Origin of the sequence: Virgibacillus halodenitrificans JCM 12304 (genome assembly GCF_001310895.1) — a bacterium.
Lineage (GTDB): Bacteria > Bacillota > Bacilli > Bacillales > Amphibacillaceae > Virgibacillus_Q > Virgibacillus_Q halodenitrificans.
In genome coordinates, this window is record NZ_BAZS01000014.1 from 1 (window position 1) to 82,668 (window position 82,668).

An 82,668-nucleotide genomic window follows, 5' to 3' on the forward strand; every position below is an offset into this window, starting at 1 on the left:
GGGCACGATATAGCGGTCTTAATGTTTCTCACCTTCGCCATGTCGGACATTACTGCTCGATTTAACGCTCGTAATGTCTATCATCCACGTAAAACTGAAGCAAGAGTTATATCAAGAAATAGTGCTGGATACGAATAAGTTTAAATAGTAAGAGACAGAAGGGAACTATGCGCCAGTCTGTCTCTTAGTTAGTTTCACTGCTTTTACATATACTTTTACTTCAAAGTTTAACTAATTTACAAGAATTTATCCTCTTACTCATTGGATTTCAATCAAGCTCAGTTCTCATCCACTGCTGAGACCAGCTTTCAATGGAATGCAAAATAGGTTCCATGGACTGCCCTTTTTCTGTTAACGAATATTCAATAACTACAGGCGTGGCAGGAATAACCTCACGTATAACAATTCCTTGCTGCTCTAATTCTTTTAATCGTTCGGATAAGACTTTTCCACTTATCCCTATTGCTGATTGAATTTCATTAAATCGTTGCGTTCCCAATAATAGTTGGTAAATAACAAGAGCTGTCCATCTCCGACTAAGTAAAGAGATAGCTTTTTCAAATTTCGGGCAAATAGCTTGTTGTTTCATTAAATATTTACACCTCTCTTACTAGTATTGTACCATATACCAATATCTAAAATAAAACAAGTAACTTGACAAAACTAGATAATAAAAATAAACTTAGTTACATAAAGTAAGTAAAATTTAAATAGTAAGCACTGTATATCGATAAATATATTATTTTAACGAGGGGGATATAGGATGAACTTTCATACGAAACCAATTCAATTTGTAGGACATGTGAAAATTAAAGTGGAAAAACTAGAACGCGCTATAAATTTCTACAAGGACGTACTTGGGTTCGGCATATTAGAAAAAACGAAAAGAGAAGTAAAGCTTACCACAGATGGTAAAACCAGTATTTTATCACTTGTACAGCCAGAAGATATTATACCAAAACAAGGAAGAACAACTGGTTTGTATCATTTCGCTATTCTTTTACCAACAAAAGCAGATTTGGCCAATATAGTAGTTCATTTGACCGAAAACAATATTCGCTTTGGGGCTTCAGATCACCTTGTAAGTGAAGCTATCTATCTACATGATCCAGATGGAAACGAGATTGAAATTTATATTGACCGTAGCCCTTCTGAATGGAGATGGGAGCAGGGCGAAGTAGCGATGGCAGTTGATCCGTTAAACTTTGAACAACTGCTAACACATGTGACATCAGAAAAATGGAAAGCAATGCCTAAAGAAACAGTAATGGGGCATATTCATTTGCATGTTTCTGAACTCAAAAAGACCGAAGCCTTTTATGTCAATGGTCTTGGTTTTGAGGTAGTAAACCGATTTGGTAGACAAGCATTATTTCTTTCATCGGGGAAGTACCATCATCATATTGGTGTCAATACTTGGAATGGAGAAGGTGCACCCCCTCCTTCAACCAATAGTGTTGGTCTGGAGCACTTCACGCTTGTTTTTGGGAGTGATGAAGAGCTTATGAAAGTAGTGACGAATATAAAAGAACTAGGTGCTGATGTCACTGAAGTAAATGGTACGTATATCACTTTTGATCCATCCGGAATTAAAATCGTTTTATCCATCTAATGGGGGAAGCGAAAGTGAAAAATAGGGAGAACCAAAAATAGTTATCAGATCTCATATCTGATAACTATTTTTATTCTTAGAATACAAGAAAATTTTAGAACGAATGGATAACTTATATTACTGGATTAGCAATTACCAGTTTCTGAAGGAGAGGAAGGCCTAGCCTTATAAATAGAAGTTATTCCCCTCACAAGGTCTTCAGCAAGGCAAATGTTCGTACTAGTAGTTCAGAAAGAAGCAAAGTTCATTTGACAGTCAAATTAGAAACTAAATTTTCTCTTCTTTAATCAGGTTAACTAATTCTTCCATCCAATGAAGGGTGTGTTCTGTTCTTGTTGAAAAGTAGTCGCGGACGAAGTGAATAATGGTTTCATTATTGTGATCCCCTTTTACCCGCTTGCCGAAGTCTTTTGTTTTTTCCCAATCTGCGTGAATACCATCTATTTTTCTTTCCAGTATCTCTACAATTTTACTGCGGTCTACATACTTAATATTCTCTAAACCAGGTAAGAAATCACGGATGGAATCCCCTTTTTCAAATAGCTTATATATTTTTTGGGGGAATTCCTTGCGTCCTTTATCCGTGATAGCAAAAACCTGCTTATCTGGACGATGCTCTTCTTTAATAACTTCTACCACTTCAATATAACCATGCTTTGTTAGTGATTCAAAATGATAATACAATTTACTCTCTGTCAATCTGGTCAGTTTATCTAAGGGAATAAACTCGGAAAGCTCTTTTTTTACTTTATAAGGGTAGTTGTTGCCTTCCATTAATTTGCTCAATATAAAAACTTGGATAGACATGTCCACTTCTCCTTCACGATGGAAGCTATTCTTAGCAATTTAGACGGTTACTTCTCTGATGGTTGGCGCCTTTTTCGCTTTTGAGGCAGTTTCTACTACTTCTTCAGCGACTGGTTTGTGAACAAACGCAACGAGCACAATATTAATTATCAGCGCAGCGGCTCCAACGGCTAGTAAAGACCAAATGAACGGACTTGCACTGATGCTGCCATACAGATTTGCGAAATAGGCCTGTACCGAATAATACATTGGCGAAATGTAGCTTGCCCACTCGTACGGCAAATGCATCATTTCTCGAGGGATAACCGAACCGTTTGCTAATGTTTGTATGAAAAGAATTGGCAGATTTACGATCATACCAAAGTCTCCTAATAAAAACATAAAGATTGCCGTGAAATTAAAGAATACCATATAGTTTATAATTTGTTGACCCATTAGATTGAAAAGAGCATTAGTACCTGGATCATTAACCAAAAATGCGATACCAGCAGCAAGGGCGGAAGAAACGACTGCAATGAGTAATGCAGTTAATTGAATATACGTAAATAATCGCCTTCTGCTTGCTTTATTTCGGTTTGCTTTAAAGGCACCGACCAACTGCATCGCACCAATCATTGCACCAACATAACCAGCCATACTTAAGAACATTGGCAGCATGTTATTATTCATGCCCTCTGGCATTTCATTAATAGCTACTACATTTCCGACATAGGCTGTATCTATTTTCTTAGCTAATGCTGCAGCTTGCTCCTCAGGTACATGGACATCCATTAACACTCCTTGTGCTGTTTGCTGTGAAAACTGGCTGCTTAGCTGATCATTAATTTGTTTAACAACTGAATTCATCGTGGAGGAGACCGTCGTTGCGCCTGCTTCGTTCATTGTAAAATCAATACTTGAGGAAACTTCTCCTTTTTGCATATCTGCAGAGAACGTCTCAGGAATGTGTACAACGAGCGCCAAATCATTTTTCTCTAACTCTTTTAAGGCTTGTTTATTAGTTACATTTGTTTCAATTTCTTTAAAAGGTAAGCTTTCTTCCAATTGATCAGCAATCTTTGCACCATATTCGCCTGCATCATCATTAATGATAGCAATTGGTAATTTATCAATGTTACCAGGGATTGCTGTATAACCAGGTAAGAAAATTCCCAGCATAGCAACCGCATAGAATACCCCCATAAAGATTGCGCCAATAGGACCCTTTTGTTTTAAAAACTGCGTGAATTTCATTCATTATTTCCTTTCTATAGTGAAAATGCGTTTAATTAGAGTGCTTTTTATAAAGTACTCTAATTAGAGTATGATATGATTATATGTTAATTATTTCACAAAGTCAATGATTTGGTTTTTAGTATGAGGGAGATTTTATTAGAAAGTATCTGTAAGCAGTAAAGGATAGTCACTTCGAAGTTTGTATTTATAGACAAAAATAATAGAAATTGGATAGAATAACTTATTGGCGTAAAATTAACCTACCATTAAGAACAGGAAACTAAACATGTTTGTTTTGAAACATATATAGCAGGGGGTGACAGAAACCTAAAAAGTTTGGTATAACTATAAGAGGCAAAGCTAACTTTGCTTTTTATTTTTGGCATGAGGGTGACCTTATTGTCTGTTAGGAAAGGAATTTTGAAAATGGAAGATAATTTTTGGCACGACTTACCTCGGCCGTTTTTTATATTGGCACCAATGGAAGATGTTACACACGTGGTTTTTCGCCATGTCGTGAGTGAAGCAGCGAGACCGGACGTATTCTTCACTGAATTTACAAACACAGAAAGCTTTTGTCATCCGGAAGGTATCTCTAGTGTTCGTGGTCGTCTCACATATACAGAAGACGAGCAGCCGATGGTCGCACATATTTGGGGAGACAAGCCTGAAAATTTCCGAGAGATGAGTATTGGAATGGCGGAACAAGGCTTTAAAGGAATTGACATTAATATGGGCTGCCCCGTACACAATGTCGCAGCAAAAGGGAAGGGAAGCGGACTGATCCGTAGACCAGATGTAGCTGCAGATATTATCCAGGCAGCTAAAGCAGGGGGGCTCCCTGTAAGTGTGAAGACAAGACTTGGATACACCAATGTGGATGAGTGGCATGAATGGTTGAAACACTTATTGGAACAGGATATCGTCAACCTTTCCATTCACCTGCGCACAAAGAAAGAAATGAGCGATGTTGACGCACATTGGGAGCTCATTCCCGAAATAAAAAAGCTTCGTGATGAAATCGCACCACATACGTTGTTAACGATCAATGGAGATATCCCTGATCGACAGAAGGGCTTGGAGCTCGTGGATAAATATGGAGTCGATGGAGTCATGATTGGACGAGGGATCTTCCATAATCCATATGCATTTGAAATGGAGAAGAAAGAGCATACCAGTGAGGAGTTACTTGAGCTTTTGCGATTGCACCTTGATCTCCATGATAAATATGCCAAATTGGAGCCGCGTCCGTTCAAACCTTTACGACGCTTCTTTAAAATCTATGTTCGTGGTTTTCGCGGAGCAAGTGAGCTTCGAAACCAGCTAATGAGCACGGAGACCACAGACGAAGTACGTGAATTGCTCGATAGTTTTGAGTAGGGGTTGGATGAATTAAAAGCTGAAAATCTAAAGGGGCACCAGGTATTTAGTACCTGGTATTTTAATTTGCTTACCAAAGAAACGAAGGCTCCAATACTTATGCTACAATTTAAATATCCATTAAAATATACATTTGTTCTTAACTCCACTTGTAAAATTAAAACAATTCAATGAGGTAGTTTTAATTAATGACATTGAGTAAAGAAAAAAGTGACATGAAAGCACATATATCTTCATGTCACTTTTTTACACTCATGAATTATTATTTATTTGCGATATCTGCTTTCTTGCCAAATATTCATTGGCGCCTTCCAATATCTTATGCTCATCTACAGAATCTCCTGCATAGTTTTCCGCACTGTCAAAAGGCTTGTTTGTTTGAAGACCGGTACTTGCACTTATTTCTCCATCCTCTGGAGTGGAGATGTCAACCTTCTTTTTGGTTTTGTCCGTCATATTACGTCACCTCAAGGCTAGGTTTTGCATAAATGCTTTTGGTTATTCTTATTGTAATAGAGCTGTTCGTTCTTGGAAGACCTTATACCTGTTCAAGGCTTATACTTAGTAATCACTTTGTTTCACTTCGCCCATAATACCCTCAGTTATAAAATTTGCCAATATAACCTATAAGTAATACCAATAACTAAATATTATTTAACTCATTGCAATTATTAAACTATTCTGTTTAAATGTTACTAACAATTAATTTATTTTAAAAAATCAAACTATTTGATAACTGGTAGGTACATCATTACCACTTATTTAGGGAAAAAGGTGATTTGTATTGATTGATTCAAACAACCCTATACCGCTACATGTGCAAATTAGTAATGCACTTGTTAAGCAAATCAAAGCTGGAATGTACAAAGATAAAATCCCGAGTGAACGAGAGCTTATTGAAGCATATACAGTTAGTAGAACGACGGTGCGTCAAGCCATTGCAAAGCTGGTCAATGATGGAATATTAAAAAAGGTACATGGAAAAGGAACCTTCATCAATGAAGGAAAACCGATTCAGGAATGGTTATCTAACTTAAATAGCCTTACAGAAACGATTAAAAATATGGGTATGGCCCCAAGCAGCAAATTATTAGCAGCCGAACAAATTGATGTAAAGGACCATTCCATCGATATTTTCAATATGGATCTGTACATGATTGAGCGGTTAAGATATGCAGATGGGGAGCCTCTGGCGATTGAAAAGCACTACTACCCATTGTCTGTTGGTTTAAAATTATCTTCCTATGATTTAGAAACGGAAACAATCTTTGATTTGCTCGAAAATGAAATGGGAATCACGCTTGCAGAAGCGGAACAAATTATTTCTACTGAAGATGCTGATGCAAGGGTAGCTGGATTATTAGGTATACCAAAAGGAGCTAGTGTTTTAACCGTTGAGCGAATTATTGCAGATGAACTTGGGAATCCCCTGGAATTTTATCGAGGTTATTACCGACCAGATAAATATGTATTTCGGGTAAAGTCAAAAAGAAACGGACTGAGGAGTTAGTCCTTAATTTTAAATGATAAATGTAAGCGTTAACAAAAAAGGGAGTGAAAAAGATGAATGTGATAAATAAACATGCCACGCTGGTCATATGTATCATCGCTTTTTTGTTCATTATTATAGCAGGTGATATAAAGCTTTCCAAAAGTGCGGGTGCAATCGACTCAGAGGTTATTGTATTACGTGCAGCACAATCGAAATCGAGCAACCATCCTGTGTCCCAGGGAATCGATAAATTTGCCGAGCTGGTAAAGGAAAAATCAAATGGGAAGATTATCGTGGAAACATATCATGACGGTTTGCTTGGTGACGATCGAGAGGTAATTGAGAGTGCTCAGCGTGGCAGTATTGCATTTGCAAGCTCTTCCACTCCCAATATGACTAGCTTTACAAATTATTTCACTGCATGGGATTTACCATATATTTTTGAAAACAAAGAAGAAGTGTATACGGCTATCGATGGGAAGCCAGGTGATATCATTCGCAAGGAAATGGAAAAGTCCGGCTTCAAGGTGGTTTTCTTTCCAGACTATGGTTTTAGACAAATTGTTAATAATGAAAAACCGATTGAAAAACCTGAAGATCTTAAAGGGATGAAGATAAGAACAACCAATTCGAAGATTGAGCAGGCGGATTTTGAAGTGTTTGGAGCGAGCCCGACACCGGTTGCGTGGTCTGAAGTGTTTACTGCATTACAGCAAGGAACCGTGGAAGGGGAAGGTAATAGTTATTCTCTCCTATGGGATACGAAGCATCAAGAAGTATTAAGCTATGCAACAGAGGTCAATTATAACTATAGCTCTGACATGGTCGTTATGAATAAATCTATGTTTGACGGGATGACGGAAGATCAGCAAAGCACCATTATGGCTGCTGGCCAGGAAGCAATGGAGTGGCAAAGAAATCGGGCAAATGAGCGTGAAGCGGAAGCAAAACAGCAATTTATTGATTACGGAATTGAGATTTATGAGCCTGCACCAGAAGAAATGAAGAAATGGAAGCAAGCAGTAAAGCCGGTTTGGGATGAGTTTGTTCGACCAGGCATGGCTGATCCGGAGTATGTGGAGATTATCTTGGAGGAACTTGGTAAAACACGTGAAGGCATTTTTGGTGACTAACTTACTAATGGAGGGAAAAAGATGGAACATGGATCAGCTACGGTGGACAAAGTAAAAGACCAGGGTAATCCGATACAACCGATAAGCAATTTCAGAAAGTTTATTGGAATTCTTGATCGTCGATTTGAAGAGGTTTTAATTGTTGCTGGGTTTCTCACGTTCATTATTCTTATTAATCTGCAAGTTATTAACCGTTATGCCCTGCCATTTATCGATATCGCTAATATTACGACATGGACAGAGGAAATTTCTAGATACATATTTATTTTTGTATCTTTCTTGGGAGCAAGTCTCGCAATTAGAAAAGGTGAATCTATTGAAGTGAACGTGGTAATGAATCGATTCCCGGATCACGTTCAACGGGCAGTTAAGGTTGCGAACAGCCTATTCATGCTTTATTTCAGTTATATTATGCTGAAATATGGTGCCGAGCTTATTACATTTCAACTAAGTACACATCAATCAACACCAGCATTATCCATCCCAATGGCTATTCCGTACAGTGCGGTACCTATTGGTTTTGGCCTGATGATTATTCGGCTTATACAAAAATTCTACATGGATACAAAGGACATGGAAATGAAGGAAGGCTTGCTTGCTACTGCAATTGCGCTTGCGGTCATTCTTCCAATCGGAGTTGTTGGGCAAGGCTCGATTACATTATTTCTCTTCGGTTATTTTGTTCTCTTTATTTTAATTGGCATGCCAATTGCTTTTTCATTAGGTATAAGCACCTTGGCTACTGTTTTTGCAACAGATGCGATTCCAATTGATTTTTTCCCACAGACGGCTTTTACGAGTATAGATAACTTTCCAATTATGGCGATTCCGTTTTTTATCGCTGCAGGGATCATCATGGGTGGAGGGAAAATTATTAAAAAACTGCTCCATCTGTCTGATGAGCTGCTCGGCTTTTTGCCAGGTGGATTGGCATTGGTTGCCATTGTGACGAGTATGTTTTTCTCAGCGATTAGCGGGTCAGGTCCTGCAACAGTAGCTGCGATTGGGACAATCCTCATTCCGGCAATGGTAAAGCAAGGCTATAATGCTGGCTTTGCTACAGCAGTAATCGCAACGGCCGGATCGATCGGGGTCATTATTCCCCCATCCAATCCAATGGTTATTTATGGTGTTGTGGGTCAGCAATCCATATCCAAATTATTTATTGCGGGTATCTTGCCCGGCGTATTGACAGGTCTTGTATTGATTGTAGTTGCTTATGTTATTTCTAAAAAGAATGGGTGGCAAGGAGAGAAGACCTCCTTCAACATGAAAAGCATGGTCAAAGCGGCCTGGGATGCGAAACTGGCATTATTGGTTCCGATTATCATCCTTGGTGGAATCTATGGTGGCTATATGACGCCAACCGAAGCAGCAGCCGTTGCTGCAGCTTATGGCTTGATCATTGGATTATTTGTATATAAAGATCTTAATTTTAAAGGTATTTACCGAAGTCTATCAAAAGCTGGGGTGACCTCTTCCATTATTATATTGTTAATCGTGATGGCGAGTATCTTTGGCAGACTGATTACCTTGGAAAGAATTGCGGAGACAGTAGCTAGCTTTGTTTTATCTATCAGTGAAAACAAATTTATCATTCTATTGCTTCTGAATGTTTTATTACTATTAGTAGGGCTTGTCATGGAGGCGCTTGCAGCAATTGTTATTTTAACACCTATTCTCCTGCCAATGGCGATCGAGCTAGGTGTGGATCCAATTCACTTTGGATTAATTATGATCTTCAACCTTGCAATTGGCTTTATTACCCCACCAGTTGGTGTGAATCTATTCGTCGCAGCCAGTGCAGCCAAATTAAAAATTGAAGATGTCATTAAGGGCAATAAAATTTTATTGCTGGCGATGCTCGCTGTACTTGGACTGGTAACCTATATTCCGCAAATTAGTATGTGGCTCGTAGGGTTCATGAAATAAAAGGATAGCACTTGAAAGGGGTGATTTGCAGAGCAATTTTATGATGGAAAAATGAAGGAGGGGAAAGGATGAGCAGTACGTACTTACCAAGACATATTGAATTAGGTGCAGGAAGTTTGAATAAATTAGGCGATATTGCGAAGGAACAAGGAATTCAGCATGTTATCGTCATTATCGACAGCTTCCTGACCACCCCGGAAATAGCACTTGATGAAAGACTAAAAGGTATATTGATGCAAAAGAACATAGAAGTAACATATTTCTCTGATTATCGGGGAGAGCCGACGACAGACCATCTGGAAGGGGCGTTGACAGCTATCGAAGGAAAGTCGGTTGATGGTGTGCTTGCCATCGGCGGAGGAAGCGCTATCGATATTGCAAAGGCTGTTTCCTTATTTGCCAAAACACCAGCTATCAAATGGGAGGAGATCGCAGCTGCAGAACGATTACTTCGTTTGCCGCTTATTGCTGTGCCAACAACAGCAGGGACAGGGTCAGAGGCGACAAAAGTAATGGTAATCAAAGACAGCAAAACAGAATTTAAGATGAACCCAGGGCATAAGGATTTATTGCCAGATGTGGCTGTATTAGATCCAGAACTGACACTTAGTCTGCCAAAGCATTTCACTGCATACACCGGTATGGACGCGTTAACACACGCCATGGAGGCATATGTATCCACAAATGCTTCTGTAACAACAGACCACTATGCGCTTATAAGTATGAAAAGTATTGCAACAGCCCTGCCAAAGGTGTATGAAAATGGAAGGGATGTTGAAGCGAGAGAGGAAATGCTGCTATCCAGCTGTTATGCCGGTATTGCTTTTTCCAATGCCTCTACCAATCTGGCACATGCAGCAGGCCGACCGCTTGGCGCACGATTTCATATTCCGCACGGTTTGAGTGTTTCCTTACTTTTACCATTTGTTATGCGATTTGGGTTGGAGGTAGAACCAGCGCGTTATGCAAATGTAGCAGTTGCACTTGGTTGTGAGGATACGGGTGATGAAAAGAAACTTGCAGCATCTGCTGTGAAGCAAGTCGAAGAATGGAATGAAAAATTCGGTATATGGCAGGATGGTCTGAAATATATTGATATAGTGGACCTGAAAAATAACATTCCAATTCTAGTAAAAGATGCATTAAGTGGAAATGGCATCATGACAAACAGGAAGGTTCCTTCCGAAGAAGATGTTGCTACCATTTTTCTTGAGTTAATTGCAAAGCTGGAGGAGATCCAGGCAGCTAATCCTGCTTCAACGATTTCATAGATTAGATATTATAAGGTGTAGGTAAAAGCCACGCTCAGCAACAACATTTACGCTTTTGATTTAGTAACTGGTACGTACGTCACTACAAGTTAGGGCGTTAATATAAATTATTATACAATTGGAGGAATTTTAATGGCTAAACAACAAGCAGAAGTAAAAGGGGCAGTAAACAAAAAGGTGAAAATGACGCCAAGTGAGGCAATTGTAGAAACACTAGTGAAAGAGAATGTCAAAGAAGTATACGGTATCGTTGGTTCCGCATTTATGGATATGCTGGATCTCTTCCCAACAGCAGGCATCCGCTTTTTACCAGTCCGTCATGAACAGAGTGCAGCACATATGGCAGACGCCTATACACGTGTTTCCGGCGTGGCGGGCGTTGTTATTGGACAAAATGGACCTGGAATTACGAATATGGTGACTTCTGTTGCTGCAGCAAATCAGGCGCATACACCAATGGTTGTTATTTCTCCATCGGCAGGTACACCAACTATTGGCTGGGACGGCTTTCAGGAAGCGAACCAAGTATCTATTTTTGAAGATATTACGAAGGAAACGGTTCGAGTTACACATAAAAGTCGTGTAGCTGATTGCCTACGTACAGCGTTCCGAATAGCTTATGCCGAACGTGGTCCGGTTTTATATGATATCCCTCGTGATCTGTTTTATGGTGAGCTGGAGGATTATATCTTAGAGCCAAGCCAATACCGTACAGATAAACGAGGCAGTGGGGACCCGGCTTCCATTGAAAAAGCGGTTGAGTTATTGAAAAATGCCGAAAAACCTGTAATCATCTCTGGACGTGGGGCGGTAGATGCGGATGGGGTGGATACTGTAGCAAAAATTGCCGAGCATTTAACGGCACCCGTAGCTGTATCTTACATGCATAATGATGCATTCCCGGCAGATCACCCGTTAGCAGTAGGGCCAATTGGTTACATGGGAGCAAAGTCTGCGATGTATACATTACAGGAAGCGGATGTGGTGCTGGCGATTGGTACACGCCTATCTGTTTTCGGAACACTACCATGCTATGACATTGATTACTTCCCGAAAAATGCTAAGATCATTCAGGTGGATATTAACCCACGAAATATCGCACGGACACATCCAATTGAAGTCGGTATTATTGGCGATGCAAAAGCGACAGCAGAAAATCTATATAAAGAGCTTTCCAAGGCTATGCCGAACGGTGTTTCCAATCAGGCTTGTCTTGAAAAGGTAAGTAAGCGGAAGCAAGAATGGGATGAAGAACTGGTGGAACTGGCTATGGAAGATGGTAATCCGATCAACCCACGACGTGCATTGCTGGAACTATCCAAAGCATTGCCAGAAGGTACAATTATTTCTTCGGATATCGGAAACGTTTCTTCCACTGCAAATGCTTACCTGAAATTTAACCAGACACGACGCCATATTGCGGCATTAACCTTTGGAAACACTGGTTTTGCCTATCCGGCAGCATTAGGAGCTCAGCTGGCAGAACCAGATACACCAGTCGCAGCAATCATCGGAGACGGTGCATGGGGAATGAGTCTACATGAAGTCAGTACAGCTGTAGAGCAAAATATCCCTGTTATTGCTTGTGTGTTTAATAATAAATCATGGGCCGCAGAGAAAAAGAATCAAGTAGATTATTATGATAATCGCTTCATCGGCTCTGATATCGAAGCACCTGATTTTGCCGAAGTTGCCAAGTCAATGGGCGCACTCGGCTACACGATTGAAAAACCAGAAGATATCGGCCCGGTAGTAAAAGAAGTACTCGAACAAAAGAAACCGGCCGTGCTTAATATCTTTGTTGATGGCACACAGCTGGCACCACCATTCCGTAAAGACGCCCTGCATATGCCAACAAGACTGTTGGATAAATACAAGCACCTTGATTATGGTGTTTGGGGGAAATAAGTTTATAAGAAAATCTCCGTACCTGATGAGGTGCGGAGATTTTTTGTGATGATTGGGGGTGGCTTGGAAAGGGGGACTAGCAAAGCAGCAAGATTCGAAGTGCTAGAATTTCTACCTACTACTAATGCGTTTTTTCATAACTCTAAGTTAAAAACATCTATTCTTTATAAATAACCCTTATAAAACCTATTACAAATATTAATAATTTGAATTTTGTTAATATATTGACACAAGGGACAAGGAATGATTTAATTAAAAAAACTATCTTTTAGCTATTTCAATAGAGCTCGACTCCTTGCTATATTAGATGAAGTAGCTAACACTGCGGCACGGAAGGTTGAATTTGTTAATAAGGAGGAACTTTAAGTGATGATTTCCCAACCTAATGTGAAGTAGTTCACGAAAGATAGGGACCTGTATGAAAAAGATTTACTATAGACATGGAAGAGCAACTATACTCCTTAGAAATGAAAGCGTTAACAAATGAGGGTTGCTGTTTAAGCAAGTAATCTCAGTATACGCACGTTAAGCAGATGACTAACAATTTCTAAAAATGGGGGAGATTCTTATTAGTTTCATGATTGCTTTTGGGTTAGCAAGTATCATGCTCTGTCTAGGTATCATCATCCGCACAAAAGCTACATTTATTCGGAAAATGCTCGTACCTGCAAGTGTGATCGCAGGTATCCTCGGCTTAATTCTAATGAATACTGGCTTAATCACATCTACAGACTCCGACATGTTCGTTACAATTGTCAATTTTCTTTTTACCATCATTTTTATTTCCATCGCATTAACAAGTAGTCCTAAACAAAAAAATAAGTCAGTAGGAAAAAGCATTGCAAAAGGCTCACTTGGGTTAGGTTTTCACTGGAATTTATTATATGCACTTACACCTGCTGTTGGAGCAATTATCATCTTAGGTATCGGTGGTTTCTTTGGAATGGATCCTGTCTATGGGTTACTCATTCCATTCGCTTTTGCACAAGGCCCCGGGCAAGCTGCTACATTTGGCACCATTATGGAACAACAATATGGAATTGTGGATGCAGCAACAGTAGGAATTACCTTTGCAGCAGTCGGATTTTTATTTTGCTTCCTCGTTGGTGTGCCATTAGCCAAGTATGGAATTAAAAAGGGGCTTGCAAAGAATCTTGGCAAATCCAATATTGATGGATATGTGGAGAGAGGTTATTACGCGAAGGAAGAAAAGAGAGATTCATTAGGAAATGAAACGATGTACAGTGGGAACATGGATACGATGACATTTCACTTTGCGATTATTGGTCTCTGTTTTATGTTAGCTTTAGGTTTTGCAAAAGTAATGTCTTTCATCCCTGGGATTGGTCCCACGTTTAGTGGCATGCTATTTATTTACGGGATGCTGGCAGGTTACCTTGTTAAAATGTGTATGAAAAAGCTTGGGATTGAATACATGATTGATAATACGTTCCAGTCCAAGATTACTGGCTGGTCAACAGATTACTTAGTTGTTACGTCATTTATGGCAGTGCCTTTCAGTGTGATTGGTGCGTGGATGGTGCCAATTATTATTGAGGCGATTGTAATCACCATATTAACTGTTGTCATTTGTATTTATTTTGGCCAACGAATGGGTGGAGAGAACGACTTTGAAAGAACAGTTGGCTTGTTCGGCACCACTACCGGCACGGTTCCAAGTGGTATTGCCCTTGTTCGAATAATAGATCCTTCTTTAAGAACCACAACAGCTGTGGAATTAGGGCTGATGAATCTACCAATGGTAGCCTCCTATGTAACCGTTCTTACCATATTAGCCATTGCTTCTGGTGCTTTAGCTTTAAATATAGGCATTCTTTTACTTCTAGCACCAATACCAATCTATCTAATTGTACTAAAGGTCTCCAAAGTATGGGGAAAGAAAACATATGATTTTAAAACAAAAGACACAGAGCCTGTCGAGGGACTAAAAACAGCTGTTTCTGAATAAGGATAACAGATAAGCTTGGTCATGGAGAGTAAATGACGCGCTTGATTGAACAATATTAATGAGGAGAAGGGGAGTAGTAGTTTTATGAAGAAATTGTTTTTCGGTGGAGATATTATCACAATGGAGAAAGAAAATGACGTAGCAGAAGCTGTATTAGTGGAAAACGGGCAAATTAAAAAAGTAGGAAGCTTGGCAGAACTTCAATCTTCTATGACAGATCCAACTATTGAAAAGGTTGATCTTCAAGGAAAAACTTTATTGCCAGGATTCATCGATCCACACGGCCATCTCGCTATGATGGGGCCTGTTTCGCAAATGGCCGACTTAAGTAAATGTGAGAGCTTTGATGATATTATTTCAACGTTCAAATTATATATGGAAGAAAAAGGAGTCGAAAAGGGAGATATCGTTGTTGGCTTTAGCTATGACCATAATTTTTTAGTTGAGGAGAAACATCCAACAAAGGAGATTTTAAATCAGGTTTCCACTGAAAATCCTATCTTCGCTTTTCATGCATCCGGACATGTCGGCTGTACCAATGATGCTGGACTGCAATTAGCAGAAATTGATGAATCAACACCGGATGAGGAAGGCGGGGTAATCGGTAGAGTAGAAGGCACAAGGGAGCCAAATGGGTATTTGGAGGAAGGAAGCTTGCTGGCAATGCAACAAACATTATTCCAAGATACAAAAACGGATATCGTGGAATTAGCAACAATAGGTCAGGAAATATATACAAAAAACGGAATTACAACAGTACAGGACGGTGCGACATCGAATGATTATATTGAGATGTTCAAATACTTGGCGGAACAAGGAAATTTAAAAGTAGACGTAGTAGCATATCCGCTCGTTGTAGAAAACCCAGACGCCATGGCAAAGAACGAAAAATATGCCAAAAAGTATCATAAACGATTTAAGATAGGTGGCTACAAACTATTTTTAGATGGTTCCCCACAAGGGAAAACAGCTTGGATGACAGAACCGTATGAAGGAGAAGAAACCTACCGCGGCTATGCTTGGTATAAAGATGAACAAGTAAAAGAATATATCGCCAGAGCGATCAAAGATGATGTGCAGCTTCTGACTCACAGCAATGGAGATGCTGCGTCTGACCAGTTATTACAAAATTATGAAGCTGCATTAGAGGAATCCGATAATCCAAATAAAGCAAATCTGCGACCGGTCATGATACATTGCCAAACTGTTCGAAATGACCAGCTGGATAAGATGGCAGAATTGGCTATGATTCCATCTATATTTATCCCACATACGTATTATTGGGGAGACGTCCATCTTAAGAACTTAGGACATGAACGTGGCAGCCGGATCAGTCCAGCTAAATCAGCGTTTGACCGCGGACTGGTAGTAAACTTCCATCAGGACCCACCAGTAGTGCAACCGGATATGCTTGAAACAATATGGTGTGCAGTCAACCGAATTACTAGAAAAGGAGTGCACATCGGACCAGAGGAATGTGTCAGCGTATATGATGCGATAAGGGCAGTAACTATCAATGCAGCCTATGCTTATTTTGAGGAAGATCAAAAAGGAAGCATTAAGGAAGGAAAACTAGCAGACTTCGTTGTCCTGGACCAAAACCCATTTAAGGTCGATCCAATAAAAATAAAAGATTTACAAGTTTTAGAGACAATTAAAGAGGGGGAGAGTATCTACAGTGCTGAATCTGTGTTGAGTGAATAGAAAGGTTTTTGAGTCTGGGGATGTCCTCAGGCTTTTTGTTTTTACTGCTAGTTAAGAAATATCTATATCTAGATGTAGAGGACTCTCTAAACTTCGTAGATAAGAACCTAGAAAATTTTGTTAAGAAATACACACTTTTATAGGTAAACTTAATTTACGAAAAGGGTGTTGTTAAAACCTTCTTCTTTAATTAACTATATTTGGTAATATTTTTCGAGGTGTTGAGATTAATATAAAAGTTCAATTAGAAGATAACTAGGAGAAACACTGCTATGTAAAATAAAGCCCCGATCAAAATCCTTCGGGGCTCATTTAAATCTATTTACTAACTAAATCCAACCTCAATCTCCTCCACTGGACTGCAAGCCTGCCCTTCCATTAATAGCATCTGACATTCTTCCAAATTCATAATTACTGAAAAAGCAGTAACAGTATTCGTATAAGCAGAGGATTCATTTTCTCTATGGCGACAAATAGATTCTGGGTAATGTTTATGGTCAGCAAACCATTTCTTAATCACATCTCTGGTAATATGCTTTTTCTGACTTACATTAGCATCGATGAGCTCCTCGATTCTATCTTTTCTTCTAAATGAGTTTGCGGAATCCTCAATGCTTTCTTTCCCTATATGTTCAATCAAACTCTCTGAGCAAAAGTGATTGGTGTGAAATAAATACGCATCTGCAGTGGTGTCTTCAGCTATTCCTTTTGGTGAAATTTCCATATTAATCGCCAGGGCATCTTTTTCTCTAGTTCTACCTTGGGCAATAAGAAAATTTGCAGAGGATGCGATGGTATCATCACTAATCTTTTGATAAACTTCTTTTATGGTTGCCGAATTTAGTATTTCTCTCAATCCCACGTGCACCGGTAGCCTATTTTTACGTATATTAGCCCGTAATGCGTTTAGACAGACACCTAAACCGTTGTCATTCATACCAATCTTACCAATAATTCCACCTTCCGTAACCATTTGAATAACGGGAGCGTTCTTTTGTTCAATCTTAGTCAGAAATAAGCTTCGTGACTGTGCTTCTCTCCAATCCCACGTTTGCCCTAAATAAGCAGCAGTACCAATTGGTGGCAAAATAGCGATACTTGTACATCCATCTGTTTTATTGGTAGTTAAGGCTATCTCACTCCGAGCATTTAAAGTTAAAATATCATAAAAATCAACAGATGCCCCTTTGGCTATACCATTCATTTCCTCCAATAACGCTACATTTGTTTTCTCAATATAACTTTCATGTGTTTTTGCCAATTCAATTGCTTCTTTCCAAGTTATCTCACCTTCATGCCAAAATAGCTTCTCATAGGAATCTAAACTAAACAATACTTCTTCTTTCGCCTGTATTCCATGCTGTCTGCCAATATCTTCGGCTGAGCCTGAAAAATGCAAGGATTTCATGTGATTGCTCCTTTTAATATAGTTATGCTGTTTAGTTAAAACACTTGGTAGTACTGGTATTTTTTAATACTTCATCCATATCTATTTTAAATCCAATTCCGGGAGTTTCAGGTACTTGTAATAAACCATTTTCTACCCGAACCTCTGGCTGGATAATATCTTTATCCCAGTATCTTGAAGATGATGCTGTATCACCCGGAAGTGTGAAGTTAGTCAAAGAAGTAATGGCTATATTATGCGCTCTCCCTATCCCAGATTCCAACATGCCCCCACACCACATGGGGATATTTTCTTCGTTGCATAAGTCATGGATTTTAATTGCTTGTGTTAATCCCCCAACACGACCAATTTTTAAGTTAATAATTTTACCGCTCCCCAGTTCAATTGTCTGGCGTGCATCATTAAAGGAATGAATACTTTCATCAAGACAAATAGGAGTTTTTAATTCTCTTTGTAATTTTGCATGGTCAATCAAATCACCAGCAGTCAAAGGTTGTTCGATCATCATTAAATCAAATTGATCCATTTGTTTTAGTGTGTCAACATCTTTTAACGTATAAGCAGAATTAGCATCTACCATAAGAGGAATGTCTGGAAAATGATTGCGAACTTCTTCAATAACCTCCACATCCTTCCCGGGCTTAATTTTAATTTTAATTCTTTTGTAGCCTTCTTCTGTTTTGACTCTAATGTTATTTAAAAGATTGTCTATATTTTCTTCTATACCAAGACTAACTCCTACTTCAATTGTTGATTTTGTTCCTCCTAAGGCTTTGGAAAGTGAAATGTTTTCTGATTTGGCATAAAGATCCCAAATTGCTCCTTCCAATGCTGATTTTGCCAAATGGTTTCTCTTATATGGGCGAAAATAATCTTGTAATTGGTTGGGATGCTCTATATTCTTTTTCAATATCGACGGGATAAGAAATTTTTCGAGCATAAGCCAGCTAGATTCTGTAAATTCTTCAATATATAATGGCCTTTCAGTAGTTACACATTCTCCCCACCCAGATAGATCGCTTTCATTTTTAACCTGTACAAGGATAAACTCTCTATTCTGCTCAGTGCCAAAACTCGTGGTAAATGGATGCTTCATCTTCATTTTAATTTTATATAAGTTCACTTCTTCAATTATCATATTCACCGCTCCTTTACATTGGTCCCCAGTTGATTATTACTGCAATAGTTAGATAGATAATTCCAATGGAATACCAAATGAGTACTAATGGTATTGCAAAGCGAATCCATTTCACCCATGGAATACCGGCTATTGCAAGGTTTGCCATTAATACTCCAGATAAAGGTGTAATTATATTTGTAAATCCATCCCCCATAGAATAAGCTTGAACTGCGACTTGACGGGGGATTTCCATAATATCTGCTAAAGGTGTCATTATAGGCATAACAATTGCTGCTTGCCCACTTCCAGAGGAAACAATCAAATTAAAAATACCATTTCCGATAAAGAGTGCGATTGCACCCGCTATACTAGAAAAAGAGCCCATTACAACAGACATACCGTGAACAATCGTATCTAGCACCATACTATTTTCCAATATGACAACAATGGATCTTGCCATTCCAATGATTAATGCACCATATACAACGCCTTTACATCCTTTCATAAATTCTAAAACCATATTATTTGCACCTATTCTGGCTACAATCGCTGTTGCAATTGCTATTGCAATGAATATGGCGGCCATTTCATTAATTGACCAACCGAGCTGAAAAACTCCAAATACATATGTGCCAATTCCAAGCACGAGAACAATAAGTGTAAGAATATGAGTGCGAGTCAAGTTTGGAGATACGTTATCCATGCTTTTCTCATCATATTTTGGAAATCTGTTTTCTTTTAGAATACTTTTTTGAGGATCTTTCTTTACTTTATTTGTATACCAAACAATGTACGTGATGGAAGAAGCTAGAATTGTTACATAGATAATTAAACGGTAGGCAAGACCTGAGAATAGAGGCAGCTGAGCAATTTGTTGAGCAAAACCTGTTGTAGCTGGATCCAGAAAACCAATGGAGAAACCAGAATATGCGCCTAAATAAATGATAGCAACACCAACTATGGCATCAATTTTCATTGCTCTGGCTAAAACAATCCCAATAGGTATAAATGCAATTACTGCATTAACTATTATTCCTAAACCACCAAAAATGGAGAACAATATAGCAACCATTGTTATTAGTAACCATTCTTTATTTTTTGTTTTGTTAATAGTTTTCATAATCATTGTGTCTATAGCTCCAGTACTCTCAATAACTCCAAATGCCCCTCCAATGATTAATACTAGAAAAATAATTCCGGCTCCTCCAATCAGCCCTTCCTGGATGGCCCGAAAAACTTCTATAACAGTTGCTGGTTGTTGTTCAATTTGGGCATAGCTTCCTGGAATAACCAAAGATGCACCGCTTTCTGACGTTTCTCTTTCAAATGATCCTGCTGGAATAAAGTAAGTTAAAATAGCAGCGATCAACAATATACCAAACAAAATGACGTAAGCATCTGGTAACTCCCATTTTTTCTTCTTTTTTTGGTTATTAGATAGATTTTCTTTATTTTTCTTAGCTACTTCACTATTCATAATTTCCCTCCTCGTGGTTAATTAATAATTCTAAAAATTAAAACTTGAAGCAAATTATAATATAGTTTATACTTCAAATCAATAGCAAATAAAGTTAAAACTTCAAAAAGTGGTGAAAAGATGGAACCAAAGTTTATTCGAGAAACAAATAAACAATTCGCTTCTATGACAAAAGGATTAAAGAAAGTGGGAGATTCTTTACTTTCCGACTCTAGTCTTTTTGCTATATACCTGCTAAAAAAGTCGGTGAATTAATTGGTGTAAGTGAAACGACCATATTAAGGTTTTGTACAATGATTGGTTATGTGGGCTATAATGATTTTCAAAAAGACGTACGTAATTATATGCTTGCACCAAATAAGTGGGCAGGTGAGAAAGGAGAGAGAGATAGTACTTTTGCAGAGCGGATGCAACTAGACATAAGCAATCTTCATTATACTGTTGAAAATTTGGATAATGAATTGCTTGATAATGTGGTAGATACTTTAATTAACAGTTCTAAAATCATTGTTGCAGGATATTATCAGTCATTTTCATATGCACATTGGCTTTCGTTTAATCTTAGTTACATACTTCATGATGTTGTGTTATACAGACCAGAGAATGATGCAGGTATGTTGGATATGTTGCCAAAAGAGGCTTGTATTGTAATCTTTTCTTACTACCGTTATGCACTTGATACTATTCGATTAGCGGAAGAGGCAAAGAGTAAGTCGATAAAGGTGATTGCTATAACGGATTCACGCGTATCTCCAATCGCTGAATATGCCGATTTCCTACTACCGATAAATATCAGTAATAAAACACTTATAAATAAAGGCCCTGTAACTATGTCGTTAATAAATACGGTGATTATTGAGATAATTGAAAAGGTTAAATCGCGTGGAAAGATTAAGTCAACCTATAAATTTCTTATAAAGGATGGGGAAGATGATGAATAACACGAAGAATAAAATTGAAATGCAAATTGAAAATACGTTTGACTATTTACATAATCATGCAGAAATAAGCTGGGAAGAAGTGGAAACAACAAAATATATTGAGAAGATCTTGAAAGAAAGCGGATGTGTTGTTAAAACATTTAATGATTGTACTGGCGTTATTGGTGATCTAGGTAATTTTAATAAAGGGCTGCCAGTCGTTGCTGTGCGAGCAGATATGGATGCATTATGGCAAGAGGTAGAAGGAAAGTTTCAGGCAAACCATTCATGTGGGCATGATGCACACATGTCTATGGTGCTCGGATTGTTATGGAAGTTAAAAAAAGAAGGAAATGTTTTAGATAAAATCGCTGTTCGTTTTATTTTTCAGCCAGCCGAAGAAAAGGCTGGAGGAGCGTTGAAAATGGTAGAAAAAGGAGTGGTGGATGACGTTGATTATTTGTTTGGTGTGCACTTGAGACCTATACAGGAAGCTAAGTTAGGTCATGCCACTCCCGTAATTGTACATGGAGCTGCAAAGTCATACGAAGGGATTATTAAAGGCCATGATGCTCACGGAGCGCGTCCGCATTTGAATGAAAATGTTATCGAGGTAGGTGCTCAAATTGTTAATTTGTTAAAACAAATACACTTAGACCCTCTCGTTCCCCATTCTGTGAAAATGACTAGTTTCAAAGCTGGAGGAAAAAGTACTAATATTATTCCAGGAAGTGCTACATTCTCGCTTGATCTAAGGGCGCAAACAAATGAAGAAATGGAGAAATTAGATTCAAAAGTTAATAGCATCATGAAAACAGTTAGAGAATTATATGGAATTGATATAGAGTTAAATCGTAACAGCGGAATAGCTGCTGCAAAGTTAAATGATGAAGCAACCATGGTAATGAGTAAAGCGATAAAATGTGTACTTGGAGAAGAAGGTTTAGACAAACCATTAGTAACTCCTGGTGGAGATGATTTTCACTACTATACGATAAAAAGACCTTCCTTGAAAGCGACTATGTTAGGGCTTGGTTGTGACTTAAAACCAGGCTTACACCATCCGTATATGACATTTGATAAGAATGCTTTGATAAATGGAACGGAAATTTTATATCAAGCTGTAAAAAATGTGTATGAATTTTAATTTAAGATTTATTAGGTAACCGTCTGCTTTGGTGGATGGTTATTTAAGTTACGACATGTAGGGTTAGTCTGCTAATAAGTAGCTTTTTAATATTCCTTACTATTTTAGAGAGGGGGGCCTGTCATTCGCGAATTTAGTCGAAAAGGAAACGAGAATAATGGGAGTGTCTTACCAAGGTGAATTGGTGTGTCATGAGTCGTTAGGTCAACGGATTGTATCTCTATAAAAGCTCCTAGGCAGATTGATACAGTAACAAAGGTTGTTGCTACCTTCCCCGCTGTTTAAAGGTTTTATAGATAGAGGAGAAATAAGGCTGGATGATCCAGTAGTTTTCTTCCTACCAACCTTTTCACGAAACGAAAAAGAACATATAAACATTAGGCATTTATTAACTCATATAGCGGGGCTTGAAGCACAACGGGAATTTAATCAGGAAGGCCTAAGGACAGACCAGGTGTTGGAACAAATTTATTCAGAGTATCCGGAATATGAACCAGTACAAAATTTTATTACACTTTACAAGCTGATAGAGAAGATTGCAATTGAGCTATTTGCAGATTTTGATAACCTGGAAGTATTTTCTCCGTTGGAAATGATTGATGCTGCATTTATTCCGATTCATGAAACCGAGCGATTTGCGGCAACGGAGTATAGTGAACAGCTTCAGGATTATAAACGAGGTATTGTTCATGATGAAAATGCTGCGTCAATGGGAGGAGTGTGAGGTCATGCAGGCTTGTTTTCAACGATCAGGGACTTAACCCATTTTGCGACAATGATTGAAAATAATGGAGTATATAAGGGACAGCGTATTTTATCAGAAAGTGTAGTAAGCCTTCCGAACAGAACCATACACCATTTGGTCTGGAATATAGGGGACTTGGGTGGGTAGTGAAAAGTCCTGAGCTGTCGTCGTGTGGTGATCTCTTTTCCGCTCAAGCATTTGGCATACAGGATTTGCAGGTATAAGTATGTGGTTTGATCCTGAAGCGCAATTACATGTTATCTTATTGACCAATCGCGTACATTATGGGAGTGAACCGCATATAATCAGATTACGCGCCCGCTTGCATAATTTGATTCGAGCGAGTTTGTAAGATAATAGAAATTGATTTAGTAGGAAAACATTCTAATGTAGCTTAAAATCCTTGACTGGCATAATGCCTTTCAAGGATTTTTTGTGTTCGTCCTATCTGTTTCCAGTATAAGAAGTGTGCATTCTTCTAACTTGTCCAGTCTATCTACAAGTCATTATGGGATAAACGCTTGAAAGATAGGATCTGTTTTTAGTATTTCCAGAATTTGTTCTGTTAAAAAAGGAGAATTTGAATCCTTATTCCATAGCACGGAACTTGAACTGTACAACTCCATATTATGAAGTTTTATCGTTTTTAGTTTATTGGACTCTAATAAACCCGCCATATCTGATGGCATTAAAGAAACTCCTAAATTGTTTGCTACGAGATTTGAAATCGACAACAATGCGGAACCTGTACAAAGCTTTTTAGGAGAAAAACCAGCCGTCAAACAAGCTTTTTCTAAAAGGAATTGCAATGGATTTGTTTGTTCATCACTATAATGAATAAATGTGTCGTTTCTAGCCTCATAGAGGTCTATAGAATCCTTTTTAGCTAGTGGATGGTCTTTAGAAACGATCAATCGCAATGGATATTTTTTAAACTCAAAAAGACTTAAATTAGTAGTAAGGTATTCTTCTTTATAAATAGGTGTTCGAATAAAAGCAAGATGAAAGTTGTTTTTTTTCATTAATTCGATTGCTTTTGCTGAACTGGTTTCATGTGTATAAAGATCAACATCTGGAAAGTTTGCTGAAACTTTTATTAATAACTTTGGTATAAAAATACTTGCAGCTGATGGTACCGTAGCAATTTTAATTTGCGCTTTAGGAATCATTTTTCTAGAGCTCATAAAGTCTACTGTTTTTTCAATTTCATCGAACGAGGATGCCAGCTTATTAAAGATGTACGATCCTTCTTCTGTTAAAGTCACTTTTCGCGTTGTACGATTTAATAGTTTAAAACCTAGTTTATTCTCTAGTTCAGATATTTGTTGGCTTAATCCCGGCTGGGAAATGTGTAACGATTTTGAGGCTTCACTGAAACTCAGATATTTAGCAACTTCGATAAAATAACGTATGGTTTGTAGACTCATGGAAGGCTCCTTTTACTTATATAATATCTAGATTAATAACGAATACTTATAACATTATAAAAATTATATATTTTTATAATTGCAACGTCAATATTATAATGATTAAAACTAGAGGCCTTATACAAGTTGTGTAAGTAGGCCAAATCGTATTGTCTTAAGGAGTGCTAACGATGCAAAATAATAGGTGGTCTACATTTGAATCCTATGTTAATCATTTAATGTCGGAAAATCATGTAGCTGGTGCTGCTGTAGCTATATCGAAAAATGGAAAGGTTATCTATAAAAATGGTTTCGGATACAGAGATATAGAGAATAAAAAACCGGTTACCGTAGATACCATTTTTGGTATTGCTTCAATATCTAAGTCCTTTACCGCATTAGCAATTATGAAATTAGAATCAGAAGGAAAACTATCTGTTGATGATCCAGTAATCAACTATTTGCCAGCGTTCCAACTCAAAACAGAGGATATGTCTAAAATTAAAATCCATCATTTGTTATCTCATACAGTAGGAATGCCGCCAATTGAGCGATACCAAAATTTAAACCGCTTTCATGAGCATATCGACTATTTAGCCAAGGTGAATGATTGCCCATTAGGGAAACCGGGAGAATACTTGAGTTATTGCAATGATCTTTACTTACTACTAGGTGCAATTATTGAGAAGGTAACTGGTCGTTTGTTTAGAAAATATATGATCGAAGAAATTATCGTTCCGCTAAAAATGCACCGAACTACTTATAGTACAGAAGATATTAATAAATACGATAATGTAACAAAGCAGTATGAATATGAACCAGCTTCAAACACATTTAAATCACATTGTTTTGAAAACCTTGGTAATTATGAAACGAGTGGCGGATTGCGTTCAAGTGTGATGGATTTAATGAAATATGGAAATGTTTATGTGGACGCCTTATCTTCACAGCAAGCAAACATGGAGCACATACAATATCAAAAAATGTGGGAACCAGTTTATCAACTTAGTGAAAATGAATTCTATGGATATGGAATAAGAACAGAGCATAATTACTTTGGTCATCGATTAGTTAAGCACGGAGGTAGCTTACCAGGGGTAGCATCCTACTTTGGTTTTATACCTGAAGAAAAAATAGTGGTAGCGGTCCTAACAAATGTTTCAAAAGGCCCTAAAATAGCGATTTGGAAAGCAGCGCTACATACTGCTTTAGGCATTCCTATCGAACAGAAAAAAGAGGAAAGAAACGACTATGTGCTTTCTAATAAAGAAATGCATACATTGATAGGTACCTATGCAACAAACAAGAAAGGTAGCCGAATTGAAATTCTAGAAGAAAATGGTGTCCTCATGGCTAAAAGCAATGGTGAATTATCTGAGCTTCAAGCTATTGATAACCAAACTTTAGTTAAGAAAGATAGTGGAGAGAAAGTGAAGTTTTATATAAATAATCAAGGTATTGCTTGGGCAGCATTTAGTAGTTTAAGAATGCTTCCTCGCCGAGAGTAGGGTTGTTGGTCTGTTTAATTTGGAGGTAATATAAAAAATGAATGTTATTGATACGCACTGTGATGCGCTGGTTAAGATGCAGATTGCGAAACGAGAAAGAAACCAACTAGTAAGTTATAAGCATTCAGAGCAATTAACTACAAATTTAATGGAGTTGCAAAAGGGAAAGGTAATCGTACAGTTTTTTGCAATTTTTATTAAGCCTTATGTACCGACAGAAAGAAAATGGGAATATGCGTTGGAACAGATAGAAATTTTTCATTCAGAAATCATTGGAAAGAATCCAAGCATGAAGCACATTAAGCATTGGCAGGACATTGATAAATTAAGGGAAGGGGAAATTGGTGCCATTTTAACGTTGGAGGGTGCGGAGCCGATAGGAAATGAACTGGAAAAATTAGAGTATCTGTACCGCGCTGGCATTCTATTAATTGGTTTAACATGGAATCATGCGAATCTCTGTGGCGATGGTGCTGGAGTACCTAATGCAGGCGGTTTAACTTCATTTGGTAAAGAGGTTATTAAGCATAATAATAAGCACGGTGTTTTTACAGATGTGTCCCATGCTTCCATAAATGGCTTTTGGGATACAGTGGAAATTGCGGACTACTTAATTGCCAGTCATTCTAATGTACGTAGTCTATGTGATCACCCTCGGAACCTGAATGATGATCAAATTAAAAGTATGCTAGATAATAATGGTCTGATCCATGTTGTCTACAATCCGCCTTTTATACATAAAAAGAATGTCGTCAAAATTTCGGATTTAATTAAACATATTGATTATATCTGTGCATTAGGCGGCGTTAAGAATATAGGTTTCGGTTCAGACTTTGATGGAATAAAAACGTTTGTGAGTAACTTGGAAAGAGCATCACATTACCAAAATTTAATAAATGAATTATTAAAGTATTATTCTGAAGATGAAGTAAAAGGGTTTGCATATCAAAACTTTTTACATAACCGACCACGAAACTTCCATACTACGATGAGTGATTAATTTTAAAGTAAATGAGGTGTTTGATTTGCAAAGTGAATTAACTGATTATTTAAAAATAAATGGGGTTAGTCAACTTAAAAAAGTACCAAATAGTAACAAAATAACCTATGTACATAGGAAAAGTGGCTTACCTCAATTATATGAATTTGATTTAAAAACACGTAAGGAACGTCCCTTTGTACGTACAGATGGGAGAGTATTATCAGCGCATCATTCAACTAATGGGGAATATTCGATTATCGAGGTCGACTATAAAGGAAACGAAAAAAAGCAGATATTTCTATATAAAAGAGATACGCAAAGCTTAGAAAGACTAGCATACTCTCTTGAATACTTGCATCATTTTGGCAGTTTCTCTCCAGATGGTACAAAAATAATATATACAACGTATCAGGAAAATGATGTAGATAGTAAGGTCTATCTGATTGATTTAACAACGAGGGAAAAGGAACTGATCGTTACATGGGACGGTTCATGTAACGTTGTAAAATGGTTGAAAAATGGAAAGGATATGGTGATTCAAGTACAAGAAACCAATTTGGATACGTCTTACTGGATTCTAAATATAGAAGATCTATCCAAAAGAAGACTTGGTTCTATGGATGAAGTAGCACGTTATCAATCCATTGTATTTACAAAGGAGCAGAAGGAAGGTTATTTACTTTCCGATAGTAATAGTGAATTTATGCAAGTATGTCAATTCTCGTTGAACAACCATCAAAAAATAAGCCCATGCATTACATCTATTCCATGGGATATAGAAGAGGTAAAACTATCATTGGATGAAACGAAGTTGGCGTTAAGTGTAAATGAAGGCGGGACTTCAACGATCTACATGTATCATGTTGCTGATTCCAGCCTAGAAGAAATCACGGATTTACCCATGGGCGTGAAATCCAATATAAGTTGGCTTACGAATGACTCTTTCTTATTTCTTTTAAAAGGACCACAGGTACCAGGTGAGGTGTATACCTACCATATTTCACAGTGTAATGTAAGTAGAATAACCGATGTTGGTTATTTGGATGCATCTAAGGTAAGGAGATATAACCCAACGATGTATACGTTTCCGTCCTTTGATGGGGTGGAAGTTCCCTATTTTTATTATGCAAAGCATGCCAATCCAACAAGTGCGTTAATTTATGTCCATGGTGGACCTGAGAATTTATCCAGAGTGGACTTTAATCCCGTTTTACAAGCATTGGTAGATGCGGGAGTTGCTGTAATCGTCCCTAATATAAGAGGGAGCAAGGGATTTGGGAGAACCTATCTAGAGCTTGATGATCGTAGAAAGCGTTTGGATGCCGCAAAAGATATAGAAGCGCTAGCATGGTAGCCTTTGAAAAACATGGGATTGATCAAAGTAAATTGGGAATTATGGGAAGAAGCTATGGTGGATTTATAGTAAATACGGTTAGTGCGTATTACCCGCATTTATGGGCTGCGGCAGTTTCAATTGTTGGCATCTCTCATATTGGCACCTTTCTAGAGAAAACGGGATCCTACAGAAGGCGATCAAGGGAACATGAATATGGTTTTTTGTCTGAAGATATCGATTTCTTCGATGAAATATCTCCAATAAATCATGTGGAAAAGGTGAATGCGCCTTTACTTTTATGCCATGGTCGACATGACAGTCGCGTAGCGGTAGAAGAGTCCATCCAATTTCAAGAAAAATTAACGGATTTAGGTAAGGAAGTATCGATCATTATTTCTGAAGAAGATGGGCATCAAATGGGAGGGGCAACTTGTCACATAAATAGTTATGTATCAATGCAAACGAAAATAGTTGAATTTTTAGATCAGCACTTAAATGATTAGCGTATATTATTCAAAAAAGGAGGGGCGTTATGTACATTATAAGGCGTATCTTAACTATGCTTTTAACGGTATGGGTAATAGCAACATTAACATTTATTATGATGAAGCTGATTCCAGGGGATCCGTTTTCTACAGAGGAAGGGGCATTGCCCGAAGAAGCTCTGGCAAATCTATATGCGAAATACGGTTTAGATGACCCACTGCCCATTCAATATCTTACATATATGAAAAATCTAGTAACCTTTGATCTTGGACTGTCTATGGAAGGTAGTGGAAGGTCCGTAAATGAGATTATTGCGTCCGGAATTGGGGCGTCAGCGACACTTGGATTAATAACATTAGTAGTCGCCTTAGTCTTCGGAATAACCTTAGGTATTTTAGCTGCTTTATACCATAATAGTGTCTTTGATTATACAGCGATGGTAATCGCAACAGTAGGAATATCTATACCTAACTTTATTCTAGCCCCATTATTAATGAAATTTTTAGCAGTTGATCTTCAATTGTTCCCAGTTGCCAATTGGGGTACCTGGCAGCATACCGTACTGCCATCTTTAGCTTTGGCGTCTGGACCATTGGCAATTATAGCTCGTTTTGTACGGTCAAGTATGCTTGATGTTATGAATCAGGATTATATGAAAACTGCAGATGCTAAAGGGTTACCAACGTATCGTATCGTTGTTTTGCATGGTATTCGAAATGCCATATTACCGGTCATATCATTTATTGGACCGTTATTTGTTTCTCTAATTACAGGTACTTTAGTTATTGAACGTATTTTCTCTATACCTGGAATTGGAAGGTACTTTGTGGATAGCATTTTTAATCGGGATTACACGGTAATTATGGGGACAACCATTTTCTATAGCCTTATATTAGTTGTTGTTTTGTTCTTAATTGACGTTTCCTATCGATTTATCGATCCACGGATTACTTTAACTAGTAAAGGAGGATCATAGATGAGTAGGGAAGCAAGAGAACTATTATTTAAACCGGTTAATAAAAAAGAGAGCCTTTCTGAGCAAATCATCCGTCCAAGCTTACCAATTTGGAAGGAAACTGCTATTAATATTTTAAAAAATAAATTAGCTTTATTTGGATTAGTTTTAATTCTTATCATCACTTTCTTTGCAATTGCTGGTCCAGCAATGGTTCCGTATTCTGCTTCTGAACAGGAGCTTACAAAGAATAACCTTGCACCTTCAAGTGAACATTGGTTTGGGACAGATGATTTAGGACGCGATGTATGGGCACGTACATGGCAAGGTGCCCGGGTTTCTTTAACCATCGGCCTGGTTGCAGCTTTATTAGATTTGATTATCGGTGTAACTGTAGGTGGTATCTCTGGGTACATGGCAGGAAAAGGGAAAAGAGGCGACCGCATAGATAGTATATTAATGCGTATCGTTGAAGTACTATACGGCATTCCATATTTACTTGTAGTTATATTGTTAATGGTAATTATGGAACCAGGGATCATAACTATTATTATCGCTTTATCAGCTACTGGATGGGTAGGTATGGCAAGAATAGTACGCGGGCAAATCTTACAATTAAAATCACAAGACTATGTACTCGCAGCGGAAAAGTTAGGAAGTAGCCATGCGAAAATAATTGGGAAGCATTTAATACCAAATACGATGGGGATTATTATTGTAAATCTTACCTTCTCCGTCCCATCTGCGATATTTTCGGAATCGTTCTTAAGCTTCTTGGGCCTCGGTGTACAGGCCCCTTTTGCAAGCTGGGGAACGATGGCAAACGACGCATTGGGAGTGGTTATTGGGGGGCAATGGTGGAGGCTGTTTTTTCCTGCTCTTATGATATCCATAACAATGTTTGCATTTAATGCTTTTGGTGACGGCTTACAAGATGCTTTAGATCCGAAAGTACGCAAAAAGGGAGGTAAATAGTGGCATGTCTTTATTAAAGGTCAATAATTTAAAAGTTAATTTTAAAACATATGGAGGTACGATCAGAGCTGTAAGAAATGTTTCTTTTGAAGTTGATTATGGAGAAACCGTAGCAATTGTTGGCGAAAGCGGAAGTGGTAAAAGTGTAACCGTCCAAGCAATTATGGGACTAATAAAAAAACCGGCGGGTGAGATAGAGAAAGGAAATATTCTTTTTAAAGGAAAAGAACTATTGCAATTATCTCAAAAGCAGCTACGGGAAATAAAAGGAAAGCAAATTAGCATGGTTTTTCAAGATTCCATGACATCCTTAAACCCAACAATGAAGGTTGGAAAACAAATTTCAGAAGTTTTACTTTACCATCAACATGTTTCAAAGCAAGAAGCAAAAGCAAGAGCTATTGAGATGATTAAAGAAGTTGGTATTCCCAATGCCGAAAGAAGGTATGAACAATATCCACATGAATTCAGTGGAGGCATGCGGCAACGAATAATGATTGCAATAGCGCTTGCTTGTAATCCTGATTTGCTCATTGCTGATGAGCCAACCACAGCCTTGGATGTAACGATACAAGCACAAGTACTTGGGTTATTGGAAGGTATTAAAGAGAATAAAAATACGTCCATTATTTTAATAACACATGATTTAGGCGTGGTTGCGGAGAGTGCGGACAAGGTGATTGTCATGTATGGGGGGATGATGGTAGAGAAGTGCAGTGTGCAAGAATTATTTTCTAATCCTAACCACCCGTACACTTGGGGCTTATTGGAATCAATTCCTAACGTATCCAATAAAGACAAAGAGAGGCTAAAGCCAATTGAAGGCTCGCCACCAGATTTATTTTCACCACCTAAAGGTTGTCCATTTGCTCCTCGATGTAAGTACGCCATGGATATATGTATGGAAGAAGTTCCTCGTCTCTATGATGTAGCAGATGGTCATTCCTCAAGATGTTTTCTAAACGACGAAATGGCTCCGAATATAGCGACGTTTTCAGAAGTGGAGGAGCGTGTATGAACCAAGAAATTATTAAAACTACCAATGTAAAAAAACACTATGCCATAGGTAAGCAGCAAGTTGTTCGTTCCGTAGATGGTATTTCAATTGATATTTATCAGGGAGAAACATTCGGATTAGTTGGTGAGAGTGGAAGTGGGAAATCAACCTTTGGAAAAACCATCGCAGGATTGACAAACCCTACAGACGGTAGTGTGTACTATGAGGGGAATAATGTAAATAATTTATCTAAAAAAGAGCGCCATCGAATTAACCGTGAAATTCAAATTATTTTTCAAGATCCGCAAGCTTCTTTAAATCCTCGAATGCAGGTAGGAGACATAATTGCTGAAGGTATCGATGCACATGGTTTAGCAAAAGGAAAAGCAAGAAAAGAGAGAATATATGATTTGTTGGAAAGAGTAGGATTGAATCCGGATGTCGTCAAGCGTTATCCACATGAATTCAGTGGAGGGCAGAGACAACGGATTGGAATAGCAAGAACACTAGCAGTTCAGCCTAAATTTATTGTGGCAGATGAGCCTATATCTGCCTTAGATGTTTCAATTCAAGCGCAGGTTCTAAACCTACTAAATGATTTAAAGGATTCAGAGGATCTAACCTATCTATTTATCGCTCATGATTTAAGTATGGTTAAGCATATTAGTGATCGAATCGGAGTTATGTATTTAGGAAATATGATGGAGTTAGCACGAAGTGAGCAATTATTTGATAATCCGAAACATCCGTATACACAAGCTCTCTTATCAGCCATACCTGTACCGGATCCAACTCTTTCAAAAAGAGACAGAATAGTTTTACAAGGGGAACCACCAAGCCCAGTCAATCCTCCAAGTGGATGTAAATTCAGAACAAGGTGTCCGCATGCCATGGAAATATGTTCTTTAGAAGCTCCAATGTGGAAAGAAATACACGCTGATCATTGGACAGCATGTCACTTATATTCTTAGTTAAGCAAAGGAGAATGGATATGATGAAGAAATTAATAGCAATACTTATACTAACGGGAGTAATGATATTAGGGGCTTGTTCTGATAAGAGTGCAACGTCTTCAGAGCCACCTAAACAAGACCTTGTATTGAATTTAAGCTCTGAACCTTCCAGCTTGGATCCGGGAATTACTACTTCATTGAAGGATGGTTGGGTAATGGAGCACCTCTTTGAAGGATTATATACGCTTGATCAAGAAGGTGAAGTAGTACTGGGAGTTGCAGAAAAAGTAGATAAATCAACGGATGGTCTTGTTTACACGTTCACCATTAGAAAGGATGCCAAGTGGTCGGATGGTTCAGATGTAACTGCTCATGACTTTGAATATGCGTGGAAGAGAGCTTTAGACCCGAATGTAGGAGCGAGATACGCTTCCTTCTTGTATGTAATAAAAAATGCGGAAGCCTTTAATACAGGTAAAGCTAGTTTAGAAGAAGTAGGAGTGACAGCACTTGATGATAAAACATTGAAACTGACGCTTGAAGCACCCACTCCTTATCTAGAGAAGTTGATGACAATTACGACCTTTTACCCTGTAAAAAAAGAAGTAGTAGAGGCTAATGAAAACTGGACCCTCGATCCAAGCTTGTATGTTACAAACGGAGCTTTTCAACTAAACAAATGGGAGCACGATAGCCAGTTGGAATTAATAAAGAATAAGGAATATTATGCGAAGGATGAAGTTAGCCTGGAGAAGATTACGTTTAAGATGATTAATGATGCTACAACAGCCTATCAGATGTATGAAACAGGAGAGCTTGATTTTATTAGTACGATTCCAACTGATCAACTAGAAGCAGCAAAGCAAAAGCCAGAGTACATTGAATTTCCAACGTATTCGACAGCAATGTATCTATTTAATATTAGAAAAGAACCATTTAACAATCAAAAGGTACGAAAAGCATTTGCGATGGGAATTGACCGAAAGGCCTTAGTTGAGAATGTTGGGAAAATAGGAGAAACCCCTGCCTTTGCAATGGTTCCCCCTGGTGCAGAGACACCAGAAGGTGATTTTCGAGAAGTCGGTGGAAACTATTTTGAAGAAGATTATGAAGAAGCTAAGAAGTTAATAGCAGAAGCAATGGAAGAAGAAGGCTGGTCAACGTTTCCTAAAGTAGAATTGATTTATAGTACGTCTGAAAATAATAAAAGATATTCGGAAGCCATTCAGGAGATGTTGAAAAAGAATTTAGATATTGATATCCAATTAGGCACGCAAGAATGGAGCTCGTATTTAGATACGCTTGGAAGAAAGGATTATCAGATGGCTAGAATGGCTCAGTCAGGCGTTTATATTGATCCAGCTGTAAACTTGGAATATTTCTTAGGATCTGGTACAAATAACCGCACCGGTTGGATAAATGAGAATTACGATCAATTATTAAAAAAAGCTAGGGTAGAGCAGGATGAGACCAAACGTTATGAACTATTACATCAAGCAGAGGAAATATTAATGGAGGATTTACCTTTTATGCCGTATTACTTCCTCTCATCCAATTATTTAGCATCACCTGAAATTAAAGGAATTGTTTATTACAATCACCAACCACCCGTTTTTAAATGGGCAAAAAAGTAATTTGTAGATTAATGTATTGTAGATAATTCATTCATATCTTGGGAGGGAAGCAAATGGTTAAAAAAAGAATAGCTATTTTATTTATATTAGTAGCTTTAATGATGGCTGCATGTTCTGAAAATGAGAATAAATCAGAGGCGGAAGGTTCCAAAGGACAAGAGCTTGTATTAAATGCTGGCTCTGAACCGGCTAGTCTTGATCCGGCAATGAATACGTCCGTTACTTCCGGTTGGATATTGGATCATATGTATGAGGGCTTATATACACGTGATCAAAATGGTGATATTCAATTGGGTATTGCTGAAGATGTTGACGTGTCAGATGATGGTACCGTATATACATTTAGTATTAAAGAGAATGCAAAATGGTCTGATGGAACAGATGTAACTGCTGAGGATTTTAAATATTCCTGGGAAAGGGTTTTAAATCCAAATACTGGCGCAAGATTTGCCTATTATCTATTTGTTATAAAGAATGCAGAAGCATACAACAAAGGCGAAGCGGATATAGAAGACGTCGGAATAGAAGTAATTAATGATAAAACGTTAGAAGTTACACTTGAGTCTCCTACAGCATTTCTCGATAGTCTGATGACAATTTGGACTTTTTATCCTGTGAAAAAAGATATCGTAGAAAAGGATGAGAATTGGACGCTGGATGCAGAAAATTTCGTTACAAATGGTGCTTTTTATATGACGGATTGGGAGCATGATAACAAAATTGTGTTAACTAAAAATGATAATTATTATAGTAAGGAAGAAGTGAACCTAAATAAAATTACGTTCGAAATGGTAGATGATGCAACAACTGCTTATCAGTTATATCAAACAGGAGATCTTGATTTTATCAGTGCTATACCTACGGATCAATTGGCAGCAGTAAAGGATAGTGATGAATATAATGAATTCCCTTATTATTCAACAGCAATGTATATCTTTAATGTAAACAAAGAGCCTTTTACGAACCAAAAGGTTAGACAGGCGTTTTCTATGGCAGTAGATAGAAAATCCTTAGTTGAGAATGTCGGACAAACTGGTGAAGCACCTGCTTTTGCAATGGTACCACCAGGCGCTGATACACCTGACGGGGATTTTCGAGAGGTTGGCGGAGATTACTTTAAAGAAGACAATACAAAAGCAAAGGCCTTAATAGCGGAAGCCATGGATGAAGAAGGGTGGTCTGAATTTCCTGAAGTCACGTTAATGTTCAGTACTTCTGATAATAATAAGCGCTACGCAGAAGCTGTTCAGGAAATGGTAAAGCAAAATCTAAATATAGATCTAAAACTAGCCAATCAGGAATGGAATACGTATTTAGATACATTAGGACGTGGCGATTATCAAATGGGAAGAATGTCGTGGACGGGTCTCTATATTGATCCAGCTGTAAACTTAGAATACTATTTAGGCACTAGTACAAATAATCGAACAGGCTGGGTGAATAAGGAGTATGATCAGTTATTAAAGGATGCTCAAGTGGAACAGGATATTACAAAACGCTATGAACTCTTACATGATGCAGAAGAAATATTAATGACGGATGCGCCATTTATGCCATTGTACTTTTTGACCAATAATTATTTAACATCTTCTAAAGTAGATCATGTTGCTTTTTATGAAAATAGACGACCTGTATTTAAATGGGCAAGTATAAAAGAAAACGAATAATTAAAATATCTGGAGCCAATAAAACGATACCTTCGTTGTTTGGCTCCTTAGGTGTGGTGTATTTTGAAGACGCATTTTTTAATTATACTAACTTGGATTTCCATTGTTATCTTCACAAAGGACACGCTATTACTAATAGAAATTGCATTTTTAGTGGGACTTATTTCAATCGTAATTTTAGCAGTTATGTTCTTAGTGAATAGTGAACTTTTCCATCTGTTTTTTAAGGGGTTTTGGATAATAGGGAAATACATAACTCCCGAAAATAGAGGATTAAATCGAACGAATGAGCTAATTAAAAAGGATCAGTCGTTTCAAAGATTTAAAGAAAATCTTCAGCAGCACTTTCGTAAAATGTTGATATGGACAGGTATTTATTCCATTACTGTATCGATTTTGTTCACAGCGCTTTTGGTTTAATCGTAAATTTGTGTTAAACAGTGAAGTGAAAGATAATCCATCCTTTTTAGGATATAAATAGGAAGCGAAGTGATCTGTTACGCTTGGTGAGAAAACGGTTGGAATGAGCATGAATAGTATAGTAGAAAGGTGGATGTATAATGTCAGAAACTGAAACTGAAATTTTTAATTATATTAAAAAGATCAGAAGAGAGATCCACCAGTATCCAGAGCTAAGTGGTGAGGAACGAAATACAGCAGACATTGTAAAAAGAGAATTGGCAGCGTTAAATATAAAATTTAAGGACGGCATTGCTGGTTATGGCATTTTGGGAGTAATTGAAACAGGGAAGGAGGGGCCAGTTATCGGTGTTCGCGCCGATATGGACGCACTACCTATACAGGAAAAAGTAAATGTTCCGTATAAATCTAAAATTGACGGGAAAATGCATGCTTGTGGGCATGATGCGCATACTGCAATGCTTTTAGGTACAGCTAAATACTTACTTTCTAACAGAACCAGATTAAATGGTACGATTTTATTAATATTTCAACCGTCTGAAGAAAATGCTCCAATTGGAGGAGCGAAACCCATGCTGGATGCTGGGCTATTTGAAAGTTATAAACCTGATATTATTTTAGCGCAACACGTTTGGCCAAGCTTGCCGGTTGGGCAATTTGGAGTGAAAGCAGGCCCAATTATGGGAGCATCGGACCGCTTTGAAATAACGGTCAAAGGAAAAGGTGGGCATGCAAGTATGCCGCATCAAGCTGTTGATACGATTGTAGTGTTACAACAATTGATATCTGCTTTTCAAACGATTATAAGCAGGAATGTGGATCCTTTTAAAAATGCTGTAATAACCTTAGGCAAAGTAGACGCAGGATACAGACATAATGCGATTGCAGATAGGGCGAATATAGAAGGTACTGTGCGCACGATGGATGCATACACGAAGGGGCTTATTAAAAAGAGGATGGAAAAGGTAATTTATCACTTATGCCAAGCGATGGATTGCGAGTATGAATTTAATTATATTGATGGTTATCCCGTTACCCAAAATTACAAAAAAATGTCTGACTTTGCCAAAAGTGCCATCATAAAGCAGTTTGGAGAGGGGAGTTGTCCAGAAATTGAACCATCTTTAGCAGGAGAAGACTTTTCCCGGTTTCTGGAGAAGTATAAGGGAGTATACTTTTGGCTGGGCGCAGGGAGAAAAGACGGGAATGCCAGGCCATTACATGATCCCGCATTTGAAATAGACGAAGAGGCACTTAAGTATGGGTATGAGGCAATGGTTAATATTATTTTTGATTATTGTTCTGCATTCGCTTCTTCTAACGATTTGGTTGTTTCTGGTGCTAATAAGCATAAAACAAAAAGATAAAAATTCTCCTAGTTAGAGTGAAGGCCTGTTACTTTACGAATTTTGCCGAAATGAAATCGATAATATTAGGGTATAGGATATATTTAACTCTATGATGGGGAAATAAAGTTTACTAAGAAGATATAGATGCCAGATACTAATCAGTGTCTGGCTTTTATTATTAAAGTAGTGAAAACATATAAAGACACAGCTTAAATCATGCAAATCAGTTAATAAAAACTTGGGGCATGATAGCTTCATAAATCGTTACAATACAATCCAATTGAGTTCATTAATAATCCCTACTATTTTCATAGGAATAATTATGTTATCATAGATAATAAAATTTTTGAACAATGGGGTGGGAGAATGGCTGAGCATTCAAAGAAAGGTTCTGATACATTTATTTCTAGAATATTAAACAAAGTGGAATGGTTAGGAAATAGATTGCCAGATCCGTTTATGCTGTTTGCGAGTCTGGCGATTCTTGTTATCTTGTTCTCCTGGATTATTGCTTCTTTTGATGTCACATTTTTGCAGCCAGGAGAAGAGAAGCCGGTTGCCATTAAGAGTCTTGTTTCAGCAGAGGGTATTCAATACATGCTGATATCCATGCTGGAGAATTTTGTAGGGTTCAAACCACTAGGCATTGTGTTGGCAATCATGCTGGGAATCGGTCTTGCTGATAAGGTAGGGTTAATCGAAACATTTATAAAAAGCACGATTCTAAAAGCACCGAAAGGCTGATTACCTATGCCGTTATTTTCATCGGTATTCTTGGCAATCTAGCCGCGGACGCAGCTTTCGTAATTATTCCTCCATTAGCAGCAATGGTTTTCTATAATGTTGGCAGACATCCTTTAGCAGGACTTGCCGCAGGATTTGCTGGTGTAGGTTCCGGGTTCACTGCAAATATTATTGTAAGTAATACAGATGCCGTGCTGTCCGGGATATCAGCGGAAGTGATGGGGACTCTTGATACCGCGGTAACTGTAACACCTGTGGATAACTATTATTTCATGCTTGTATCTGTCATTCTATTATCAGTTACGGGTGCTTTGATAACGGAAAAAATCGTCGAACCTCGCCTTGGGAAATATGAGGGAGATCTGCAAAAAGATTTCGAGCCTGTTCAATCGATAGAAAAAAGAGGCCTAAGAAATGCAGCCTTCGCGGCATTAGCGTATATCGGATTGTTGCTCATCGTTATTTTCTGGCCGGATTCGCCGCTTCGAAATGAAAATGGAGGGATGGTTCCTTCGCCATTTCTAAAAGGAATTGTGCCAATCATCATGCTCTTTTTCATCACGGTGGGTATTGCCTATGGAATAACGACGAAAAAGATTACGAGCTCGAAATCGATTCCTGCATTTATGGGGGAGGCAATGAAAGACCTTTCCGGCTTTATTGTCCTAATTTTTGCTGCAGCTCAATTTATTGCTTATTTTGAATGGACAAATATTGGGACATGGCTTGCGGTTAGTGGAGCATCTTTTCTTGAGAACGCAGGAATAACTGGGATTGGAGTAGTAATTGCATTTGTGTTACTAACCGCAGGATTGAATTTAATTATCTTTAGCGGTTCAGCACAATGGGCATTGGAGTCACCAATCTTCTTAAAGATGTTTTACTTCTTAGATTATCATCCGGCATTTATCCAAGCAGCCTATCGTATTGCCGATTCATCAACAAACATTATTACACCGATGAATCCGTACTTTGTTATCGTGCTTGCATTCATGAAGGAATATGACAAAAAAGCAGGGATCGGTACATTGATTGCATTAATGCTTCCATATGGCTTGATCTTCCTTCTCGTATGGATTCTGTTACTTCTGGTATTTGTATTTCTGGGAATACCTTTTGGCCCGGGGATTGGAGTTCATTTAGGGTGAGGAAAGCAAAATGATCACATATTAAAAATGAAAGAAGTACAGTAACTTTTAGGTTGCTGTACTTCTTCTATCGTAATCTATAGCCACTATTTAAATATATAAAAAGTCTTTATCTTTTGATCGACTTTTTACCTGATAATAACTCATCGATCAAGCGTCCAATATCGATGGCGATTTTTTTTCTTTTTGCTAGCTGAACACATATAATGTTAGAGGCAACTCCTGCCGCCACCAATGCAACATCAAAGTCATAGTCTTTGGTTTTTTCCAGGACGGATGGATGTGAATCAAACCCGGGTACTGGAATCGACCCAACAATATTTGTGTAACCCTCATTTTTAAAGTATTGTTCTGCCTCACTCATTAGGTTTCCAATCAGAAGAACTTTATGATTAGTAAGAAGTTCATTGTAAATTGGTGTGTTATTAAGTCGATAACCAATTGCTGATGTAGTTAAAAGCATTTTTTTCAATGGCCATTTATGATGTGTAGCCAGCTGATTAAATAAACCCTGGTAAGTTGGATATCTAGCGATAGGTATTCCTACTGCATCAGCTTCTAATACGTTATTTGTCAGTAACTCTCTGACATCGTGATTTGGAATTGTAATACCGGTGTGAAGAAGGGGGTAGTGACCTTTGGGGCTGTGCTTCAGTAACTCAGGATATACAAACCGCGGATTTTTAATCAGTTCTTTTGTCGGCAGTAGTAGATCGTGTGCCATTGCAATCATTTCGCCATCACCTAAACTAATTACTGAGAATCCTTGGCTTAGCTCGATAGACTTTCGTATTTCTTCTGCGATGATATCTGGTTTTTGTACTGGAATAATCTCTTTTTCTAATGATTTTATACCAGCTTCTATTATGTCTTGAATGTTATGTGGAAGAAAGCTGTGTTCTCCAAGTTGATTTCGCACATATACATCCCCACCCTGATACATAGATTCCACAGCGTTACCTTCTTGCCCCTGAACATCTGCGTAACCCATTTTTTTAAGTCTTAGCCATTCTTTCCGTGAAGGTTTTTGCACAAAAAAATACCTCCTTTATAATCTGTTTTGTTCGTTTACAAGTTTCATTGTTGCTTCTTTACTTTTTCTTGCTGATCGATATCGTGCATGTAGCAATTTATTATCTTGATAATACGGATTGCCACTTGCGGACTTACCACGTGAATGCCACAAATGATAGATGTCTTTATCTAAACGTACATACTTACCAAAGACGGCATTCATTGCGTGAACAAATGCTTCATCTTCGCCTCCCCATCCACAAAACCTTTCATCAAATCCGTTAATTGTCTCAAAGCACGTTCTTGTTACTATATTAATACCTCCTTTTTTCTTTTTGTTTGGAGTATGTGCATCAACGTTTATGGATATTGGCCATGCCGGGTCCGTTTCTACTAATTTCTTTGTACTATTTTTACTCAGATAATGAATTCTATGATATGGGATGACCCAAGGATGTTCTTTTAGTAAATCAATTGCCTCTGTAATAAGATTTGGATCATAAAAAATATCGGAATCCGCTATTACATAAATGTTTCGAGTTGCCTGTTTTGCTGCATGGTTTATTGCCTTTGCTTTAGAAAATAAATCGGATTTGCAACGCCCCTCTCCAATACATATTTCGACTTCCGGCATCATTTTTTCGTAAAATTTAATTAGCCAATTAAATCCCTCTTGTCTATGCTTATCATCAGTCATATATGGAATGAGAACAGAAACCTCTTTCAATTTAATCAACTCCGCTTATAGTTTATTAGTTTTCTAATCGCTTCCTTATCTCCTTTATTATCTCTATAGTGTTTAGTAAGCGTTTTATTAGAGTAGTAGTTTGGGTTTCCCTTTCTTTTCAATGTAGGATGATGTAAATGAAATATTTCACCTCCCAATCGTTGATACTTTCCACATAAAGTGTTAACTGCTATCCCAAAAGCATCATCTTCACCGCCCCATCCGCAAAAACGTTCATCAAATCCACCTGCTAATTCAAAGTTTTTCCTGGGAATAACATTTAACCCACCGACCCTTGCTTGTTTTATGATAGTAGAGTCAGTAATTTCTCCGTGAACAGGCCACGCAGGATCTTCGCTTAGTATTTTCTTAGTAGTGTTCTCACTTAATTTATGAATCTTATAATAAGGTATGATCCATTCATATTCACTTAAAGCTGCCAAAGAATTTTCAATTATTTTTGGATCATAATATATATCCGTATCAGCTATAATAAATATATCTTTTGTAGCTTTCTTCGCCGCATTATTTATTGCCTTGGAACGAGAGAATAAGTTATCTTGACAAGTACCTTCACCAATACAAAGTTCTGCATCTGGCATCATTATCTTATAAAACGAAGTCACCCATTCAAAGATACGATCTCTTGGTCCACGATCTGATTTATAAGGAAATAACACAGAAACATTCTTCAATTGAATCGCCCCCATTTTTCAGGATAATTTATTTTATGATAATTAATGTAGGATGGTTGGACCCTTATTTTAGAAGGAAAGAAAACATTATGTGGGTCACTATCATCTTAACGCTTGGAAAAATCCTCAATAACCTTAATTATTCCCTTTTCTAATGATGTGGAAGGCTTCCACTTTAGATCGTTTAGAGCCTTTTTATTGAGTAGACAACTTCTTTCAATATCACCGGGTTGTTTAGGTCTGTAAGTACACTGTAACGTTTGATTCCCTTGTTCCCTAATAGTTTTAAATACCTTATTAATAGAGGTCTCCTGATTTGTTCCAATGTTATAAATATGGTTATTCCCATTGTTGATTGCTGCTATATTTGCATTAACGACATCCTCCACATAAATGAAGTCCCTTGTTTGCGTTCCGTCTCCGTATATAACTATATTTTGATTGTTTATAAATTGCTGTACGAATAAAGCAATTACACCAGCCTCTCCTTGCGTGTTCTGCCGTGGACCATATATATTTGCATACCGTAGAATTGTAAATTCCAATGGATAAAGGCGAGAGTATGCTTGAATGTATTGCTCAGAAGTTAGTTTGGATAATCCATAAAAGGACATGGGGGAAACTGTCTCTTGTTCACTAATTGGCAATTTTGCAGCTGGTCCATAAACGGCAGCAGAGGATGCATAGATGATTTTCTTTACATTATATTTCACACAACAATCTAGAAGGTTAATTGTTGCCATAACATTAATGCTACAGTCTTTTAAAGGGGCTTTCATGGAATTTTGGACAGAAACTTGTGCAGCTTGATGGATGACGACATCAGGTTTCTCAATTTGAAAGATTTGATCTAATTCCCGATTACGCAAATCCATAGGATAAAATCTAATACCTGGTTTAATATATTCATGTTTGCCTGTTGCTAAATTATCAACTACTACTACTTGATAATTCAATTCAGATAATTTATCCACTATATGTGAACCAACAAAACCAGCACCGCCTGTTACTAGGATTTTCATAGCTTTGACTCCTTCTTCATCTGTTTATTACTTAGAATATGTATTTATTAAAAAAATGAGAGGGCTTATAATGGTTCTTCTATAGAAATACATTAATCCTGAGTAGCAATGGCATTATATAAGCAATAATCATGCACCTTATTCGAATCTAGTTTTTTAGGATCTGTGTTGTCATAGTCACCTCTAAGGTAAGCGAATTTTGAAAAAAGATGATCGGTATGCCAACAATGGATATGAGGGTGGTGGTAGATACTGTTTGGTGAAGTACTTGGATGATCCAACTTATTTGGGGAAATAGATATGTTATCAACGTGATGGTTTACAGCTATATCTGAGGCATATAAGCTGCAGACACCATAGTACCAACTTGGCCATGCCCCCTTATTAATACTGAATTCCTTTAATAACAGATACTTGGTCAATTCAGTTGCAGTATCGGCTACTTTTAAAAGTAGTGAAGGCTTTCCATAATGAGTAGATCCGATATTAAAGCGACCTTGATGACGAAGGTTGAATTGGATGGAGATCTCTTTAATTCTGCTTTTTACTTCCTTCGTGCTTGCGTATGCTCCCTTTCCCACGGTATAGCCTGTCGGGTGGAAGCTATTCCATGCAGGTGTTAAAAATGTATCTACATCTGTTTTTAGAATCCAATCAAAATGAAGCAGAATAGAAGCTTCTTTTTTTGTAAGACAGGATAGGGAATAAATATAGGGGTACTCCCTATAAATAGCTGGGTCATCCTCCAACTGTACAGGTACCTTGATGCAATTCTCTGGCACCCATTTCATCACAGATGCTTCTCCAAAAACCACTAGTGAAGTATCGCTTGATTTAATATAATCAAAGGAAGCATATAGACATTTAAACAACTTTATTTGATCTGGTTTGGAATCCAAGAAAACGACCACAGCTCTTTTCATCTTAATCCACTCCTAAAAAGGAATTTGAAACTTTTCCATATACCAATCATCATCATACTTTCTTATTTGTTTATACCTTTTCCTTTGTTGCAATACATCACCAGATAGTACGCTTTCTTTAATTTTTTTAGAATCTGTATGTTTAATAAAGTTGAGACATTTTATGAGTCTTTCTTCGTTAAAATGCAAATAGGCCATACGTAAAAAGTTATAGTTAATGTCCTCCCAGGATAGTGGGAAGGGAGGTTCGTCTTCACGGAAGACATGCATAATAATTACATCCGGCTCCACATAGCATGAATATCCAAAGAGCCATAATTTTAAAGAGAGTTCTTCATCCTCATGTCCCCAAGTCTTAAAGCCATACTCAAAGCCACCTACCTGCTCAAAGGCGATTTTTGTTACTGCTAAACAGCCACCTGCAAGAAGTGGGACTGGTGAAAGCTCAGTCAAATCAGTATTCCATTTTGCCTCTAACCTCTCATTCCATTTATATCCATAACCTATTTGCTTTCGATTATATACATCCGAAATTCCTGGATTTATTGCATCGCAAATCTGCTTATTAATTGGCTCGATTAGTCTGTCAATCCAAAAATCCTGAAAGAATAAATGAGCATCGCAAAAAATTAAAATATCGCCTGTTGCGTTTCTGGCTCCTATATTTCGCGCCATGGCAGCACCCAGACCATTTGTTTGAATAAGAGTTGTTTGTTCATCAGCGTGAATAAAGTCACAGCAGCCATCATTTGAAAGATCATCAACGACAATTACCTCGTAACATATATTGGTTTTGCTTTGATAAAGAGACTTAAGTGTATTATAAACTGAAATACCTTCATTTTTTGCAGGTATAATAATTGAAACCAAATTAGTATTTGGATAATTAATTGTCAACACTCCCCTAGGTGATGTCTTATGTCTATACAAGTCATTTCTTTATTCATATGATGTAGTATATTTTATGTTCAAAAAAGGAGAGAATGTCATGGAATTATATTCCCAATTATTAGGTATAGGGGACAATGGGGAAGTATTAACGGCAATTATTGATGTTGAGATTTTGCCAAATAGTAATGAGGCGGTATTTATGGTTACTAATACAAGTCCTTCCTTACCTTCAGAAACAAATTTTAATATTAGGCAAGTATTTTTTAATACTGGTCAATTACCTATCCGGATAAAAAAGATAACTCAAGCTAATAACGCTTCAAATTTTAATATCCACAAACAAGAAAACATGGAAAAGGACTTTGAATACCTCATTGAGGATAATACAGATAGAGGATTAAGACCAAACGAGAAATTAATATGTACGATAGAGTTGGATAGTGAAGAAGGAAGTGAGGGACAAAGTTGGCTTCATGCTCCATTAACTTCAATTAATAAGGGGATGGGAGTTCAAGTTGCAGCAACTTTTTATAATGATAAAGGAGAAGAAGCCGATAAGATAGGAGGACATTATAAATGCAGACAAAAAAAGAAAAAATACCCAAAGCCCACCCCTCCTGTTACCACAACTCCCTCCCCGAGACCATGCCCGGTTGCAAATCCCCAATCCTGTTGTCAAATTATAATTGAGAGAAAGACACAGCTTGTGCCTCCAGCTTTATTTAATCCAGATCGTCCTGAGCAATATCCTGTGACCCACAAAAAAACTTTTGATGTTGCTATTGAAAAAGTGTGTCCGGAAAAAGTGATTATTTGTGGAACAGTGCATAAGACGATCTATTATAAAACACTAAAAAAAGACTGCTCTGGTGACACTTCTATCATAGATCATTATGTTAAAGATGATATTCCATTCCAATGCTTTATAGACCGTGACGATGCCAACGAAAACGATGAGTTTGAAATCGTTGGAGCTGCATTCTTATGTGATGTATTTGACACACCTAAAAATTTCGGTTATCATCCGGAATTCTCTCAATATCCGGTTGCCTGGAAATTTGAAGAAAAGGAAATACTGAAAGTTTGCATAAGGAAGGTACAGTAAAAAGATATCGAAACAGCATATAAATAGTAAATAAAAAAAGGAATCAGTACTTGAGATTCCTTTTTTATTTACCTAGTATATAGACTCTCAAAAGCCTATACACCAGTGTTCTTCTAAGCATATTGTAATTGTAATTGAAGTTGTTTAAGCATGCTAATAGGCGTTATTGGATTACGCTGTTGAAAGGAGTATGTAGATTAATGAGTAAATTATCCGTAATTATTCCCGTAAGAAATGAGGGAGAGAAACTGGATCAAGTTTTAAAAGAAGTATTTATGCTCCATCCATACGAAGTCATTACTGTTATAAACGGTTCTACAGATCGTTCCAGGGAGATTGCAGAATCCCATGATTGTGTTGTTCTTTATTATGAAAATCCATTAGGCCATGATATCGGTCGAGCGATAGGAGCGTATTTTTCAAAGGGAGACATTTTATTGTTTATGGATGGAGATATGGTAATTCCTTACCAGGATTTAATACCCTTTATAGAAACCATTGAGGATGGTGCAGATATAGCTCTTAATAATCTGGAGGGTTTATTAATGGAACCCCACCGCCCTCATTCCATATCAATTTTAAAAAAAGCGCTTAATGAAATGTATGAAGCTCCTGAATTGACAATAAATTCTTTGGTGGCCATTCCGCATTCCATTAGCAGAGATGCACTTAAAAAAATAGGTTGGCATAATCTTGCCATTCCTCCACTAGCCCAGGGGAAGGCGATAAAAGAACAATTAGATATTATTACCCCAAAATATCTCGATGTTATTGCTTTAAATAAAGTACGTCCTGAACTCCACCTGAATATATCCACGGATACTCCGTATGTACCTCTGGAGAACATTATTATTGGGGACCATCTTTCCGCCATTCATTACTTAATTAAATTAAAGGGTGAAAGAGCAGGGTTTGCAGATTACCGGGATCGCGAATTTATTAATCAATTTAAAACTCATAAAAAGAAGAGACAAAAGAAAAAAAGTGCCATTATTTGTGATGAAAATAATGCCCCGCTTACACAAATATCCATGCATATTCAGCGCTTAAAAGAGGCGGCTTCAGATGAGATTATTGTGGTGACTTATGATGAAGATAAAGAAAAATCTGCAGCACTTTTACGGGAAGGTGCGTACGTAATACCACTGAATAAAAGTCTTGGACCATGTATCACAAGGTCTATAGGTGCTTTTTATTCAAGCGGTGAAGTAGTTCTTTTTACAGATCCACTTCAGGCATTCAGCACGGAAGACTATCAAATGATATTCAAGGAGCTTGATGCAGGAGCAGACATTGCGCTAATTGATCAAAGCGCATCTCTAGATGATAACCCTATTGGTCTACAGTGTACCATGCACTATTTATTAAATATTCTTTTATCTCAGCCTACTCTTTGGAATAATTCCATTTACTCGTTCCCTCATGCGATAAGACGAACGGTGATAAATGATATCGGATATGACTCCTTAGCGATTCCTCCCTTGGCACAAACGAAAGCTTTTATGAACCACTATAAATTAACTCCTATCCAAACTTCTGTAAAAAAAACTGCCCTGCCTGATAACAAGGAAAATGAAGTGTTTATTGGAGATCATGTAGAAGCAATTGCATGGTTTTTGAGTAAAACAAATGAACGTGGTGCTTTTTCTGCCGGAGGTAAAAACTATAAGGCAGTCCATGAATTGGTGAAGAAAACACCTCAAGCGTCTTCATTTATGTCTATGATTAAAACATTTTTTAAATTCAATGAGTAGAAAGCGTGGGAATATCATTATGACACACAAATTAATAATAGGAATAGTAGGGTTAGGGTATGTTGGCCTGCCATTGGCCCAATTATTCATAAATAAAGGTCATAAGGTTTATGGGATAGATTCAGATCAAAATAAAATTAGTTTGTTGAAAAAAAATACCAGTTATTTAGCGGATTTTTCAAATGAACAAATTAATGAATTGTTCACAAATGATTTGTTTAGCGTGAGTACTTCTTATCACTATTTATCCAAGGTTGACGCTATTATTTTCTGTGTTCCTACTCCATTAAATAATTTAGATGAACCTGACCTACAGTATGTAAAGGGAGCAATCGAAGCAGCCTTGCCATTCTTGAAAAAAGAGCAGCTGCTTGTTCTGGAAAGCTCCACCTATCCGGGGACAACAGAGGAAGAGATCGTACCTCTTGTTCAAGGAAAAGGATGGGAAGTCGGAAAAGATATTTTTGTAGCCTATTCTCCCGAAAGGATTAATCCAGGACAGAAAGTTCATAAATTAGAAGATATACCGAAAATTGTTGGAGGTGAAACAAAACTTTGTACAAATTATGCAAAAGAAATTTATGAGTCTGTCTTTAATAAGGTAATTAATGTATCTTCTTCTAAAGTAGCAGAAGTCAGTAAATTAGTCGAAAATGCACAACGATTGATTAATATATCTTTTATGAATGAACTTGCTATCCTATGTGATAAATTAGATGTGAATATATGGGAAGTAATTGAGGCCTGCAGCACAAAACCGTTTGGATTTACACCCTATTTTCCAGGTCCAGGAGTCGGCGGTCACTGTATACCCGTAGATCCAATTTATTTAAGCTGGAAGGCAAAACATCATGGGGTAAACCTTTCATTTATTCAAGCTGCAAAAAAAATAAATGACAATATGCCAGCATTTATAGTTGAAAAAGTAACAAAACATCTTTTAAAGCCGATAAATAAAAACAAAATTTTAATCATAGGTGTTGCCTATAAAAAGAATGTAAATGATATAAGAGAATCGTCAGCAATTCAAATTTTTAAACTGCTGGATGACCTGGGTATCGATGTAACCTATCATGACCCGCATGTACCCGAATTAAGCCTGGGTTCTGTTCAGCAAGAGTCACTGGTCCTTACAGAAGAAAATATTAAAATTCAAGACTGTGTTCTAATTTTAACTGATCATAATTCTGTAGATTATCAGAATATCATTGATCATTCAAATCTAGTCATAGATACCAGGAATGTAACAAGTCGTTATAATCAATTAGATAACGTCATCTTATTATAAAGGTATATAAATCTCTTAATAACATAGAAAGAACTCACCTCTCTGATTCAGGGAGGTGAGTTCTTTCTATGTTATACAAATGGCTGAAGTGCTGCTATAAAATCACTTGATTGATCATAGGTTTCATTTGAGGGGTGCAGAAAATTCAATAAGGTGGATTGTAATTTGTCATTTTTAAATTGAAGCTCTGATAATGAATCGGGAAAATAACCATGACATAAAAATATACATAATCGTGCAGCATCCCGTAAGTCTGTCTGAATAAGGTGTTTAGGACTTAATTCTTTAGCTAATGTGAAGTCGATTACTTTTAAAGTAGCTGGATTATCATTCTGAAGCATAATATTTTTTGGTCTTATATCATTATGAATATAACCACCTTTGTGTATAGAGGTGAGCGATTTTAATGTATTAATAGTGATTTGAACACTGAGTTTTTCATCTTTTTTTTCAGAAGGCCGTTTAAAATCTCCTTTGCCAACTGGTTTTCCTTCAATATATTCCATTACAATAAATGAAGTATTTTTATATTCAAAGTAATCATAGATAGTTGGCAAAAAAGGAGATTTACCATAAGCTTTCATAACTGTAGCTTCATGTTCAGCATCTTTTATTCTTTTGACAGCTTCTTTTATGGCGACATTTCTATTCTTAATAGGGTCATATGCCTTGTAGACCCTTCCATGAGAGCCTCTTCCTATTTGTTTCAGGTTTTGGTAATGTTTTATTGTTAATTTCTCAATAAGTAACTCCTCCCTTCAAAAAAGCATTTGCTCATTAATTATTTTTCTCATCTGAAATAATTTTTTTAATAACTTTCACAAATTGATCTGCACGTTTAGATGTAGAATGCCGCTCATGGACCATCTCCATCCCCTGCCTCGCGATCCTTTCTCTTTCGCATTTATGCTGCAAATAGTATTTTGCCTTTTCCTCAAAATTCTCTTTATTTATAGGGATGTAATGAACTTCTGGAATAAAGCCTAAATCTTTTAACTCGTTAGAGGGAGGAGCCAACAATAAGGTGTTACATGCTGGAACCTCGAAATTTTTACCAAGGGGATAATTATATTTGGAATTTCCGGTCAGGAAGATTTTTGCCTTATTAATTTCCTTTGCATATGCCTCTCTTACAAAAACATTCTTTTCATGATCTTTAATATTCCTGTATCCTGGGTGTTTATGATGAACAAATCCTGGGTTTTCTTTCATTCTATCAACAATCATATTTCGTAACGGGTAGGTGCGTCTTGACATTGCGCCCATTAATAAATAGTTGTATTCTTTTTTAAGTCCGTAATCTTTAAATATTTCTGTATTGATGTGATGAGGCAACCAATACATTCGATCACTAAATTCCTTATACCATACATGAAAGGAATCACGATACACAGTAAATATATGTTTAATATTCTCCTCTCTTATAGCTCTTTTGCGTTTATTAATCTGATAATGTAAATCAAATAATTGTATTGCGAAGGGGATCTCTAAATCTTTTAAACCTGTGATCACAGGTGAGTTCATTTCGCCATACTCATTAAAATAAATAAAATCTGGTTTTTCTTTCAGTTGATCTAATATATTGTTAATGTCTCCAGATTCATGCCACACAGTAAGATCAGTTATTTTTTCCAGCTCGCATAAAAAATAATAAAATACAGGCGCTACGTATTCTTGGAAGTCCCCGGTAAATATGAGAATTTTTAGTCTCTTTGTCATTATTCTTCCTCCATCATTTTATTACATTGTATGATCTATATTAGAAAAAGTGGCAACTGTGGCCCATTGAAAGGGGAAATAGGTAGTATATAGCTGCCAATAGGACACCACAACCAACCACATTTTCTTTAAAAGCATATAATACCCTATTAAATATATTCAGAATGGAGGTGCGACCAGATATGTCAAAGGTTAAGATTGCTCTAATTACTGACCGAGATAACTGGGCTTTTGCAAATATAGCAAAGCAAATTAAAAAACATTTGAGTGGTTGTTACGATTTTAAGATTGTTAGTTTTAATGCTTGCAATAAAAATGCAGATGAACTCCACAAACATATTAAGGATTGTGATGTTCTGCATTTTTTATGGAGAGAGATTATATCTTATATACCTATACATCGGTACAGAGACAAAATATTATCTACAGCAGTTTATGATCATTTATTTCTTGGAGAGAAGTCCATTCAAAAAAGAAAAAATATGTTCAATAATTTTCGCTATTATGTTTGTTCAAAAAAGCTATACGAGATTTATAAAGATATAGACGATTACCCAGACCCTATAATGACCATTGAAGATGGGGTGGACCCAGATCTTTTTTACCCTAAGAACTTAGACCGGTTTAATCAATTGAAACGGCCATTGCGAGTAGGTTGGGTGGGTAACAGTAAGTGGGGAATTAAAATTGAGGACTTCAAAGGGTTTCGGACATTTATTAATCCTGCTGTAAACGAGCTGATTCAAGAGGAGTTTGAAATCGAAGGAGATTATGCTGATCGGGTGCATAAAATGATTTCACACGATAATATGGTTGATTACTATTCAAAAATAGATGTTCTTATCTGCATGTCTAAGATTGAAGGGACGCCTAACCCTGTATTAGAAGCGATGGCGTGTGGAGTCCCGGTTATATCTACAAATGTAGGGATTGTGCCGCAAGTGTTAGGAGAAAAACAAAGAAGTTTTCTGCTGAAGGGTAGAGATAAAGAAGAATTAAAGAAATCACTTTTAACTCTATTTCATAATAGAGAGATATTAAATGAGCTTTCTCAAGAGAATTTAACTCAAATAAAAAATTGGCATTGGTCGAAGCAATGTCAAAAGTTTAAGGATTACTTTGATATACTGATTAGTGACTCTGCAAACAACAAAAAATAAATAAACCCCCTTTTGGGATAGAAAGTAAACATTCTCTATTTAACTAACTACCTGAAAGGGGTACTTCATGACCACGACTTCATAGTTATTTGTTTACTTTTTCAATACAAATTTTAATAATTTCTTTTTCAGCGTATCGGAAGGCCACTTTTTGGCCAGTTTCTTTATCCGTAGCAAAATTTGCTTCTTCTCCGGATATGTCACAAATAACATCCAGAAAGTTAATTGTGAAACTATCATTTGCTTTAATATCGTCTCTATCAATAATACAGGTAAATGGAACCTCATCAATAATTGTGTAGTTGGGAACCAGTTCGCATTCAATTAATGCCTGATATTCTATTTGCTTGTTTAGTAAACCACAAATAACTACTACCTCATCACACACTTTAACAATTTCTGCAGATAATGTTTTGTCCACAACAGTGGAGCCTGCAGTTGCAGGAGGGATTAATTGAGTAGAATGCTCTAATAAGAAGCGGCAGCAAAGTGATTTTGGAGGTGATGGTGGTCCGGGCGGTCCAGGCGGTCCTTTTTCGCCATTTTCTCCTTTTGGTCCAGGAGGCCCTTGTCGACCAGGCGGCCCTTTTTCGCCGCTTTCTCCTTTTGGTCCAGGAGGTCCTTGACGACCAGGTGGCCCTTGAGGCCCGGGCGATCCTTTTTCCCCTTTTTTCCCCCGCTTTCCTGGTGGCCCAATACAATTACAGTTGTTACAACCACACTGATGGCACATTATTTCACCCCTTATGACTCTGTTTTAATATTGTATGTAATCAGTCTTGCTACCGTAAGCTTTTTTTGTAATTTCCGCTTACGCCCTATTTATATATATTAGGTCAAAGACCAACACAGTTAATAAACAAATTAATATAATATAGATAAAGGTCTCCTATGGAAGGAGTGATCATACTTGTTTGAAGATAATAGCACCTATTCTGAGCATGATGATGAGCAGGAGTCTAAAGATATCAATTATTGCAAAACATGTCTTTGTGAAGTATTGTCCGAAATTGTGGAGCGGGAGAAGGAAAACGAAGAGTACAACATTACTTGTGATTTAAAAAGATCAAAACAACCAGTATGTAGCGACATAATTCCTTTCATAATACAAACTCCTTATGGACATCCATTTTTTACTTGGGGTAGGATTGGCACAAAACAGTGTTTTGCGACGGTTTTTTTCAGGGTAGTAAAAGTTGATTGTAAAAATAATTGTGCTGTACTCCAACTTTTAAAGCCTAATAAATCAATTATAGATGAAGACACGGACTGTGTAGAAAATAGTAGTATTTGTGAAGTTGACTTTGTCACTCAAACAAAGGAATGTGTTGTTGTGGATTTGAAATGTTATAGTTCCGTAAAATTTATATCACCTAGTTTTATTAAAAAGTATAAATGAATTAATTACATTTATTTGTTGAGCAGTGTGTTAAGGTCATATCACAGTAAGTAGAATCTGCACAACAGCCATTGAAACACCGTTATTTTAAAAGATGTTTTACTTCCTTGATTATCATCCGGCATTTATCCAAGCAGCCTATCGTATTGCCGATTCCTTAACGAAGATCATTACACCGATTTGTACTTTATAAATCGTGCTTGAATTCATGAAGGAATAAAACAAAAAAGTAGGGGATTGAAACATTGAATGCTTAATGCTTTCATATGACTTGATCTTCCACTCGTATGGATTTCTTTTACTTCTGGCATTTGTATTTCTGGGAATACCTTTTGGCCCGGGGATTGTTCTGCATTTGGGGTGATGAATATAATGAAGTTTCCTTGATAAAAGTACAGTAATAGACCTACTGTGCTTTTTCTTTGTGCTAATAGGCTAAATAAAAACTATTACCCTATCAATCTACGAATAATTTGTCGAAATATAGTAAATTTGAAATAAAATTTCATTAAAATCTATTGACCAACGCAATATTTTTTTATATAATTCAATCAGCAAAGCAAATAGAAAGGTAGCCTTCTATCGGTTTTGTTGGAAAGGCTTACAAAAAGGGGGTTTTATAGCAATACTACTTTTTGGCTCAAAACAGAGTTAAGAAGAGATTAAGTACATAAAAAGAATTCGGAATCTTGCATCAAAAAAAGAGTTTGATAATTTGAGAGGGGTTTTTTAGGAGATGAAGAAAAAAAGTTTAATTAGTTTATTGCTAATCATAGCGATGCTTGTTATGTCAGCATGTGGCAATAGTGATGATTCTTCAGCAAAAGATGGAGAAAAGAAGGAGTCTGGAGGCTCAGAGGAAGCAACTATTGAGTTTTGGACAATGCAATTAAAACCAACATTCACAGATTACATTGAAGGTGTTATTGCTGATTTTGAAAAAGAAAATCCAAATATCAAGGTGAAATGGTTGGATGTGCCTGCAGCAGATTTAAGCCAAAAAATATTAACAGCTGTTAGCTCTGACTCAGCTCCTGATGTAGTTAACTTAAACCCTACATTTGCCTCCCAATTGGCTGACTTGGATGCATTGGTAAATATGGATGAAGCAGTAGCTGAAGAAGATCAAAAGAAATATGTTCAAGGTGCATGGGAAGCGAACCAAATTAATGGTACAACCTTTGCTATTCCATGGTACTTATCTACAGAAGTATCCCTTAATAACAAAGCAATTTATGAAGAAGCAGGTCTTGATCCTGAAAAAGACATCCCGGTAACCTATGAGGATGCAAAGAAAGTAGCTAAGACAGTTAAAGAAGAAACAGGTAAATACGGCTATTTCCCATCACTTGATCTATCTTTAGTGTTACAGCATATGGTTAAAATGGGAGCAGATTTAACAAATGAAGATGGAACAAAAGCGGCCTTCAATACAGATGCAGGTTTAAAGGCATTTGAATACTTTACAGAGCTATATCAGGATGACTTAATCCCACGTGAAGCATTAACAGGTGATCAAAGAAGTACAATTGATATGTATCAGGCAGGACAGGTTGCGACATTTATGGGATCTCAGTTTATCTCCCAAATTAAAGAAAACGCTCCTGATATTTATGAGAACACACTTCCTTCCACTGGTATTACTGGAGAGAGTGGCAAAAAGACAATTAGTGTACAAAACATTGTAGTACCTGAACAAACGGAAAGTAAGGAAGCAGCAGTTAAGTTTGCGTTGTTCCTAACAAATGCGGAAAATCAATTGGAATTCTCTAAGTTGACACCAATTCTTCCATCAGCTGTAGAAGCATTAGAGGATCCATATTTCACCGAAGCAGGTGAAGATGCAGAGCCAGTAGATTTAGTTCGTATTCAGTCTGCTGCACAGCTTGATGAATCCGAGTTGTTAATTAAGCCAATGGATAATTATGATGAGTTGCGTCAAGCCATGTACGATGCTATTTCAGAAGCAATGCTTGGAAATATGAGCCCACAAGAGGCGTTGGATCAAGCAGAAGCAGCATGGAATGAAATTTTAAGTAAATAAGCAAGTAGATTAGTTGGGGAGAGTAGTCTCTCCCCTTTCTTTTTATAAAACAATGTAAAAAAATGCATCATTTCTAAATCCAAAAGGTAGGGTGAATGATTTGAGAACAAATAAGCTTACACCGTACTTGTTTTTGCTGCCAGGATTAATCATATTAGGTGCTTTTATATTTTATCCAATGCTCCAGGCCTTTTGGTTAAGCATGACTGATTATAATATGATTGCAGACGCTGAATTTGTAGGAACCACAAACTATGAAAATTTGTTTCAAGATGATTTATTCTGGAAAACATTAACAAATACATTTATCTACTTAATTGGTGTCGTTCCGGCACTCGTGATTATACCGATATTTTTAGCTGTGTTGGTTAACCAAAAATTAAAAGGCATTGGTTTCTTCCGCTCGGCTTACTATATTCCAGTAGTAACTTCTTTAGTAGTTGCTGGGATAGCCTGGGATTGGGTGTATAAAGAAAATGGTCTATTAAACTACGTGCTTGATATATTAAATATCATTTCCGAGCCAATTCACTGGTTAACTTCTACACAGACTGCAATCTTTGCGGTTATGGTTGTGACCATTTGGAAAGGGCTTGGTTATTATATGATTATTTACCTAGCTGGTCTACAGTCTATCCCCAATGATCTGTATGAAGCTGCTGATATTGATGGTGCAAACTGGTGGCAAAAGGTAACAAGAGTTACGATTCCAATGCTGATGCCATTTGTGCTTATCGTAACAATTATGTCTTCGATCGCAGCAATGAAAGTTTTTGAAGAGATTTACATTATGACTGGTGGGGGACCATTACATAGCTCAGAAACACTCGTGTTTTATATTTATACAGAAGCATTCGATCGTCTTAATATGGGATATGCCAGTGCAGCTGGAGTCGTATTATTTTTAATTACACTTGTTCTTTCCATAATCAACATTAAATTTATGGGTAAGGATAATACAGCGTGAGAGGAGGGAACTGAATGGAAATTAGTAAAACAAAAACAAACAACCCGATCATCAAGAAGTTTTTCCTATATTTATTATTAATTATCGTAACGATTTTCATGATTGGTCCATTTCTATGGCTGTTATCAACTGCATTGAAGTCTGGAAGTGAGAACATCTTCCAATATCCTCCGAAGCTGCTACCTGAAAATCCAACATTAACTAACTTTGTCAAAGTGATGGACACCTTTCCTTTCTGGAGGTATCTGTTTAATAGTGTGGTAGTTGCTGTGCTGACTGTATTCTTGAATGTTTTATTTTGCTCTCTTGCAGCATATCCACTTGCAAGGATGAAATTCAAAGGGAAAAACACGATATTTATATTGGTGCTTTCAACCATGATGATTCCTTTTCAATTATTAATGATTCCTGTGTATATCATTTCTTTAAAGCTTGGCTTGCAAAATACCTACATGGGAATGGTGCTTCCACATGTTACTACAGCTTTTGGTGTATTTCTCATGCGTCAGGCTTTTCTGACCGTACCGAAGGAATTGGATGAGTCAGCGAGAATGGATGGTGCAAACAGTTTTCAAATTTGGTGGAGAATATTAATGCCACTTGTTAAACCTTCCATGGTGACCTTGATGATATTTACATTTGTTAGTGCATGGGGAGATTTTCTATGGCCATTAATTATTGTGAATGATCAGGACATGTTTACGTTACCACTTGGTTTAAACATGCTGCAGGGAACGTTCACATCAGATTGGCGCTTAATTGCTGCTGGTGCGATCATTTCTATGATCCCTATCATAGTCTTTTTCTTATTCCTGCAACGTTTCTTCATTAAGGGAGCGATGAATGGAGCGATAAAAGGATAGCGATTTATTTTGCGGAAATTGGAGGGTCTATGGTGGACAACGTAAGAAAATTAAAACATCAAATCGGGCAAATGCTAGTGGTTGGTTTTGATGGGAAGACAATACCCAAGCACATGAAAGAAATGATTCATGAATACCATATTGGCGGAATTATCTTGTTCAGTCGCAATATTGGTACGCCTAGTGAAGTACTTCAGTTAACGACAGCACTTCAAAAGGAAGCAAAGCAGGCAGGGTATCAGCAACCCCTATTCATTTGCATTGATCAGGAAAATGGCATTGTACGCAGATTAGGTGAGGGGACAACGGATTTTCCTGGAGCAATGGCTTTAGGAGCAACAAACCAAGTGGAAAATGCCTATCATGTCGGGGTTGCCACTGGAAAAGAATTAAAGGCATTAGGGATTAATTGGAACTTATCGCCTGTTGTTGATGTGAATAATAATCCGCGGAATCCTGTCATTGGGGTAAGGTCTTTTGGCGAGTCACCAAAACAAGTGGCCATGTTTGGCGAAGCAGCTATGAAAGGGATGCAAGCCGCCGGCGTGATTACAACCTTGAAGCACTTTCCAGGTTATGGAGATATGGGAGTAGATCCTCATCTGGATTTACCTGTCATTCTCCATAATAAAAAACGCTTGGATGAAGTGGAACTCTACCCATTTAAGAAAAATATCCAAGCAGGTGCTGATACCGTGATGTCTGCCCATGTTTATTTTCCTTCTATCGATGATGAAGCAGGTCTTCCGGCTACGTTATCGAAGAAGGTAATTACTGGCCTATTAAGAGAAGAGCTAGAATTTGATGGCGTAGTAACGACAGATTGTATGGAGATGAATGCAATTTCGCAAGGTATCGGTACGGAAAAAGGTGCGGTCCGTGCGATAGAAGCTGGTATAGATTTAATTATGATTTCACATACATACAAGACACAGATAAGAGCTATAGAGAAAATATTCAGTGCAGCTGAACAGGACAAATCTGTCATGCATGCTGTCGAACAAGCGAATAAAAGAATTCAAAGGCTAAAAGCTGCGTATTTGCAGTGGGAGGATGTACATCTACTTGATACTCCGCCTACTGTGCCTGCTTTTGTTGGAGGAGAAGGACATGAAAAGCTTGCGGCATCTGTATTTCGTGAAAGTGTTACGATTGTAAATAATGAAGGTCTTCTTCCACTCAGTAGCTCATCAACCAGGAAGATCATGGTAATTAGCCCAGGAGATGAAGCAAAAACAAAGGTAGAAGATAAGAAACATAACGACTTCTCATTGAGTAGTGCTATAGAGGCATATCACAATAATTTTGATGTGCAGCCATTTTCTGGTGATGCTTCAAACGAATATATTGAAGCAATTGCCCATAAAGCGAAGGATTATGATTATGTGATTATTGGGACGTCTGGCCTTTCATCAGAAAGTAAACAAATTAAGTTAGTGCAACGTATACAAGAAATGGGCATTCCAATCATTGCTATAGCGATGAAAAGTCCATATGATATTGCTCTGTTACCAAAAGATTCAGCGTCTATATTTACATATGAACCTACCGCCACAGCAATTCAAATAGCTGTTGGTGCGTTATTTGGAAAAGAGCAGGCGAAGGGAGCTTTGCCTGTCCATATGTTCTAAGTTAAAGGAAAATGTAGGATTCATATAGGAAGAAAAGGTAACATGAACGAAAAAAGGTGGATTATATGAAAATTGGTCTTGATGTGTTTCTTGAAAAAGAATACAAAAGTTTTATAGGGAAACGAATTGGATTAATTACAAATATGACCGGAGTGAATGAGAAGCTTGTTCCTGCAATCGATCTATTTCATGAACATCCGGATATTCAATTAACAGCATTGTATGCGCCGGAACACGGTATTCGTGGGGATGCCAGGGAGGGAGAGAAGCTTGAATCCACAATAGATCCGTACACCGGTTTACCTGTTTATAGTTTGTATGGTGCTACACGTAAGCCTGATCAAGCAATGCTGGAAGAGGTGGACGTTTTATTATTTGATCTCCAGGATATTGGCGCGAGATATTATACATATATTTATACGATGGCTTATGTGATGGAAGCATGTAAAGAATACCGAAAACAATTTGTTGTTCTGGATCGTCCCAATCCTGTAGCAGGCACACAAATGGAAGGGAACCTTGTAGAAGAAGATGTACGCTCATTTGTAGGGCTATTGCCAATACCCAATCGGCATGGCATGACTGTAGCTGAGCTTGCTCTTATGTTTAAACATGAATTTGACTATGATTGTGAGCTTACGGTAATTCCGATGGAGGGCTGGCAACGAGATAAATATTATGATGAGACAGGACTTTTTTGGGTTCCACCCTCACCAAACACTACGAATATTGAGATGAATATTTTATATCCAGGTACATGTCTTTTTGAAGGAACAAATCTTTCAGAAGGGCGGGGTACTACAAAGCCGTTTGAGCAAGTTGGGGCACCATTTATAGATGGTCAAAAACTTGCAAAGATTTTTAATCAGAAACAGATACCGGGCGTTTTAGCAAGACCGACTTCCTTTATTCCGACATATCAAAAACACCAAAATGAGATATGTGGAGGCGTCCAATTGCATGTATCTGATCGAAAGAAGTTAAATTCCTTTGAAGCAGGTGTCCTTTTAATAGAAACAATTGCACAAATGTACCAAAGTGAATTTAAGTTTATAACGAATGATCAGGGTAAATATTTTTTTGACCTTTTAGCAGGTACGAGGGATTTGAAGCAAATTATTTTAAAACGTACTGTCCAACCATTTTTTGAAGCATGTGATAAAGAATTAGAAGATTTTAAAAAGCAAAGAGAGAGTTATCTATTATATAAGTAGGATGGAGAGAATAGATGAAACTGACCAATTTAGCGACAGAAAAGAGAAATCAGCATACAGCACATATTGATACTATGTCCACAAAAGAAATTTTAAATGTAATTAATAAAGAGGATATGACCGTAGCGCAACGGGTACAGCAGGTGCTTCCGCAAGTTGAAAAAGTTGTGGATGCTGTTTCCCATGCGTTATCTCGTGGGGGAAAGCTTTTTTATGTAGGTGCTGGAACGAGTGGAAGAATTGGAATTATGGATGCGGTCGAATGCCCACCTACGTTTAGTACCTCACCTGAGCTTGTTCAAGCAGTAATGGCTGGAGGTACAGGCGCGTTTGTTCAAGCAGTGGAAGGTGCAGAGGATGAGGAAGAAAGAGGCATAGAGGATCTTGAAAAAAGAAATATAACCGACTTGGATGTAGTTATTGGCATTGCTGCCAGTGGCAGGACACCATATGTAATAGGTGCATTAAAGCATGCAAAGAAAGTTGGAGCAGTAACTGTCAGCCTTTCCAGCAATCTGGATTCTGCGATCAGTAAGTTTGCATCTATTCCGATAGAGGTGGAGACTGGCCCAGAAGTGTTGACAGGATCAACGCGAATGAAAGCAGCGACTGCACATAAGATGATTTTAAATATGATCACAACTACGGCCATGATTAAAATAGGAAAAGTATACGAGAATTTAATGGTTGATGTAAAGGTGAGTAATAAAAAATTAAAGGACCGTGCGATAAGCATTGTAAGCACAATTACGAATGTGGCTGAGGAAAAAGCAACAGAAATATTGGAAATAACTAATTTCGAGGTAAAACCGGCAATTGTCATGCTCAAAGCTAATGTCTCATTTGAAGAGGCACAAAGCTATATAACCCAAGAGGGTGGTTTTGTTCGGGAGGCAATTGAACGTGCACGGAAGGAAAGGGTATAATAAAAAGAAAGCTTCGTCAATAAGCACTTGCTATTGTAAGAATATAGCTTTTGAACCAGTTATATCTTTGTCCAGACTAAACCAATTAAAAGTGAGCTGATTGCATGAGCACAACAGGAGGCATTGTTATTTTAAAGGAAATGCTGCCGAAGTTGGCCCCATCTGAGAAAAAAATTGCAACATATATTATAAATAATCCTCAAGAGGCTATTTCGCTAACGGTAAATGAATTGGCAAAAAAAAGTGCCACGAGTGGAGCGGCTGTTATTCGTTTATGTAAGTCGTTAGATTTAAAAGGCTATCAGGATTTGAAGCTGAGAATCGCCGGTGATTTGCGAAAACCTGGTGATCATGTTGGCTATCAGGATATCCAACCAAATGAATCAGCAAATTCCATCATAAAGAAGATGATTGATAATACGATCCAAACCGTTCGGGAAACAGCTGACATGCTAAATAAAGATGAGTTGCAAAAAGCGGTTGATATATTGAGAGCGTCCAGACGAATTCACTTTATTGGAGTCGGAGCTTCAAGCATTGCAGCAGAAGATGCCCAGCAGAAATTTTTGCGTATTGATAAAACAGCATATGCTTTTAAAGATATGCATATGGCTGCAACACTTGTGGCTAATGCAGAAGAAAAGGACGTTGTAGTGGGGATTTCTTTTTCTGGAGAAACTCCTGAAATAGCAAAAATTCTACAGTTAGCTAAGGAGAACAAGGTTACAACAATCAGCTTGACGAAATATGGAAGGTCAACCGTCGCTGAACAAGCGGATGTTAACTTGTATACTTCAGCCTCCAGTGAGCCAACCTTTCGTAGTGGAGCGACTTCATCACGTCTTGCTCAATTGCAAGTAGTTGATATTCTCTTTATGTGTGTTGCGTCCATGCAATATGAGGAGACAGTGAAGCACCTAGGAGCAACAAGGGATGCTGTAGATTTTCTTACAATGAATGGTAATGGCAATAATAAAAAAGGATAAAGATTTATTTAAACACGAAAGGGTTAGCTCAACAGGAGTTAATCCTTTTGTTACATGGAGGGGATTTGAATGTATTATTTAGGGATTGATGGTGGTGGGACAAAAACAAAAGCAATCATTACAACGGAAAAAGGAAAGTTGATTGCTGAAGCTCTAGTTGAAGCAACTAACCCGAATAGTGTACCTGAAGAAACCGTCAAATTAAGATTCCAGAACTTATTTTCACAGCTTTGGACACAAAGTAATCTGCACATAAATGATATTCGTCAAGTATTTGCCGGCATGTCCGGGGTAAGCAGACAAGCTTCCAAACAGGAAATGAAGCAGCTTTTGTCAGTGATTCTGAACGGTTTTGAAAATATTAGTGTAGATAATGATGCAGTAACTGCATTATATTCTGGTACGTTTGGCAAGCCGGGAATCGTACAGATATCCGGTACAGGTTCTATCACCTATGGGATTAATGCAGATGGGGAACACGGTCGTGTTGGTGGCTGGGGACATTTTATCGATGAAAACGGCAGTGGTTTTTCTATTGGCAGGGATGCCTTACAAGCAGCTTTTAAAGCACTTGATGAAAGAAGAACACTTCCATTGTTGGGTGAATTTATTCTGGAGCATTTTCATGAAAAAGAGTTGACTGATGTAATTCCACATGTCTATCAAGCAGCTGATGTAAAAGTAGAAATTGCATCATTAAGCAAGCTTGTTTTTAAAGCAGCTGATCAAGGAGATGTAATGGCCCTTTCAATTGTTAAGCAGCAAGGGAAAGAGATTGGAAAATCCATTTCCAGGTTAATTGATAATCAATTTAAAAAGGAAAAACAAGCTATTCCTGTTGTTCTGGCAGGAGGTATCTTTAACCGTGTTGATTTATTCCAAGAAACAATGGAACAAACGTTAAAACTACTTGGGAAGGAAGTTCACTTTATCATGCCTGAAATTGATCCTGCAGGTGGAGCTGTTATCGCCGCATTAAAAAAAGACGGGATTCAATTTAATGAAAGTGAATTTATCCAAAATTATCGGGGTGAATATGAATGAAGCTTGTTAAATGGAATGCAATTTATTTACAACAGTTGGTTGATTTGTGGAATAAAGAATTAGGCACAGACTTTCCGATGAGGACAGAGCTATTTGAACAAAATAGTTTTCAAGATGAGAATGTGAGCTGGGAAGGGTCCTTGATTGCAATCAATGATGCTGAAGAGGTAATTGGATTTATCATTGCAAAAATGTGGCAGGAAGCAACTTCTGTTTCCATGCCAACCAGCACAGGGTGGATTCAAGTTATTGTAGTGGCGAAACAGTATCAGAATAAGGGAATTGGTTCTCGTTTACTGGCCCATGCGGAAAAAGTATTTCGTGATGAAGGGATGGGAACTATTTTGCTGGGAAGAGACCCATGGCATTATTTTCCTGGGATTCCAGAAAACAATGCGAAAGCGAAGCAATGGTTTGAAGCAAAAGGATATAAGATGTATGTACAGGAACATGACATGATAAAAGCATATGATGCAAATGAAGAAATAGAGGAGCCAAACACTTCTGATGTAACATTTACGATTCTAGCTTATGAAGAGAAAGATGAATTCCTCACCTTTATGAATCGCTGCTTTCCCGGACGCTGGGAATATGAAGCATTAAAATACTTTGAGCAAGGAGGAAATGGCCGCGAATTTATAGTCATGAAGAAACAGGGTAATATTATTGGTTTCTGTAGGATAAACGATTCTCGTTCCCTGTCTATTGCCCAAAATGTTTATTGGGCACCCCTTTTCAAAGAAGAGCTCGGAGGTATTGGTCCATTGGGTGTTGATGATGTAGAACGAGGTCAAGGGTATGGACTTACTATCGTAAAAGCAGGAATTGCCGAGCTAAGAAGACGAGATATCTACCGGATTGTAATTGATTGGACAGGGCTCGTAACATTTTACAAAAAACTTGGCTATGGCGTTTGGAAAAGCTATGATTCCTATAAAAAATCTTTACATATGAGGAGGGGGTAGAAAGTGATAGAAAAAATACGAGCATTTTTGCAAAAAGAGATTGATTCAAAGCATATACCTGGGGCGGTGCTACATGTATCATATCAAGGTGAAATAATTTGCCGAGAAGCAATTGGCAACCGAGCGGTGTATCCAACGATCTCCCCGATGCAGATAGAAACAGTATTTGATCTAGCCTCGCTTACAAAAGTCATTGCTACTCTTCCTGCTATATTGAAGCTAATAGACCGTGGAGACATACGTTTGGATGATCCGGTTCGTCTCTTCCTGCCAGCTTTCTCAATGAATGGAAAAGAAAAAGTGACTATCCGGCATTTATTAACACATACTGCTGGGTTTCCAGCACATCGGCAATTTTATAGAGAAAATTTGACGAGAAACGAAATTCTCCACCGCGCCCTTACAGAACCACTTGAAAATGAACCAGGATCCAAGGTCGTTTATAGTGATTTAAGCTTTATTACACTTTATCAATTAATAGAAATAATTACAGATGAGCCATTCGACGTATTTATTAATAAAGAAATATTTACTCCTCTGGAAATGGGAGAAACAACATTTAATCCTACAAATAGTGTAGAGTGTTTTGCTGTAACAGAATATAGTGAGCAGCTCGGTGATTATAAACGAGGAATCGTTCATGATGAAAATGCCTTTGCAATGAATGGTATAAGTGGCCATGCTGGTTTGTTTTCTACGATAAGTGATATGAGCAATTTTGCAAGAATGATAGAAAATAACGGCATATATAAAGGGCATCGCGTGTTGTCAGAAAATGTTCTAAAACTTGCAAGACAAAACCATACCCCATTTGGTGAGGAATATAGAGGACTTGGGTGGATGTTGAAAAGTCCGAAATTATCTTCCTGTGGAGATCTTTTTTCCTCCAGTGCTTATGGGCATACTGGCTTTACGGGGACAAGTATATGGTTTGATCCAGAAGCAAAGCTACATGTTATTTTACTAACCAATCGCGTTCATTATGGTAGAGAGCCACATATTATCAGATTGCGAGCACGACTGCATAATTTGATTAGGGCGAGTATATAATGGATAGTTAATATATAAATAAAAAAATACACCATTAGCATATTTTAAAAAGCCGCCGTTATACAGGTCAACTGTACAATGGCGGCTTTTTTGAGTTATGTTGTATCAAATTATTTATCATGTTTTCTATGCTGGTTCACCTTCACGGATTGCAATTAACTTTGGAAAGCCAAACCAGCAAGACCTTGACCAGTTGTCTATCCAAGAAGCAGAAAAATTGATCGAGGAAGGACATTTTGCGCCAGGCAGTATGCTTCCAAAAGTAGAGGCTGCGCTTCATTTTGTTAGCGCAAAGGAAGGCAGAAAATCTATTATCACTTCCTTGGACAAAGCGAAGGACGCTATTACCGGAAAAACAGGAACTGTTATTACGAACTAATTGAAGGATTATGATAGACGATAATATCTAGGATTCTATTAAAAAAAGAAGGAGTGTTTGTAAATGAATGAGCAAAAGAATACGAAGGTTAATGTTGGGGAAGAGTTAAAGTGGAATAAATTTACGGAGCATCGTGAAGTGTTCAATCAGGAACTTCTAAGTGCTACAGAGGCTGATGGACTGGGAGTTAGCGTTAGCTCTGTGCTACGTGAACGTATCGAGTTAGGAGGAATTGTACTACCACATTACCATGATGTTGCCGAGGTTATTCATATTACTAAAGGGAAAGTAAGACTTCTGAAAAATGGGGAGTGGACCTCATATAAAGAAGGAGATACATTCTTAGTTCCTAAAGGTGTCGTTCATTCTGTGGCTAATGATGATACTGAACCAACAGAGCAGGTAAGTATTTTTCTTCCAGTATCTGATGATGTGGAAAATGAAGGATTTAAATCACATATGGTGGATGTGGAAGCTTAAGAATTAAGAAAAGGGCACGTGGAGTGCCCTTTCTTAATGGTTTATTATTAGTTATGAAAACTTATTTTCTGTGTACTCAAACTAAGCTAATCATTATCAGAAAAATAAATTATTATTGACAATTTAAAATAAGCGTGTTAAATTTCATAACAAGTACAATTTAATATGCGATTCCACTAGGGGTGCCTTTTAAAAGGGCTGAGATCAAAGTAATTGACTTTGGGACTCTTTGAACTTGAGACGGTTAGTGCCGGTGTAGGGAAGTGGTGGATTGGTATCCGTTTATATTTTTATGAAAATACAAGCGTACAAACCACTTTTCCCTAAAAAGGAAGAGTGGTTTTTTTGTTTTCCTGAATAACAGGAGGGAAAAATTTTAGGTTCTATTGCAAATGATGTGGCACAAACGTTGTCTCATTACATTGATAGTGGGAGGGAAGGGAGTTACTAGAGAAACCTATTCAGCTGTAAATGATAAAAAGTTAAATAACACCGCTACGGAAAAATACTGCGCTTTCCGGGGGCGGCTGATGAGCCTCCTCATGCTACGCATTCCGGGGTCTCACCGATGCCTCATCTCCCCCAGGACAAGGAAAGCTTCGTAAGCAAGGCATCGCACGAAGAAAATGTGTATTTTCATTTTCGAGGAGTCTCCGTATTTTTCCTACGCTAAAGTTTATTTTTCAAAACGATTAAAGATGAAAGATACTTTTTCGGTTATTAAATATCTTTAATTAATCAATAGCATATACCAATTGATTGGAATGAAAGATGGCAATCTAAGAACGCCACGTCCTGGGACTGAGGCTGAGGCTGCGCTAACTCGCCCCACCGAAAACATTTGTGGCAACGATTGCATGACCAACGTCCTTGAAAAAGAAACCCGCCTTTTCTGCGTTCGATGTTTCTCTTAGAAGCTTTCCTTGTCCTGTTGACCCGCGACTCCAGCCGGAATAGCATGAGCTGAAGCCATGCCGGTGGAAAGCGCCCGTATGCAACGGAAATCAATGGAGCTTATCTACTCAACTATCTCAGTTCTCTTATTCATTTTTAAAAATCACAAAAAGGAGGCGGTCAATATAAAAGAACTACATGTTATCTCTACAGGTCAGCAAACCTCAGAGACACTTGTTTCTATTGTTGCTGAGATTCATCATCACATAGACTTTTTGCATTTACGTGAACCGGAATGGACTGACCAAGAAGTGGTACAAACAATTGAAAACCTTTCCGCCAGTGGGGTACCAATGGAAAAGCTCATTGTGAATCATCGTGTGGATGTAGCAAATCAAACGGGAGTTCATGGTGTCCAACTGACCTATCGGAGCATGGAAGTGGCTAAGGTGAAGAGCGCATTTCCTGAATTAAAGGTTGGTTGCTCTGTACATGCGGTGAATGAAGGAACACACTTGGCGGGACATGGAGCGGATTTTCTTGTATATGGACATATATTTGAAACCGCCTCCAAGCCAGATCTGGAGCCTAAGAGTGTAGGAAGCTTACAGCATGTTGCCAGGCAAGTTTCCATACCTGTAATTGCTATCGGAGGAATAACACCACGAAATGTACAAGAAGTTATGGCACATGGTGCAAGTGGTGTGGCTGTTCTATCAGGGATTTTACTTGCAAAGGATCCGCTGAAGGCAGCACAGGAATATAGATACGCATAAACAAAAAGCGAGGTGGTCGTGTGAAGCGTCATTATGATTCTATTATTGTTGGAGGAGGCGTAATTGGCAGTTCTATTGCCTTTCAGTTAAGTAAGCGAAACTATAGTGTACTAGTTTTGGAGAAAGATGGTTTGGCAGAGAAAGCTTCCAGTGCCGCAGCTGGTATGCTCGGTGCTCAATCCGAATTGGAAGGGGATAGCCCGTTATTTAACTTAGCGAGACAAAGTAGGTCCAGATTCCCTGAATTGGCAAAGGAATTATACCAAATTTCGGGTGTCGATATCGAATTGATGCAAAGTGGCATTATAAAAGTCGCGCAAACAGAAGAAGAAGTAGCGCATTTAAAAGCAGTTGCTGCATACCAGAAATCGATCGGGGAGGAAGCAGAATGGTTAGCCGCAGAAGAACTGAAAAAGCGTGAGCCCGGCCTTTCAGATGCTGCTCTTGGTGGGGTATATCTGCCGCATGATGGACAGGTTTCCGCACCGCTTCTAGCCAATGCTTTTGCACAATCTGCCAAAAAGCTTGGCGCAGATATGTTGGAGCATACAGAAGTGAAGGATTTCATCTATGAAAGCGGGCGCTTATCAGGGGTGAAATCCAGTGCAGGTACGTTTTCGGCGAAAGACATAATTATCGCTGGAGGTGCGTGGAGCAAGCAAATATTAAGTAATGCTGGGGTGGCGTTAGATGTATTTCCAGTAAAGGGAGAGTGTTTTTCGGTTATTCACGATAAGCCAATTGCCACCTCGAGCATATTTTTATCCAATGGATATATTGTGCCAAAGTCCAGAGGAAGAACCATCATTGGGGCAACACAGAAGCCTTATGATGAGAATCCAACAGTGCAAGTATCCAGTTTATTCCAATTAATTGAAATGGCGGGAAGGCTGCTCCCGGAATTAAAGAATGCTAGGTGGGAAAAGGCATGGGCAGGGATTCGGCCACAAACAGGAGACGGCTATCCTTACATCGGAAAACATCCAGAACTGCATGGGTTGACGATAGCAACAGGTCATTTCAGAAATGGGATATTATTAAGCCCAATTACAGGGGAAATGATTGCTGATCTGATTGAAGGCAAGTCTATCGATAGTACCTTTAGTTTGGACAGAAAATCTTTGGAGGAGGTGAAAGTATGAATCTACTTGTTAATGGAAAGCGAATACAGGTGCCTGCAACTGTTAAAACAATTACAGATGTTAAGAACCACTTTAATATTACAAACCCAGTAGTAATTGTAGAGCATAACGGAGAAATTTTGGACAAGGCAAAACATCCGGAAAAAGAAGTAGCGGATGGCGATAAAATTGAATTAGTACAATTTGTGGGAGGCGGTTGAGATGTTAATCATCGGAGATAAAAAATTTAATTCAAGATTATTACTAGGAACAGGTAAATACCCTGATTTCGAAACCCAGAAAGAAGCTGTTAACGTATCGGATACAGAAATATTAACCTTTTCCGTGCGTCGGATGAATGTTTTTGAGCCGTCACAGCCGAATTTTCTGGAAAAGCTTGATTTGCAGAAATACAGCCTATTGCCGAATACAGCGGGAGCCAAAACAGCCGAAGAAGCTGTTCGAACTGCAAAATTGGCAAAAGCATCGGGGCTCTGTGACATGGTTAAAGTAGAAGTAATTGGCTGTGATAAAACCTTATTGCCGGATCCGATTGAAACATTGAGAGCGACAGAAGAATTAGTAAAGGAAGGATTTACCGTATTACCATATACGTCAGATGATGTCGTACTCGCAAGAAAGCTTGAAGAAGTTGGTGCACATGCAATCATGCCTGGTGCTTCACCAATTGGTTCCGGACAAGGGATAATTAATCCCTTGAATTTAAGTGTCATCATCGAACAGGCAAATGTACCTGTCATTGTGGATGCAGGTATCGGTTCCCCTGCAGACGCTGCCATGGCAATGGAGATGGGGGCTGAAGGAGTGCTACTCAACACAGCTGTTTCGGGAGCCAAAGATCCGATTAAAATGGCTGAAGCGATGAAGCTTGCAGTAATCTCAGGACGACTCGGATATGAAGCTGGCAGAATTGGAAAGAAAAGATATGCTACTGCAAGCAGTCCTATGGAAGGGATCAGTGTGTAATGCATGACCGTTACTCAAGACAAATACTCTTCTCCGGCATTGGGGCTGAAGGACAGGAAAAACTAGAAAATAAGCATGCTTTAATTATCGGAGCAGGAGCACTTGGAACTGGAAGTGCAGAGATTCTGGCCAGGGCAGGGGTCGGAGAGTTGACAATAGTGGATAGAGATTATGTGGAATGGAGTAATTTACAGCGACAGCAATTATATACAGAAGCAGATGCTGAAGAACGTATGCCAAAAGTAATCGCAGCCAAGAAGAGACTAGAGGAGATTAATAGCGGAATAACGATACATGCCCATATTATAGATGTTACACCTGTAGAATTAGAGCAACTTATTCACGGAGTTGATTTGATCCTTGATGCCACAGATAATTTTGATATTCGCATGATAATTAACGATACCTCTCAGAAGTACTCTATCCCATGGATTTACGGATCGTGTGTAGGGAGTTATGGAATTAGTTATACGATCCTACCGGGGGTATCTCCATGCCTGCACTGTTTAATGGAAAACATACCCATTGGTGGAATGACCTGTGATACATTAGGTGTTATTAGTCCGGTTGTGCAGCTTGTTATAGCACATCAAACGGCTGAGGCTTTAAAGATATTGACAGAAAAAACGGATAGATTACGGCAGGAATTAATTTCTTTCGATTTATGGAATAATCAGCAATCAACTATCCAAGTACGGTCTTTAAAACAGCAACAGTGCAAATCATGTGGGGATCATGCCAACTATCCATTTTTGGATTATGAAAATACAACCAAAGCAGAAATCCTGTGTGGTAGAGAAACGGTACAGATTCGACCAAGCTCAAGAGAGACAAAAGATTTAGAAACATTGGCTATTAAGCTGAAAAAGTTGGGAAAGGTTAAGCAGAACCCGTATTTGTTACAGTTTACAATTGGTGATGATCGCCTGGTGTTATTTCGGGACGGACGCGTGCTTGTACATGGGACCAATGATGCCGCGAGAGCCAGATCATTATATCACCGCTATCTAGGCTAGTTGAAAGATGAAGGATGAGAAATTTGAAAGATATTTTTATGATGAATTTGACAGTGGGTACGAAAGAACAGGCATTAACTGCCATGTGTAGCATGTTAATAAATACAGGGTATGTAACCGCTGATTTTATGGAGGAAATTTTAAAAAGAGAGCAAGGCTTTCCAACAGGGTTACCGGTACAACCATACGGAGTGGCTGTTCCACATGTTGACAGCAAGCATGTTATCGAAAGTCAGGTCGTATTTGCTGCTTTAAAAAAACCGGTAGTTTTCCAGCAAATGGGCAATAATCAGCAAAACATAGATGTTTCTTTTATTTTTATGCTTGCTTTTCGGGATCCGACAGAGCATTTACAACATTTACAGAAGTTGTTTCTATGTTTGCAGGACACTGCATTTATGCAGCAGCTCAACCAAATAAAAAATAAAAGTCATTTGCTTCAATTAATAAATAACATAGAAACATAGTTTGCTGGGGTGAGTTTATGGAAGGATTACAATGGTTTGTTGATCTGGGAGCTTCCGTTATGCTCCCTGTTATCATTTTTATTTTTGCGCTTATACTTGGAACAAAAGTGAAAAAAGCGATACAAGCAGGGCTTACTGTAGGAATTGGTTTTGTCGGGTTGAATTTGATTCTTGAATTATTAACGAGTAGCTTAGGACCTGCAGCAAAATCGATGGTTGAATATCTTGGTTTCGATTTACGCACAATTGATGTGGGCTGGCCTGCTGCAGCGGCTATTTCCTATGGCACAACATTAGGCAGTCTAGCTATTCCTATAGGCATAGGAATAAATATTTTGTTGTTGCTATTTGGATTAACCAAAACATTAAATGTGGATATATGGAACTATTGGCATTTCGCGTTTACAGGCTCTTTAGTTTATGCGATCACAAATAACTTTGCATTCGGACTGCTTACCATTGCTGTACATGTCATGGTGATTTTTCTCTTGGGTGATTTGCTTGCGTCAGATATTCAATCCTACTACGGATTCAAGCAAATTACTTTTCCGCATGCAGCTTCAGCACCATCTTATTTTTTAGCAAAACCCCTGAATTATGTTTTTGACCGGATCCCTTGGTTTAATAAATTGGAGGCTAGTCATGAAACCATTCAGAAACGATTTGGGTTACTTGGAGATTCTTTGATACTCGGTGTCTTACTAGGTATTGTTATTGGTGTGCTGGCAGGTTATAACCTTCAAGAAACACTTCAACTGGCCATACAGACAGGTGCTGTACTTGTTTTGATGCCAAAAATGGTTGCATTACTGATGGAAGGGCTAACCCCTGTTTCGGAAGCGGCCGGTGAAATGATGAAAAAAAGATTTCCAAATAGAGAATTATTCATTGGAATGGACAGTGCTTTATCAGTTGGTCATCCTGCAGTTTTGTCCGCCTCCTTGTTGATGGTGCCGATTACCCTTTTATTGGCAGTTATCTTACCAGGAAATACGGTATTGCCGTTTGGAGATTTGGCTGCCATTCCATTTTTAATCTGCTTAATGGTCCCTGTCTTTAAAGGGAATATAATTCGGACAATTATTGCTGCCACCATATACATAAGTGCAGGTTTGTATATTGCTACATGGGTTTCTCCGTTGTTTACAGAAATGGCTAACAATGCCGGTTTTGACGCTGGAGACAACTCCAGCATTTCAGCGTTAGTAGACGGAGCGCTCTGGACAACCGGGTTATTTGTTGGTGTTGGGAAAATGGTGGGCTGGCCTGGGATTGCGGCGATTGGAATCATTGCATTTGCTGGTCTGCTAAATGTCAATAAAATCAGGAAGAAAGGTGGTTAGTTATGAAAAAGGGACTAATCGTTTGCGGAACCGGAGTTGCTACTTCAACTGTTGTTTTGGGGAAAGTGAAGGAATACTTGACCAAGGAGGATTTAATTTCACAGGTAGAGCTCCATCAAGCAAACATTAATGATGCACATAGCAGAAGCGATGACTATGCGTTTATCGTATCAACAACGATCGTCCCAGATGATTGGAAGGAAAATGTGATTGATGGGGTTCCATTGCTTACAGGGATTGGAACAGAAGAAGTGTATTTGGAAATTAGAAATAAATTGGTGTGAGAAAAAGGGCTCCCGTACAGGTAGGCTGGCAGAATTCGAGACTATGTTAAAAACAATTTTGATTTTAAAGTGTGGGGGCTATACTCTGAAGCGAAGAGATTATCTTCCAGAAAAATTGGGGAAAGCTTTCCTTCCATTTTCGTTCGAAAGCTTCCCCACTAATAAGAACTTTTATAAGTAGGCTTGCTACTGTTCTAGTCAATCACCTACTACTTTTTCCCCCTGCACCCAAACCTCTTTTATATTTTCGGATTTCACAAGATACATAATTTTTTGAAACACGTCATCCAGATCTTCCTTTTCATCAAATATCGGAAGGGAATTTCCTTTTGCTTTTGTATCAATGATTTGTACATCCCAAGCGTAGCCCTTCTCCAAGAGACCGATTGGGAGACTTAAGCTCTTACCACCACCAGCTGTCGCAAAATAAAATGCTTCCTTAATTGTAATGCGTGAATCGTCTACACCACGCACTTCGAGGGATTTGGAATTGTCTACTCCATCCTCCAGCATGCGGGAGGATACGACCGCTTGCTTTGCATTATCATATAAGCTGGGTGTTGCTCCAGCTGAGATGTCTGTTCCTAAGCCAATGTCCACACCACGGGAATGGAAATGGCGAAGGGGCATTACCGCATTCGCGAAATAGGCATTTGAGAGTGGGCAATGGCCAATAGCTGTACCTGTTTCAGCAAATAATTCCACATCTTTATCTTCTAAAAATACCGAATGTGCCATCACCGATTTATCCTGTAATAAACCAAAATCGTTTAAAGCAGCTGTATCGGTTTTATGAAATCGTTCTTTAACAAAACCGTGTTCCCAGTCGCTTTCACTGCAATGGGATTGGATATGTGTGTCATATTTGGCAGCAAGCTCACCTAAACCCTTTAATGCTTCATCCGTACAGCTTGGGATAAATCTTGGGGTTACAACAGGATAAACGCCTTGCTTGGTCGTTTTTGCTAATTCCTTCACATCCACAATAAATTGCTCTGTTTCTTCTAACGCAGTTGTTGCGTCTGGGTCTCTATAATAATCCGGATTTTGCTCTGGATCATCTGCAACTACTTTACCCACCAATCCACGTTGCCCTTTTTCTGCACATATTTTAGCTAATAGATAGCTTGCTTCTCTGTGTACAGTAGCAAAGTATAATCCTGTTGTCGTACCATTTTTTAACAATGTATGGACAAGATCTTCATACACTTTTTTTGCAAAGCTTGTATCTTCAAATTTAGCTTCCAACGGAAAAGTATACGTATGCAACCAATCATTCAATGGTAGGTCCAATGCCGTTCCAGCCTGAGCCCATTGTGGGGCATGAATGTGTAAATCAACAAATCCAGGGAAAAGATATTGTCCTTTCTTCAGGCGATAAAAGTTACTTTTGTCTTCGTACTCTTGGAGAATTGAGCGGTAACGTGGATCTTCAGGAGATACCACATTTGCAATCATCCCACTATCGTCTACGCAAAAAAGATGGTCTTTTACTATATTTATTTCCTTAGCAGATTTGCTTGTAAATGCAGTTCCTTGAAAAATTAACGAATAATTATACATATAAATCACCTTATTGTTCGTATTTTGTTAATTATAGTAGCCATTATAATGGAATGGGATACGGAAGTCCAGAGAGCTATATAGCTTTTTGAAATTTGTGGTAAACCTAAGTAGAAAAAGGGATCCAAGAGCTATTGCAACAAATAAAATAGAAGTTTTTTTAAAAAAATACTTGTTTAATAGAAAATGGGTGTTATACTAAAGACAAACTTAATGATGTTTTTCATATAATAGCGGGGATATGGCCTGCGAGTTTCTACCAGTTTACCGTAAATGAACTGACTATGAAAAGCTTGTATGGGTGACGTCTACGTATGTTTAGATGTTATTCTTATTTCGGTTCCTTTAAGGTCCGGGATACATGCTTATTCATAGAAAAGCATGTATCCCGGGCTTTTTTGTATTGGTAGTGAAAATCTTCATATTATATTGCGAAGTAACTAAGAATATTGAGGCTGCGTTAATCACCGCTATGGGGAAATATTCCGCTACTATTTATTATTATATCTACGAAGAAAAATTGCGTTCGGAAACACCCAGAAATGTGCAGTGTACGAATTGATTGGAGTGGAGGGCGGCGACTCCTACCGGAATAGCATGAGGCGAAGACCCTGGACGGAGCGTAGCGGAGGAAGCGGCTGAGGCCATGCCGGTGGAAAGCGTCCGCCTGAAACGGAAATCAATGGGGTACTTCTCCTCAAACATTTAACTGAGCTTTTCATCAATATAGTTACGTCGCAGTTTACTCCTACTATGAATGTACGAAATACGTTTGTGCCCTAACATTTGTAGTAGAACCAAATAAATTATTTACTCGTAAGCTCATTGTTATCACCTATGAATATAAATTGGAGGGAGTTACAAATATGGTTAATACAGCTAGAAAACAAGAAACAGAAATAAACGAGGTTGAACAACAGGGGAAGGAAACAGAAATTTCTGTTGGAAAGTCGCTCTTTGTTGGATTACAGCATGTACTTGCAATGGATCTTTTTATACCTCCAATCATTTTGGCTGGATTATTATCCTTTTCTGTAGCTGATAGTGCGTTATTAATCCAAATGACGTTTATCGCTTGTGGAATTGCAACAATCATTCAGGCTGGATTTGCAATGAAGCTGCCTGTGATGCAAGGGCCCTCGTTTGTTCCGATTAGCGCATTGGCAGCTATTGGCACCACTTCCGGAATAGGTGCAATGATTGGTAGTCTTATCCCTGGCGCTATACTCATTTCTTTGCTAGGCAAACCGCTAAACGTATTTAGTAAGCTTGTATTAAAATTTATCCCACCACTTGTGGCAGGGACGGTTATCGTTGTTGTGGGTATATCTCTCATGCCCGCTGCGATTAATTCCATCTATACTGCACCTGGAAGCTTTCAAGTGAACATCCTGATTGCTTTTATTACAGCAGTTGTATTGATTGCTTGTATGTATATAGGTGAAAATATGAAAACAAAATTTAAATTTATGAAAGTAGCTTCCGTCATGCTTTCACTGGGAATTGGAACTCTAGTTGCAGCTTTATTCGGACTTGTAAATTTTTCGCATGTTAGCGAGGTGCCGTGGTTCGCGTTGCCAAGTATATTTGCATTTGGTACACCAACATTTGAATTGGATGCGATATTAATTATGCTTGCCATTTATTTGATTATCGTAATTGAAACGACGGGTACATGGTTTACCGTTGGCGAAGTAGCAGATGAAAAGCTGGATGGAAAGCGATTAAACGGTGGAGCGTTTGGAGAGGGGATCGGTTGCTTTGTTGGATCCTTCTTTGGAGGAACACCTGTGACAGGATATTCTTCTAATGCTGGAATAATAGCCATTACGGGTGTGAAGAGCCGTAAACCGATTATCGCCGGTGGTGCTATTTTGATAGCACTTGGAATGATGCCAAAAATCATGAACGTTATTGCCAGCATTCCAGCTCCAGTAATTAATGGGGTTTTTGCTATTCTATGTGTTGTTATTATGATGAATGGTTTTAAAGTAATTAAGAATGCACCATTTACAGAAAGAAATATGATCGTAATTGGTCTTCCTATTATGCTTGCATTATCTGCTGTCCTTATGCCAGCAGAGATCGCAAATGGGTTACCGAATCTAGTAACATACTTTGTTTCTTCAGGAACAGCCGTGGGCGCAATTGCAGCATTAGTCCTTAATTTCGTACTTCCTGAGAAAAAGCAAGACAGCAACGTAATTCCATTAGGTGTTAGTAAATAGAGCTGGAGCAGGAAGGCGGTTCTTCAGGCCCCGGGACAGGAGAACCGTCCCTCTGTATCATTGACACGATTTAATTTATCTGAGGAGGAAGGCTTATGCAGCAAGATAGATTGTGGAACGAATGGCATCCTGTATGTAAGTCGGAGGAATTGCAAGATGATCCTAAGCAAGTTTTTGTGCTTGGAGAAAGGGTAGTTATTTTCCGAAATGAGAAAGGCGTTCATGCGTTCAAGGATTTATGTATTCATCGTGGAGCGGCCCTCTCACTAGGTAAAGTTGTCGATGGAAATTTAGTTTGTGCATACCATGCGTGGGAATATAATTCAGAGGGAACGTGTGTGAAGATTCCTGCACTGCCATGTGAGCGGCCGATTCCAAAGAAATCAAAAGCAACAGTGTACCATTGTCAGGAGTATCTGGGACTCATTTGGGTAAATCTTGGAGATGAACCAATACAATTAATTAACTATCCGGAGTATAACCAGGAAGGCTATCGCACAATTATATGCGGTTCTTATGAGGTAAAAGCCAATGCCCCTCGGATTATTGAAAATTTCCTTGATGTCTCTCATTTAATGTTCGTACATGAAGGCATGCTCGGGGATACGGATCATGCTGAAATAGTAGATTATGATGTTGAATTTCTTGATGGTCGCTTTATTACGAGTAAGATCCCTGTATACCAGCCAAATGCTGATGGACGATCAAAAGGTGGTTACACAGATTATGTATATGAGATTTTAAGCCCAACTGCTGCTCGTTTTACGAAAACAACAGAGGGATCAGATGAGGAACTTACCATTCTGACAGTAGTTAACCAAGAAGATCATGAACAATGTAATGTTTATATGCTTTTAACCAGAAACTACGACTTGGATCAGCCGGATGAACCGTTTAGGGAGTTTCAGGATACGATTTTTTATCAGGATTTGGATGTGGTAGAAAGTCAGAAGCCAGAATTGCTTCCACTGGATCTTCAAGCAGAAATGCACTTGAAGTCAGATGCACTTACGATTGCCTACCGGAGATGGTTAGACAAATTAGGAATTGAAAATGGCACCATGCCAATAAATAGTGATAAGAAGCAACGAGCAAGAAAACGGGCCACCCAGAAAAAGACAGCAGCTGTGAACCATTAAGAGTAATTATAATAATCCGACGTAACGAACCCCCCGCGTTACGTCGGAGTTTAATTCTTACCAAAACTCAAAAAGTGTTTCTTGTCCAATATGTGGGGCATACTTTGCTAGAAGGGCCTCTAAATCTGTTGAATCCTCCAAATCAATCCAATCATCAATACCCCCTAAAAAACAGAAACGTTCCATTACGAAACACCGTTCGTCCTCGTCAATTAATTCTAATCGCAGTTCCGTCTCATATTGCTTATATTTATCCTGTGTATGCGAATCAGTAAATGGTAAAACTTCCCCTAATTCTTTATTTGCGTAATAAATATAAATATATTCCTTTTTTACATCGAGCTTTATATCCTTTATAGGAGAGTGCTTCTTTAAACTCTCTTTAATCGTTTGTATTTCCTGCTCATTAACAATTTGTTTCTGTTCTTTTCGTAAGTATACTTTCCCATTTGGATTTTCATATATTTCATAACCATTAGGTAATTGATCTATTGCATTATCTTTAACTTTTTTAGAAAAATGATAAGTTAAATTTCCTTTTTTTGTCGTGCTACTATGTAAATAATATGCTTCACCACGAAAATTTGTATAAGATAAAGTCATTTCATACTCATCTCCTTTTTAAATAGATTACACAGAATATGTCTTATTTTTTCTAAGCAGTAGCGTTGGACTAATAGGTAAAATAGAAAATTTGTGCATTTAACTTTAAACTCATTTTACATTTCGTTTCTCCATTTGTTCAAGGATTAAGAGATGAGTTAAATTTTAATAGAAGTCAGCAACACATAAGCAAACTTCAATTTCTATAATTTTTTCACTATTGACAAGCTTACAAAATAATTTTATTATTTATGTAACGGGTTACACATATTTTTGTATAAGCTAATATGTAACGCGTTACATAGTGAGGTGATTATACATGTCAACAATTAGAGATGTTGCCAAATTAGCAAATGTATCTGTAGCTACTGTTTCTCGAGTCATTAATGCAAATGGATATGTAAATGAAAATACAAAGCAAAAGGTGGAAGAAGCAATCAAGCAATTGAATTATCGACCAAATGATGTTGCACGTAGTTTATTTAATGGTAGATCAAAAATGATTGCGCTATTTGTACCAGATATTCAAAACCCCTTCTTCCCTGAGCTGGCGAGAGCTGTAGAGGATATGGCAAATTCGCGGGGATATACATTTATTCTATGTAATACGGATAACAATAATCAAAAAGAAATAGACTATTTACAAGCATTACTACAAAAGTCGATTGATGGTTTTATTTTTGTTTCCAGTACAATCAAAGCTGAGCAGATTGAAAATATAAACGTTCCGATAGTGGCCATGGATAGAAAAATTAGCCCAGAACTTGTTTCCGTAACTGTAGATAATCGGGACGGCGCAAGACAGGCGGTCGAATATTTGCAATCAATAGGCTGTAAGCGAATTGGACATATTTGCGGACCTGAAAATGTAAGTAGTTCAAGAAACAGGCTACAAGGTTACTTGGATGTCGTAAAAAAAGAAGACTGGTTGACAAGTGATTTTGTACAGGTTGGTGATCACAGTATTCAGGGGGGACTCGTTGCTGCAATGGAGCTCTTACAGAAAAACCCAGATATCGATGGAATTTTTGCAGCCAATGATCTCAGGGCTGTTGGTGTTTTGAAAGCTGCTGAACAATTAGGGATTCGAGTGCCGGAACAACTGTCAGTTATAGGTTTTGATAATACAGAGCCAGGAAAAGTTACTACGCCTCAATTAACAACAATTAATCAGCCCATTTACGATATTGGAAAGCGAGCTGCGGAACTGCTTATTCAGCAGATTGAAACACCTGATAGTGAAATTGAATCGGTCATATATAATGTCGAATTGATTGTAAGAGGATCTACAAAGCCGTTACAGAGTTAATTTTTTATTATTTGCCATACAGACTTCAGCACTCTTTTTAAAAGGGTGCTTTTTTCCTGTTTAACACCTGTTTGTGAGTCTGATTTATCATTTATAAATTATCTTCACTTGTACTATAAGCTTTATTGTAGGATTAATGAACTATATTTACGGATTATGTGTATACTTTGTCATTTTTTCTTTAATGATGATTGTTTTTCTTAATATTTATCGTTTTGACACTTAATTATCATTATGATAATATTTCAACTAATTAAAATTGGAAATCATTAGAAGGAGGTGTGACTACAAAATCGTTGATACCATTTATAAAAGGAGGAAGTAATAAATGAAAAATGTATACGCTATCATTATCTCTGTAGTATTTTTTATTTTCATAGGAGCAGATCAGAAACTGGTAGAAGCCTCTACATCAAAGACTGAACCAATTGTAAGTGTAGAGAATGAACAAATAGAAAATGGTTATTTCACAAATCTTAATAGTGAAATCGATAAGCTAAAAGGGTTAGAAGAAGGTACGATTGTTGTTCGCTTTCGTTATACGGGCTCTTCTATTATGTCATTATTTTCATTAAGTAATAGTAATCTAGCTAATGGGCATTTCCATTTATATATCTCCCCGTCCTCCATTGGCAGTGAAAATCGATTTCAAAAGCAGGGGAACCCCAAGAAAACGTTCATACATCTGTTGCAGCAAATCTAAAAGAAGGACATGTCTATACACTGGCAATGGTGGTAGATAAGGAAGCAGGCTATAAATACTTCCTGGATGGAGAATTAATTAAAAAAGACACTACGACTCCAAGGAAATTTTTAAACAATATTTACAAACCGAACAGCGCCCAACTTGGCAGGACAGAGAGAGCAGCTGGTGGAAACAATTATCCTTTTGAGGGGGATATCGATTTTGCGACGATATACAATAAGCCACTCTCTGATGAAGTTTTAACTGCAGTTACAGGTGTGACAGCTGCTGCACCGCTTGTGACTCCAATGCCAGACGAAGCTTATGTAACGGACCCTGAAAGTATCTTTTACCCAGGCTTCATGGATTCGAATAATTATCGAATTCCAGCACTATTTTACACAGAAAAGGGTACATTGATTGCTGGGATCGACCGCCGCGTAGAAAATGGTGCTGATTCTCCCAATAATATTGATGCTGTTATTCGGAGAAGCTTTGATGATGGAGATACATGGGAAGAGAATGGTGTGATGGTCAACGACTATCCAGATCAGGCTTCCAATATCGATTTAGCTTTCCTGCAGGATAAGTCAAACGAGCGGATTTTTGCCTTGGTTGATGGCTTTCCACATGGTGCAGGACTTATGGGTGGTTTTGGAGTCAACTCCTATAAAGGAACTGGGTTCAAAACAATTGATGGGAAAAAGTATATGTTCCTCACAGATGAAGCTGGAAAGGAATTTACAGTTCGTGATGGTGGACAAGTGTATGATAATGAAGGAAACCAAACGGAATATAAAGTAGATGATAGAAGAAACTTATACTTGAATGGTGAAAAAATAGACAATATATTTAGTAAGACAACACCTCTAAAACCATATAAAACTTCCTATCTCGAACTCTATTATAGTGATGATGAAGGGGAAACATGGGAAGGGACCATTGACTTAAATGATGAGGTGAAAGAAGAATGGATGGCATTCCTGGGTACTGGCCCAGGTAACGGTATTCAATTAACAGAAGGTGAACATAAAGGAAGACTTGTTTTCCCGGTGTACTTTCTAAATGATAACTTTAAACAAGCTAGTGCCGTTGTTTATAGTGATGATAATGGGAAGACATGGCACCGTGGTGAATCACCTAATGAAGGAAGAGTTATGGGTAACGGAGAGGTCATTCATGAGAAAACCTTTAACAATAGTGCATATGAGGTTACTGAATCACAGGTTGTTGAAATGCCTGATGGTCAGCTGAAATTGTTTATGAGAAACCATTCTGGCTACGCACAAATTGCTACAAGCTTTGATGGCGGAGAAACATGGGAAGAAGAAGTTGTAACGGAAAAGGATTTGGTTGCACCGTATAGCCAAATGTCTGTTATACGTTACGATGGGAAGGTCGATGACAAAGAAGCACTTATCTTCTCAAGTGCAAACAACTCTGCCAGCAGAGTGGATGGAACAGTAAGAATAGGGCTAATAGAAGAATCAGGAACTTATGGAAATGGGCATACAAAATATTCAATTGATTGGAAATATGATCAGCTTGTCAAAGAAGGGCATTATGGCTATTCCAGTCTTACTAATTTATCAGATGGAAATATTGGTCTTTTTTATGAAGGTACCCCAAATACTGTCATGGATTTTAGGAAGTTTAATACTGACTTTGTGAAGTGGGAGAAGGAAAAAGAGGCTCCCGCACCAACTGTTAATTCTTTCAGCACAATAGAGAAAACCCCAAATGTTTATCGACCTGGTGAAACTATTCAGGTAGAGATGACTTTTGATAGCTATGTCATGTTGATGGGTGGCCGGAGCCTTACTGGAACGCTCGATGACACGGAAATTGAATTTAAGTTTGCGGACCAAGTATCTGCCAATACAATTTTATTTGAAGGAACCATCCCTGATATTCATCCTAGAAAACGTGAGTTAGACCTTTCGTTTAGTAATAACCTAGATGTATATAATGTTTATGGAAAGACTCTAGATAAACAGGAAGCAAATTCAAAACTAATTGATGAAGTACGGATTCGAGCTAACGGGAAAGGGAGAAAATAGTTGGAATAGGATACTACTTAGCTAAAATAAATATACAGTTTGTGGAAAAGACCTCTATGATTTATTAGAGGTCTTTTGCATGCCCTCTTTCGCTAAACAAATGGTTCTAATATATATTTTGAGGATATTCACTGATTCGCAAAAAAG

75 protein-coding genes, 1 pseudogene and 2 riboswitches are annotated in these 82,668 nt (G+C 37.9%); of the genes and pseudogenes, 57 read left to right on the plus strand and 19 right to left on the minus strand.

Annotation, left to right across the window (positions count from 1 at the left end; translation table 11 throughout):
• Positions 1-268 precede the first annotated feature (268 nt).
• Entirely contained in the window at positions 269-589 is a 321-nt protein-coding gene (locus JCM12304_RS08955; protein WP_019375918.1) for a winged helix-turn-helix transcriptional regulator, read from the minus strand.
• Positions 590-763: 174 nt separating this feature from the next.
• Between JCM12304_RS08955 and JCM12304_RS08960 the strand changes: the two genes are divergently transcribed.
• The gene (locus JCM12304_RS08960) at positions 764-1,612 is read left to right on the plus strand and encodes a VOC family protein (protein ID WP_060679864.1); all 849 of its coding nucleotides are present in this window, start codon (positions 764-766) and stop codon (positions 1,610-1,612) included.
• Positions 1,613-1,879: 267 nt separating this feature from the next.
• On the opposite strand, the gene JCM12304_RS08965 is transcribed toward JCM12304_RS08960, so the two are convergent.
• Entirely contained in the window at positions 1,880-2,419 is a 540-nt protein-coding gene (locus tag JCM12304_RS08965) for a PadR family transcriptional regulator (RefSeq protein ID WP_060679866.1), read from the minus strand.
• 39 nt (positions 2,420-2,458) lie between these two features.
• Entirely contained in the window at positions 2,459-3,652 is a 1,194-nt protein-coding gene (locus tag JCM12304_RS08970; RefSeq protein ID WP_060679868.1) for a YhgE/Pip domain-containing protein, read from the minus strand.
• A 408-nt stretch (positions 3,653-4,060) separates the two neighbouring features.
• On the opposite strand from JCM12304_RS08970, the gene JCM12304_RS08975 reads away from it, so the two are divergent.
• Complete coding sequence (locus tag JCM12304_RS08975; RefSeq protein WP_060679979.1) at positions 4,061-5,014, plus strand: tRNA dihydrouridine synthase; 954 nt, start codon at positions 4,061-4,063, stop codon at positions 5,012-5,014.
• Between the two features lie 252 nt (positions 5,015-5,266).
• On the opposite strand, the gene JCM12304_RS08980 is transcribed toward JCM12304_RS08975, so the two are convergent.
• Entirely contained in the window at positions 5,267-5,470 is a 204-nt protein-coding gene (locus JCM12304_RS08980; protein WP_060679870.1) for a hypothetical protein, read from the minus strand.
• A 328-nt stretch (positions 5,471-5,798) separates the two neighbouring features.
• Here JCM12304_RS08980 and JCM12304_RS08985 point away from each other — a divergent pair, with 328 nt between their 5' ends.
• From JCM12304_RS08985 to JCM12304_RS09015, 7 genes are all read left to right on the plus strand, one after another.
• Positions 5,799-6,524: a GntR family transcriptional regulator gene (locus JCM12304_RS08985; protein ID WP_060679872.1), complete on the plus strand. Its 726-nt coding sequence runs from the start codon at positions 5,799-5,801 to the stop codon at positions 6,522-6,524.
• A gap of 53 nt (positions 6,525-6,577) precedes the next feature.
• Positions 6,578-7,639 carry a TRAP transporter substrate-binding protein gene (locus tag JCM12304_RS08990; protein WP_157360452.1) on the plus strand — a complete coding sequence of 354 codons (1,062 nt, stop codon included), beginning with the start codon at positions 6,578-6,580 and terminating at the stop codon, positions 7,637-7,639.
• 21 nt (positions 7,640-7,660) lie between these two features.
• Positions 7,661-9,571 carry a TRAP transporter large permease gene (locus JCM12304_RS08995; protein WP_060679876.1) on the plus strand — a complete coding sequence of 637 codons (1,911 nt, stop codon included), beginning with the start codon at positions 7,661-7,663 and terminating at the stop codon, positions 9,569-9,571.
• A 68-nt stretch (positions 9,572-9,639) separates the two neighbouring features.
• Positions 9,640-10,842: an iron-containing alcohol dehydrogenase gene (locus tag JCM12304_RS09000; RefSeq protein WP_060679878.1), complete on the plus strand. Its 1,203-nt coding sequence runs from the start codon at positions 9,640-9,642 to the stop codon at positions 10,840-10,842.
• A 132-nt stretch (positions 10,843-10,974) separates the two neighbouring features.
• Positions 10,975-12,750: a sulfoacetaldehyde acetyltransferase gene (xsc, locus tag JCM12304_RS09005; RefSeq protein WP_019375928.1), complete on the plus strand. Its 1,776-nt coding sequence runs from the start codon at positions 10,975-10,977 to the stop codon at positions 12,748-12,750.
• A gap of 577 nt (positions 12,751-13,327) precedes the next feature.
• Positions 13,328-14,719, plus strand: coding sequence for a sodium/glutamate symporter (locus JCM12304_RS09010; RefSeq protein ID WP_060679880.1), 1,392 nt, complete (start codon positions 13,328-13,330; stop codon positions 14,717-14,719).
• An 84-nt stretch (positions 14,720-14,803) separates the two neighbouring features.
• Positions 14,804-16,423, plus strand: coding sequence for an amidohydrolase (locus JCM12304_RS09015; RefSeq protein ID WP_060679881.1), 1,620 nt, complete (start codon positions 14,804-14,806; stop codon positions 16,421-16,423).
• 325 nt (positions 16,424-16,748) lie between these two features.
• On the opposite strand, the gene JCM12304_RS09020 is transcribed toward JCM12304_RS09015, so the two are convergent.
• The 3 genes from JCM12304_RS09020 to JCM12304_RS09030 are packed head-to-tail and all read right to left on the minus strand — an operon-like array spanning position 16,749 to position 20,428.
• Complete coding sequence (locus tag JCM12304_RS09020) at positions 16,749-17,831, minus strand: C45 family autoproteolytic acyltransferase/hydrolase (protein ID WP_060679883.1); 1,083 nt, start codon at positions 17,829-17,831, stop codon at positions 16,749-16,751.
• A 31-nt stretch (positions 17,832-17,862) separates the two neighbouring features.
• The gene (menC, locus tag JCM12304_RS09025; protein ID WP_060679885.1) at positions 17,863-18,969 is read right to left on the minus strand and encodes an o-succinylbenzoate synthase; all 1,107 of its coding nucleotides are present in this window, start codon (positions 18,967-18,969) and stop codon (positions 17,863-17,865) included.
• Between the two features lie 13 nt (positions 18,970-18,982).
• Entirely contained in the window at positions 18,983-20,428 is a 1,446-nt protein-coding gene (locus JCM12304_RS09030) for a YfcC family protein (RefSeq protein WP_060679887.1), read from the minus strand.
• A gap of 120 nt (positions 20,429-20,548) precedes the next feature.
• Here JCM12304_RS09030 and JCM12304_RS20050 point away from each other — a divergent pair, with 120 nt between their 5' ends.
• From JCM12304_RS20050 to JCM12304_RS09045, 4 genes are all read left to right on the plus strand, one after another.
• On the plus strand, positions 20,549-20,683 hold the full coding sequence (locus tag JCM12304_RS20050; protein WP_256200803.1) for a hypothetical protein: 135 nt from the start codon (positions 20,549-20,551) through the stop codon (positions 20,681-20,683).
• A 38-nt stretch (positions 20,684-20,721) separates the two neighbouring features.
• Positions 20,722-21,369, plus strand: coding sequence for a MurR/RpiR family transcriptional regulator (locus JCM12304_RS09035; protein WP_060679889.1), 648 nt, complete (start codon positions 20,722-20,724; stop codon positions 21,367-21,369).
• On the plus strand, positions 21,362-22,495 hold the full coding sequence (locus JCM12304_RS09040; RefSeq protein WP_060679981.1) for a M20 peptidase aminoacylase family protein: 1,134 nt from the start codon (positions 21,362-21,364) through the stop codon (positions 22,493-22,495). Before JCM12304_RS09035 ends, JCM12304_RS09040 begins: the two co-directional genes overlap by 8 nt.
• Before the next feature lie 259 nt (positions 22,496-22,754).
• Positions 22,755-23,219 (plus strand): serine hydrolase domain-containing protein, encoded by a 465-nt coding sequence (locus JCM12304_RS09045; RefSeq protein ID WP_082388019.1) that lies wholly within the window; start codon positions 22,755-22,757, stop codon positions 23,217-23,219.
• A gap of 527 nt (positions 23,220-23,746) precedes the next feature.
• On the opposite strand, the gene JCM12304_RS09050 is transcribed toward JCM12304_RS09045, so the two are convergent.
• Positions 23,747-24,667, minus strand: a complete 921-nt coding sequence (locus tag JCM12304_RS09050; RefSeq protein ID WP_060679893.1) for a LysR family transcriptional regulator — start codon at positions 24,665-24,667, stop codon at positions 23,747-23,749.
• A gap of 170 nt (positions 24,668-24,837) precedes the next feature.
• Between JCM12304_RS09050 and JCM12304_RS09055 the strand changes: the two genes are divergently transcribed.
• From JCM12304_RS09055 to JCM12304_RS09115, 13 genes and pseudogenes are all read left to right on the plus strand, one after another.
• A complete protein-coding gene (locus JCM12304_RS09055) occupies positions 24,838-26,154 on the plus strand; it encodes a serine hydrolase domain-containing protein (protein WP_060679895.1) in 1,317 nt (438 codons plus the stop codon).
• Positions 26,155-26,191: 37 nt separating this feature from the next.
• Positions 26,192-27,154, plus strand: coding sequence for a dipeptidase (locus JCM12304_RS09060; RefSeq protein ID WP_060679897.1), 963 nt, complete (start codon positions 26,192-26,194; stop codon positions 27,152-27,154).
• Between the two features lie 25 nt (positions 27,155-27,179).
• Positions 27,180-28,490: a S9 family peptidase gene (locus JCM12304_RS09065; RefSeq protein WP_060679899.1), complete on the plus strand. Its 1,311-nt coding sequence runs from the start codon at positions 27,180-27,182 to the stop codon at positions 28,488-28,490.
• Positions 28,484-28,975, plus strand: a complete 492-nt coding sequence (locus tag JCM12304_RS09070; RefSeq protein ID WP_060679901.1) for an alpha/beta hydrolase family protein — start codon at positions 28,484-28,486, stop codon at positions 28,973-28,975. Before JCM12304_RS09065 ends, JCM12304_RS09070 begins: the two co-directional genes overlap by 7 nt.
• A 29-nt stretch (positions 28,976-29,004) precedes the next feature.
• Positions 29,005-29,934 (plus strand): ABC transporter permease, encoded by a 930-nt coding sequence (locus JCM12304_RS09075; protein WP_060679902.1) that lies wholly within the window; start codon positions 29,005-29,007, stop codon positions 29,932-29,934.
• Positions 29,935-30,888 carry an ABC transporter permease gene (locus JCM12304_RS09080; RefSeq protein WP_060679904.1) on the plus strand — a complete coding sequence of 318 codons (954 nt, stop codon included), beginning with the start codon at positions 29,935-29,937 and terminating at the stop codon, positions 30,886-30,888.
• Positions 30,889-30,892: 4 nt separating this feature from the next.
• Positions 30,893-31,906 (plus strand): ABC transporter ATP-binding protein, encoded by a 1,014-nt coding sequence (locus JCM12304_RS09085; protein WP_060679906.1) that lies wholly within the window; start codon positions 30,893-30,895, stop codon positions 31,904-31,906.
• On the plus strand, positions 31,903-32,856 hold the full coding sequence (locus tag JCM12304_RS09090; protein ID WP_060679908.1) for an ABC transporter ATP-binding protein: 954 nt from the start codon (positions 31,903-31,905) through the stop codon (positions 32,854-32,856). The genes JCM12304_RS09085 and JCM12304_RS09090 overlap by 4 nt, the downstream gene beginning before the upstream one ends.
• A gap of 23 nt (positions 32,857-32,879) precedes the next feature.
• A complete protein-coding gene (locus JCM12304_RS09095) occupies positions 32,880-34,472 on the plus strand; it encodes a peptide ABC transporter substrate-binding protein (RefSeq protein WP_060679909.1) in 1,593 nt (530 codons plus the stop codon).
• Between the two features lie 53 nt (positions 34,473-34,525).
• On the plus strand, positions 34,526-36,139 hold the full coding sequence (locus JCM12304_RS09100) for a peptide ABC transporter substrate-binding protein (RefSeq protein WP_060679911.1): 1,614 nt from the start codon (positions 34,526-34,528) through the stop codon (positions 36,137-36,139).
• 63 nt (positions 36,140-36,202) lie between these two features.
• Positions 36,203-36,559: a DUF3899 domain-containing protein gene (locus JCM12304_RS09105; RefSeq protein ID WP_060679913.1), complete on the plus strand. Its 357-nt coding sequence runs from the start codon at positions 36,203-36,205 to the stop codon at positions 36,557-36,559.
• Positions 36,560-36,699: 140 nt separating this feature from the next.
• Positions 36,700-37,926, plus strand: coding sequence for a M20 metallopeptidase family protein (locus tag JCM12304_RS09110; protein ID WP_082388020.1), 1,227 nt, complete (start codon positions 36,700-36,702; stop codon positions 37,924-37,926).
• Positions 37,927-38,367: 441 nt separating this feature from the next.
• Positions 38,368-39,800: pseudogene (locus JCM12304_RS09115) on the plus strand (AbgT family transporter).
• 109 nt (positions 39,801-39,909) lie between these two features.
• On the opposite strand, the gene JCM12304_RS09120 reads toward JCM12304_RS09115, so the two are convergent.
• The 6 genes from JCM12304_RS09120 to JCM12304_RS09145 all read right to left on the minus strand — a co-directional run bounded on the left by JCM12304_RS09120 (position 39,910) and on the right by JCM12304_RS09145 (position 45,078).
• Entirely contained in the window at positions 39,910-40,833 is a 924-nt protein-coding gene (locus JCM12304_RS09120; RefSeq protein ID WP_060679915.1) for a GT-D fold domain-containing protein, read from the minus strand.
• Positions 40,834-40,848: 15 nt separating this feature from the next.
• A complete protein-coding gene (locus tag JCM12304_RS09125; protein ID WP_019375948.1) occupies positions 40,849-41,550 on the minus strand; it encodes a galactosyltransferase-related protein in 702 nt (233 codons plus the stop codon).
• Entirely contained in the window at positions 41,547-42,236 is a 690-nt protein-coding gene (locus tag JCM12304_RS09130) for a galactosyltransferase-related protein (protein WP_060679917.1), read from the minus strand. Before JCM12304_RS09130 ends, JCM12304_RS09125 begins: the two co-directional genes overlap by 4 nt.
• Positions 42,237-42,343: 107 nt before the next feature.
• Positions 42,344-43,258 (minus strand): NAD-dependent epimerase/dehydratase family protein, encoded by a 915-nt coding sequence (locus tag JCM12304_RS09135; protein WP_060679919.1) that lies wholly within the window; start codon positions 43,256-43,258, stop codon positions 42,344-42,346.
• 92 nt (positions 43,259-43,350) lie between these two features.
• Positions 43,351-44,181, minus strand: coding sequence for a DUF7164 domain-containing protein (locus tag JCM12304_RS09140; protein ID WP_060679921.1), 831 nt, complete (start codon positions 44,179-44,181; stop codon positions 43,351-43,353).
• A 12-nt stretch (positions 44,182-44,193) separates the two neighbouring features.
• Positions 44,194-45,078: a glycosyltransferase gene (locus tag JCM12304_RS09145; protein WP_060679924.1), complete on the minus strand. Its 885-nt coding sequence runs from the start codon at positions 45,076-45,078 to the stop codon at positions 44,194-44,196.
• Positions 45,079-45,169: 91 nt separating this feature from the next.
• Between JCM12304_RS09145 and JCM12304_RS09150 the strand changes: the two genes are divergently transcribed.
• The 3 genes from JCM12304_RS09150 (at position 45,170) to JCM12304_RS09160 (ending at position 49,219) form a co-directional block, all read left to right on the plus strand.
• Complete coding sequence (locus tag JCM12304_RS09150) at positions 45,170-46,177, plus strand: SPOCS domain-containing protein (RefSeq protein ID WP_060679926.1); 1,008 nt, start codon at positions 45,170-45,172, stop codon at positions 46,175-46,177.
• 200 nt (positions 46,178-46,377) lie between these two features.
• Positions 46,378-47,931 carry a glycosyltransferase family 2 protein gene (locus tag JCM12304_RS09155; RefSeq protein WP_060679928.1) on the plus strand — a complete coding sequence of 518 codons (1,554 nt, stop codon included), beginning with the start codon at positions 46,378-46,380 and terminating at the stop codon, positions 47,929-47,931.
• Positions 47,924-49,219: a nucleotide sugar dehydrogenase gene (locus JCM12304_RS09160; protein ID WP_256200804.1), complete on the plus strand. Its 1,296-nt coding sequence runs from the start codon at positions 47,924-47,926 to the stop codon at positions 49,217-49,219. The genes JCM12304_RS09155 and JCM12304_RS09160 overlap by 8 nt, the downstream gene beginning before the upstream one ends.
• Before the next feature lie 71 nt (positions 49,220-49,290).
• Here the strand turns inward: JCM12304_RS09160 and JCM12304_RS09165 are convergent, their stop codons facing one another.
• Positions 49,291-49,962, minus strand: coding sequence for a protein kinase domain-containing protein (locus JCM12304_RS09165; RefSeq protein ID WP_081504567.1), 672 nt, complete (start codon positions 49,960-49,962; stop codon positions 49,291-49,293).
• A gap of 34 nt (positions 49,963-49,996) precedes the next feature.
• Positions 49,997-50,938, minus strand: coding sequence for a glycosyltransferase (locus JCM12304_RS09170; RefSeq protein WP_060679930.1), 942 nt, complete (start codon positions 50,936-50,938; stop codon positions 49,997-49,999).
• Between the two features lie 182 nt (positions 50,939-51,120).
• Between JCM12304_RS09170 and JCM12304_RS09175 the strand changes: the two genes are divergently transcribed.
• Entirely contained in the window at positions 51,121-52,098 is a 978-nt protein-coding gene (locus tag JCM12304_RS09175) for a glycosyltransferase family 4 protein (RefSeq protein WP_060679931.1), read from the plus strand.
• A gap of 85 nt (positions 52,099-52,183) precedes the next feature.
• On the opposite strand, the gene JCM12304_RS09180 is transcribed toward JCM12304_RS09175, so the two are convergent.
• Positions 52,184-52,831, minus strand: coding sequence for a hypothetical protein (locus JCM12304_RS09180; RefSeq protein ID WP_060679933.1), 648 nt, complete (start codon positions 52,829-52,831; stop codon positions 52,184-52,186).
• Between the two features lie 177 nt (positions 52,832-53,008).
• On the opposite strand from JCM12304_RS09180, the gene JCM12304_RS09185 reads away from it, so the two are divergent.
• The 22 genes from JCM12304_RS09185 to JCM12304_RS09285 all read left to right on the plus strand — a co-directional run bounded on the left by JCM12304_RS09185 (position 53,009) and on the right by JCM12304_RS09285 (position 72,934).
• Positions 53,009-53,497, plus strand: a complete 489-nt coding sequence (locus tag JCM12304_RS09185) for a CotY/CotZ family spore coat protein (protein WP_060679936.1) — start codon at positions 53,009-53,011, stop codon at positions 53,495-53,497.
• 94 nt (positions 53,498-53,591) lie between these two features.
• Positions 53,592-53,690, plus strand: a complete 99-nt coding sequence (locus tag JCM12304_RS20055) for an AbgT family transporter (protein ID WP_256200805.1) — start codon at positions 53,592-53,594, stop codon at positions 53,688-53,690.
• A gap of 543 nt (positions 53,691-54,233) precedes the next feature.
• Positions 54,234-55,541: an ABC transporter substrate-binding protein gene (locus tag JCM12304_RS09190; RefSeq protein ID WP_060679938.1), complete on the plus strand. Its 1,308-nt coding sequence runs from the start codon at positions 54,234-54,236 to the stop codon at positions 55,539-55,541.
• Positions 55,542-55,632: 91 nt separating this feature from the next.
• Complete coding sequence (locus JCM12304_RS09195) at positions 55,633-56,508, plus strand: carbohydrate ABC transporter permease (protein WP_238538282.1); 876 nt, start codon at positions 55,633-55,635, stop codon at positions 56,506-56,508.
• Between the two features lie 14 nt (positions 56,509-56,522).
• Entirely contained in the window at positions 56,523-57,371 is an 849-nt protein-coding gene (locus JCM12304_RS09200; RefSeq protein ID WP_019375963.1) for a carbohydrate ABC transporter permease, read from the plus strand.
• Positions 57,372-57,400: 29 nt separating this feature from the next.
• Entirely contained in the window at positions 57,401-59,002 is a 1,602-nt protein-coding gene (gene nagZ, locus JCM12304_RS09205) for a beta-N-acetylhexosaminidase (protein WP_060679940.1), read from the plus strand.
• 65 nt (positions 59,003-59,067) lie between these two features.
• Complete coding sequence (locus tag JCM12304_RS09210; RefSeq protein WP_019375965.1) at positions 59,068-60,216, plus strand: exo-beta-N-acetylmuramidase NamZ family protein; 1,149 nt, start codon at positions 59,068-59,070, stop codon at positions 60,214-60,216.
• Between the two features lie 14 nt (positions 60,217-60,230).
• Positions 60,231-61,142 carry an N-acetylmuramic acid 6-phosphate etherase gene (gene murQ / locus JCM12304_RS09215; protein WP_060679943.1) on the plus strand — a complete coding sequence of 304 codons (912 nt, stop codon included), beginning with the start codon at positions 60,231-60,233 and terminating at the stop codon, positions 61,140-61,142.
• Between the two features lie 104 nt (positions 61,143-61,246).
• The gene (locus tag JCM12304_RS09220) at positions 61,247-62,128 is read left to right on the plus strand and encodes a MurR/RpiR family transcriptional regulator (protein ID WP_019375967.1); all 882 of its coding nucleotides are present in this window, start codon (positions 61,247-61,249) and stop codon (positions 62,126-62,128) included.
• Positions 62,129-62,197: 69 nt separating this feature from the next.
• Positions 62,198-63,172, plus strand: a complete 975-nt coding sequence (locus JCM12304_RS09225) for an N-acetylglucosamine kinase (protein ID WP_060679945.1) — start codon at positions 62,198-62,200, stop codon at positions 63,170-63,172.
• Positions 63,169-64,137, plus strand: a complete 969-nt coding sequence (locus JCM12304_RS09230; RefSeq protein ID WP_060679947.1) for a GNAT family N-acetyltransferase — start codon at positions 63,169-63,171, stop codon at positions 64,135-64,137. Before JCM12304_RS09225 ends, JCM12304_RS09230 begins: the two co-directional genes overlap by 4 nt.
• A 3-nt stretch (positions 64,138-64,140) precedes the next feature.
• On the plus strand, positions 64,141-65,187 hold the full coding sequence (locus JCM12304_RS09235) for a serine hydrolase domain-containing protein (RefSeq protein ID WP_060679949.1): 1,047 nt from the start codon (positions 64,141-64,143) through the stop codon (positions 65,185-65,187).
• A gap of 100 nt (positions 65,188-65,287) precedes the next feature.
• Complete coding sequence (locus tag JCM12304_RS09240) at positions 65,288-65,566, plus strand: amino acid kinase family protein (RefSeq protein ID WP_218185781.1); 279 nt, start codon at positions 65,288-65,290, stop codon at positions 65,564-65,566.
• A gap of 63 nt (positions 65,567-65,629) precedes the next feature.
• Positions 65,630-66,046 (plus strand): cupin domain-containing protein, encoded by a 417-nt coding sequence (locus JCM12304_RS09245; protein WP_019375982.1) that lies wholly within the window; start codon positions 65,630-65,632, stop codon positions 66,044-66,046.
• A 168-nt stretch (positions 66,047-66,214) separates the two neighbouring features.
• A riboswitch (TPP riboswitch) is annotated at positions 66,215-66,325 on the plus strand.
• 713 nt (positions 66,326-67,038) lie between these two features.
• On the plus strand, positions 67,039-67,716 hold the full coding sequence (tenI, locus tag JCM12304_RS09250) for a thiazole tautomerase TenI (RefSeq protein ID WP_060679983.1): 678 nt from the start codon (positions 67,039-67,041) through the stop codon (positions 67,714-67,716).
• A 20-nt stretch (positions 67,717-67,736) separates the two neighbouring features.
• Positions 67,737-68,858, plus strand: coding sequence for a glycine oxidase ThiO (gene thiO / locus JCM12304_RS09255; RefSeq protein WP_060679953.1), 1,122 nt, complete (start codon positions 67,737-67,739; stop codon positions 68,856-68,858).
• Entirely contained in the window at positions 68,855-69,058 is a 204-nt protein-coding gene (gene thiS, locus JCM12304_RS09260; protein ID WP_060679955.1) for a sulfur carrier protein ThiS, read from the plus strand. The genes thiO and thiS overlap by 4 nt, the downstream gene beginning before the upstream one ends.
• Position 69,059: 1 nt before the next feature.
• Entirely contained in the window at positions 69,060-69,824 is a 765-nt protein-coding gene (locus JCM12304_RS09265; protein ID WP_060679957.1) for a thiazole synthase, read from the plus strand.
• Positions 69,824-70,840: a thiazole biosynthesis adenylyltransferase ThiF gene (locus JCM12304_RS09270; RefSeq protein ID WP_060679959.1), complete on the plus strand. Its 1,017-nt coding sequence runs from the start codon at positions 69,824-69,826 to the stop codon at positions 70,838-70,840. Before JCM12304_RS09265 ends, JCM12304_RS09270 begins: the two co-directional genes overlap by 1 nt.
• Positions 70,841-70,863: 23 nt before the next feature.
• Positions 70,864-71,307: a PTS sugar transporter subunit IIA gene (locus JCM12304_RS09275; protein WP_060679961.1), complete on the plus strand. Its 444-nt coding sequence runs from the start codon at positions 70,864-70,866 to the stop codon at positions 71,305-71,307.
• A gap of 17 nt (positions 71,308-71,324) precedes the next feature.
• Positions 71,325-72,650 (plus strand): PTS galactitol transporter subunit IIC, encoded by a 1,326-nt coding sequence (locus JCM12304_RS09280; RefSeq protein ID WP_060679963.1) that lies wholly within the window; start codon positions 71,325-71,327, stop codon positions 72,648-72,650.
• A gap of 2 nt (positions 72,651-72,652) precedes the next feature.
• Positions 72,653-72,934, plus strand: a complete 282-nt coding sequence (locus tag JCM12304_RS09285) for a PTS sugar transporter subunit IIB (protein ID WP_060679964.1) — start codon at positions 72,653-72,655, stop codon at positions 72,932-72,934.
• Between the two features lie 198 nt (positions 72,935-73,132).
• On the opposite strand, the gene guaD is transcribed toward JCM12304_RS09285, so the two are convergent.
• Positions 73,133-74,497, minus strand: coding sequence for a guanine deaminase (gene guaD, locus JCM12304_RS09290; RefSeq protein WP_060679966.1), 1,365 nt, complete (start codon positions 74,495-74,497; stop codon positions 73,133-73,135).
• Positions 74,498-74,700: 203 nt separating this feature from the next.
• Positions 74,701-74,802, plus strand: a riboswitch (purine riboswitch).
• Positions 74,803-75,363: 561 nt separating this feature from the next.
• On the opposite strand from guaD, the gene JCM12304_RS09295 reads away from it, so the two are divergent.
• Positions 75,364-76,725, plus strand: a complete 1,362-nt coding sequence (locus tag JCM12304_RS09295; RefSeq protein ID WP_060679968.1) for a nucleobase:cation symporter-2 family protein — start codon at positions 75,364-75,366, stop codon at positions 76,723-76,725.
• A 95-nt stretch (positions 76,726-76,820) separates the two neighbouring features.
• Positions 76,821-77,864 carry an aromatic ring-hydroxylating dioxygenase subunit alpha gene (locus JCM12304_RS09300; protein WP_060679970.1) on the plus strand — a complete coding sequence of 348 codons (1,044 nt, stop codon included), beginning with the start codon at positions 76,821-76,823 and terminating at the stop codon, positions 77,862-77,864.
• 57 nt (positions 77,865-77,921) lie between these two features.
• Here JCM12304_RS09300 and JCM12304_RS09305 read toward each other — a convergent pair whose 3' ends face one another.
• Positions 77,922-78,467, minus strand: a complete 546-nt coding sequence (locus JCM12304_RS09305) for a hypothetical protein (protein WP_019375994.1) — start codon at positions 78,465-78,467, stop codon at positions 77,922-77,924.
• A 319-nt stretch (positions 78,468-78,786) separates the two neighbouring features.
• Between JCM12304_RS09305 and JCM12304_RS09310 the strand changes: the two genes are divergently transcribed.
• The 3 genes from JCM12304_RS09310 to JCM12304_RS09320 all read left to right on the plus strand — a co-directional run bounded on the left by JCM12304_RS09310 (position 78,787) and on the right by JCM12304_RS09320 (position 82,521).
• The gene (locus JCM12304_RS09310; RefSeq protein WP_060679972.1) at positions 78,787-79,776 is read left to right on the plus strand and encodes a LacI family DNA-binding transcriptional regulator; all 990 of its coding nucleotides are present in this window, start codon (positions 78,787-78,789) and stop codon (positions 79,774-79,776) included.
• Between the two features lie 328 nt (positions 79,777-80,104).
• Entirely contained in the window at positions 80,105-80,479 is a 375-nt protein-coding gene (locus tag JCM12304_RS09315) for a sialidase domain-containing protein (protein ID WP_060679975.1), read from the plus strand.
• Between the two features lie 26 nt (positions 80,480-80,505).
• Entirely contained in the window at positions 80,506-82,521 is a 2,016-nt protein-coding gene (locus tag JCM12304_RS09320) for an exo-alpha-sialidase (RefSeq protein WP_060679977.1), read from the plus strand.
• Positions 82,522-82,668: the final 147 nt, after the last annotated feature.

Coding starts and splice junctions, on each gene's coding strand:
- JCM12304_RS08955 (WP_019375918.1), bottom strand. CDS start 589: ATGAAACAACAAGCTATTTGCCCGAAATTTGAAAAAGCTATCTCTTTA.
- JCM12304_RS08960 (WP_060679864.1), top strand. CDS start 764: ATGAACTTTCATACGAAACCAATTCAATTTGTAGGACATGTGAAAATT.
- JCM12304_RS08965 (WP_060679866.1), bottom strand. CDS start 2,419: ATGTCTATCCAAGTTTTTATATTGAGCAAATTAATGGAAGGCAACAAC.
- JCM12304_RS08970 (WP_060679868.1), bottom strand. CDS start 3,652: ATGAAATTCACGCAGTTTTTAAAACAAAAGGGTCCTATTGGCGCAATC.
- JCM12304_RS08975 (WP_060679979.1), top strand. CDS start 4,061: ATGGAAGATAATTTTTGGCACGACTTACCTCGGCCGTTTTTTATATTG.
- JCM12304_RS08980 (WP_060679870.1), bottom strand. CDS start 5,470: ATGACGGACAAAACCAAAAAGAAGGTTGACATCTCCACTCCAGAGGAT.
- JCM12304_RS08990 (WP_157360452.1), top strand. CDS start 6,578: ATGAATGTGATAAATAAACATGCCACGCTGGTCATATGTATCATCGCT.
- JCM12304_RS08995 (WP_060679876.1), top strand. CDS start 7,661: ATGGAACATGGATCAGCTACGGTGGACAAAGTAAAAGACCAGGGTAAT.
- JCM12304_RS09000 (WP_060679878.1), top strand. CDS start 9,640: ATGAGCAGTACGTACTTACCAAGACATATTGAATTAGGTGCAGGAAGT.
- xsc (WP_019375928.1), top strand. CDS start 10,975: ATGGCTAAACAACAAGCAGAAGTAAAAGGGGCAGTAAACAAAAAGGTG.
- JCM12304_RS09010 (WP_060679880.1), top strand. CDS start 13,328: ATGATTGCTTTTGGGTTAGCAAGTATCATGCTCTGTCTAGGTATCATC.
- JCM12304_RS09015 (WP_060679881.1), top strand. CDS start 14,804: ATGAAGAAATTGTTTTTCGGTGGAGATATTATCACAATGGAGAAAGAA.
- JCM12304_RS09020 (WP_060679883.1), bottom strand. CDS start 17,831: ATGAAATCCTTGCATTTTTCAGGCTCAGCCGAAGATATTGGCAGACAG.
- menC (WP_060679885.1), bottom strand. CDS start 18,969: ATGATAATTGAAGAAGTGAACTTATATAAAATTAAAATGAAGATGAAG.
- JCM12304_RS09030 (WP_060679887.1), bottom strand. CDS start 20,428: ATGAATAGTGAAGTAGCTAAGAAAAATAAAGAAAATCTATCTAATAAC.
- JCM12304_RS20050 (WP_256200803.1), top strand. CDS start 20,549: ATGGAACCAAAGTTTATTCGAGAAACAAATAAACAATTCGCTTCTATG.
- JCM12304_RS09035 (WP_060679889.1), top strand. CDS start 20,722: ATGATTGGTTATGTGGGCTATAATGATTTTCAAAAAGACGTACGTAAT.
- JCM12304_RS09040 (WP_060679981.1), top strand. CDS start 21,362: ATGAATAACACGAAGAATAAAATTGAAATGCAAATTGAAAATACGTTT.
- JCM12304_RS09050 (WP_060679893.1), bottom strand. CDS start 24,667: ATGAGTCTACAAACCATACGTTATTTTATCGAAGTTGCTAAATATCTG.
- JCM12304_RS09055 (WP_060679895.1), top strand. CDS start 24,838: ATGCAAAATAATAGGTGGTCTACATTTGAATCCTATGTTAATCATTTA.
- JCM12304_RS09060 (WP_060679897.1), top strand. CDS start 26,192: ATGAATGTTATTGATACGCACTGTGATGCGCTGGTTAAGATGCAGATT.
- JCM12304_RS09070 (WP_060679901.1), top strand. CDS start 28,484: ATGGTAGCCTTTGAAAAACATGGGATTGATCAAAGTAAATTGGGAATT.
- JCM12304_RS09075 (WP_060679902.1), top strand. CDS start 29,005: ATGTACATTATAAGGCGTATCTTAACTATGCTTTTAACGGTATGGGTA.
- JCM12304_RS09080 (WP_060679904.1), top strand. CDS start 29,935: ATGAGTAGGGAAGCAAGAGAACTATTATTTAAACCGGTTAATAAAAAA.
- JCM12304_RS09085 (WP_060679906.1), top strand. CDS start 30,893: ATGTCTTTATTAAAGGTCAATAATTTAAAAGTTAATTTTAAAACATAT.
- JCM12304_RS09090 (WP_060679908.1), top strand. CDS start 31,903: ATGAACCAAGAAATTATTAAAACTACCAATGTAAAAAAACACTATGCC.
- JCM12304_RS09095 (WP_060679909.1), top strand. CDS start 32,880: ATGAAGAAATTAATAGCAATACTTATACTAACGGGAGTAATGATATTA.
- JCM12304_RS09100 (WP_060679911.1), top strand. CDS start 34,526: ATGGTTAAAAAAAGAATAGCTATTTTATTTATATTAGTAGCTTTAATG.
- JCM12304_RS09110 (WP_082388020.1), top strand. CDS start 36,700: ATGTCAGAAACTGAAACTGAAATTTTTAATTATATTAAAAAGATCAGA.
- JCM12304_RS09135 (WP_060679919.1), bottom strand. CDS start 43,258: ATGAAAATCCTAGTAACAGGCGGTGCTGGTTTTGTTGGTTCACATATA.
- JCM12304_RS09140 (WP_060679921.1), bottom strand. CDS start 44,181: ATGAAAAGAGCTGTGGTCGTTTTCTTGGATTCCAAACCAGATCAAATA.
- JCM12304_RS09150 (WP_060679926.1), top strand. CDS start 45,170: ATGGAATTATATTCCCAATTATTAGGTATAGGGGACAATGGGGAAGTA.
- JCM12304_RS09155 (WP_060679928.1), top strand. CDS start 46,378: ATGAGTAAATTATCCGTAATTATTCCCGTAAGAAATGAGGGAGAGAAA.
- JCM12304_RS09160 (WP_256200804.1), top strand. CDS start 47,924: ATGAGTAGAAAGCGTGGGAATATCATTATGACACACAAATTAATAATA.
- JCM12304_RS09170 (WP_060679930.1), bottom strand. CDS start 50,938: ATGACAAAGAGACTAAAAATTCTCATATTTACCGGGGACTTCCAAGAA.
- JCM12304_RS09175 (WP_060679931.1), top strand. CDS start 51,121: ATGTCAAAGGTTAAGATTGCTCTAATTACTGACCGAGATAACTGGGCT.
- JCM12304_RS09180 (WP_060679933.1), bottom strand. CDS start 52,831: ATGTGCCATCAGTGTGGTTGTAACAACTGTAATTGTATTGGGCCACCA.
- JCM12304_RS20055 (WP_256200805.1), top strand. CDS start 53,592: ATGTTTTACTTCCTTGATTATCATCCGGCATTTATCCAAGCAGCCTAT.
- JCM12304_RS09190 (WP_060679938.1), top strand. CDS start 54,234: ATGAAGAAAAAAAGTTTAATTAGTTTATTGCTAATCATAGCGATGCTT.
- JCM12304_RS09200 (WP_019375963.1), top strand. CDS start 56,523: ATGGAAATTAGTAAAACAAAAACAAACAACCCGATCATCAAGAAGTTT.
- nagZ (WP_060679940.1), top strand. CDS start 57,401: ATGGTGGACAACGTAAGAAAATTAAAACATCAAATCGGGCAAATGCTA.
- JCM12304_RS09210 (WP_019375965.1), top strand. CDS start 59,068: ATGAAAATTGGTCTTGATGTGTTTCTTGAAAAAGAATACAAAAGTTTT.
- murQ (WP_060679943.1), top strand. CDS start 60,231: ATGAAACTGACCAATTTAGCGACAGAAAAGAGAAATCAGCATACAGCA.
- JCM12304_RS09220 (WP_019375967.1), top strand. CDS start 61,247: ATGAGCACAACAGGAGGCATTGTTATTTTAAAGGAAATGCTGCCGAAG.
- JCM12304_RS09225 (WP_060679945.1), top strand. CDS start 62,198: ATGTATTATTTAGGGATTGATGGTGGTGGGACAAAAACAAAAGCAATC.
- JCM12304_RS09230 (WP_060679947.1), top strand. CDS start 63,169: ATGAAGCTTGTTAAATGGAATGCAATTTATTTACAACAGTTGGTTGAT.
- JCM12304_RS09245 (WP_019375982.1), top strand. CDS start 65,630: ATGAATGAGCAAAAGAATACGAAGGTTAATGTTGGGGAAGAGTTAAAG.
- tenI (WP_060679983.1), top strand. CDS start 67,039: ATGCAACGGAAATCAATGGAGCTTATCTACTCAACTATCTCAGTTCTC.
- thiS (WP_060679955.1), top strand. CDS start 68,855: ATGAATCTACTTGTTAATGGAAAGCGAATACAGGTGCCTGCAACTGTT.
- JCM12304_RS09265 (WP_060679957.1), top strand. CDS start 69,060: ATGTTAATCATCGGAGATAAAAAATTTAATTCAAGATTATTACTAGGA.
- JCM12304_RS09270 (WP_060679959.1), top strand. CDS start 69,824: ATGCATGACCGTTACTCAAGACAAATACTCTTCTCCGGCATTGGGGCT.
- JCM12304_RS09280 (WP_060679963.1), top strand. CDS start 71,325: ATGGAAGGATTACAATGGTTTGTTGATCTGGGAGCTTCCGTTATGCTC.
- JCM12304_RS09285 (WP_060679964.1), top strand. CDS start 72,653: ATGAAAAAGGGACTAATCGTTTGCGGAACCGGAGTTGCTACTTCAACT.
- guaD (WP_060679966.1), bottom strand. CDS start 74,497: ATGTATAATTATTCGTTAATTTTTCAAGGAACTGCATTTACAAGCAAA.
- JCM12304_RS09295 (WP_060679968.1), top strand. CDS start 75,364: ATGGTTAATACAGCTAGAAAACAAGAAACAGAAATAAACGAGGTTGAA.
- JCM12304_RS09300 (WP_060679970.1), top strand. CDS start 76,821: ATGCAGCAAGATAGATTGTGGAACGAATGGCATCCTGTATGTAAGTCG.
- JCM12304_RS09305 (WP_019375994.1), bottom strand. CDS start 78,467: ATGACTTTATCTTATACAAATTTTCGTGGTGAAGCATATTATTTACAT.
- JCM12304_RS09310 (WP_060679972.1), top strand. CDS start 78,787: ATGTCAACAATTAGAGATGTTGCCAAATTAGCAAATGTATCTGTAGCT.
- JCM12304_RS09315 (WP_060679975.1), top strand. CDS start 80,105: ATGAAAAATGTATACGCTATCATTATCTCTGTAGTATTTTTTATTTTC.
- JCM12304_RS09320 (WP_060679977.1), top strand. CDS start 80,506: ATGGTGGTAGATAAGGAAGCAGGCTATAAATACTTCCTGGATGGAGAA.